Source organism: Enterococcus sp. NPDC086594, from assembly GCF_044746145.1.
Classification (GTDB): Bacteria; Bacillota; Bacilli; order Lactobacillales; family Enterococcaceae; genus Enterococcus_D; species Enterococcus_D entomosocium.
In genome coordinates this window covers 1-88,288 of sequence record NZ_JBIVBP010000013.1, presented here as the reverse complement: position 1 = coordinate 88,288, position 88,288 = coordinate 1, and the positions used below count along the sequence as shown (strand labels likewise).

Sequence of the window (88,288 nt, the reverse complement as noted above, 5' to 3'; positions counted from 1 at the left end):
AATCATACTAGAGAACGATATGTTTTTTAATACCTAAAATGAAAATGGGACTGAAGAATCAATTCTGATTCATCAGTCCCATAAATTATAGAGCCTTTATTTTAAGAACATCGCATCGCCAAAGCTAAAGAAGCGATATCGCTCATCGATGGCATGCTGGTAGGCAGAAAGTGTTAGGTCGCGTCCTGCAAAGGCACTGACTAACATCACTAAGGTTGATTTTGGTAGGTGGAAGTTGGTAGAAAAAGCTTCCACGATTTTAAACTGATAGCCTGGCGTGATAAAAATACTCGTCCACCCACTATCGGCTTTGATTTGCCCATCAAACTTGGTCCCAATGGTTTCTAATGTACGGATCGAAGTCGTTCCGACTGCAACGATCTTGCCACCATTTGCCCGAACCTCGTTCAATTGTGCGGCAGCTTCTTCTGTCAAACGGTAAAATTCGCTGTGCATCTCATGATCAGCGATATTATCGACACTGACTGGACGAAACGTTCCTAAACCAACGTGCAAAGTCAGATAAACCAGCTTGACGCCTTTCGCTGCAATCTGCTCTAGCAATTCTGGGGTAAAATGCAAGCCGGCAGTTGGTGCGGCCGCTGAGCCGTTTTCTTTGGCATAAACCGTTTGATAGCGGTCTGGGTCTTCTAGCCGTTCTTTGATGTAAGGCGGTAACGGCATTTCGCCAAGCGATTCCAGAATCTCTAAAAAGATTCCTTTGTATTGAAAACGAATGATCCGGCCGCCGTGATCGAGCTCTTCTTCCACCACTGCCTCTAATCGTCCGTCGCCGAAGGTGATCTTCGTGCCGACTTTGGCTCTTTTGGCTGGCTTGATCAAGGTTTCCCACGTATCCCCTTCAATATTGTTCAGTAAAAGGATTTCCAGATGGGCACCTGTTTCTTGTTTTTCGCCATAGATACGAGCTGGTAATACCCGCGTATCATTCATCACCAAGGCATCCCCTGGTTCCAATTCATCAATGATGTTATAGAAGTGCTTGTCCTCAAATTTGCCAGTCTCGCGGTCAACCACTAATAAACGGGAACTTGAGCGATCACTTAATGGCGTTTGAGCGATCAGTTCTTCCGGTAAGTCAAAATCAAAATCTTCAGTTGTAAGCATGTTGTTCCTCTCTTCCCCTAAATTCTTCTCTATTCTAGCATGTTTTTATAAAAATTGAAAAAACAGCTTTTAATTCTGCCCTTTCTTAGAAAAAAATAAAGAGACTGCTGCTAAGGCCTTCAGCAAAAAAGCACCCCTTTTTCCAATGAAAAATAACGACATATTTTCGCTGCTTCTTTTCTCTATGCATCGCTCCTTAATTTGGACTTGCTTATGGCGCTATTTTCGTTTTTGTCTATACAATTATGAAAAAAATGGGCAGATTATTTGAATAACACGTGACTTTTCGGCATACTTAGTACAGATTATAAGCCATTATTCAGATTGCTTAAATAAAAATAGAGGTGACATCATGATTGAGTTTCAGCAGGTATCCAAAATTTACAAAGGTGGTAAAGTCGCTGTTGAAGATGTGAATCTTTCCTTTGAAAAAGGCGAATTCATTTGCTTCATCGGGACAAGTGGTAGCGGAAAGACGACTTGTATGCGGATGATCAACCGTATGACGGATCCTTCTAAAGGAAAAATCTTGATCAATGGAAAAAGCGTTACAGAGATCAACCCAGTGGAGTTACGCCGTCAAATCGGCTATGTGATCCAAAGCATCGGTTTGATGCCTCACATGACGATTCGGGAAAACATCACATTGGTTCAAAAATTGTTAAAAGTCAGCCAAGAAGAACGCAACAAAACTGCCGAGCGCATGATCGACTTAGTGGAATTGCCACGAGAAATGCTCGACCGTTACCCCAACGAATTGTCTGGAGGGCAACAGCAACGGATCGGTGTTGTCCGTGCCTTGGCAGCTGACCAAGATGTCATTTTAATGGATGAGCCTTTTGGCGCACTAGACCCAATCACTCGTGACTCCTTACAAGATTTGGTTAAAGACTTGCAAGAACGGCTTGGAAAAACCGTCGTCTTCGTTACCCATGATATGGACGAAGCATTGAAGCTTGCTAGCCGTATCGTGATCATGAGTGAAGGAAAAGTCATTCAATTTGATACACCAGAAAATATTCTGCAACACCCAGCAACACCGTTTGTGGAAGAATTGATCGGTGAAGACCGCTTGTTACAAGCAAAACCTGACACGACGCCAGTCAAAGACGTAATGTTAAATACCCCGATCGCTATCACACCAGAAAAATCCATACAAGAAGCGATTCACTTGATGCGGGAAAAACGGGTCGATACCTTGCTTGTTACCGACAATAGCAACGTGCTAAAAGGCTACATCGATGTCGAATCCATCGACCGCAACCGTGGCAAAGTTACTAGTGTCGGCGATATCTTGAACAAAGATGTCTTTTTCGTTCGCGAAACCGCCTTGTTGCGGGATACCTTGCAACGCATCTTAAAACGCGGCTTAAAATATGTCCCAGTAGTAGATGCCGACAAACATTTAGTTGGGATTTTGACCCGTGCTTCCTTAGTTGATATCGTTTATGACGTGATTTGGGGCGATGAGCCATCGATCATGGAAGCCATTGAGTCGGCGAAACCTGAAGAAACTGAGGAGGTCTAGCGCATGCAAAGCTTCTTTAATGAATATGGCGGCCAATTGGTCACCAAAAGTCTTGAACATTTGTATATTTCCTTTGCGGCTTTGCTCTTAGGGATTCTTGTTGCCGTACCGATCGGTGTGATCTTGACCCGTTTCCCCAAAGCAGCAACGATCGTGATCGGCATCACCAGTGCGTTGCAAACCGTGCCTTCTTTGGCACTATTGGCATTGATGATCCCGATTTTAGGTGTCGGAAAAGTCCCTGCTATCGTCGCTCTTTTCATTTATTCCTTGTTGCCGATTTTGCGAAATACCTACATTGGAATGAAAAAAGTCGATTGGAATTACCGCGATGTTGCCAAAGGGATGGGGATGACCAACTTGCAGTCGATCATCAGTGTGGAATTACCTCTAGCGATCCCAACGATCATGGCAGGGATCCGCTTATCGGCCGTGTATGTTTTAGCCTGGGCTACCTTGGCTTCTTACATCGGTGCCGGTGGACTTGGTGATTTGATCTTTAGCGGACTAAACAACTACCAACCGCCTTTGATTTTTGCTGGGACGATTCCAGTGACGATCTTTGCTTTATTAGCTGACTGGTTACTGGGTTTGTTAGAAAACAAACTGACACCAGCTGCCTTAAGGGGGGATGCGTAATGAAAAAAACTTCAAAATTAGCGCTGTTGTTTTCCTTAAGTGTCGCTTTACTGTCTGGCTGTTCCTTTCCCGGTTTAGCATCGACTTCTGATGAGAATACCGTGGCGATCACAGGCGGGATCACTTCCGAAGCCCAAATTCTTGGCGCGGTGGTTGCCGGTATGGTCGAACACTATACGGATAAAAACACAACCGTCATTAACAACTTAGCAACAACGACCATCAATCACCAAGCGATGATGAATGGCGATGCGTCGATCTCAGCTGCCCGCTACACAGGAACTGACTTGACCACTACGTTAGGGTTGGAACCAGAATCTGATCCGCAAGCCGCCTTTGACAAAGTCAAATCAGAATTTGAGAAACGATACCAACAGACTTGGTTCCCATCTTACGGCTTTGATAACACATATGTCTTTCTTGTCAGGAAAGACACTGCTGAAAAATACGGATTGGAAAAAGTCAGTGACTTGAAAGATGTCGCAGATCAATTGGTCGCAGGGGTCGATACCGCGTGGATCACACGGGTCGGCGATGGGTACGATGGCTTCCAGGAAGCCTATGGATTCTCTTTCCAAAATATCCTACCGATGCAGATCGGTCTCGTCTATGATGCTGTTGATAACGGAAAAATGGATATCGTTTTAGGGTACTCAACCGACGGCCGGATCGGCAGTTACGATCTCGTGATGCTAGAAGATGATCTAAACTTCTTCCCGCCTTATGATGCCGCACCGATCGTCGATGACAAATTATTGAAAGAAACACCTGAAATCGGCGATGCCCTGAACAAATTAGCAGGCAAAATTGATACCGAAAAAATGCAAGAATTGAATTACCAAGTGGATAATGACCTTCTAGAACCAACGGTAGTTGCCGAACGTTTCTTAGAAGAAAATAATTACTTCGAAGGAGAGTGACGAAATGGCAGACATGAATTTATTCCAACAATTTCTTTTCTATTTTCAAGAAAATGGCGGCTATGTTTTTGCCCAGTTCATTCGTCACTTCTTGATTTCAATCTACGGGGTACTTTTTGCCTCAATCGTCGGGATTCCAATCGGGATCTTGATTTCTAAAAAAATGCGTTTGGCAGATTGGGTGATTCGTTTCGCCAATATCATCCAGACGATTCCATCTTTAGCGATGATCTCGATTTTAATGATCGGCATGGGCTTAGGTGTGAATGTCGTGATTTTAACGATTTTCCTTTATTCTTTGTTACCGATCATCAAAAATACCTATACCGGCATGCGCCAAGTCGACCGCAATACGTTAGATGTCGGCAAAGGGATGGGGATGACTAGCTGGCAACGATTGTATATGATCGAATTGCCATTGTCTGTTTCGGTGATCATGGCAGGGATTCGAAACGCCTTAGTCGTGGCGATCGGTATCACCGCTATTGGGGCTTTCGTTGGTGCTGGTGGACTGGGGGACATCATCATCCGTGGAACCAATGCGACGGATGGTGCATCGATCATCTTAGCCGGTGCTTTACCAACTGCCTTGATGGCGATCATTACGGATCTTGGATTGAGCTTTATTGAACGCCGCTTAGATCCAGCCAGCCGTACGTCACGCTAAACTTATTTGCAAAAAGCAAAAGCCGTTGTGACCATTTATTGGTCGCAACGGCTTTTTGGGTTTGGTCATTTTTCAGAAAAGCATGCTTCAGACGCTTCCCTTCTTAGGTTTAACGCCCTGCTCTTTTTCGCTATTTATCCATTCCGTATACTTCGACTTCATAGATTCGGGCTGCCGAATCTGCTCCTTGTGTTGGTTTATCGATACTGATTTTTACATATTGCACCTTCTGGACGGCAAACGTATTGGTGCTATTGCCGGCTTCATTTTTCAACGTTCGTGAAACTGGCTCATAGTCTTTGCCATCTTCACTGACGAGCACCGTATACGCCCGCGTATTCATGTCTGGACCTTCTCCACCAGCCTCCGCATGAGCGAGGCGTACTTCACTGACCGTTTGTGGCCGACCGAGATCGATCATCAACTCATGAGGCGCATTGCCTGTCGCACACCACTTCGTACTCAAATCACCATCGAGGGCAAAAGCCGGTGCTTCGGCATCATTGACAAACGATGAAGCAGTTGCTTCGGCATCTTTTGAAAGCAGCAGCAACTCTTTCGGCGCATCAGCAGAAATCGTGATCAATCCCGCCATTTCCAGAGGGGTCTCTCCTGCTTCGTTTTTGGCAACAAGCGTGACTTTGTAGGTACCTGGTTCCGAATAGGTCACTTGGGGATTTTCTTCTGTACTGCTCGTGATATCGCCGCCTTCAAACGTCCATTCGAATGCTTCAGCATTCGCAGATGAGGTATTCGTGAAGGTGATCGTTTCCCCCGGTGCTGCCAAGGTTCTAGAGGCTGTAAAGGCCGCTTTTGGCAGCTGATTGTTCGGCCAAGTGATCTCCACCGTATCTGATAGCTTGCCACGATTGCCATAGCGATCCACTGCCACCACCGCGAACTTGGTTTTCGTCCCTTTTGGACGTTCAACGGCATTCAAATAGTGGTTGGTTGCTGGCGTAGCTGCTAAGAAAGAGCGTGAGCCGTCATCGTTCAATTGGTAGATCTCATAAACCGCAGCTGTCTTGTCCTTGGCAGCTTCCCACGTTAAACGGACACCCGCATAGTTGCCCTCTTCCTCATCAAAGAGCACATCCTCAACCGTCAATGCTTCGGCAGCGAATTTCTCCGCTTTCTGATCTCCGATCGTTAATTGCCCTAAATTCAATTCATAGACATCACTGGTTTCTTTCGTGGTTATGTCATAACCGATCGCTGTCACTTCTCCTTTGATGTCTTTCAATGAGTAGGTGATCGTCGTCCAGTCTGTTGCGACCTCTTTGTCTCCTTTGATTGTTTGTGTCGAACCATCGGCTAAGGTCACGACCAAATCAAGAGTTGTCGGTACCGTTGCTTTGACAGTCGTTGTTAGCTTCGTCTTTTTCGTCACAGGAAATGCTGTCTGATACAATGCCATGTGACTGGTACTGCCTTTTGTCATCTGTCCACGTAGTTTCAGTGCATTTCCGCCATTGTAGGCATCCGCATAATTGATTGATACAGCCAAATCATTATCTTTTCCATGATCAAAGACCCAACGATAGGTCGGCAAAACAGCTTGCAAGCTTCGGTTGTTCCAATTGCGGCTGGACACTTTTTCTCCGTCGATAAAATAGTTGTAGCCATTACCCAGACTAAAATTCGTCACAAAAGGCAGCTCTGTGATAGCGGTCTGTTCCAGGGCATACGTGGAGATTCCAGGCCACTCTGTCGCTTCTGGCAGCTGGCTTTCCCGAGGATCGCCCGTGTTATTGACCCAAAAAGCATTCTCTTTGCTTTGGAAATCATCCGGCGTACTAGCAGAAGAATAGGTCCAGCTAGGCACATACAGGCCCAATGAGGTATAAGGAACGCCTTTTTCATCCGTAAACAGATCCCAGCGCACAGGCGTTGCATAGCCATTTTCTTGTACATCGAACCCAGCAAAAAGATCGTAAGGATCGACACCGATTTCACGGGCTTTTTCATTGGAGGCCTTCAACAGCTCTTTGTCCGCCAATTTGTCAGTGGTCCACCAGAAATTCAAGAACATACTATCTGCCAATGGGTTCATCTCTGCATCCACTAAATAGGCTTTGTTCTTATCCGTCAACGCGTTTTGCCAATCCATTTTCCCATCACTCGTCATGGAATCATACCACATGATCTCTAAATGCTCGTCGGCTTGTTCTTTGAATTGGGCGATCAGTTCTTGCATCGCTTTGGCGTGGCTTTCATTTAGTCCTTTACCATCAGCCCCCGATTGTTCGACACCTTCCGCTGCATCATCAAAACTAGTGACCGCCGTATCGGTTTCTTGATTGATGAACCAGCCATCAAAGCCATACGTATTGGCAACTTCGATCATTTTTTCTACGATCGGAAAATTGCCGTCCTCATCCTTAGCTAAAAACGTATCTAGCCATTCCAACTTCCCACCATGGGCAGTTTGTGGAAAGAAGATCGTTCCTAAAACCGGCACGCCATTCCTATGAGCAGCATCCGTTACATCAGGACTTGGTGGTACGATAATCCCTTCGCCAGAAGAGCCGCCCCAATAAACCAATTGATCGATGTATTGCCAATAAGAAAAGACATTGGCATCAAAGGTATTGATCCCTCGTGGTGCATTGCCGCTCGTACTGCTATTCATGATCGAAAGCGCTACGACTTTGGTTTCTGCCGTTTGCGTGTCATTCATCTTCGGCAACGTCTCTTTAGCTGCCCGCTGCGCTAATGGAACAACGCTGGTATTATATTTCGCATCTGGATCTTTTTCAAAAGACCATGCCAACAAATCCTCTGGGAACCAATAAGACGACTCCGGTTGATTGTCCATCGCTTTTTCCAACGTACTTTTGGCTGTTTCTTGGTAAACGACTTTTCCAGTTGTCTTCGCCTCACTTTGGGTGCAGCCACCGATTGCCGTTGCCGCTGCCAATACCAACAAAGATACGCCAACTTTACTGATTTTCCTTGTCACACTTCTTCCTCCTTGTTTTACATAAACCCGCCAACATTCCTACACTAAAACGATAACGCTTTCAAAGATAGGAATATAGGAACAAATTAAAGAAATCATGCAACAAATCCAAGAAGGTTGAGTTTAGAAAAAAAAGAGCCTCCTTTTGGGGAAGCTCTTTGGCCCTGCTTACTTCTTACTCCTTTCCAACGAGCGGCAGCCAAACGCGCATTTCGCCTATGCCCCGATTGCCCCATAAATGGTATGGGATCAGTTGCCACGTACGAGGTATGACCGTTTCCGCTCGTTCTTCGTAAAGGGTTGTTCCCGACCATTCTTCGCTTTGGTAGCCTTTGATCGCCAAACGTAAAGTAGTTGGCAACAACGTATCCTCTTTCGCAAAGGTCGCCTCCAGCGCCTGTGGGTCGATGCGGCAACGCCAGAGTGCTTGACCATTGTCGGCTTCTTCTATGCAATACACGAAGGGGCCACGTTGCAATACGACTTGATTGATGTCTTGAATAACTTGAGGATTCGCACGCAAGATTTGCAATGGTTGTTCAAAACGGATATTGGCCGTCACGTTTTCGACTGCCTCAAAGATGATTGCCTCGTTCGTCTCCTGCCATTCGTGTTCACTATCGATTTGAAACTTACTTAGTCCGTTAGGTTTGTGGATGATGAGCGTCTTTGGAATGCCTTGATAGCGAATCGTGAGGTCCTCTGTAAAAGGAAACCCGCCCGTTTGTTCAAACGTAAATTGATCAGGTTCTTCTAAACGGCTTGCTACAAATAAATTCACGTAAAGCTTCTCTTGATCGCAAGTGTAAACCAAGCGCTGCAGCGATGCAACCATCCGTGCAAAATTGGGCGGACAACACGCACAACCGAGCCAATCGGGTCGTTGGGCTTTGACGTGACCTTTGCCAGGATTTTCTTGATCTCGTTGGGGATTGACCTCCAAAGGATTCACGTAGAAAAAGTGTTTGCCGTCAATTGCCGCACCAGAAAGGACGCTATTATACAACGCTCGTTCCATCGTCGCTAAATATTTTGGTTCATTGGTTAGTTTGAACAGCTCAAAAGAAAATTGGACCAATGCAATGGCTGCACAGGTTTCACAATACATCGTATCATTTGGCAAATCATAGGGACCGACAAAGGCTTCCCCGTGAACGGTTGAGCCGACGCCACCGGTCACATACATTTTCTTACAGGCGATGTCTTCCCAAATCGCTTCACAAGCGTCGATTAATGCTTGATCTTGGGTATGCTGGGCGACTTTTGCCATCCCGCTTGCCATATACAGCATTCGTACCGCATGACCTTTGGCTTCATGCTGCTTTTTAGGTTGATCGTAGGCTTGTAAATAGGTGAGGTCTACCCTTGGCGTTTCATCCGATAAGCCATCCGCTTGGTTTTTCAAGATTTCTTTTTCGTAAAAGGCAGGATCTTCCCCACGTACTTCAAGAAAGAAATCAGCGAATGTCAAATAGGTTTGTTTACCGGTGTATTCATACAAACGCACCAGAGCCAATTCGATCTCTTGATGGCCATCAGCACCTTGAATTTTTCCAGGCTCCCGCCCAAAATACGTGCAAATATTGGCGATATTTTTCTCTGCCACGGTCAGTAATTTATCCTTACCTGTTGCTTGATCATAAGCGATAGCCGCTTCGACTAGATGCCCCGCACAATAAAGTTCATGACTGAAATACAACTGACGGTATTTTAACTTCGGTCGAGTCAATTGAAAGAAGGTATTTAAGTAGCCATCCGCTTCTTGCGCCGCAGCAACTAAGTCAATCACTTCATCTACTGTCTTTTCCAATTGCGGATCGCTGGTATTCAACAAGCTATACCCAGCCGACTCGATCCATTTGTAGACATCGCTATCTTGGAAAAACCAGCCAAAATGTTCTCCTTCCATTTGCCCTGCAGCGATGCGAAAATTCGCCAAGGCATGGCTTTTCCCAGCTGGCAAATTAGGATCTTCCCGTTCTGCTTGAACATCTACATCGATTTCATCATTTAGGACTTGGTATTGGTAAGGAATCGTTTCTTTGCGAACAAGCTCTTGGTACCCTTGCCAAAACTCGTCCGTGAGCTGGATCTTGTTTAATGCGAATTCTTTCATTTCGTTCTCCTATTCTTTTATTTTGAGATTTTATGGTAAATGTACGAGCTTAGACAGTCGTATGCTTTTTTTCAGGTAAAAAGACATACGCATCTTTTTGTTTAAACAAATTAAGTTGAAAATAAACCAGCGGTGTAACACCAAATACGAAGAATAAACCCGGTAGTAGGTAGTAGCAACAGCTGATCCCGACCATAAGGACGAAAATTTGACCGGTCAATCCAGGTTTGCCAAGCATTAGAATCAAACTTTTTTTAAGCATGGGTTTCCAAGCTCGTTCGTGTTGAAAAAACCAAAAGAGATTGGCTAAAAAAAGGAGACTAATCACTATCAGAAGTTGGATCAACAAATAAACGGTTGTATCGGCTTCGGTAAAGACATAGTGTCTCATTAGCATCAAGTCAATCGAAAAAAGGGCTGTTAAAGGAAGTATAAAGAGTCCTAATCGATTCATTCTCCAAAAGTTTTTTCGAAAGCTTTTTGCAAAGGACTGAAACAATTTTATCGCATTTGCTTCTTGATATTTTTCATCATTGCAAAGTTCGTAAACCGCATTGGTTGCTGGCAATAGTCCGAAAAGAACTAAGCCGAATAAGGTAAACAGCAGCCAATAGCAATGCAACAGAAATAACAGTAAGCCTTTTTTCCCAATGCTCACATGTAAATCGACTAGCTTATTCATGTACTCACCCTTTCATTGCACCAATCATGACTCCTTTATCAAAGTATTTCTGTAGGAAAGGATAGATCACCAAAATCGGTAAGGTCGAAACAATGATGGCGCCATATTTGATCTGATCTGCATATTGTTGTCCGTAGCCATCACCCAAAGCGCCCGCACCACCTGCAGATGCTTGATTTGATAGTAAAATATCTCGCAGAACGATCTGTAAAGGTTGTTTTTCGTAGTCGCGAATAAATACGAGTCCTGTAAAGAAATCGTTCCAATGTTGGACCAAATAGTAAAGACCCACCACAGAAATGACTGCTTTGGATAGCGGTAGTGCTACAGTAACAAAAAATTTTGCATAGGAGCAACCATCTAGAGCGGCTGCTTCATAGAGACTATCCGGAATGCTTGTCTCAAAAAAGCTTCTTGCAATGATCAAATTATAGACATTGACTGCCGAGGGAATAATAAAGACCCACATACTATCGATCAACCCCACATCTCGATAAAGTAAATACGTAGGGATCAAGCCACCATTGAAAAACATCGTAAAGGTAAAGAGAAACATCAAAAGTTTTCGAGGTTTAAATTCCTTTCTTGATAAGGCAAAAGCTGCGGGTAAAGTAAAAATTAAATTGACCGCCGTTCCTCCTAACGTATAAATCAAGGTATTGCGATAGCCCGTCCAGATCCTAGCATCTTGTAAAATTTTTTCAAAACCAAAAAAGCTGATATTCCTAGGAAAGAGCGTGACTAATCCTTTAGAAACCATGTTGGAATCACTAATTGAAGCGATGACGACAAAAAAGAGCGGATAGACGACAATCAAAAAGATACTCAAGCAAAGTATGATGATCGCTAGGTTAAAAAGAAGATCTGATTTAGGTTTGTTTGTTAGTGATAGATTCATATAGCCACCCCTTTACCATAAACTACGGTTCGTGTATTTTTTCGAAAGACCATTTGCTAAAACTAAAAAGAGAAAATTAATGATGTTATTGAATAGCCCGATCGCTGTTGAATAACTAAATTGACTGTTTAAGATCCCAATTTTATACACATACGTAGAAATGACTTCTGAGACGCTCAAATTCAAACTATTTTGCATCAGGAAAATCTTCTCAAAGCCAGCATTTAAAACCCCACCCATATTCATAATCAACAAAATAACCATCGTTGGCACTAATGCTGGTATATCAACATGGAGGATTTTTTGAAAACGATTGGCGCCATCGATATCTGCTGATTCATAGAGTTGCGTATCGATACTCGAAAGTGCCGCTAAGTAAATAATGCTGTTCCAGCCACAGTGCTGCCAAACCTCAGAAATGACATAGACGGGCACGAACGTACTGTCGCTCCCCATTAAGTTGACAGAAGAATCCAAGTTCAAGAGGTTGACTAAAACACCTGTTTCTGGTGAAAGAAAGACTTGCAATATCCCTACCATCACGACCGTAGAAATGAAGTGAGGTAAATAAACCGCAGTTTGCATGACTTTTTTTCTTTTAGGGTTTCTGATTTGATTGATGATCAATGCCAATAAAATGGGAGCAATGAACCCAAAAATCAGCGTTGTCACACTGATCCGCAACGTATTGACTATCACGGTTTGGAACATCGGGCTTTCGAAAAATTGTTGGAAATACTTGAAACCGACAAATTCGCCACCAGTGAGTCCCTTCGTAAAATCGAATTCCCGAAATGCTAGTTGGATACCATACATTGGTATGTAATTAAAAACCAAAATGATCGCTAATGCCGGTAAAACCATCAACCATAGCTGCCATTGTCGACTGAAATGAGAAAGTAACCGATTATTTTTTTTCACGAGAACTGTGTCCATGATCTTCACTCCTTTGATAGATTTAGGTAAATGGCTGGTCTTTGTTATTCAAGCATGAACTTGCGATTGCTTTACTCAACTCTGACCAGCCTCACCACTCACTTAATTCCCGTAATATTGATCAAATCCTTTTTGAACGATCTCGATATTTTGATCTAAGCCGCTATTTTGCAAGGTTGTGACATATTGCTCCCACTCATCTTCAATGCCACCTTTTGTCACCCATTTAGCAAATTTTGTCATTGCTTCATTGAGGATCGTTGTATTGTTGTTTGCTAGTGTTGTGGCATCCTCATTACTAAATTTCAAGAGATTGAATGGTACTACTTGTTCTTCAGGAACGATTTTATCCACGTAAGGATGCAACACTTCATCTTGGACCTCATTCGCTTTCATATCTGCGCCAAGTTCGACATCAAGAGCGTCTGAAATATACATTGGACTATTGTCCGCCCAAGTTGTTGTCCACTTCCATGTCCCTGGATCGACATTTTCATCCGCAGGTGGCAAGACGCGGTAAGTGTCCCCCTCTTTTTCGATGTTAGTGCCCAATGACCCAAACAATGCTTGGATTCCGATTTCTGGATCGTATAGCGCATTGACGAATTTTAAGGCTCCGTCCATATTTTTGGTTTGAGAGGAAACAACGGCAAAGTTTACCCCATAATTAAGCGAGGTTTCATAGCTCCATGTCGGTTCCACTCCAGCTTTTTGAATCAATGGTGCCATTGATGTATATTGATCTGCTAACTGATTACCAAATCGGTCTGAAGCTTCCCAGCCCCAAGTAAAACCGACTTTTGCCGTCTCGCCTTCTCCTCTACCAGTGGACTGATAGGCACTATAATCTTGAGAAAAAGCCTTAGGATTAATCAAGCCAGCTTCCCAGCACTTGTTCAAAAATTCCACTGTTTCTTTGTAACGCTCATCAACAAAGAAGTTGCCTACCTGTCCATTTTCAGCAAAGTAGCCGGTATTTCCTCCTTCTGAAACAACGATACCCGTACTTGCTAAAAGCTGCATTGGTTGGAAATAGCCAAAACCGCCGGTTCCAACTGGACTCCAATCCATTGGAATTTCATCGCTAGCATCCCCATCTCCATTCGCATCGTTTTCTTTGAATGCGACCAACACTTCGAATAGTTCATCCCATGTTTCAGGTACGTCTAACCCAAGATTGTCCAGCCACGTTTGATTGATATATTGACGAGAAGCAGATTTAGGCCAAAAACGCTGGTATTTTGGTAAGCCATAGATCTCTCCATTCAGTTGAGTAGCAAGTGCTTTTGTTTCTGGTTTTTCTTCAAACATCTTTTGAACATTTGGCAGGGCATCTAAGTGATCAGATAAATCGGTGAACAAGCCAGGAAACTTCGCAAATTCCGCATCCGTCACAACATTTGGTCCCAGAATCAAATCGGGAATATCTCCAGAAGCCAACATTGGGGCTTTTTTCTGATCCCAATCAGCGGAAACTTCCTCCCACTTTATGGTCAGCTCAAGTTCTTCTTCTAGTTTGTTCAACCACTCAATATCTTTGTTCTTTTGCGTCAAGCCATGCTTTACCACTAACACATTTAACTGGTTGCTTGACGACTCTCCATCTCCCTCACTTGAAGATCCTCCCCCGCATCCAGAGAGCAATCCGATCAATGCTGCGGAACAAAACACCAAACCTAATTTTTTCATTTTCTCATCCCTTTCACTCTTGTTACACTAAGTATAACGTCGAAAATGAAAACGCTTTTATTAACAATTTTTACTTCTACTCTCTTTTTTTTACTCGCCAACCATTTTTACATGATTCGCTTCATTCATAGTCCATAATGTTGCGGTTAAACTGATATGGAGAGATTCCTACACGTTCTTTAAAAACACGGAAAAAATAATTATAGTTCGCAAATCCGCTTTGCCTTGCGACTTCATTGACACTACAAGACGAGATACTCAACAATAATTTTGCATAATCGATCCGCAACTCAGACAAGTATTTTGAAAAAGACTGTCCCCATTGCTGCTTAAACACCCTACTTAAATAGGAATAATTTAAATCAATCGCTTCGGCGCAGGTCTGCAAGCTGATCGGTTCTTTGAAGTGTTGATGAAGATAAAGAATACATTTTTTTACCGGCTCGTCAACAGGCTTAAAGACTTCTTTTTGGAAATTTTTTACACTTAATGAAATGGCTTCAAAAAAATCTGCTTCGATTCTTAGTAACGTATCGAACTGTTGATAATAATTGATTTGAATCATCGTTTCCATCGGCTGTCTAAAGCTATTACTCATCGCTAAACTGATTTGAAAATCAATTTGTGCAATTAGCTCTAAGGCCAGCGAACGTGCGACCCGTTTTTCTCTTATATACTCAAACAGTTTTTTACTATAATATTCGATGTTTTCTGGTTCGATGTATTTGGTATAAAAATAGATTTTTTTCAGATACAAAGCGATCTCATGCTGTTGAAAGACGTTTTTACTGCATTCTTGGCTTGAAAAATGCAGCAACTCATTCGGACGTGAAAAAAAGAGTAAATCTGAGATTCGTTCATCGCTCTTAAATAGTTCTAATACCTCCGACAGTTGATTGCTTACTGGGGATCGCAGGAGAAAAAGTTCAACATCTAGTAAGCGCTTAGCAGCATGGTAGCACTTGGTTTTGATCGTTTCCAAGTAATCATTGATCGCTTTATAGGATTTGATTTTTGCAAACGAGTAAAGCATAAAAAGCTTCCCATCATCAGTCACGAAAGAGAGCATTTCTATGGTTTCTTTCTTTGTGTCTAAAATCAATTGCTCTAAAACAGCGCTCACTTTTCGTTTATACTTTTCTTTGTCCCAAACATTTTTGCTGATAGAGATAGGTATCATAACAAGTCCTACCATTTTTTCAGTTACAAAATGCGGATACTGTTGCATCAAGAAGCTTGTATTTCCATGAAAAAAGTCTCGTAGAGAGGGTGTCTCGTAAGCAGGCGCAGCCATTGGCTCGTCTGTAAAAAAATTGATTTTTTTCAGCGCTTCCGAAATCACTTCCTCGCTCAATTCATGTTTCAAAAGATAGTCAACGACCCCATATTTCATGCTACCACTCGCATAATTAAAGTCGGCGTAGCCACTCATCACGATCACTTTAGTCGTGCGATCGATCAGTTCCAATTGTTCTAAAAAGGCTAAGCCATTCATAATTGGCATATTCATGTCTAAAAAAATGAGATCTACAGAATAAATCTCCAAATAATTTAACAACTCGTAAGGATTTGCCGTACTGAGTACAATTTCAAATTGAGGGAAATTTTGTAAAATAGTACTTATTTTGTTGCGTGAAATCAACTCATCATCTAAGAGGGCTATTTTCTTCATCGTCTTTTTCTCCAATCATAGGAAGCTCAATAATGACTCGGGTGTAAACCCCTAACTCTGTTTCATATGTGATCCCATAGTCTGGACCATAGTAGAGCTTGATTCGTTTATCGATATTATGGATACCAATTTTCGAATAGTGTTTTCCATTGCTTTTTTCTCGCTCGTTTATCTGTTTTATCGCTTCTTCTGTTAGTCCATTGCCATTATCTTCAACCATTAAACAAAGCTTATCTCCCTTTTTTTCTCCACTTATTTTTATTTGCCCTTTTTCGCTATTCGTTCCAACAAAATTGTGCAAAATGCTATTTTCAACAATGGGTTGCAAAATAAATCGAAGGATACGGCAAGATAAAATCGCTGGATCAAGCGCCCAATGAACATCAAAGCTATCAATATAGGCAACTTTTTGGATGGACACATAGCTTTTGACATGGGCTACTTCTTCAGACAAAGGAATCAAGTCTTGTCCCTTATACATCGTGGCATGCAACAATGATACAAGTGATTTCGAAAGATGGGCAATATTGTTAGCCTGTTGTAATTCAGCCATCCAGGTAATCGAGTTTAGCGTATTGGACAGAAAATGGGGGTTGATTTGAGCTTGTAGAAAGTCGATTTCAATTTCTTTTTTCTCTTTTTCTCTGGCTTTATTTTCTTCCATTAAAGTATTGATATTGGCAACCATCGAATTAAAGACTATACTCATTTGTTTTAATTCGTCATTTCCTTGAATCTCAACAGTGGTCGATAAGTCCTTATTCTTGACCCGCTCCATTGCTTGGTTTAATTGATCGATTCGTTTCGACAGTTTTAATATAATCAGCGTAGCCACAAAAATACTCATGCTGACGATCACGATACACAGGAAAATCATCAGTCGCAAATTCTGTGTCAACGGTCCCAAAAATGGTTTTTTGGGGAGATGGAGATGAAACCACGCTTCGACTTCTTCACTATAGAATGATTTCTCATACAAATTGGCTTGGTCTTCATCAATGGTGCCAACTTCAGCAAGCACCGTTTGCTTTTGATCTAACAAGGCGATCTGCGTCCCAGCTGGGAGGTTTTCTAATTGATCATTAAGAAACTCGCTTGTATGAAGAAATCCCACCAAGTGCCCTAGGACTACTTGCCCGACTTTGATTCCATTTTTGATATAAACAGTCGAATCATCAATTTCTCTTGCATAAGCGGCCTCATTGGTGTAACCAATCAACGTTTCTTCAACAACTGGATCAACTAACCCAAACGACATCAACCGATTTTCTTTGGAATAAATCGCCATTCCCAGCAAATAAGGTTGAAATTGATACAATGGTTCCACGATCTCCTTCAATTCCATGGTCAGTTTGATGCTCTCAAAGGTGTCTCTCGTAATCCGTGGTTGTTCACTGGCCTCTTTCAACGTGTCGTAGCCATCCATAATCAATTTATAATTGATATGATTAAGATCCGTACTGATCGTATGGATATTACGTAAAATAGAGACCTCGATCTCTTTCGCTTGGATCTCCATATTTTTATCAATGATCTTATTCGCGGTATTAGAAAAAAAGAGAATGATCAGTGACGAAGTAACGACATTCGCAATAATGATCGTTACCATAAGTTTCATTTTTATCTTCAATCGCTTCACACTTTCTAACTATCTGTCTTTACTTCATTCTTAAAAAAGCTGTATGTTCCCCCAATATATGTTGTCCTGCTTCTTCTTTGATTTGATGGGTGTAGATTTGACGATAAACTTTAGGACTCATGCCTTTTTTCTGTTTAAAGGTATTGGTAAAGTGCTGCCTACTGTTGAATCCTGCTTGAGCGGCAATTTCGACGATTGGCAGCTGACTATTGCTTAGTAAAAATGCTGCCTGCTTCAGACGCTCACTGGTGAGAAAATGGTTGACCGTCACTCCCAGTTGCTCATGAAAGAGTTTATGCAAGTAGGCTTTCGTAATCCCCACAGCCGCTGCGATTTGGGAGACTTGAATATCTTCATCAAAATGCTGTTGAATATAGTTGACCGCAGCGTTCACATAGCAATTGCCCCGTTTGGTTTCTTTCGTACGTAATGAAAAGGCTAATTCCATCAACATCCGCTTAAACAAGAGCTCGATCGTAAATTGCCGTTCAGCAGACGGTTGCTCTTGAGTATCATCGATCATTAGCAGCTGCAGCAATGACTTGATCGCTTGTCCAAATTGGCGGACATCGCGACTTTTCGCGTAAGGCTCATTCAATTGTACATTTCCTTTGATGTATGCAAAAACATCACGAACACAAAGGCCGGACGGTGTCTCACTCAGAAGAAATTCAATATTCAGTAAGGTGCAGGAATCTCCTTCAACGAGTAAGGCGTGTTCCACAAACGCGTTTATGAAAACGAAATCATTTCTTTCCAGAACAATTACTTGATCTTGCACCTTTATCTTACACTTCCCTTTGGTCACAAACATGATCTCACACGCTGGGTGTTGATGTGGATCCATGGAAAAACGCTCAAGGGCAACACTATAGTATGCTGTAATCTTCGCATAGTTTGTTTCTTGTGGAAACACCATTGATCAACTCCTTTTTCATTCGTTGACGATTTCTTTCTTTTTTATTTCTAGTAGACAAAACTTTCCCTCTCTTTTTTATTGCTTACTATACTATAAGAAAAACGTACTAGGAGGAAATCGATGTCTTTTTTACATTTTGCACAAACACCCCCAATGGGATGGAATTCTTGGGACTGCTATGGCGCTTCTGTGACCGAAGCAGAAGTGATCGCCCATGCCGATTTTATGGCAGAGCATTTGAAAGCTTATGGTTGGGAGTATGTCGTCGTGGATATTCAATGGAGCGAACCAGAAGCAAAGTCTACAAGGTACAATGATTTTTATCCGTTGTGTATGGACGACTATTCTCGCTTGATTCCTGCTGAGAACCGTTTCCCTTCAGCAAAAGATGGCGCTGGTTTCAAAAAACTTGGTGACTATCTGCATCAAAAAGGGCTGAAGTTTGGTATCCATATCATGCGCGGCATTCCACGACAAGCAGTTCATCAAAATACGCCGATCAAAGGAACGGATAAACGGGCACGGGACATTGCTATGAATTCAATCTGCCCTTGGAATTCCGATATGTATGGGGTCGATGTTTCATTGCCTGAAGGACAGCTTTATTATGATTCTTTGCTCGAATTATATGCTTCTTGGGGTGTTGACTTTATAAAGGTGGATGATATCGGCGATTCGAAAATTTACGGTGATGCCCATAAAGCAGAAATCAAAGCGATTCGCCGTGCAATCGATCGATCCGGTCGAGAGATCGTCCTTTCTTTGTCTCCCGGACCAGCTGCCCTCAAAAATGGTAGTTTCTTTCAAAATCATGCCAATATGTGGCGCTTGACGGATGACTTTTGGGATCATTGGGACGCCCTTTACGCCATGTTTGACCGAGCAGCAGAGTGGGCACCTTTCGTTCGTCCAGGTAACTGGCCTGACTGTGATATGCTACCGTTGGGTCATATCGGCATTCGAGCAGTTGATGGAGGCGGTGGTGACAGCTGGACACGTTTTACGGAAGACGAGCAATACTTATTGATGAGTTTATGGACGATCTTCCAATCTCCATTGATGTTTGGTGGTACTTTACCAGACATCGATCTCTTTACCTTACGTTTATTGACGAATACTGAAGTCTTAGAAATGTATCGAAGAATTTATACGAAAAAAGAGTTCTATCGTGATCAAGAGTGGATCATTTGGGAGGCGTTGAGCGACACAGCAGTCTACTATGCCATTTTCAATGTTTCTGATCAAACGCAAACCATCCCAAAATCGATCGCTGCTTTACTACCAATTAAAAGCGGCACTGAGTTATGGCAACAAAAAGAACAAACAATTGCCAATGCTGAGGTTCCTACTCATGGTGTCTTGTTACTCAAAAGCCCATTACAATAGTCCTCTCAATGAAAGCAACACAATGTGCCGAGCACATTGTGTTGCTTTTCTATTCATATTGTTCTTACCCTCTCAACAAGGTACCTACCAGTCTTACAAACAACTGACCGTAACCATTTCCAGCCTATACTTCATGAATCAAGTAACTCTGTTTTCCCTCTCGCAAAAAGATTGGTAAGGAATCAATTTGTGCCTGTGCGACAATCCATTGTCCACCTTCATAGATAGTTCCATCTCGAGCATCGGTCCATTTTGCTCCTGTTGGCAAATATACCTCACGCTCAGTAGCATGCGCTACAACGATGGGCGCCACTAGAATATCAGAACCATAGAGATACTGTGTTGTCAGTTCCCATACCTGGCGATCCTCTGGAAATTCATAAAAAGTTGGTCGAATGACTGGCGTTCCTTTTTCATGAGCTGCGCGCATCAATTCACGCGAGTAGTCCCGCATCAATTCACGAATTCCAATAAATTTTTTCATAATCTCATAGTTCTTTTCCCCAAACGCCCATATTTCGTTAGCTGCTCCGGTTTGCTCTGTTTCTTCACCATCTGCTTTGAAGATTTTTTTATGGGGAGTACGTGAACCGTGCAATCGCATGACTGGACAAAAAGTCCCGTATTGAAACCAGCGGATCAATAAATCTTGAAAATCTAGACTTGTCACAGAACCACCATGAAATCCGCCGATGTCACTTGTCCACCACGGGATGCCTGCTAACCCCATTTGCATGCCAGCAACGATTTGGTTGCGAAAGTCTTGGTAAGTCGAATGAATATCGCCGGACCAAACCAATGCCCCATATCGTTGGCTGCCCGCCCAAGCACAACGAACCAATTTGATTGAATGTTCTTTTTGTGAGGAAGCTTCTCCCTCATCAAAACCACGAACATACTCACGGGGATAAATGTTGCCTTTTTGCAACACACTCCCTACATAATAACGATAGGAATCATAGTCATACGTACCAAATTCTGGTTCAGCCTCATCCAACCAAAACAAGCGAATGCCGTTATTGACATAATTTTTTGATACTTTCTCCCAGACATAGTTTCGAGCTTTAGGATTTGTTGGATCATAAAAGATGTTATTCCCATGAAACAACATCTGTACATCAATGCCGCGATCCGTTTTGACTAATAAGCCTTGTTCTTTCATCTCTTGAAAATTCTCACTACGCGTGTCGATTTGGGGCCAGATCGATACCATTAGCTCGATTCCATATTTATCTCGTACTTCTTCTGCCATCGCCTTGGGGTCTGGAAAGAAATTTTCATCAAAGCGAAAATCACCACAGCGCGGCCAATGATAATAATCGATCACTAGTACATCAACGGGAATGTTCCGCTCTTTGTGTTCCCTAGCGATCGCCACTACTTCCGCTTGTGTCGCATAGCGAAGTTTACATTGCCAAAATCCTAGGCCATATTCGGGCATCATAGGTGCCCGTCCTGTCACTTGGCTAAATTGTTCTTCGATTTGAGCTGGTGTCTCTCCAGCAGTGATCCAGTAATCCAATTGCTTCGTACTTTCGGCACGCCATTCGGTCGTATTTTTACCAAAAGAGACCGAACCGATTGCTGGATTGTGCCAAAAAAAGCCGTATCCTTTGTTTGATAAATAAAAGGGGATCGAAGCTTGTGAATTTCGATGCGCTAATTCTAAATTACACCCTTTTAGATCAAAAATATCCTGTTGATATTGCCCCATACCATAGATTTTCTCCTCACGATTGGCTTCGAAAGTAGCTTTTAGTTGAAAATCTCCTCCAATAATCGACTTAAAAAACCGCGCCTTCTTCAAGAGCGCACCGCCAGATGCTGCCTCTTTCAAAATCACTTCGCCTTTTTGATTGTAAAAAGTGATCTTGCCATAGTTGTTCCAGCCTGCGTCTTTGGTGACTACTGCGTGGATTTTTCCATTACCGATAGCTCCTACATCCCCCTCAATCGCAACCTCGGCCTTAGAATCTTGTGTTAATAATGCACAGCAGGATAAATCTAGTTCACCAGACGGTGCACTCACCACCCGCAAACTGTTCGTGCCCCAAGCAATAATACGCACGACTTCATTTCCATTTTGAAATTCGAGGTAATTCTCACCTATTGAAAAAAACGACATTTTTGAACCCTCCTTTTTTTCAGTATAGCTGGATTACAGAGGGCTATCCTTCGATTTTATGGCGTGTTCTATCGTAATCATGTCATTTTTCCGATATTGTGTAGGAGTCTCACCAAACATCTTTTTGAAGCACACAGAAAAATGATTACTATTACAAAAACCGATAGCTTGAGCGATCGCCACCATGGTCAAATCAGTCTCTCGCAACAATTCTGCCGATCGGATCAAGCGATAATGATTTAGATAAGCCATTGGGGAAGTTCGAAATGATTGCTTAAAAAATCGTGTGAATTGCTCTTTACTTAAGGAAACAGAATCGGCCAAATCTTGCAATTGGATCATTTCATGATAATTAGTATGAATATAAGATAAAACCATTTTTTCCCGTTTTTCTTGGAGGCGCTCGCTTGATTTTTTTGCTGGCTGGTCAGTCCCAACTTCTAATAGATATGACAAGAGTTGGATAACGATCCCTTTCAGACGTAATTCACGATAGGACGATTTCCCCATAAAGCATTGATCAAATAGTTGAAACAAGCTGAGACTTTGTTGACTTTTATCTGGAAAATCCACATAAGAAGTAACACATTCTTGTATCAAAAAAGGATCGATTTGTTGGCTTTGAATTCTATCTGATTGCCGACTCGTAATTAATTTTTCAGAAAAAACGATACATGAAAAACGGCAGCTTTGTTGTGCGATTCGATAGGCAGTGTGTAAAGTATTGGGAGGAATCAGTACGATCGTATTTGCTTTAATCTTGCGTGAGACTCCATTAACGACTAATTCTAGCTGTCCTTGATGGACACATAAAATTTCGATTTCTTTATGCCAATGTGGCACAAAAAAGAATTCTCGCCAAACACTCACTAAATTAGGATAATATGCTAATGGGAAATCTTCCGTGCCATGATTCGCAGCTTCATAATAAGTAAGCGCTGCGGGTTGATTTATTTTCATTGAATCACTCGCTCACTTTCCACTTTATTAACATTGTTTTTCGTTTTATCATAGCGTATCTACAACGTTTATGTAAGCGTAATCGAAAAAATGTTTTATCTGTTGATCCTTCTGACCAATTGAAACAAACAGGACAGCTACTTGACGAGCTGCCCTGTTTGTTCCCACATTCCTGCAGGACAGTTTTTCTTAGCTAAATTTGCGCGAAACCGATAAAAGCAGCCGCATTTGGTACAGGTATGATTCAATCGCAATGGACAAGTCTCACAAACAACGATTCTCCTACTGACGATCTCCGGCGAAGCCAAGTCGCTTTCTAAAGAAAGTTGTTCTGCAATCAAGGATTCAATGTCTTCCTGTGCTGCTGCCGCAGCATCTTTCACTTCGCATCCTTTACAAGTCATGGGATCAGACTGTCAATGAGATCGTTAGAACACTCATTGCTGGCACCCGCAAGCTGACTTTGTTCTCTTCAACATTGTAAGCGGTGAAGTCTTGGATCACCACATCTTCAGGATGATCAAAATCATTGTGTGCGTTCATTTTGTTTCCCACGATATAACGAGCTTCTTTCACTTCATTGATCGCTGTTTCAAGGGAGAAGGATAATTCTTCCGTGCCTTGGGTAGCAAAATTACAAACCGATAGATGGATCGTATCTTCTTTTTTCGAAATCGTATACGTAATGGTATCGCTGCTGGTTCCATGGCTATCAATGGTTTCAGCATCTTGATGGACTTTGTACAAATCAAAGACATGATAGCTTGGGGTTTTCACCATTTGTTCGCCATCTGTCAAAATCATCGCCTGCAGGACGTTGACGGTTTGTGCGATATTTGCCATATGCACTCGCTTGGCATGTTTATGGAAAATATTCAAGGTGATCGCTGCGACCATGGCATCACGGATCGTATTTTGTTGGTATAAGAAGCCTGGATTCGTACCAGGTTCTGCTGAGAACCAAGTGCCCCATTCATCAACAATGATTCCCACACGCTGTTCTGGGTCATACTGGTCCATAATCGCGCTGTGGCGGGTCAATAATTCATCCATGTAGGCTGCTTTTTCACAGGTCACTTGCCACTCTGCCTCATCAAATTCCAAGGCGCTACCTTTTTCTTCCCAGCCTTGCGGATGAACGTAGTAGTGCAAGCTTAGGCCGTCCATCAACCAATGGGCGTTTTTCATCAGCGTTTCTGTCCAATGATAGTCTGCGACATTCGCTCCGCCGGCGACTTTGTAGATTTTTTTGTCGCCGTATTGGCGGACATAGGTTTGATAGCGGCGATACAGATCCGCATAATACTCTGGCCGCATATTGCCGCCGCAGCCCCAGTTTTCGTTTCCTACGCCAAAAAATTTCATTTCCCACGCTTCTTCATGGCCATTTTCTCTGCGAAGATCAGCCATCGGAGAAATGCCATCCATCGTGATGTATTCCACCCATTCCGACATTTCTTGCACCGTTCCGCTGCCGACATTGCCGTTGACATACGCGTCACATTCCAGCTGCTTGATCAATTCAAAAAATTCATGGGTCCCGAAATGATTGTTTTCAGTCACGCCGCCCCAGTGAGTGTTGACCATCGTTTTGCGGTTTTCTTTAGGTCCAATTCCGTCTTTCCAATGGTATTCATCGGCGAAGCAGCCGCCTGGCCAACGCAGCACCGGGATTTGAATGTTTTTCAGTGCTTCAACCACATCGATCCGCATCCCATTTTTATTTGGGATCGACGAATCTTCTCCAACGTATAATCCTTCATAGATACAACGGCCTAGATGCTCTGCAAAATGACCGTAGATATATTTACTGATCGTTGTTCCTGATTTTGTGTTTTGAATGTTAATCGTCATTGTTATACTCCTATTCTTTGATTCCCCAAATGGATTCATTATTATCGCCAATCGTTGAAAACGTTAATTTTTGCTGCTCAAATTCTGTTATTTCCTGACTTAATAAGATACCTTTGAAGGTCGCTTTTTCAAAAGTCAATGCCAAGTCTCCCGCATCGTACGTCCAAGTTCCGGTCAAGTCACCAGTAACGCTTCCATCTTTTTGAAGCTCGACTGTCTGCGTTTTTAGCATGGTCGTTCCATTGTCGGTACCATGGTTAATGATTTCATAGCGTCCGATAATGTCATCTTCTGACAAAGCATCTGCTATTTGTTCATTGCCTCGATACTCGTAGGGTGCTGGAACTGGCCAGCCCTCCTCATTCATATACATTCTGTTGACCCGCACTTCATGGGCTTCGGTTCCATTGTTAAAGCGCGTATGGTACACCAAGGACCACTGACCATTCTCATCGATGATCGCCGAATTGTGTCCCGCTGCTCGATACCCCATTTGTTGAAACGAGAATTGGTAGTTGCCAATCAATTTGATGCCGTAGTTTGAATTTTGGTCCCCTTGTTCGAAGATTGGGCTATTTCCTTGGGCATCAAGGTAAGGTCCTTCTGGTTTTTCAGCGCGAAATAGTCGCATATTGTAACCACCTTTTGCTGCTAAACCACCATAAGTGACGAATAGGTAATAATAATCGGTTTCCTCATCATAAACAATATAGGGACCTTCTCCTGATTGATGATAGCCGCCAAAAAGCTTGATCCCGAAATAGCGATCAATGATACGCCCATCTTCCGTCGTGCTATCTTCCCCAGGATACATTGGTTTTCCAGTGGCTGGATCAACTTCTAATAAAAAGATACCGCCCGACCAAGAACCATAGGTCATCCATAGTTTCCCTTCTTCATCATAAAACAACGCTGGATCAATGGCGTTTGGCGCATAATCGGTGTTATACGTCAGACCATCTTCGATCGCCCAGTTTTCACTGAACCCACTGATTTTCCCCTCTTTGATCAATTTCGCCAAATGGGTATTTTGATAGTTGGTATTGCGTTCACTACCATCTGTCGAATCTTTTTCTGTAAAGCCAGAATAGATCACGGTATCCGCATAGCTATAGGGTCCTTCGATTGTTTTAGCTACGGCCAATCCAATCGCTGAACGCCGCCAAGTAGAACTAGCTGAGTAGTAGAGCATATAGGCTCCTTTGTCTCCATTTGACCATTCATAATCAGCATTCCAAATGACATCTGGTGCCCAAAGGCTGTAACCACCTTTTGAATCGGCATCATCGTAGCCTGCCCATTCAAAAGTCTCAGCTAGATTTTCTTTTGTGTTACCATAGATCATATTGTCTTCCATTGATTCATATTCGTGAGTGAAAGGTACTTCCCAAGTTTGTAAATCTTCTGTTTTCGCTTGGGCGAGATGCGAACCAAATACGTAAAACAGCTCTTGGTCACCAACATGAATAGAAGTAATCGAGGGGTCATGAATCGACACTCGATTTTTTGTCGTTGTTTCCCACTCCTTTTGTGAAAGTTGCTCAGCAGCATCTCCTGTTTGACAGCCAGCAAGAAATAAACTAGTAAAAAAAACGGACATGGTTAAACAGAGCATTTTTCTTTTTGTATTCATTTTTTCCCTCTCTTTTATCTATCCTTTGACTACACCGGGTTCGCCAAAATCAGGCAATCCATTTTTCTTCCAAGTAAACGGTTGGACGTACGCATGTCGATTGGGATTTTCTAAAGGATTACTGTAATCATTTTTTTCTGGTCTTGCATGATACACTAAGATATCTTGTTTCCCCTCCTCATCGACTGTAAAGGAGTTATGTCCTGGTCCGTATAGGGAATTTTGTTCAGAACTTGAAAAGACTGGTTCCTTCAACTTATGCCAAGAATACCCATTCAATAGATCACTATCCTCATCTGCCCACAACAGTCCCATTGCGTAGTTTTCATCCGTCGCACTGGCTGAATAAGTAATGATCACTTTTCCATTTCTAATCAAAGCAGCTGGAGCTTCGTTCACTTTGAAGCCGATTTTTTCCCATTCATAATAAGGAATGCTCAGCAGAATCTGCTTTCCTTTCAATGTCCAAGGATTTTCCATCTCTGATAAATAAAGATTGGAATTGCCTGGAATGTTTGGATCTGCTTGTGCCCAGACATAATACAATCGGTTCCTGTGTTCAAATACCGTAGCATCTAAACTGAAACTCTCAAATTGCGTCTCGATCTGTCCTTTTTCTACCCACTCGCCTGCAAAGGGATCTTCATTCGCATTTTCGATCGCAAACATCCGATGATGATGCTGATCATTTCTGACTTCTCCATGATCTGCAGCAGCAAAATAGATGTACCATTTTCCTTGAATAAAATGAATCTCTGGTGCCCAGATCAGCTCACTCATGGGGCCTTCGGCATGAGCCGTCCAGATGACTTTCACTTCACCGTCAGCCAGACCTTTCAAGGTTTTCGCACGCCTTAATTCGATTTCCTGATACCCTGGTTTTGATCCAGTGAAGTAATAATATCCATCGGTATGCTTGTATATCCATGGGTCTGCACGTTCTAATACAATCGGTTCCAAATAATTTTCTGCCATAAATTCTACACCTTCTTAAAAAATTCCATTTTCCGTTTTTAGTATTTTTATTGCTTTGTTTTTAGACATATACATCGTCGTAGCTAGTAAATAGAGGACGACACCGATCACATCATAGATGATCAAATGGATGATGACACAGGCGATCATCCAACGTATCGTTCCTTTGTTTATTTGTTTGTCTCGCATATTCTTCGCGTTGATCCAACTGATAACGCCCATCAAAATCGTCGCTAACGCAACGATCATAACTACCTTCGATATCATTCCTACCAGACTTGACTGCAAGTATTCATACTGATTTTGATTTTGAAATGCTGCGATCCCTTGTTCTTCAAACCAAGGATAATACCCAAACATCGTTACGAGACCAATACAGACATCCCAGACCGCACTGGCACGTAGTAAATTTCTTTCCAATTTTCGATTCATGATCTTCACTATCCTTTTATTCCTGCATTTAAGTTCATAGATTCAATGAAGTATTTTTGAGCAAATAGAAACAGCATGACGGTTGGAATGATCGCAATCAATGCCGAGCCCATCAATTGACCAATCATTCGGTAGTTGCCATAAATGTCTTGTAGTAATAGCAAACCGGCTGTAATCGGCATCTTACTAACATCCGTATACACGATCACTGGCCACAAGAAATCATTCCATGAGCCTGTGAAAGAAAAGAGGCCTGCAACGATCAACACAGGTTTGATCAAAGGAACGATGATCTCTGCAAAAATTGTAAATTCATCTGCACCATCCATTCGTGCTGACTCGTCAAATTCAAGCGGGATACCTTTCATAAACTGTCGCACAAGAAAGATATTTCCCATCCCTGCTAAGCCTGGAATAATCATAGCAAGAGAAGAGTTGACCCAGCCGAAGGTTTCAATGATTTTGTAAGACGGGATCAAATTCACTACACCGGGAAACATCGAGATCCCCATCAAAAGATAAAAGATACGATCACGGTATTTAAACCGCATTCTGCCATAGCCATAAGCGGTCACTGAAACAACGATCACAACTAAAACAGTGTGCGTGACTGCGATAAACATTGAATTCCATAACCACTGCATAATTGGTGCAGTAGACGTATTAGTCAAAATCGCTACATAGTTATCTAATATCCAGTTTACGGGTAATAAACGAAACCCAGTAGAGACGATTTCGGTTTGAGAACGAAAAGAAGTGGCAAAGCTAAAAATCAATGGAATAACCCAGATGATACATAAAACGATCAGAAACAAATATGCGATGACCATACTAGGTATATGTTTCTTTTGTGTATTCATTTTTTTGCCCCCTTAAGTATTGCTTCTATCTAAAAGAAAATATTGAAATACGGACACACACATAATGATCAATCCTAAGATGACTGCCATTGCCGAAGCCATTCCTGCAATTGATTCTCCTTGACTAAAAGCCAGTGAGCGGATATACATCATCAATACAGTCGTGCTTTGGTTTGGACCTCCACCTGTCATCATCAAAGGCTGTGCAAAGACATTAAATGCTCCAGCAGTTGTCATCACGATCGTATATAACAGTGGAAAGCGAATAGATGGCAAGGTCACATTCAAGAATTTTTGGAATGCTCCAGCTCCGTCGATCTCTGCCGCTTCATAAAGGTCTTCATTGACACCCGCTAAAGCTGAGCGATAAATGATCATGTTACCACCGATCGCTCCCCAAATGCTGACAACAAAAATCAAGATCCATGCATAGGGTTGTCGCGAAGCCCAAGAGAAATCGAACCCAAAAATATTATTGATGGCACCTAATCGAGAGTGGAAAATCAATGACCAGATCAAAGAACCTGCTGAAACAGAGATAAGACCTGGAATATATAGAATTGCTTGAAAAAGTCCTTTCAGCTTCACTTTTTTATGTTGCAATGCAGCTGCAATCATCAGTGGAATGATGATTTGTAACGGCACCATGATCAAAACGAAAATAAAGGTATTTTTCAAACCATTCCAAAATTGGGTATAGAATGTCGAGGAACTATCAAACAATAATGTTTTATAGTTGTTAAAACCGACCCAGACTGGATCAGAGATCAAATTCCATTGCGTAAATGAAGCATAAATACCATAGATCGTTGGAATACATACAAAAATAATAAAGAGTACCATGTGTGGTCCAATGAATGCGATTGATGCCCAGTTAATGCTCTTTTTTTTCATTCCTTTCATTCCCTTCTAAAAATTGGAAAAGGGGATAGAATTATCCCCCCTTCACTTATCTAGCTACTTCTGCAATCTTATCTTCGACATATTGTTGCATCGTTGCTAATCCTTCATCCATATCTAATTCACCGTAAGCGATATCTGTACTATAAACATCTAATGCTTCTAAGACATAAGAGAAATAAACGTAGTCAAAGATGTAAAGTGTTTCTTCTTCCTCTGGTGTAGAAGTAAAGAATGATTGTGGGTATTGTTGGTAATCATCACTTTCTAAAATATCTTTACTTGCAACGATTTGACCGGCTTTTGCCCATTCGATCGAGTTTGTACGAACGAATTCTAAAAATTGTGCGATTACTTCTTCTTTTTCTTCTGTTCTGCTTTCACTCTTCAACATGCCAAACATATGAGAAGCTGCTCGGTTAGTTGCGATGTCATCTGAAGTCGAATAAATATTTGTTACGCCCCAATTCAAGCCCTCAACCGCATCATGAGCGGTGGAAGTCCAAGTACCATCTGTTGATAAGAGTACGTTTCCGCCTTGGAACATCAAATACCCATCTTCTCCATAAGGTGTCATCAAACCTGCATCTGTTAACGCTTTAATTTTTTCTAACGCTTCTTTCATTTCTGGCGTATTCACCGTCGGGTTCCCAGCATCGTCAGAAATTGCGCCACCTAAGTTACGGATTTGCGCTAAGATAACCCAAGAAAGTAACGCATTATTTACGACATAATCGCCTTCTTCCATCTGCCCTGCTAATGACATCATTTCATCAAACGTCACGATGTTATCGTCTAGCCAAGAAGTGACATTGTATTTTTCTAAAAGATCTTGATTGTAATACATGGCACTGGCATGGATATCTAATGGGATCGTATATTGAGTATCGCCGATTTTTCCTGCATTCCACGCTGTATCTAAATAATTGCTTTCTTCTAACTCAGGTTGATAAGAAACCAGACGATCAACCGGATCAATAATATCGGAATTGACAAATTCCTCTACTTTATAAGAATGCATCAAAGTCAAATCTGGAATCCCACTTTTAGAACTAACAACCGTACTTAATTTAGTATACATATCAGACGTGATCACATGATTGATTGTATAATCGGAACCTGATTGTTCATTGAATTCATTTACGATCTGATCCATATAAGCGCCATCATCACCAGTAAGGGGTGACCAAAAATTAATCGTGTATTTTTCTTTTTCCGCTGCCTGATAACGATTAAAACCAATAAGGGCAACTGCAACGACTGCAACTAAAGCACCAATAATAATAAGTTTCTTCTTCATGTTTTTCCCTCTTTCATAGAAATTGAATTTTGGTCTTTGAAGCCGAACACACGCCTATCCTCCTTCTCTTATTTGCTATCCCAGCATTTATAATTGCATTATTCATTTCTAGCGTTTGCAAACACTTTCAATTTACAAATAAATCATAACTTGATTTGTAATCGCTGTCAACAATATTTTGATTAATTTATCAAGGGTAATATCTATATTAATTAACAAATATATTAATAACTAACGAAATAAACAACGCTATTTACACAAATTAGCAAATATGTTAACATTCAAGTAAATCAAACAGTTTAAGCGGAGGTGACACGATGCAATTAGAAATCAATCAAGAAGCATTGCCTGTCTATGAGGCACTTGCCAGTAACGTGCGAATCAAAATCATTCAATTGCTGGCTAAAAACAAGATGAATGTCAAAGAGTTGGCACAAGAGTTAGGCTTAAGCAGCGCTATCATTACGATGCATATCAAAAAATTAGAAGAAGCCAAAATCATCAAAACAGAGCGTGTAGGGCAAAAAAAGATTTCCAGTTTGAGAGTGGACCATATCGATATCAACTTTCCTGAGAAAATCTTTAATGCCTTTGATACGAAAGAAACGGCGATACCGATCGGTCATTATACAAATTATTCGGTAGAACCAACGTGCGGGCTTGCTACTTCAGCTGATTTTGTGGGAATGGTGGATGAACCGAAGTTTTTCATGGATCCCCGACGAATGGATGCCCGCATCTTGTGGTTTACGAAAGGATTTGTCGAATACCAATCGCCAAACTTCTTAGCAAAAGAAGAAAAACTCGAAATGATGGAGATTTCAATGGAAGTTTCGTCTGAATTTCCTTTTTCCAATAACAACTGGCCGTCAGATATCACCTTCAGCTTAAATGGTGTGGAGCTTGGTACATGGACTAGCCCAGGGGATTTTGCAGATATTCGCGGCAAGTATACACCGGATTGGTATCCAGACAATCTCAATCAGTACGGGTTATTAAAGACGATTCGCATCATGGATCATGGAACCTACATGGAAGGTGTTCCTCTTTCCGACATTACGATCAAGGATATACCTGCCTACGAAGATACGTGGCATTTAAAAGTGGAAGTCAAAGAAGATGCCGAGCATGTCGGCGGTTGTACCCTCTTTGGCAAAGGGTTTGGGAATTACGATCAAGATATCAAACTAAAAATGTTTTATAGCTAAAAAAAACGCTAGTCTTAGCGGCTGACCCAAACATTTCTTTTGGGAATCAGGTCGCTAAACTAGCGTTTTTGTTATTTCTTCAAATGGTAACTGTACGTACTTACAATGATGTTCTCACGCCAAGAGAGTCTGAAACGCAAGCGCAGGCTTGTTTGGTTGTGCAAAATATTTTGCCAGCGACGTCTTGGGACAAACTGTGGAATGATGACGGTCGTTGTGTAATTGTGTTTGGCTGCATTGCGGCTGACTAGATCCACATAACGCAAGATTGGATTTTCAATCGAACGATACGAAGAATGAACGACGGAGAAACGCACGTCTGGGAATTTTTGCTTAAATTCTTGTTCGATCTCTTTTTCTTTCTTCACATCTTCATCCAATGAGACGTGCATCGCCACGACATAATCACCAATCGATTGGGCATAGTTCAATGCGCCGATATTTACTCGGGTAACATTTCCGACTAGAACGATCACGGTATTTCCTTCATAAACATGTAGTGCTTCTTGTTTTTCCAATCGCAGCTGTTCTGCGACTTTTTTATAATGATCATGGATCTTGTAAAAAATATACAAGAGGATCGGCATGATAATAAAGAATGGCCAAATATCGCCTAAGCGATACACGAACAAGATGGCAATGATCGCAAAGGAAATCAAAGCCCCAACGATGTTGGCGATCGATTTAAAGAACCAGCCTTTGCCTTCTTTTTTCCATTTGATCACCATTCCGCTTTGGGATAGTGCAAAAGGAATGAATACCCCGATGGAATACAACGGAATCAAACGCTCGGTCGATCCTTGGAAGATAAACAATAGGACGATGGAACCAGCAGCCAAGGTGATGATTCCGTTCGAGTAGCCAAGACGGTCCCCACGGTCTTGATACATATGCGGCATATATTTGTCTTTCGCTAGGTTATACGCCAACACGGGGAAAGCTGAAAATCCGGTATTTGCGGCAACTGCTAAAATCAGCGCTGTGGCAAATTGCAAAACGTAGTACATAAACCCATGACCAAAAACGGCGGAACCGATTTGAGATAGAACGGTCACTTCTGTTTCTGGTACGATACCATACCAATAGTTGATAAAAGTGATGCCGACAAAGAAGAACCCTAAAATCGACGCCATGATTGTCAAGGTCGCAGCTGCATTTTTCGCCCGTGGTTTTTTGAAAAACGGCACCGCGTTACTGATCGCTTCGACCCCTGTCAAAGAAGAGGAACCTGATGAGAAAGCCCGTAAAATCAAGGCCACGGATACCCCAGGTACGACCGCTCCCGGTAGTGCGGTTGCATTTAACGGTTGCGCACCCGTTACGATGTTGTACAAACCGACCACGATCAAGACTGTGATCACTGCGATAAAGGTGTAGACAGGAATCATCAAGAAGCTAGCTGATTCTCGCAACCCTCGCAGATTCATCATCATGATCAAGAGCACGATCACGACAGAAATCGCCACTTGATGGCCGAACAACGCTGGCACAGCAGAAGTGATGGCTTCTGCCCCTGCTGAGACGGATACTGCTACTGTCAGCATATAATCGATCAACAGTGAGCCGCCGGCAATCAGGCCCGCATTTTTCCCTAAATTTTCACTACTTACTACATACGCCCCACCACCGTGAGGGTATGCATGAATGATCTGACGGTAAGACAAGGTCAATGAAATCAAAAGAATAATAACAAAAGCAGCGATCGGCAATGAATACCAGATAGCAGCAGCGGAAAGTGCCACTAATACGACAACGATCTGCTCTGTCCCATAAGCAATCGAAGACAAAGCATCAGAAGATAGCAACGCAAGGGCCGCCGTCCGGCTCAGTTTTTGTTCATCATTCTCTGCGGATTTCAATGGACGTCCGACCAACAAACGTTTCAAATACTCCACTTTTTCTACACTCCTTTTCATGAAAAAATCCTTCGTTAAACTTGTAACGATATCCTCACAAATATTGAATTATCAAGACTGTATGCTACTCTTGTAACCGCGAAAAGTCAATGAAAATCAGATGAAAAAACGACCCTTTTTCCCTCTTTTGATTATTAGAAATTTCACGTGATGGCACAAAAGCAGAAAGAACAAATGCTCTTTCTGCTTTAAGATTTTAGTGGAAGAAATGACTTTCTTTGGAAATGTCACTTAGTTTCTTCGTAGAGTTGACTAGATAAGGATACGCGTACGTACCGACGATCCCAAAGACTAGGAACAAAATCGTTAAAATGATCAACTGCGGGATAGCATTTGGCCAATAGATCCCACCGGCTGATTCTCTTAACAGATTGACCGCATGAGTAAACGGCAGTAGCGGATTAATGAATTGGAAGAACTTCCCAGAGACTTGGATTGGGTAGTTTCCTCCCCCACCTGAAATGGAGAGAACCAAAATAATGATGGCGATCCCTTTCCCGAGGTTGCCAAACAGTCCCGCCAGTACGTAGACGATCATCATAAAGGCGAGTCCGACGAGTAATGCGAAGAAGACACTGTACACTGGATTGTGGACATCAACGCCTAATAAAAACATATTTCCTAGGGTCACGATCAAACTTTGGGCGACTGCCATCGTCAAGAACGTCAGCATTCGTGCCACAAAGGTTTCACGTTGTGTAAAGCGTTTTTTGTCTTTCTTCTCTAAATGATACTCCGTTGTAGCGACACTTGACAACAATAATGCCCCTACCCACAAACACAATGCGGTATAAAACGGTGTACTAGCTGAACCATTGTTGGCGATTGGATAGATTTCATTGCTTTTTAATTCCACTGGTTGTTTGAAGAAGTCGGCTTCATCCGTGGCATCAAGTTTCAATAATTTGATGACTTCCCCGAGATCGACTTCATTTTCGCCTGCTCGGATCGCATCAGCGGCTTTGTGGATGCCTGCTTTGATGCTCGGCCAATCGTTATTGATCAAATCGACAGCCGCATCCAAGGCTTTTTCAACTTCTGGCAGTTTTTCATCCACCATCGCCATCGTAGAACTGATTTCTGATTTGATGGTTGGCCAATCGTTTTGCAAGAAGTTTACGGCCAGCCCTAATTTTTCTTCGACCACTGGCAATTCGTTGTTGTACAGGTCGGCTCCTTTGTTGATGGCATTGACGATTTCATCCATATGACCATTCAGCATCGTATTGGCATCGTGCAATTCTTGCTTGATGGCAGGCAATTCTTTTTGGTATTTTTCCAAAATCGTCACGGCATTGCTGACCACTGATTTGGTGGAAGACAGCAACGAGTCAAAATCGATCTCTTGGGCTTTTTTCAAGACATCTTCGGCGGTGGTGATGGTTTTGATTAGTTCAGTTAGAATGTTGTTGATGGTGGTGGTGATTGAATCAACTTTGATGCTGTTCATAAGATCAGCGATGTTTTGAGCAGCTACGGTAACTTGATCGAGGTACGCTGTAATTTCATCAACAGACCCATTTTGAACAAGGTTATTCAATTGCGATAAGCGGTCAGATAAAACACCTAGCGATGTTTTGGCATTGCTTAGTTGCGTAATAATGCCTTCTAAATCAGCATTGCTACCGGAATTCTGAATATTGGTTAAAAAGGCAATCAAGGAATCCAAGGCTGCTTGTTGTTGCTGGATGTTCTTTTGAAAGTCAGTGATCGTTGCACTGATCGCTTGACGCTCTTTATCCGTTAGTTCATTGTCAGCGAGTGCTTGACGAATCGTATTTGTCAGCCCAGCAGTGGTGGTTGCCACTTGACTGATCGACTGAATCGTCACCTTCACACTGCTAGAAATACTTGGCAGGGCATCTTGCAACTGTTGCGCCCCATCTTTGGTCGCTGTGGCGAAGCTGGCGGCTTGGTCGCCTAGTTGTTCGATCTGTGGTAACGCGGCTTGCACTTGTTCAATGACTTGCAGTCCTTGCTTGGCGGTATCGATGCCGTCCGTCATGGTGCTGGCAATGTCATCAAAATCATCATCGATCATCTTCAATTGTTTGCCGGCATTTTGGATCTCTGGGATCTTCTCTTGCAAGGTCAAAATGATGCTGGCTTCTTTCTTCAATGTCGGCAGCTTATCGTTTAGGCCAATCAGTTTTTCCCCCATGGCATCCACTTGCGGGATATAATCGGTAAATTCTTCGGCTTTTGCGATCTTTTCTTTGATTTCTGGAAACTTATCATGCAAGGTGACGATCTCTTTCGTATAACCGTCGATCGTAGCCAAATTGTCATCGGTATCTAAGATCATGGATTTGACTTTGTTGATGCTGACTAAGTTGGAATCAATGTCATAGCCGATTTCATTGAAGACTTTTATTAACGTGGAGCTGGCAGTCTCAATAAAGTTTTGTGAGATTTCTTCTTGAAGACTGCTGGCTCCTTTTTCGGTGATTTTTGGTGCGATGGCGTTGATTTTTTGGTTGCTGTAATACTCAATGGTCGGTTTTTCAATTGTCCCGCTGGTAAAGCTGATCAGATCATCTGAAAAATCAGCTGGCAGATAAATACCGGCGTAATATTTTCCTGATTTGACCCCTTCTACCAAGTCCTCTTTTGAATCCACGAAACGCCAGCCTAACTGTTTGTTATCATGGAGGGTGTCGATGACTTCATCACCGATATCGATATGCTTGCCTTGAAATTCTGCCCCTTTATCCGCACTATACACGGCGATTGGCAATTCACTGGTGTTGCCATATGGATCCCAAAGTGCTTTGATATTGAACCACGCATAAAGCGAGGGTAAGATCATTAAGGCAATGATCAAAAATGCAGAGATTGGATTGCTGAAAATTCGTTTCCAGTCCAGTTTATATAAATAGAAAACATTCTTTAGTTTATTCATTTTTTTCTTCCCCCACTAGTTCTTCGTCGAAGGATAATTTACCATGTTTTTCCCCCGCCGCCAACGGCTACGATCGACCAAGAAAAGTCCTTTTGACAAATGGACGTTTTTGTCAAAATGAAACCCCTTTACTTTTTGTTTTTTTTCGCTTATTGTTAAACTTTCTTTAACTTTACCATGATGCCGAAAAACAAACCACTCATATCCTTTGAACTGTTTTTTTACCGGTCTTTTCTTCACAAAAAAACTTCCTTTTTCTGCAACGAAAAAGGAAGCTTTTTTAGGTGTTATTTCAGTTGATCCTTTGCCAATAACTCATACACATATTTCAGTGAGGTGGCTTCGCCATATAACTGAAGTCCGGCCTTCTCTTCTGGGGAGTAGACTTGATCAAAACTTTGATCGGGAATCAACACGACATCGATCTCCGCACGTGTCGCAGCTGTTGCTCCCACAAGAGAATCTTCCATGACTAATGCTTTTTCTGCTGCGACTTGCGCTTTTTCTAAAGTCAGCAAGTAAGGTGCTGGATCAGGCTTATGGGCGGAGACGTCATCGCCAAAGGTCTGATAGTCAAAGGCCTGCAACAAATCGAAATGCGTCAACAATTCAGAGGCTCTTTTTTTCATCGTCGAGGTGGCTAATGCCGTTTGGAAGCCTTTCTCACGAGCCAAGGCGATGGTTTCTTTCGCATAGGGTTTGGTTTTGAAGGTGCCATCGGTTATTTGCTGGGCAATATAGACTTCCCGTTCTGCTCGTAATTCCTGCACCCGCTGCTGACCGCCTACGAGGTCGGCTAATTTACTAGCCGTCTGTTGCCAACTTTGACCACGCCAACCAAAAATATCAGCGGCTGTAATCGGAAGCTGATACTTTTTAAATAGAGCCAACCACCCATCAAAATAGACTTTTTCAGTATCGACTAACAATCCATCAAAATCAAAAATCAAAAGTTCTTTCATAAACGCTCCTTCGTTTTGCTAGATTTTCCTCTCACTTATAGGGATCAAGACATTTCCCGACTTTTGTCAGCAGCTGCTTGCACTGCTTTGATGACAGCCGCACGAAAGCCATTTTCCTCTAAGGTTTTAACTGCTTGGATCGTTGTGCCCCCTGGCGAGCTGACACGATCCTTTAAGACGCCTGGGTGTTCCTTCGTCTCTAATACCATCTTCGCTGCGCCTAATACCGCTTGAGCAGCAAATTCATACGCCATCGGCCGCGGCATACCTTCTGCCACTGCTCCATCTGCCAAAGCTTCAATGAATAAATACGTGTAGGCTGGCGAAGAACCACTGACACCAATGACTGCATCGATCATGCTTTCTGGTACTTGCTCGGCTTTCCCAAGGCTTTCAAAAAGTTGTTTGACTTCGTTGGCTTCGGCTTCCGTTACTTGACCGTTGGGGCTGATAGAAGACATCCCTTCGCCGACAAGTGCGGGGGTATTTGGCATGACCCGCACGATTTTGTGCGCACCGATGATTTCTTCCATTTGCGCGATCGTCACACCCGCGGCAATGGATACTAGCAAATGTTCCTCAGTCAATCCTGCTTTTAAATCAGCAAGCAAGCGGGGAAAGACAAAAGGTTTGACTGCTAAGACGAAGATCTCTGCTTTTTCTGTGACATCCGCCAGCTTAGTTGTCCCAGTGATCCCGGTTTCTTTTTCTAATTGTGCCAAAGTCGGCTCGTAGCGATGGTTATAAACCAAGATCTCTGCTGGTTCATACAGCTTTGCTGCAATCAAGCCATTAATGATAGCTTTTGCCATGTTACCGGCTCCTAAAAAGGCGATTTTTCTCATGTATTTCACGCTCCACTTCTGATTTTGGTACCACTTTTTGCTAAAAAAGCCTAATCAATGACTAGGCTTCAAATTCGATCATATACGGATGCAAGGCAGTGTTATAGATCCCTTCTGTATATTCTACCACTTCTCCTTGTAGATCATACGAATAACGGGTTCGTTTCAAGGCAGCGACCTCCGGCGTGATCATAAACTTCTGTTGCTCTTCAGTCAACGTCGTTGCCACAAACGCATCTTGAAAGCGATCGATGATCATTCGATGTTCATCCAATAGGCGATACAATGATTTTTCTTCAAAGACCTCGATGGAGGTTCCCTTTAGTTGCTTTGGCAAATGGTACTCATAGTAAATAAAAGGTTGGTGGTCAAAATAGTACATGCGACGTAAACGCATGACTTCTTTGCCCATCAAAGAATACGCAGGGTGTTCAGGCGCAAGTTCGACTAATTCATAGCTGAGGTTTTTCTTTGTGTATTCCTTGCCGGTCTTTTCAAGCAATTGGCTAAACGTCGTGCCTTTTGACAGCTTGTTGTAGGGGCGATTGCTTAAAACCGTCGTCCCACGTCCGCTGCGTTTTTCCACATACTCATCTGCCGCTAACAATTCGATGGCTTTGCGGACAGTGATCTTGCTGACATTGAAGGTAGCTTCCAATTCTGTTTCCGTCGGTAAAAATGAACCAATCGGGTAGCGACCCGACATGATGTCTTCTTTGAGCTTATCGGCAACATCACGGTAAAGAATGTGTTTGCGTTTCATTGCTATCTCGCCTTTCTCTCATTGGATTGGTCTGGTGTTCTCCTTATTCATCAAAGGTAGGAATGTCTTCTGGTTGCGGCTCGATCAAGACTTTCCGTGGCTTGCTGCCTTCAGAAGGGCCAACGACGCCTTGATCTTCTAATTCATCCACTAACCGAGCCGCTCGGTTATAGCCGATGCGAAAACGTCGCTGCAAGAGAGAAACGCTGGCGGTCTGCATTTCCACCACAAGGGCTTTGGCGTCTTCGAACAGCTCATCTTGTGGTTGTCCGCTGCTGCCGGCACTCGTTTCTTCCTCAGTGACCATCATTTTTTCTTCATAATTGGCTTCTTGCTGATCTGTCACGAATTCAACCACTCGTTCGACTTCTTGGTCGGAAATAAAGGCCCCTTGGACCCGAATCGGTTTGTTCTCACCCATCGGCAGATACAGCATGTCACCGCGGCCCAGCAGTTTTTCGGCCCCGTTCCCATCAATGATGGTCCGAGAATCGACACCGCTGGAAACAGCAAACGCCATCCGTGATGGAACATTGGCTTTGATGATCCCTGTAATGACATCCACACTTGGTCGTTGCGTTGCTAAGATCATATGGATACCAGCTGCCCGCGCCATTTGTGCCAAACGAATGATGGCATCTTCGACTTCGTTGCTAGCAACCATCATCAAGTCAGCTAACTCATCAACGATCACCACAATGAATGGCAAGATCGGACGATTTTCGCCATCTTCTAAATTCTTATTGATTACTAAATCGTTGTAGCCAGTAATATTTCGGACCCCAGTTGCCGCAAATTTTTCGTAGCGTTCTTCCATTTCCTTGACCACTTTTTGCAACGCTTGCGCCGCTTTGCGAGGATTGGTCACAACGGGTGTCAAGAGATGGGGAATCCCATTGTAAACATTTAATTCAACCATTTTCGGGTCGATCATCATCAGTTTGACTTCATGGGGTTTTGCCCGCATCAAAATACTGGTGATGATGCCGTTGATGGCTACGGACTTCCCGCTCCCGGTCGATCCGGCAATCAAGAGATGGGGCATTTTCGTTAAGTCTGCCGTTTGGACACGGCCAGAAATATCGCGTCCTAAAGGTACTTCTAATAGTTTATCTGGATGATCTGGTTGGGCTTCGATCACTTCTCGGAATGAAACCATGCTAACTGCGCTGTTTGGAACTTCGATCCCAATCAATGATTTCCCTGGGATCGGCGCTTCCATCCGCACATCTTTGGCGGCCAAGGCTAAGGCGATATCATCGGTCAACCCGACGATTTTGCTGACTTTGACCCCTACTGCTGGTTGAACTTCGAATTTGGTTACTGCTGGTCCTAAGCTAGCTTTGACGACTTTTGCGTCAACACCGAAGCTTTGGAAGGTGGTTTCTAACACACCAATATTTTGTTCGATCTTTTTGTACTCGCTGCTTTGATCCGTTGAAGGGATCGAATCGAGTAATTGCGCTGAAGGCAATTCATAATCACGATTTTCAGCTTCTTCCGAAATCTCAAATTCCAATACTTCACCATCGTCATCGAGGATCTCCCCGTCTTCATTGACCTTTTTGCTTGGTCCCGGTTTGTTTCCTGCTGGATGCGGTGCTTGAGCGGCCTCTGGTGCCGCCGCTTGCGGCAATTCTTGGAAGTGGTCGATGGGTACAAAGCTCAGCTGCTCTGGTTCAAAATCAGCTGGCGCTTGCATCTGCTGTTCTTTTGCTGATTTTTCGTCTTCTGTCATTGGTCGGACTTGATTCTTTTCTTTGATCTCCGCCATGACTGCTGCTCGCTCGGCTTCTTTTTTGGCTTCTTTCGCCGCTTGTTTCTCTGCTGCTCGTTCCGCTTTGCGGGCTTCTCGTTCGGCTTGCTTTTCTGGAGAGCCTTCTAACAACCGCTGCAGCTTGTCACCAGCTACTTGCAGGTGCTCCACTAACTCGTGGCTGCTCATTTGGCTGAACAAGAACGCCCCGATCAGCATGAGTAAAACAGCGATGATGTAGCTGCCGATCTGGGAAACAAGAAAATAGGTCGCCCCATAAAGCATGGCGCCAATCATTCCGCCCCCGACATTTTGGGTCACTTGGCTGCGCCGGATATCGCCTAACAGCGTCATCCACGTCGTTTGGAAGATATTGGCTTGTTCTCCCACCACATTACTAAAGATTTGCGCATGGAGGATGATCAGTAAACCAAAATACACCAATATACAGCCGATCACTCGCCGAATGCTCTTAAACCGAGCATCGGTCGTTTTGATCGCTAACCAGACACCATAAGCAGCTAGGGCAACACTCAAAAATTGGTACGTGTTTCCGCCAACGATCCGAAACCCGTTGGCAATCAAGGTTCCTAAAAAACCTAAATGGAAAAAGCCAAATATCGAAAACAAGACAAAGAGCAGGCCGACGCCGACCAGCATTAATTTCTCTTGCTGTTTTTGTTGTTTTTTTGTTTTGCGTTTCTTTGCGCGTTTTTTTTGCGCCATTTCTATCCCTCTTTTCATCTTTCCCTATTATAACGAAAAAAGAAGGCGAACAAAAGTTTTCCTGTGAGAAATTTTGGTTAGCTGTTGGAATTTAAGCGAAAATTTCTTAAATGATGAAAAAAACACCAGCTGCTAAGCAGCCAGTGCCTCTTGTTGACTTGTTTTTTAGTTTGGTGTGACGTCTTCGCCAAACCACTTTTCAGAGATTTCAGCAAAGGTACCATTGTCTTGCAATTCTTTCAAACCATCATTGATTTTATCTGCCATGGCTTGATCGTCTTTACGCACACCTACAGCAAAATCTTCTGCTTCAAAAGGGCTTTCGATTTCGTTGAAGTCATCGGTTTTGCCTGTTTGAGTCAAATAATATTCTGCGTAGACGCGGTCGATCAAAAGACCGTCGATCCGACCGTTTTCTAGATCGATAAAGGCTTCATTAAAGCTGGCATACAAGGTTGCGTCATTGCCGTCTACGAGATCCTTCAAAACTTCCGGTTGGTTGTTGAAGGTCTCATAACCAGAAGAACCTTCTTGGGCACCTAAGACTTTGCCCTCCATATCATCAAAGCTAGTAATGCCGCTGGCTTTTGCTGTGACTAAGACTTGTTTGTTTTCCATATAAGTATCTGTAAACAATACTTTTTCTTCACGAGCTGCGGTTTTGGTATACCCGTTCCAGATCATATCGATGGTGCCATTGCTTAGTTCGGTTTCTTTCATGGACCAATCGATTGGTTGAAATTTGACTTTGGTTCCTGTTAGATCCAAAATCGCTGTGGCTAAATCCACATCAAACCCAACGATGTTGCCTTGGTCGTCTTTAAAGCCCATCGGTACGAAGGTATCGTCTAGGCCGACGATCACTTCTTCTTTGTCAGCGGCACTGGTTGTGGTGTCATTGCTACTGCCACACGCCCCTAATAAAAATACACTTGCTGCTGCGATTCCCGTCAATAGTAATTTTTTCATTTTGTTCTCCCCCTTATTCTCCTGCTACTTTTAATAATTGATCACCGATATTTTCGGCAAAAACCAAATCATGGGTCACCACGATCTGGGTCACTCCTTCTTTTTTCAGATCCAAGATCAGCTGTTCGACTTGCTGTCTCAAGCCTGGATCTAAGGCGCTGGTAGGCTCGTCATAGGCCAACACTTTGGGATTCATCGCCATCGCTCGTGCGATAGCCACCCGTTGCCGCTGCCCCCCGGACAATTGGAAGGGATATTGGGCTAGTAGGTCACTTAACCCTAGTTTTTCTGCCAACTGTTCGGCTTTTGCTGTATACGCGGCCTTGTCTTGTTTTAGCACCATTTTTGGCGCCAAAGTGATGTTTTCAAAAACTGACAAGTGCGGAAACAATTGGAAGTCTTGGAAGACGACACCGACGACTTGTTCTTGTTCTTTTGTGTCGGTGGGATCAAAGGCTTTGCCATCCAGTAAAAAGCTTCCAGAATCGATCGTTTCTAAACCAGCCAGTGTCCGAAGCAAGGTGGTTTTCCCACCACCGGAAGGACCGACCACCGCTAAGATACTGCCGTCTTCGATCGTCAAGTCTAGCTGATCGATGACTTTTTTAGCGCCAAATGACTTTGATACTTGTTTTAGTTCTAACATATGTGGTTCCTCCTAACGGTAATAGTCCAGTTTGGTCTCGATTTGTTTTAACAATAACGTAAAGACGCCTGTCATCACCAAGTAGATCAAGCCGACCCCAACTAACGGAAGCAAGGTACTGTCTCGCTCCATGGCGATTTTTCCGATTCGCATCACGTCTGACAATCCTAAGATGTAAACGAGGGATGTGTCTTTGACAAGATTGATGACTTCATTGCCGACAGATGGCAGGGTGATCTTGACGACTTGTGGGATGATGATTTTTTGGATCGTTTGGATCGGGGACAAACGCAAGACTTTCGCGGCTTCGTATTGTCCGGCTGGAATCGATTGGATCCCTCCACGGAAAATCTCGGCAAAATAAGCAGCGTAATTGATAATAAAGGCGATCAAGGCTGCTTCAAAGCGGTCAAAGACGATCCCTAAGATCGGCAGACCGTAGAATACGAAGATCAGCTGTAGCAATAAAGGCGTTCCTCGCATCAACCATACGTAGACTTGCACGATCAATTTCAAAATACGCAGGCGACTGGCTAAAACAAAGGCCAACAAGATGCCTAAGGGAATGGACCCGATTAAGGTCAGTGCGAACAATTTAACGGTGATTCCAGTTCCTGAAATCAGTTGGGGCATAACATTGACTAAATACTCAAACATGGTGACTTCCTCCTTGATAGGTTTCAATTTCGATTAGCAGCGATACAGCTTAGCGACGGTTGGCTCCGACGCTTATGTGACGCTAGGCGTTGGCTGGTGAGGGCAACTGGCAAGTTTCATTTTTTAAAAAAGAAAAACAAAAAAAGCGCACACTGGCATTTGCCAGAGGACGCTAGATACGTGGTTCCACCTCAATTTGCCTTTCCTTCACAGGAAAAGGCCTCGTGCAGTCCTTGTGATCCTTCCACTTTCGGTTTTCGGTGAGCCGCAAAAAAAGAGAAAAAAAACGTCCCCTAGCCATTACAGCTAAAGGACGTTATCAACGCGGTTCCACCTTTGTTTATCAGTGCTTCACAGCAACTGAACTCAGAAAGTCATCAATCAATGACTGCTGCTGTAACGGGCAAACCCGGTCTCTCCTACTTTTCTTTCGGAAAAACGACTCCAAGATGTGTTTCACAACCATGCGTTATCTCTTTGCACCAACCAGAGACTCTCTTCAAACAGCAAGCCTTGCTACTCTTCTTTTCGATGTCTGTTTCATTAAGTTGTGTCTTACTTTACTCGCTCTTAAAGAAAATGTCAAACATTTTTTCTGAAATTTTCGAAACTTTGTCGCATGCACCGATTTCGAGGGGAAGATTCAGGGAAAAGAAGACGCAACTGCTTAACCGAAGTATGCTTCAGCTAAGGCTTGCCCTTGCTTGATTTTTGCCCATTGCTGCTCAGTCGAAAGCTCATTGCCGCAGTCACAAGAGGCAAAGCCACATTGATGAGAAAGATAAAGCCGCTCCTTAGGAATGATTTGACTAGCTTTGTCTAATAAGGCGATCACTCGCTCTTCATCGTCTAATGTGGCGGTTTTGCTGGATAATAAGCCTAAGACAACCTCCACTTCTGGGCGATCTTTCAGCGCTTCTAAAGCCGAGATATCACCGGCACGGTCATCATCCCACTCTAGGAAAAAGCGGTCATAATGCTGGTCACGCAAGAATTTTTCGGCGATCGCTTTGTAGGTACCACTGGCTGCCGCGCGGCTTTGGTAATTGCCACGACAATTGTGGGTCCAGACTTTTAATCCTAATTCGTGGGCGTAATCAGCGACTTCGTTGTTGATCGCCACGAATTCATCAGCTAACGCTTCTAAGCCGTCATTGCCTTGGGTAAAGAAGCTCTTGTCATTGTCTTCAGCAAATAGTTCCCATAAACAATCATCGAACTGAACGATCTCACCACCGGCTTCTCGGTATTCCTGCAAGAATTCCTTGTAGGCGTTAAGCAGCCCTTCCCGCAAGGCTTCTTTCGTTGGATATACCTGACCTTCACCAACGAGGTCGTTAAAGACAGTCAGCTCGGTAAACGCGTGGGCAGCCCCCCAGACGGTGATTTTGACTGGCAGGTCGCCAGCTTGGCGTTTGGTTTCTTTAAACAATGTCAAATAATGATGGTTTTTGCCAGATAATGGTTCTGTGATCCGGATGCCGATGTCTTTACGCGTTTCAAAATGTCCACCGTCCAAATCTTCAAAGGCATACCCATGATCGGAGATATAGCGCTCAACGCCTTTTAATCCCCAGAGAAAATCCAGGTGCCACATCGAGCGGCCATGTTCGCCATCTGTGATGACTGTAATGCCGTGTTCTTTTTGCGCTGCAATGATGTCAGCGATCGCTTTTGCTTCCGTTTCTTGGTAGCCAGGAAACGCATCATAAAACGGGTAGCGGATGTCCTCCCGATGCTCGATTTGATTTTTGTAGTCCAATAAATCTTGTGGTCGTAACAATGACCCCACAAGCTGAAATTTGTCTGTTGCCATATCCATTCCTCCTATACAAAGTTTTCAAAATTGTTAGATTTATTCTAGCAAACATCTTATACTATAGATAATACTTATAAACTTATATATTCCATAGGCAATACCTATAACACAAAAAGGAGGTTGCTTCCCATGCGTATCCAGCAGCTTGAATATTTGGAAAAAATCGTAGAGACCGGCTCTTTCAATGAAGCCGCCAAACAGCTTTTCATCAGTCAGCCATCCCTCTCCCAAGCCATGAAAGAGTTGGAAAAAGAGTATGATCTGCAGCTGTTTTACCGCAGTAAATTAGGGGTGACCTTGACCGATGATGGCCGTTCCTTTCTCAACTATGCTCGAAATGTTTTAGACCAAGTCAATCTCTTGGACGAACGCTTTCGCAAAGACAGCCATCGCAAGCATGTTTTCAGTGTTTCTGCACAGCACTATGCCTTCGTCGTCCACGCCTTCGTAGAGCTGGTCAAACAGTTAGGGGAAGATGAATTTCAATTCACCTTGCGGGAGACCCAAACACAAAATGTATTGGATGATATCCAGACGTTTAAGAGCGAATTGGGGGTCATTTATCTGAATGATTTCAACACGACGGTCCTCACCCGTTTGATCCACGAAAAAGACCTGCAATTCATTCCTTTATTTGAAGCCAAACCCCACGTCTTCATCGGCCGAGAAAATCCACTGACTCAGAAAAAAAGCATCACATTAGCTGATTTGGAACCTTATACCTATTTGTCGTACGAACAAGGGGAAACCAATTCCTTCTACTTTTCTGAAGAGATCTTAAGCACTTTACAACGCAAAAAACACATTCGCATCAGCGATCGTGCCACGATCTTCAATTTGATGGTGGGTCTCAACGGCTATACCATCAGCTCTGGGATCATCAGCAGTGAGCTGAATGATGAAAAAATCGTTGCGATTCCTTTGGAAGTCGATGATGCGATGACACTAGGTTACCTCAAACACAAGAAAATGGAACTGAGTGAGATGGCTTTGGACTATCTCGCCTTGTTGAAACAGCATATCAAAAATTACGGTTTCGACGTCTTTTAAAAAAACGATCCGCAGACAGTCGGTCGGGCTTCCTTGGTAAGGCGTCCCGACCCTGTTGCGGATCGTTTTGTACTTATTTTGTTCTTAAATTGTCTTACGTTGGTGTTATGGAGAAAAAATCAACGCAATGGTTTCCATTCCCACTCTTCGACTTCGGCGATATCATAGCCGTTTTCTCGAATAAAGTCATGGTGATACGCAACGGTGTCTGCCATTTTTTTGGCAAAGTCCGTTGCTTTTTCTCCATAGACCCATTCGGCGGCGTCTTTGGCTAAGTGGAAGCGATCCAATTCAGAAAGGATCCGCATATCAAACGGTGTCGTGATGTCGCCATTTTCTCGGTACCCATGAATATGAAGCTGTTGGTTGCGACGGCCAAAGAAGATGTCGCGAATCAGTCCTTCATACCCGTGGAAAGCAAACACGATCGGTTTGTCTTTCGTAAAGTAGGCTTCGAATGCTTCATCGCTCAACCCACGAGGATCGACTTCTGGACGACGCAATTTCAATAGATCGACCACATTGATGAAGCGGACTTTCAACTCTGGGAAGGCTTCAATCAGCAAGGAAACAGCAGCTAATGCTTCCAAATTCGGTTCCGTCCCGGCAGCTGCGATCACGATGTCCGGTTCTTGTCCTTCATCTGTCGATGCCCAGTCGATGACTTTCAAGCCATCTTTGACAAGCACTTTCGCTTCATCCGCCGAATAAAACTGCGGACGTGGGTGTTTCGAAGAGACCACTAGATTGATCTTTTCTTCAGAAGCGAGCGTTTCTGCCATGACAGCCATCAAGCTATTGGCATCGGCTGGCAAGTAGACCCGCACAAAGTCGGCTTTTTTCTCTGCAATATGGGTCATGATCCCTGGATCTTGGTGGGTGTACCCATTATGGTCTTGTTGGAAGACCGTTGATGAAGCGATCAAATTCAATGAGGGGTACGGGTTGCGCCAGTCAAGATCATGGGCTTTTCGTAACCATTTGAAGTGCTGCGTGATCATAGAATCAACGACTCTTAGGAATGACTCGTAGCTGGCAAAGAAGCCATGACGCCCCGTCAGCACATAGCCTTCCAAGAAGCCTTCTGCTTGATGTTCTGATAATTGTGAATCAATCACACGGCCCACTGAAGACAGCCATTCATCATAATCAGGATGTTTTGGCTCCAACCATTGGCGGTCCGTGACTTCGAACACATGGTTCAACCGATTGGATTTGGCTTCATCTGGGCCAAAAATGCGGAAGTTGTCAGGATTTTCTTTGATGATGTCACGGGCAAATTTCCCAAAGACCATCATATCTTGGGCCGTCGTTTCCCCTGGTGTCTCAATCGCAATGGCATGTGCTTGCCAATCTGGCAAGCGTAGCGGTTGCGGATCGATCCCCCCGTTGGTGATTGGGTTGACAGCCATCCGTTGCTCCCCTTTTGGCGCCAATTCTTGAATCTCAGCGTTGATGCGGCCGTTTTCGTCAAAAAGCTCTTCTGGACGATAAGACTGCAGCCAATCCGTCAAAGCATCCACGTGTTCCATATGTTTCGCATTGACAGGGATCGGCACTTGGTGGGCACGGAAGCCCCCTTCAATCGGCTCGCCATCCCAGACTTTCGGTCCAGTCCACCCTTTTGGTGTGCGAACGATTAAAACAGGCCAATGAGGCATAGCGGCTTCTTCCGCAGAACCTTTGCGGGCTTCTGCTTGGATCGCGTGGATCTGTTCGATGGCTTGATCCATCTTCTGTGCCAATTGCGGATGAACGGCTTCTGGATCGTCCCCTTCTACGAAATAAGGGGTCCAACCCATGCCTTCAAAATATTTCGTGAGATCTTGGTCACTTTTACGAGCCAAAATCGTTGGATTGGCAATCTTGGCGCCATTCAAATGCAAGATAGGCAAAATTGCGCCATCATTGACTGGGTTGATAAAGGTATTTGAAAACCAGCTGCCCGCTAATGGTCCGGTTTCGGCTTCACCATCACCGACCACTACTGCTGCAATGACATCGGGATTGTCTAAAATAGCTCCGGTAGCGTGGGCGATGGAATAGCCTAGCTCGCCGCCTTCATGGATCGAACCTGGCGTTTCAGGTGCCGCATGAGAAGCGATCCCACCTGGGAAAGAGAAGGTTTTGAATAGATGTTTCATCCCTACTTCGTCTTGGGTGGCTTTTGGATAGATCTCGCTGTAGCTGCCGTCTAAATAAGCATTCGCAACCATGACTTGTCCGCCATGGCCTGGTCCTTCGATATAAAACATGTTTAAGTCGTACTTATTGATGACGCGATTGAGATGGGTGTAAATAAAATTTTGCCCTGCGATCGTTCCCCAGTGACCAATTGGATTCACTTTTAAATCTTTTTCTTCGATGGGGCGGCGCAATAAGGGATTGTCTTTCAAATAGATCTGACCAACGGAAAGGTAGTTGGCTGCTCGCCACCAAGCGTTCATTTTCTGATAATACTCTGGTGTATCGTAGGTTGTCTTCATTGTGCTCCTCCTTTTAGTCCATTGTTCCACTCTTACATAAAAGTCTATGCCCCCTATATTTAAAAGTCAATTTTGCTGATTGCTGGTGCTTTCAAGGGTTTGCTTGCCCGCACTTTACAGCCAGAAGGCAAGAAAGCTTAAGAAAAACGCAAAGAAACCGCCGGCATCGCCAACGGTTCCTTTTGTGATTGGGTACTTATTTGATCGTTACGTATTCTAATCCTACAAGTTTCGCCCATGTTTCGATCTGATCAGAATTTAGGACAAGTGAGACAACGGTGTGATGGCCACCGCCTGTTTCGATCCACTGTTTGACGCCATCGTGGAAGTTTGGTTTTGGCGTCCACATTACTCGTGCAACCGGTAGTTTTGGTGCTTCTTCAGTTGGCTCAAAGGCATCGACTTCATTGATCAATAATTTGTAGTGAGTGCCAAAGTCGGCCATCGAAACCACGACACCTTCGCCGCCTTGGCCGTCAAACACGAGCCGGGCTGGGTCTTCACGATCCCCCATCGACAATGGCGAAACCACGATTTTTGGTTTGCTGGCTGCTAATACCGGATCGACTTCCATCATGTGGGATTGCAAGATGGCTTCTTTTCCTGGTGTCAGCTCATAGGTGTAGTCTTCCATAAAGCCAGTCGCTTTATTGTGAGCCATGATTTTCATCAAGCGGTCAATAGCGGCTGTTTTCCAGTCCCCTTCACCGGCAAACCCATAGCCTTCTGCCATCAAGCGTTGTACAGCTAAACCAGGCAACTGCTGCATACCATACAAGTCTTCAAAGTTCGTGGTAAATGCCGTATAGCCGCCTGCTTCAAGGAAGCGGCGCAGACCGATTTCTTGTTTGGCTTGTGCTTTGACATGACGTGCCCACTCTTCTTTGTCGTAATCGCCATAATCGAAATCATACAGCTGGCTGTATTCTTCAAAGAGTGCATCGATTTCTTCGTCAGTCACCGCATCGACAACTTGTACCAAATCGCCGATCCCAAAATAATCAACGGTCCAACCAAATTGGATCTGTGCTTCGACTTTGTCGCCTTCCGTCACCCCAACGTTACGCATGTTGTCGCCAAAACGAGCGACTTTAATTTGGAAGCTTTCATTGTAGCCGACTGCCACGTCCATCCAAGCAGCAATTTCTTTTTGGATGGCTTCATTTTTCCAATAACCGACAACGATTTTATTTTGCTTTTTCAAACGGGCATTGATAAATCCGTATTCTCGGTCACCATGAGCCGCTTGGTTCAAGTTCATAAAGTCCATATCGATGGTTTCCCATGGAATTTGTTCATTGTATTGAGTGGCAAGGTGCAGCAATGGTTTTTGTAATAATTTCGTGCCGCGAATCCACATTTTTGCAGGTGAGAAGGTGTGCATCCAGGTGATCACCCCAGCGACTTCATCCCGATAGTTGACTTCTTTCATGATTTTCGTAATCGTATCGGCAGTAACAGCGAGTTCTTGTAAAACAACTGGATAAGGCAGCTTTGAGCTGTCATTTAAGCTTTTGACCATTTCTTCTGCATGATCCCGTACTTCTTGTAATGCTTCTTCTCCATATAAGTGCTGTGATCCTACGACGAACCAAAATTCTTTTTTCCCGATTTCTAACATTCTACTTGCTCCTTTTTCGTTATTTTTGCCCGTAATAGGCATTTTCTCCATGTTTGCGTAAATAATGTTTGTCTAAGACCCGCTGCGGCAATTCGGGTGCGTAACTGTTGAGCTGGTGCGTGATAAAATTCATCTTAGCGACTTCTTCTAAGACAACTGCGTTCATCACCGCCGCATCCGCCGTTTTGCCCCAGGTAAACGGTCCATGACCGTGAAGCAAGACACCAGGAATTTCTTCTGGCGTGATGCCGCGTTCCTTAAAGGTTTCGACGATCACCTGTCCTGTTTGTGCTTCATAGCCTTCATCGATTTCGGCTTGCGTCAAAAAGCGGGCACAGGGGACTGCTCCATAAAACGTATCGGCATGGGTCGTGCCCATCGCTGGCAGATCGAGTCCTGCCTGAGCCCAGCTCGTCGCCCAAGTAGAATGGGTATGGACGATCCCACCAATTTCTGGAAATGCTTTGTATAAAACGGCATGCGTTGGCGTATCGGAGGAAGGATTTTTCGCTCCTTCCACTACGTTGCCCTCAAAATCACAAACCACCATATCACTGGCTTGCATGGTTTCATAGTCAACACCGCTAGGTTTGATGACAAACAACTGCTGTTGGCGATCCACTGCTGACACATTGCCCCAGGTGTATTTGATCAATCCTTGCTTCGGCAATGCCAAATTGGCCTGAAAGACTTCTTCTTTTAATCCTTCTAACACAAAATTCCCTTCTTTCTTTTTAAATCAACGCATCGATTGCCGCTTGCTCGATCGGCAACCCTGCTTGGTAACGTTGAGTAAAGACGGTGAACCCCTGAATGTCGGCTTCTGTCGGGGCTAACGTCACGCCGTGGTCATTTTTAAATACTTGATCTGCTAAAAATGCGGCCAAGGATTGTTCTGGCGTGTGACGGCGAAGGTATGCTGCTAAAAGGGCGATCCCCCAGGCGCCGCCTTCACCAGCCGTTTCCATGACCGTGACTGGGGCTTCCATGACAGCTGCCAAGACACGTTGGGCAACTTCTGGCGTCTTGAAGATCCCCCCGTGACCAACGATTCGATCAATGGCGACGTCTTCGGCTTCCAGAATCTTCATCCCGATCTTCATCGCACCAAAGGCACTAAACAGATGTAAGCGCATGAAATTTGCTAAAGTAAAAGAACTCTCTGGCGATCGGACGAAAAGCGGCCGTCCTTCAGGGATCTTAGTGATATTTTCACCAGAATAATAGCCATAAGAAAGCATCCCGCCACATTCTGAATCCCCTTTCAATGCTTCGTTGAACAAGGTCGCAAACAATTCTTCCGTGGAAAGTTTCATTCCAGCTGCGTCGGCAAATTCGCGGAAAAGTTTGACCCATGCATTGATCTCCGAGGTACAGTTATTCGTATGGACCATCCCCACCAAATCACCAGAAGGCGTCGTGACCAAATCGATCTCTGGATACACTTGCGTTAAGGGTTCTTCTAAGACGATCATGGCAAAAGCCGACGTCCCGGCTGAAACATTCCCGCTTCGCTGTGCCACACTATTCGTGGCAACCATGCCAGTGCCCGCATCGCCTTCTGGCGGACATAACGGGATGCCGGCTTGCAAGGTACCGGTTGGGTCGAGTTTTTTTGCGCCTTCTGCCGTCAATGTGCCGGCTGGTTCGCCTGCTGTCAACACTTGTGGCAAAAGGTCTTTGATCTGCCAAGGATACCCCTGACTGCTGATTTGCGCATCAAATTGCTGCAGCATATTCGCGTCATAGTTTTTTGTCGTACTATCGATTGGGAACATCCCAGATGCATCACCGATTCCGATAACTTTTTCCCCTGTCAGCTGCCAATGGACATAGCCGGCTAAGGTAGTGAAAAAAGCGACCTCTGGTACGTGAGCTTCTTGATTCAAAATCGCTTGATACAAGTGCGCGATACTCCAACGCTGCGGGATGTTGTATTGGAACAATGCTGTCAAAGCTTTTTCTGCTTCTTCCGTGATTGCATTGCGCCATGTCCGAAAAGGGACCAACAGCGTGCCTTGCTGATCAAAGGCCATATAGCCGTGCATCATTGCAGAAAAACCGATACTGCCGATCGTCGTCAAAGGTACCTCGAATTGCTGCTGGATATTGTGCGCCAACTCTTGGTAGCTGGCTTGCAGTCCTTGCCAAATCGCTTCTAGCGAGTAGGTCCAAATCCCTTGCTCCAATTGATTTTCCCATTCAAAGCTGCCAGAAGCGATCGTCTGAAACCGCTCATCGATCAAGACAGCTTTGATCCGTGTCGAGCCTAGCTCGATCCCAAGAGACGTGCGCCCGTCAATAATTGCTTGCCTTACTTGTTGCGTCATCTTCTTACTCTCCTTTTTGGTTATTGACTGAACCGCGAACGATCAGCTCTGGTTCAAAATAAAAGTGTTGTGCTTCTGTTGCCTTACCTGTAGTGATCCATTGTGCTGCCAATTCCCCCATCGCTTCTTTCGGGTGAGTCAGTGTGGTGATCGTCGGTGTGGACAAGGTGCTAAGGGGCGAGTCATCGTTTCCTACGATCGAAAAATCAGTAGGAACGTTCTTCCCAGCAGCCGTCAATGCTTGAATCAAACGATGCGCGATCTCATCGTTGTAACAAACGATGCCTGTGACTTGATTATCGGCAGCCGTCAAGCGCTGGATCGCTTGTTCAATAACGGCTTCTTTCGTCTCCGTCGTATACGTCAAGACGTCTTCTGCTGCAAACGTCCGCTTGGCTTGGGTCAACGCTTTGACAAACCCTTTCATCCGATATTTCCCTTGTAAGTCATCGATTTTCGTGATCATCATCAACTGCTGATGCTGTTGTTCTAATAGATAATTGGTTGCTAAAAAACCAGAACGTGTATCGTTGACACAAATATGCGGCAAGTCTAGTTCTTCGTAATAGGCATTGATCATGACGAGAGGAATCCCAGCTTCTTGGAGGGCGACATAATAGGCAAGATTCGGGTTGTACTGGCTGCTCTTAGTTGGTTCAACGATCAACCCGTCTACCCCTTGATCCATCATTTGCTGCAAGCACGCTCTTTCTTGCTCATGGTCATTGTTGGTTGAGCCTAAAAGCAGTGAGTAGCCTTGCTCCCGCAATGTCTGCTCCACGCCACGCATGATCGATGGGAAAATATAATCAGACAAATAGGTCATGATGATCCCAATCGTTTTGCGGTTTTTATGATTGACAGTCTCAGGTTTTGAAACGTAGGTACCTGAGCCCCGTTCTTTTCTTAAATAACCTTCATTGACCAAAACAGCGATCGCTTGGCGCACCGTGTGGCGGCTATAATGAAATTCTTCCTGTAAGGTTGCTTCTGAAGGGATCGCATCGCCTTCTTGATAGGTGCCTAAGCGGATCTTTTCTCTTAAGATATCCGCTAGTTGTTCGTACTTATTCGCCATTTTCATCCCAGCTTTCAAAAGTTGTCCGTACATCTAAAATACCAAGAAACCGCTTCCTTGTCAATTGCTGCTATACTAATTTTTCTGAAAAAGTAATAGAGAAAAAATTCCAAACGATCATTCACCTATATTTTACTCATAATAAAAATAAATAAGATTAGATTTGTTGTATAATTGAATAAATAGTTAGTTATTTCTATGAAGGAGGCAAACACTTTGACGAGAAATATGAATGAAAATCGTGAGGCGCCAATCATTCTTTATTCAAAAAAATATCGAGAGAATCGCAAACACGAGGCTAGTTGTCGCTGGTTTATTACCAGTAAAGGTGTTTTGATAAACCATACCCATCCAAAAATCCCAGATGAAAAGATTCCCATGGCAAAAATTGCCGATGTGGAATTACATATAGGCAAAGGTCTCTTAGTGGACTACCTCCGACTGCAGGTACCAGGTAATTCTCATCTGCTTTATTTCACCAATCGAATCGATGCCCAAAAAGCCTATGAATTTTTAACGGATCATTTGGCAGCACTTGGCGGACAATCAGCCAAAAGTTACGTGGATGAAGAGGCTGGTAAAATCAAATTACTGTCTTATCATTATCGTGATGCTTGGATCATCGCAGAAGATACCCTCACGATCATCGACTACAAAAAGAAAGAAAAGCAGGTTTTGCAGATTCCCCAGATCACCAGTGTCAGTCTGAAAGAAGTTGCCGAATCTGGTCTTTGGAAAGGCAATGGCTTCTTGGAACTGTATATTGGCGGCGGGGCAATCAGAGAAACCCATTCTCGCAGAAGGACGGAACCAAACCACTCCCTTTGCTTTGCCGAAAAAGACCTGCTGATTGCTCGGATCATACAGCGCTATCTCACTAACTTCCCCCGTAAGCATGCGATACTGCCCCCGCGACCAACTGTAACCCCGACGGAACAGGTCATTGCTGATCTTCGCGAACTGAAAATGTTGGTCGATGAAGGAATTTTGACTGAAGAAGAATTTGCCTTAAAGAAAAAACAACTGTTAGGATTATAGAAGCCATCGCTTCGGGAAAAAAGCAGTCCTCCTGCCATGCAAAGGCAGAGATTTCGGTGAAGGGCTGTGCTTTTTTCTGGGAAAATTTTGAACGGTTTTTTTAGAACATGCTATACTAAATGAAGAATACGTAGAGTATCTCAAAGGAGGTCTTTCTCATTTTTTCTTTTAATGACATCAAAGCGCGTTTCCCCCAGGCAACGCTGCATGACAAAGTATCCACAACGAAGGACATCGAATCCATCGCTTTCGGCAAAAAATATATTTGGCTGCCAACTGACCAATTAAGTGACAGTGAAAAACTGCTGATCCAACTGGGAAACGGCTCTTTGCAACCAGAAATCGATAACCGAAACCATCCATGGTATCCGATTTTATTTGAACATCAGCCCGTTCAAGACCAAACGTGGGTCCGAATGCTGCAAGTTCATTTCACCCGAACCATTGACTCCTTGCAATCCGAATGGCTCGCAGAGATCCAGCAAATGCTCCCTAGCGTGGTGGATCTTTTTTTCCTCACCGAACACCATGCGGTGATCGTAGAAAAACAAGACGACACTAATTTACCCATCGAAGATCTCGACGGCTTATTCGTGGCTTTGGATATGGATTTCGACTGCTATTCCCAGCTGTTCGTTGGCCCCTTCCATCACCCACGCCACGACTTCACTACCTTATGGACGAGTGAATCTACCCTGTTTAAAAATGAGTTAAAAACGAAAACTACCAGTAAAAGTATGGATCTGCCCAAAGTGGTCTTCGCTCTTTTTCGCAATGGCTTTTCCGAGTATATTTCCTTGTTTCGTACCTTGTATCTAGATTGGTTTGAAGAAGAGACCGAAACGATCATTCAATCACTGTGGCGCAATCAAGGCAATGCGAGCTCCACTGCCAAAGAACTGTTTATGCATCGGAATTCTCTCCTATATAAGATCGATAAGTTTCAAACACTGACACGTTTAAATTTAAAAAATATGGATGATCTGCTGCTTTGCTATTTACTGATCGACCAATTCACCCATCAGAGCAATTAAACAACCTGCACAAGAAAACGTTTTTTTCTTGTGCAGGTTTCCGTTGCGCATTCGAAGCGTTTTCATTTATGCTATTCATGTAAACTAAATGGAAAGAGGTAATCCCAATGGTAGAAATGGCCTTAAAAAATATCCACAAAAAATATGACAATAATGATGCGTATTCGGTAACTGATTTTAATTTAGATATCGCGGATCGCGAATTTATCGTTTTCGTTGGACCTTCTGGTTGCGGAAAATCAACAACCCTTCGAATGATCGCTGGTTTAGAAGATATTTCTGAAGGCGAATTGAGCATCGGTGGAAAAGTAATGAACGATGTAGCACCAAAAGACCGCGACATCGCGATGGTTTTCCAGAACTACGCATTGTATCCCCATATGACTGTTTTCAACAACATGGCATTTGGTTTGAAATTGCGTAAATACGACAAAGAAGAAATCAAAAAACGCGTAGAAAATGCCGCTGAGATCTTAGGTTTGACAGAATACTTAGATCGTAAACCTGCTGCCCTTTCAGGTGGTCAGCGTCAACGGGTTGCCTTAGGCCGTGCCATCGTTCGTGATGCCAAAGTCTTCTTGATGGATGAGCCGTTGTCAAACTTAGATGCGAAATTGCGGGTTGCCATGCGTGCGGAAATCGCAAAATTACACCAACGTTTAGAAACAACGACGATCTATGTAACCCATGACCAAACAGAAGCGATGACCATGGCTGACCGGATCGTTATCATGAAAGATGGTTTCATTCAACAAATCGGTTCACCAAAAGAAGTCTACAACACGCCGAAAAATATTTTCGTTGCCGGCTTTATCGGTTCACCAGCAATGAACTTCTTCAATGTTACGTTGAATAACGGTATGATCTCTGATGGTCAAAGCTTGAATTTACGTATTCCTGAAGGCAAGAATAAGATTCTTGTGGAAAAAGGCTACGAAGGCAAACAATTAGTCTTTGGTATTCGTCCAGAAGATATCCACAGTGAACAAATCGCATTGGAAGCTTCTCCTGAAGCAACTGTACGTGCTGAAGTGGTCGTATCTGAACTATTAGGTGCAGAAACAATGCTTTATACACGTGTAGGTGCGACTGAATTTATCTCGAAAGTTGATGCCCGCGACTTCCACCGTCCAGGTGAAACAGTTGATTTAGCTTTCAACATCAACAAAGCGCATTTCTTCGACAAAGATTCAGAAAATGTCATCACACTTCCTTAATTTGTAGTTACCATGCACTGTTCTCGGATTTGCCCCCTAGGCAGTCGCATTTAACTAATATCCACTTTTATTCCTTATTTGTATCCCTCAAAAACAGACAGTCAGCCGACTGTCTGTTTTTGGGTTACTTTATTCTTCCTGAGGCACATAGCGCGCGGCCATGGTTTGAATGATCGGTGTTTGCCGAACTTGAGTAAAAACGATTTTGACAGCAGACACGCCGACCGCTTCAAAGCTGATGATTTTTTGATAGCCGATCGTCACTATTTCGGTCAGTAACTGTGGTCCTGCTACAGTTTGCAGAAAAATTTTTGCTTTTTCTACCCGTTGCCCATATTGAATCGCTTCCTTCAATACAAGTGAATTGATGACGACCGGTTCTGCAAAATGTAGGGTCAGCCATGGCCGTTTGTCTTCCAAGTCCGGTTTCCAATACTGGCCAAACGCTTGAGATAGTTGGAGCTTATCCATTCTGCTGGACACACTGGTTGAAGAGCTCGCAAACGTGCCGGTCCTTTCAGCCGTCACCTCTTTCAATTGTTTAATCGAGTGACCTAATTGCTGCAATGCCTTTTGATCCGTTGGATGGATCATACCATCCGGCATCGGCGGCACATTAAATAGAAAAGAACTATTGCCCCCAACGATCTGCTTGTAAAAAGACCAGAGCTCAGCGCCGCTTTTTACTTGTTGGTCTTCTGATGGATGATAAAACCAGCCGGGGCGAATCGATAAGTTGACCTCAGCAGGGTACCAAGCCAATTCGGCAGCTTCTTTAATGCCGTACTTTTTCAGCGCTTGTTGGCTTCCTAAATCCATTTCCATACTGGAAATCGATTGCCGAAACGCTGTGCTATCGGCTTTTTGCGAATGACTCGCTGTTTTTTCAGCATCCTTTAATGCTGCTGGCACCACACTCCATTCTTGAAGTCTGGTTTGCCCCGCTTCGTTTCCTACCCAACGGACATCCGGTCCGCAAACCGCAATCACTGCATTGGGTTGCAGCTCACGAATCACTTGATAATACCGTTCCCAATCATAGTTTTGGCGTTTTCCATTGGGTCCTTCACCATTGGCCCCATCTAACCATATTTCGAATATATCACCATAATTGGTTAAAAGTTCTGTCAACTGCGCCGTATAAAAATCATCATAGGCTTGCCCCATTCCATAACAAGCTTCATGCTGATCCCATGGCGATAAATAAATGCCGAATTTCAGGTCTGCTTGACGGCAAGCATCAGAAAGTTCTTTCACTAAATCACCTTGACCATTGCGCCAGGGCGTTGAAGCGACTGTGTAAGCAGTGTGCTGGCTTGGCCATAAGCAAAAGCCGTCATGGTGTTTGCAGGTCAAAATGATTCCCTGCATACCGCTTTGCTTCATTGCAGAAACCCATTGATGACAGTCTAGCTTTTGCGGGTCAAATACCGTTGGCGACTCATTGCCGAGCCCCCATTCACGATTGGTCATCGTATTGAGACCAAAGTGGATAAAGCCATAAAATTCCAGCTGCTGCCACTGCAGTTGTCGTTTACTGGGGCGAATCTGGGTAAGTTCTGCTGGTTCGATAATCTGTTCCTCCATTCTATGAGTTGTTTGCTGCTTTAAGGAAACAGATACAAGATCGATTCTTGACTGTTTCCTCATTGGAAAAGATCCAACGCCTTTACTGTACTTCCGTCATCTGTACGCTCACTGGCAAACGAAGTACAGGAACTGACTGAAGCACCATTCAATCGACGGGTCTTCCCTATCAGGTGATCAAACTACTTTACGATAAAAAGAGTAGTGCTTGCTTGGGGGATTCGCAAGGCACTACTCTAAACAACATATTCAAACGCTGAAACACATAGCTCTTTTTTGAGCCTAGCGATCGTTTTGTAAGAGGGTGAGGCTGTCTGCAAGGACAGCTTCGCCATCTAACAGCTCGTAATCTGTTTCTTTGATTAATTTATATGGCACCGCTTTGACCATGAGAAAGTCTTTTAATCGATTGACTTCGTACTTCGACTGCGGACCGATCAGCAAGGCATCGACTGTTTGTTGCTGCAGGATCTGTTCAGCAATGATGGCTGGTGCCGAATAGATATGCACAGCTAGCCCTTTTTCATCTGCGGCCCGCTGCATATTTTTTACTAAGAGTCCCGTAGTGATGCCGGCGGTACAAATCAATAAAATCGTCTTTTGTGCTTGGTCCTCCATAAACAGGCCCTCCTACGAAATTTTCTTTTTCTTATTGTAGATATCCAACACGACAGCCAGCAGCAAAATCAACCCTTTGATGGCTTGCTGCCAATCGACACCGACTCCTAAGATCGACATCCCATTGTTTAAGACACCCATCACGAGACCACCAACGATCGCCCCCATCACGGTACCAATACCGCCTGAGGTGGAAGCACCGCCGAAATAAACTGCGGCCATTGCATCTAATTCCATTGACGTTCCCGCTTGCGGTGTGGCTGCATTCAACCGAGCGGCTAAAACCAAGCCCGCCAAAGCTGCCATCATCCCCATGTTCACGAAGACCCAGAAGGTGATTTTCTTCGTCTTGATCCCAGAAAGTTCGGCTGCTTTTTTGTTGCCGCCGGTTGCATAGATTTGACGACCAGCGACGGTTTTGTTAGTCAAAAAGCCATAGGCAGCCACGATCACTCCTAAGACGATCAAAATGATCGGATACCCTTGATAAGAGGCAAAGATATAGGTAGCACCGAGAAATACGACCGCAGTAAAGACGGCTTTAAAGGCAAAGGCTGCCATTGATTCCACTTCAAAAAGATTTTTTTTGCGGCGCTCACGGGTCCGCCATTGGCCTAAAATCAGGACGCCCGTGATCACTACACCTAAAATCATGGAAAGTAAATGGATCTGACCGCCTGCAATATCTGGCAAATACCCAGTAGAAATTTGTTGGAATGCCTTGGGAAACGGCGCCAAGGATTGACCGCCTAAGACGACTTGGGTCAGTCCTCGAAACATCAGTAAACCAGACAAGGTCACAATAAATGCTGGGATACCGACATACGCGACCCAGAAGCCTTGCCAGGCACCGATCGCTGCCCCCATCAGTAAGCAAAGAGGCACTGCCAGCCAAGGACTGATGCCGTTATTGACCATTAAAACGCCTGCAATCGCACCGACAAACGCCATCACGGACCCTACGGATAGATCGACGTGTCCTAACAAGACGACCAAAAGCATACCAGCTGCCAAAACGAGAATATGACTGTTTTGCAACACGAGGTTGGTGATATTCAGCGGCCGCCAGAAAATCCCATCGGTCATGAGCTGAAAGGCCACCAATAATACTGCTAAGATAATGATCATACTGTATTTACTAAAGATCTCCAGTGCCTTTTCTTTCAGCGAATGGCTGCGTTCTTTTTTTAATTTATTGGTTGTTTCCATCTCAAACCCCACTCTCTTCTAATGTCATTAGATTCATCAATCGTTCTTGATCCGCCTCTTCCCGCAGGACCTCGCCAGTGAAGCGTCCTTCGTTCATCGTATAGATTCGGTCACACATGCCTAATAGTTCTGGCAGCTCCGAGGAGATGATGCAAATGGCTTTGCCAGCTGCTGCCATCTCTTCGATGATCGTATAAATTTCGTATTTCGCCCCGACATCGATCCCACGGGTCGGTTCATCTAAAAATAAGATGTCTGGTGTGGTCATCAGCCATTTTGCCAAAACAACTTTTTGCTGATTCCCACCACTCAAACTGCCGACGTTTTGATAGATTGAATTGGTTTTGGTCCGCATTTTTTTGCGGAATTCTTCTGCCATCGTGACTTCTTTTTCTTTATCGATGACCCCTTGGCGGCTGATTTTGGCAAGACTAGCGATGGTGGTGTTCTCGCGAATATCCATCAGCAGATTCAAGCCCAGCGCTTTTCTGTCTTCCGACACATAGGCTAACCCATTTTTGATGGCGGTTGGCACGTCTTTGACAGAAATCGGTTGGCCGTCTTTATAGACTTCCCCCGAAATCGAACTGCCATAGGAATGACCGAAGACACTCATGGCAAACTCTGTCCGTCCCGCACCCATCAAACCGGCGATGCCGATGATCTCTCCTTTGCGGATCATCAAGTTCAAATTTTCATTCACCACACGGGTATGGTCGATTGGATGATGGACCGTCCAATTTTTGACTTCAAAAAACGGTTCACCAATAGCGGGTTTCCGCTCTGGGTAACGATTGGTCAAATCTCGCCCAACCATGCCGCGAATGATACGCTCTTCAGAGATTTCGGCCCCGCTCAGCGTCTCGATCGTTTGCCCGTCTCGTAAAATCGTGATGCGATCCGCCACATTGACGATTTCATTCAGCTTGTGGGAGATAATGATCGAGGTGATCCCTTGGTTGCGAAACTCTTTGATCAGCTCTAACAGATTGGCACTTTCTTCTTCATTCAACGCCGCGGTTGGTTCATCTAAAATCAACAATCGGACGGATTTTGAAAATGCTTTGGCAATTTCCACCAGCTGTTGATGCCCGACACCGATTTGTGAAACCAGCGTATTCGGGTCTAATTTCAAGCCAACGATCTTTAAGAGGTTATCTGTTTTCTTTTCGGTCAGATCCCAATCAATAATGCCGTGCTTGGCTTGTTCATTTCCTAGAAAGATATTTTCTTTGATCGACAGGTAAGGACTTAAGGCTAACTCTTGATGAATAATAACAATTCCTTTGTCCTCACTGTCCCGCAAATCTTTGAACTTGCATAACTCCCCTTCATAATAGATCTCTCCATCATAGCTGCCGTAAGGATAGAGTCCGCTTAAGACATTCATCAGCGTGGACTTTCCGGCGCCATTTTCTCCACACAGTGCGTGGATCTCTCCTCGCTCGATCGAGAGGTTGACGTTATCAAGGGCGCGAACCCCTGAAAACTCTTTGACGATGCCTTTCATCATCAAAATATTATCTGCCATGTTCTTTCACCCTTTTCCTTTTTATGTAAAAGTGATGCGCTCCCTTTGCAAGAAAAGCGGAAAGAACGAATACTGGGGATGATTCGTTCTTCCCTGCTGCTTTAGGGGAAACTAGCATCTTTTCTCGCTGGATCTGCACTCCTTGCTTAAATGCCCAGCTCTTCTTCTGTATAGTAATCGGTATCGATCAGTTCTTCTTTGTAGTTGTCGCTATCCACAGAAACGGGATTTGACAAGTAGGTTGGTACGACTTTGACGCCATTGTCATAGGTTTCAGTATCGTTGACTGGCACTTCCTCGCCATTGGTGATGGCTTCGATCATTTCGATCGTGTTTTTCGCTAACACTCGTGTATCTTTAAAAATCGTTTGGGTTTGTTCGCCCGCGATGATTGATTTCACTCCTGCCACCGTCGCATCTTGACCGGTGATCACAGGCAGTGGTTTATCAGAGGAACCATAGCCCACACCTTTAAGCGATGAAATGATTCCTAGGCTGATTGGATCATACGGTGAAAGAACAGCATCCAATGTTTGATCCGTATAGTTGGCACTCAACAAGTTGTCCATCCGAGCTTGCGCGGTTGAACCATCCCAACGCAAGGTAGCGATTTGGTTGAAGTTGGTTTGACCAGAAGGAACGACTAGCTGTCCGCTGTCAAAGTATTGTTGGAAGACCGAAAGGCCCCCATTATAATTGATCAATGCATTGTTATCATCTGGAGAGCCGCCGAATAATTCAATATTAAATGGTCCTTCACCGTCTTTGAGACCTAATTTGTCTTCAATATAAGACGCTTGCAGCACGCCGACTCCAAAATTATCAAAGGTGGCATAATAATCGACGTATTCCGAGTTCATCAGTAAACGGTCATAGGCGATGACTGTGATGTCTTCGTTATGGGCTTTTTCCAACACGTCCGTCAGTGCCGAACCATCGATCGAGGCGATCACTAAAGTATCAACGCCTTTGGTGATCATGTTCTCAATTTGTGCCACTTGGTTTTCTACTTTGTCTTCTCCATATTGCAGGTCAGTTTTATAGCCAAGCTTCTCTAATTCCTCTACCATATTGTTGCCATCTGCGATCCATCGTTCTGCCGATTTGGTCGGCATCGCGATCCCAACAAATCCTTTGTCTCCGTCACCGTTTGCCCCGCTATCTGATCCATTCCCACAAGCTGCTAACAATCCACCAACCAATAAGGTGGATGCTAGGACGACCAATTTACCAAAAGTACCTTTCATTGTGATCCCTCCATGTCTTTTTCTTACATATTCAGTATAGCTAGTTAAGGAATCGCTTACATTTAGATTTTTTCGAGGTTTCTTGGATTTCTTGAGAAAAAACGGCCCAGTTACCCCCTTTTCTCTTCGGAATCTTGGATTTTTTAAGATTCCCTTGGTTTTTATTTGATTTGATATTTTGTGTAAAGCGCTTCCGTATTTTTTAGTAGAATAGACCATAGAGGTGAAAAAAATGAGGAATATAAAAATTGGGTTGTTCGTCTGTTTGTTTCTAGCTTGCTTGGCTGGTTGCCAAGCAAACAAAGAAACAACCACTGAAACAGCGGAAGAAAGTATTGTGATCGGTTTTTCCCAGTCGGGAACGGAAAGCAGCTGGCGTAAACGCCATACGGAATCGATCCGCACTGAATTAGAGAAGGAAGGCTATGAAGTCCTTTATCGTAACGGTTATATGAATCAAGAGCGACAGATCCAAGATATCCGTAATTTTATCGTGTATCAAGTCGATGCCATCGTCTTTACCCCCATTCAGGAAAACAATTGGGAACCGATTTTGGAAGAAGCGGCCCAAGCTGGGATTCCCGTTTTCGTGGTAGATCGACATGTCAATGTCAGCGATCCCTCTTTATTTTTGACCCATATCGGGCCAAGCTTCAAAGCCGAGGGCAATCGTGCAGGTCTCTACGTTAGTAATTATTATAAAGAGCATGAGAACAAAACAGTCAATGTTTTAGAATTGACGGGACTGGATGCTACGTCCCCGACGTATTTGCGCTCAGAAGGGTTCCGAGAAACCATCAAGCGTGATTATGCCCATAACAATGTGACGATCCAAGTCGTAGACGAATTAAACGGCGATTTCATCCGCCGTAAAGGCAAAGAAGTCATCGAACAATACATCGAAGCAGGCAAAATGGAACAGATTGATGTCTTGTTCAGCCACAATGATGAGATGACGTTGGGTGCCCTAGAAGCCTTAGAAAAAACCGATATTGAGCCGGGGAAGGATTTAGTGATCGTATCGATCGATGCTCAAAAAGAAATGATCGATAAATTGAAGCAAGGAGTGGTCAATTGTGTCGTTGAGTGCAACCCAGATGCCGGGGTGTTCGTCAAAAATGCCATCTCTCGCTACTTGGCTCGCGGCGCCGATGCCATTCCTCGTGAAATCTATGTCCATGAAACAGTTTTTTCCAGTGACATGGATTTCGATCAGATTCCACCGAGAAATTATTGAGGAGATGAAGATGAAAACAAAAAGTATCAAGGGCATCTTTCAACAGACGAATAAACTGATGATCCTCGTCGCCTTTATTCCCCTCGTACTAAGTAGTGTGTTTTACTCACGGCAGATTTTCATTTACCAAAATACCATCAACAATATTGAAGAAGCCAATCAACTATCGGAAAAAGTCGATGCCATTGTCTTGGAGGAGATGTGGGACTTAGTCTTCGGCCAAAAAACCGTCGCACAAGTCCAAGAAACCAATGTAATTGAGGAATTGAGGAGCGACCTGCAACACATCCAAGAAAATACCAGCACTGCGAAAGAGCTCAATATTTTAGCGGTCGCCTTTCGGACGCTCGATTCTTTAGAAACCTATCAGCAACAGTTGATCGACAATATTCTCAAGGATGAACCAGTGGAAAAAAACCAATACGTCATGATCCAAGTGGATTCGGTGATCGATTTGCTATCCGATATTTTGCAGCAATTCGTCGGGGTAGAGATCAGCTTAGCCAGCCAAACCAATCACGAACTAGTCCAATCGGTATTGTTACTGATCCTTTTTCAAGTCGTGTTGCTTTTGATCATCTTTGCGATCATCAATAAAAACCGGCGCTTTGTTCGGGACAATCTGCAAGACCCATTGGATCGGTTATTAGATCTTTCCAACGAACTATCCCAAGGACATTTGAGCTACCGAGCAGAACTGCCAGAAACCCCAGAACTGCGGACCTTGACGAGTAGCTTGAATCGAATGGCAGATGACTTGACCCGGCTCTTGGAAGAAAATGCCTTGAAGCAGTATCACTTAGCCCAAAGTGAGGTGCGGGTCTTACAAGCCCAGATTACCCCACATTTCATCTATAATAGTTTAGATGCGATCGTTTCTTTGATTGAAGCTGCCCGTTACGAGCAAGCAACGGAAATGACCTATGCGTTATCGGATTTTTTCCGTATCTCCTTAAGCAAAGGGCAAGACTGGATTCCTTTGGAAAAAGAATTGCGGCATGTGGGCGATTACTTGAAGATTTTGCAGATTCGCTATGGTAGGATGCTGTCTTACACCATCGAAGATCAAACCGTCAGTTCAGAACTGCAGGTTTTGAAAATGGTCCTGCAGCCTCTAGTTGAAAACGCCGTTTATCATGGCACCAAGTTTGTCCGTCGCGTCGGCATGATTCGAATTACAGTGTCAGAATTGCCTCACCAGATTCAAATGACCATCAGTGACAACGGCATTGGGATCGACCCTGACCGTTTGGAGGAGATTCGTCGTAACCTTAAAGAAACCACTGATCCCGCCTCTGAGAGCGGCTATGGCCTATATAACGTCTATCGCCGTCTCCAGCTGAACTACGGCAGCGAAGCGCAACTGACGATCCACAGTCAATACCAAGAAGGCACCACGATTAACGTCACAGTACCAAAAAGGGAGGAACCCAACCATGTACAAAGTGTTCATAGTTGAAGATGAACATCTGATTCGCGATAGTTTACGCCACCAAATCATGACTCTCGCCAAACAATACCCGATCGTTTATAGCGATGAAGCCGCCGATGGCGAATTGGCGCTAGCTTCGATCCTTGATCTGCGTCCGGATATTATTATCAGCGATATCAAAATGCCGTTTATGGATGGCTTGGTCTTTGCGAAAGAAGCCAAAAAATTATTGCCGCAAGTTCGCATTATTTTTGTTAGCGGCTTTGATGATTTTGACTATGCAAAAACGGCACTGCAGCTGCAAGCAGACGATTACTTACTCAAGCCCATCAAAAACGAAGAATTAGAACAAGCCATCAAAACCGTCGTTCAACACTTAGATGAACAACAAACCACCCATCAGCAATTATCCAAAGAAGACGATTTATTCGAAATGGAAATCAAAAAAAATCACTTTCTGAATCATCTCTTTAAACAAAAGATCACGATCTCAGAAGCTTTTTTGCAAGCAGAAGAACTGGGACGGCGCTTTTCAGGCAAACAGTTTTGTGTGCTGTTAGCAAAAACCCCCTTCAATCAAAGTTTTTCTGACTACACTCGCTTTAGCCAGCAGCTGACCAAAGCCTATGAGCAAGATGATGCCGTCTTGTTCTCCAGTGTCTCTAGCCGCTTCATCAAGTTTTTACTTTTTGACCATGACCGAGAACAAGTTTTAGAAAAAGCCTATCAGATCGCTCAAAGCCTCGTTCATGGTTCTGGGGAAGAAGTGGCAGTGGCGATCGGACCTATAGCAGATCGTTTCTCGGGCATCCCTCTTTCTTATCAGAAAGCTCGTGACATGCTAAAAACCTATGGCAGCATCCGCAAGGAAAAAATCATCAGCTATGAAGATGACATTCGGGAAGGGGAACTGTCCCCCACCAATCCTTTCAAAACCGATCTTGCTTCAAGACTGGCAAATGCTGGGAAACAGACGATCCCTGAGCTGACCGATGAATTGATGGCGCCTCAAGGGACCGTTGAGCGAACGCAAATGTACCGTTTGTTCGTCTTGGTCGAATTGCTGGCATTATTGAAGAAAAAAGACAGTCATTCGCTGCCCCAGATCGTTCAGCACGCCCATGACTTAGACTATCTAGCGGCATTGACCCATGAGCCAGAGAACTATCAAACGACTCTGGCAGAACTGTTGCCGCTATTGACCAAACAACCCATCAATCCTGCAATGGCGAAATATCAAAGCGTCATCAATCAAGCCAAAGCCTTTATCAGTGAGCACTTTTCTGATCCCAATATTTCCTTAAATGTAGTTGCTGAAAAAGTTCATTTGAGTCCGGCGCACTTCAGCACCATCTTCTCGCAAGCCACTGATTCTACGTTTATCGAATACTTGACCGAGCAACGATTGACCTTAGCTAAGGAACTGCTGTTAACGACAAATCTACGGCTATCTGAGATCGCCTTTGATGTTGGCTATAATGACCCAAATTATTTTTCCTTTTTGTTCAAGAAGAAAGAAAGTATCTCACCGAAAGAATACCGTCAAAAAAATGCCTAGTTGAATGAATGGATACAAAAAAAGAGTGAGGGACAGCAAAATCGTCCTCACTCTTTTTTATTTTCTACCTCATTCAGTTATTTCTTCTCCATCGCAGCTTTTAAAGCAGCTGCTAATGGGCTTTCTTGCGGTTCTTCTTGATTGATTTTATTCATCAAGCGGCGTTCTTCGTGTTTCGACAGCTTTTTGCTGCGCTCTTTTTTATCCGCCATTTTTTCGGTGGTCCCATCGAATTTACAGCGGAAATAGGCGCCATTTTTGCCCTCAATGATCTCCATCTTTCGGTGACATTGCGGGCAACGTCGGTTTGAAACTTTCGGGTCTTTCCGACGACGGTACTTGCAGGTGCCACTAGAACAAACATAGATCTTGCCATCACGGGTATTTTTCTCCCGCAATGGTTCGCCGCATTCTGGACACCGTTTTTGGGTCAATGAGAAATCTTGGTACTTGCTCTCACTTTGCTTGATTTCTTTAACCAATTGTTTAGTGTCTGCTTCGATTTGCGCGAGGAAGGTTTGGGCAGAGTAGGTGCCTTTCGCGATGGCTTCCAGTTCCTTCTCCCATTTTTCCGTCAACTCTGGTGTCACCAAGGAAGGATTGACTAAGACTAACAACTGCTTGCCTTTTGGCGATACTTGCAAGCCGCTTGGAGTCCGCTCCATCAGCTCAGATTTGATCAGCTTTTCAATGATCTCCGCACGGGTTGCCGGCGTACCAAGACTGTGTTTTTCCATTTTGCCTAAAAGAGTTCCTTCATTCAACGGTTTCGGTGGTGTGGTCAACTCTTTTTGGATGGTGAACTCAGGCTTGATGGTACTGCCTTTTTGCCAAGCTATGTCAATGGTTTCTTCTTCAGAAGTCGTTTTCCATCCCGCTTCTAACACGGTATTGCGGTTGAACACAAAGGTCTCAGAACCAAAGGTCACTGTCACTTTCTGTTGCTGTTTTTTGTGAGGTTTCGCAAAGAGCATTAAGAAACGACTAACGATCATTTGATAGATCCGTTGTTCATCGGTAGTTAATTTTTCATAACGTGCCCGCTGTTCCGTTGGCAGCAGGGCATGGTGATCCGTGACTTTTTTATCATTGAAGACAGCTTGCTGCACCACTTGTCCGCCGTTTTTCAAGTATCCTTTGACTTCTGGGGCAAAATCCGCAACTGCCTGCAGGCGTTCCTTCATGGTTGCCTTCATATCATTGGTCAAATACTTGGAATCCGTCCTTGGATAAGTGACGATCTTGTGTGTTTCATACAAGCTTTGAACAAGCGACAAGGTCTTCTTGGCTGAAAACCCATAACGCTGATTGGCTTCTCGTTGGATCTCGGTCAAATCGTAGGGCAGTGGTGCACTTTCTGTTTTGACCTTTTCTTCGATCGCTGTCACGCGACCATTTTGTTGACTCATTTGTTTGACCAATGCTTCGGCGTCACTGCGTTCTTTTAGTTGATAAGGATTTTTTTGTTGCAGGCGGGCCTTGGCATCACCTACGTTTAGGGTAATCACATGATAGGTTTGCGGACGGAAACTCTCGATCTGAATTTCCTGACTGCGCACCAAAGCTAAGGTAGGGGTTTGGACCCGACCCGCACTAAGATTGTCTTGATATTTGACCGTCAATGCCCGCGTGACATTCAATCCTACCAGCCAGTCGGCTTTTGCCCGCGCAAGGGCGGAGTAGTAAAGATTATCGTAGTGCTTGGCTGACTGCAATTTTGCAAAGCCTTCTTTGATGGCTTTAGGGGTTTGCGAAGAAATCCACAAACGTTTGACTGGTTTGTCAAAACGAACCCACTCCAAAATCCAGCGAGCGACTAGCTCCCCTTCTCTTCCCGCATCGGTGGCGATCACGACTTCCCCGACATCTTTTCTTTGAGCCAATTGTTTGATGGCTTTTAGTTGATGACCGGTTTTTGGCAATGGCTTGATCCCGATGGACTTAGGGATCATCGGTAATGTTTCCATCTGCCATGATGCCCAGTCTTTATTTAGATCTTCAGGCATTTTCAAGCCCAATAAATGACCAAGGGCCCAAGTAACGATCGCCTTGGGTCCTTCGTAATAATTTTTATGTTTTTGCTCACAGCCCAAAACTTTGCTGAGGTCTTTGGCAACGCTTGGCTTTTCCGCTAGAATTAGTTGTTTCATAAAAATCTTTCCTGCTTTCGTCGACGACTTGCTGATATTCTTTGAGCAATGCCAGTCCAATATATTGTTGGAGGTAATCGTCGCATTCTTCGCACCAGCGTTCGTCTTCTTCATTCCAAAAAGCCGTCATAAAGTTTGATTTTGCATTTATGTACGAATACTCTTCTCTGATTTCTTGCCATTTTTGTTCATAAAATGACTGCGCCTCGCTGAAAGTTGCAAATGTGAACGCCTCTTGAATATCTGACTGCCATCCCTCAAAAAACCACCACGGTTCATTGTCCCCATACATGACTACTACTTGATACATTCCATTGCTCCTTTCACGATTCCTTCCCCATATTAGTCACTTTTACTTAAACTTGCAAGGAATAAGTTTCAGCATTTAATCATCGCTTAAAGAATTCATTAAACCTTCGTTTTTTTGTACGTTTTATCGGTTGCTTAAGATTACATCATTTCTATGCCCTTATAGTCTAGCACAGAAGTTTCCTGTTGTGAATATAACAGGAAAAGATTAAAAAAATATCAAACAAGATTTATTTTAACCTCGCAAAAAAAATTTTATCTGTGATGGATATGCTACAATAATGGCAACCACGAAACTGCTAGGAGGTGCCCCATGTATCTCGAACAAATCACTTTTCCCGATCAAGAAACCGAGTTTGATTTTTTCCTTTCTATCCAACGGACTGTCTATGATTCTTACTACCCTTTTCAGATTCTCAGTGTCCGCCGTTTTCAGCAGATCGATTTTGAACCAATCACGATTTTATATGGCGGTAATGGTTCTGGCAAAACCACTGCATTGAACGTGATTGCAGAAAAGATCCACGCTCAGCGCTTTGCTGCGTATAATCGGTCGAATTTTTTCGAGGACTATCTATCCTACTGTTCTGCTCGTAGCAACGACGAACCGCAAGAAAAAGTGCTATTGACCAGCGATGACGTCTTTGACTTCATGCTGGATATTCGAAACTTAAACCAAGGGATCGATCATCGCCGAGAAGAAGTGTTTCAAGAATACTACCAAGCAAAGTATGCGGACTTTCGTTTCACTGGTTTTGACGATTACCATGAATTGAAGAAAATGAATCTCGCACGATCCAACACACAGTCCAAATTCACCCGCAAGCACTTGATCGACAACGTCCGAGAATATTCCAATGGTGAAAGTGCCTTTCGCTTCTTTCAAGAAAAAATTCGTCCCAACAGCCTTTACTTATTAGATGAACCAGAAAATTCCCTTTCTGCTGATCGTCAGCTGGAACTAGTGCAGTTACTGGAAGATTTTGTCCGCTATGAACAGTGCCAATTCATTATTGCTACTCATAGTCCTTTCGTTTTATCTTTAAAGGAAGCCAAAATCTATGATTTGGATCAAACACCTGTCGATGTTCGGAAGTGGACGCAGTTAGCTAATGTCCAGCAGTATTACCGCTTTTTTCAAGCACATCAAGCCGAATTTGATGATCGATCATGACCAAAGCAAACCATTTTCCGTCAAAGATTTCTTTTGGCATTTTTTTCCGCTACACTCACACAAAGACCAAAATCAAATTGATCAGAGCAATATAGAAGGCGACAACTCCCACAATTTTGCCTCACTTGACTTCTGCTTGGTTATACTGATCGGAATGCTCCGCAATCTGAGCGGACAAAAAGTAGAACTTTTTAAAACAATCAAATACCCTACTAAACCAAATAGTACGGCTAAGGCAAGTTCGTTGATTTGGCTTGAAATGACCTGATTCTGATGAAGCATTACCACCCCTACGGCACTAACGTCCCCTCATTTCATGAGGTTGGCTCTTGTACGATTCATGCACCTCCCCCTTTCTTTTAAAAATGCCAATGCATCAAAAACATTCATTTTCTGACTAAATTATAGCATAATTTGACTATTTTTTAAAAATAGAACGCGCTCGCTCTAGTCGTATTTTCGAATTGATTAAAAGAAAGCCCTAGCTAAGTGCAACTGATTGGTTCAGTGTTCTTAGCTAGGGCTGATTTTGTTAGGTGTTAAACATATTGTAATTCTTTGGCTTCTTTGTAGGCTGCATCGATCAAACCGCCGCCCAAGCATTCCATGCCGTCATAAAAAACGACTGCTTGTCCCGGAGTGATGGCGCGTACTGGTTCGTCAAAAATCACTTCTGCTCGATCTCCATCTAATAGACGCACGGTTACCGGTACATCTTGTTGACGGTAGCGGAATTTTGCTGTGCATGAAAATTCCGTTCCGCGGTCTTGTTCTGTAGTAAAGTGGATTTGGCTTGCTTCCAAGCGATCTGCATACAATGCGGGATGATGGAATCCTTGCCCTACATACAGGGTGTTAGTGGCTAGGTCTTTTCCAACTACAAACCATGGTTCTTGAGTGGCACCGCCGCCGCCAATGCCTAAGCCTTGACGTTGTCCAATGGTGTAGTACATCAAGCCATCGTGTTGTCCTTTGACTTCACCATCTAATGTAACCATATTGCCTTTTTTCGCTGGCAAGTAATTACTCAAAAATTGTTTGAAATTCTTTTCTCCGATAAAGCAGACACCAGTGGAATCTTTTTTCTTGGCTGTTGCTAGACCTGCCCGTTCAGCGATCGCTCGTACTTCTGATTTTTCCATGCCACCTAATGGGAACATGGTTTTGCTCAATTGTTCTTGTGACAATTGGCTTAAGAAATACGTTTGATCTTTGTTGTTATCCACGCCTCGTAACATATGGGTTACGCCGTTTTCATCAACGGTCACTTGCGCATAATGGCCGGTTGCTACATAATCGGCACCAAGATCCATCGCATAATCCAAAAAGGCTTTGAACTTGATTTCCTTGTTACACATGACATCTGGATTAGGTGTCCGTCCGGCACGGTATTCTGCAAGGAAATATTCAAATACACGGTCCCAATATTCTTTTTCGAAATTCACTGAATAATAAGGAATCCCGATTTGCGCAGCCACTTTGGCTACGTCTTTGTAGTCTTCTGTTGCGGTACAAACACCGTTTTCATCGGTATCATCCCAATTTTTCATAAAGATCCCAACAACATCATACCCTTGTTCTTTCAGCAAAAGTGCTGTTACTGACGAGTCTACCCCGCCACTCATTCCAACCACCACACGGGTGTTTTCGTTAGACATGATCGTTTCACCATCATTTCAATTATAGATTCTGAAATCATCTACGATTTGAAGGTCGCAACTTTTCAGTAATTTGCATTATACAACAAAACACAAAAAACTTCACTGTTTGCTGTCTTTTCTTAAAAATTCCTTTTTTAGAAAAGACATCTGGAGAGAAGTTGCTGTTCGTTATTCCACCCACTCAGCCAAATAGAGGAAGCGCTGCTTTTGTGTCTGTCATCGACAGCTGTCCAAACAGTAACAACTTACTTTTCAAATGGTGGTTGTCATAAAATCGTATGAAATTCTTCAGGAAATGCAGAAATGCTCTTATTAGAAAAAGACTATACTTCTCTTAGATATTACTTTACGAGGAGGGGCATTTCATGCGATTGCACACAAGGATATCGAAAACGAGGAGAAACGATGGGAAGAAAGAAAAGAGCCTTGCACTGCTGCTTTTTCTCATCGGTGGTGTTTTTGTCATTCATTACGTGATTGATCAGGTCAGGGATGCTGCGTTTGATCAGACAGCGCTTGTCTCAAAACAGTTCACTCGCCAAGCCAATCAAGCTCTTCAACAAGCGATGGCAGATACGCAGCAACTGCCGTTGATTGTACAAACCGATCAACGCTGGGGCAATAACACGTATGGATATGGAGAAGAGCAAAACACCTTTGCGGCAAACGGGTGTGCTATTGCTTCTTTAGCCATGATCGATTCTTTTTGGACGGATCGTCCGCCGAATCCTGACAAACTATTGGAGTGGGCTGGCGATCAATTTTATCTTCCCAAACAAGGAACGAGTTGGCAAATCTTTCCTCAGTTTGCCGAAGCTTTTGGTTACCAATTTGCCGATTTAGGGGATTCATTTGAGGCTACCTATGAGAAAATGACACAAGGCATCCCCGTTGTGGTCTCGGTTCAAGCAGGAACCTTTACGACATCCGGACATATCATGGTATTGGCTTTGAACAAAGAAGGAACGATTCAAGTATTCGATCCTAATGATTCCCCCGAAAAAGCCCATTATGAGAAAAGCTATCCTAACGATGTCTTTCAAGCAGAAGGAATCCATTATTGGAGCTTTTGGCTTTGATGTTCTGATCGGCTGAAGCTGCAAAAATACACCTTTTGTGGGACAAAAAAAGACTAGCCGCAGCTAGTCTTTTGCTTATCTTGCTATTATTGAACGCGTGGTTCGTTGTTTTCTTGAATACGCGTCGTTGTCCGGTTGAAGGCACCTTTGGCTTTACGTGTTTGTTTTGACGCAAAGTCGCCAGTTGTTTCTGCCGCACTGCTTACTTTGTCTTGAACTGTTTCAGAGTCTTTTTCGAATTGTTCACGTGTTTTGACATCTGCTACATTCACGTTTACTTCGATGACTTCTAAATTCGTCATTTTGTTGACTTGTGTTGAAACAACCTCTTTGATTTGGTCGTAGATCGTGGTCATGTCGCTGCCATATTCTGCAACGATATCAAGATCGACTGCCACTTGTTTTTTCCCAACTTCAACGTTGATCCCTGAAGTCACATCATCGGTGTTGACTAATTTACCTGCAATATTTGAGAAGAAACCGCCATCGACTGTTAAGAGTCCGTCTACAGATTCTAATGCAATGCCTACGATTTTTTGAATCACTTTATCTTCGTAAGTTAATTCTCCTTTAACACCTGTTGTTGGTTTTGTTTGGTTTTCCATCGTACATTCCTCCTACTATAATCTTGATATAAATTAAACTAATAATGTTACCAAAGTTAACGGCGCGGTCTTTGAAATTGTTCAAAGAATCCGACTTCTTTGAGATAAAATCCCAGATACGTACCTAGTGCCGTAAATAGCACCAGCAGTATGGTTTTCAAAAAGCCGATCGTTAGAAACAGGATCGCTAGGATCAAACCGAAACCTGCAAAGATAAGCGGGATCTTATAGTGGTAGAACCATTCACTCATACCTGTTCCTCCTAAACTACACGCGGTTGGTCATGGGCTGCTGGTGTTTCTTGCGTATCTTTTAAAACAACTTCCGTTTGGATATTGCTTTCGATACCGAAAAGCTGCTGCAGACTGCTGCTGATCTCACCAACCAAAGCTTCTTGTTTTTGCGGGATGGCTGCTGTTTGTTTCATTTCTCCATCGATTTTTACCGCTACTTTATTCTTGACGATTTTGATTTTTACCGATGGCTGATGGATGAAATCTGCTTGTTTCACCCGCTCGAGCACAAAATGCTCTAACGCCTTCTTCTGAATCACTAAATCGCCTGTCTTATGGGGAATGATCAAGCGGTCTGAGCGTTTTGGATAAAACAAAACGACAAAGAGTGCGATCACTGTAAAAATAGCAAAGCCAACAGATAACCAAAAGAGCAGCATACTCATGGAAGATCCGACCCAAGGATATTCATCCAAAGGAATCAAGTAAACAGGCAATGAAGCCGCTTGCTGATTGGCGATGATCCCAAAATAAAAGACAAGTAAGAGTAAAAGTAATCCGATGATAAAAATCACTTTAGAAATCTTACGCATTGGCAACCTCCTTTACTGCTTTCTACTTAAAGCATACACATTTCTTAAATATCCATCAAATAATAACTCTTGGAATCGATTATTTTTTACATATAAAGTTTATTTTTATCAAAAAAATTTCCTTAATCAAAGCTTGCTGTCAAAGTCATCACAAAAAAAGCAAGCCGTCCGACGTTGTCTTGACGCTTGCTTTTCTTGTTATCTGTTAACGAGCTAGCTTGGCAAGTTCTTGTTGCTTTGCATGATGTAGCACCGCCAGTTCATTTTCGGAAACTGGTCGACCGAAGGGACGCGGCTGCGGCAGAAACGCCAATTCCGGTGCATCGACTCCTACGTTGAGATTCTCAGCGATTGGTACACTATGATGATGGATATGCCCATGCAGATTGCGGCTGTTTTTGGTGATCCCCAGCAGCATAGGATAATGGGTTAGTAAAAATTGCTGATGAGCAAACTTCAGCAAGACACCCACATCTTCAAACGCATACTTTTGGGCTCCCAAACAACCAGGATCATGCTTGCGCAAGTACGCAAAGAAAGCCCGAGTATCATGATTGCCTTTGATAAAAACGATTTTGCCCTGCAGCTGTGCTAACAGCGCAGCAATTTCTGGAAAGCCTGCTTCATAAGCAGGGTGCATCGCGACATCCCCTAAATGATAAACGACATCTTTATCCGCAACCACCTCATTCCAGCTGGCGATCATCGTTTCATGCATTTGCGTCACTGTCTCAAAGGGGCGTGGGGCAAAGTCATTGTCCCCGAGCAAGGCTGCATGAAAATAATGGGTATCAGACGTAAAAAATTTCATAGTCGCTCCTTACTTTACTGCTTTTTCTGTGATCTGTGTCTTTAAATCATCGCTAACGGCTGCTTTTTCGTCGGTGTAGGAAAACGTGCATCGATTATCGCCAATTCGCTTTTGGAAAAAACGATTTTGGCAGCTTCAATGTTCTGCAGCATATGCAGCGAGTCACTGGTTTGGGGGATCGCTAAGACGTGGGGTTGTCGAAGGGTCCATGCCAAAAGCAGCTGAAAAATCGTGCAGCCTTTGGCTTCTGCCAGCTCTTTCAACACTTCATCATTTTTGAAGTGGTGCCCTAGCCGATCGCCTTGAGCAATGGGTGAGTAGGCAATCACCGGAATCTCCGTCTCTGCCTGCCAAGGCAAAAGATCGTATTCGATCCCCCGGGCACCTAAATTATAGAGTACTTGGTTGGCGGCACATTGATCGCCGTTTTCTAACCGCAACAGCTCCTCCATATCTGCCACGTCAAAATTAGAGACGCCCCATGCACGGATCTTTCCAGAGGCTTTGGCAGCTTCTAGTGCGTCAACTGTTTCTGCTAACGGCACATCCCCTCGCCAGTGCAACAGATACAGATCAAGATAGTCGGTGCCTAAACGCGCTAAGCTGCGGTCTAAAGCTTTTGGCAATTCATCGGTGGAGGCATTCCAGGGATAAACTTTTGAAATCAAATAAAGATCCCCTCGTGTAAAGGGCTGGATCGCTTTGCCAACTAGCGTTTCTGCGTTTCCCTCGCCGTACATTTCTGCGGTATCGATGACAGCCGCTCCGGCTTTGATGCCCGCTTGCAGCGCATCGATCTCGGCTTTTTCCTTAGCTGGGTCATCCCCCATATGCCAAGTCCCCATTCCAACGGCTAACACGGATTGCTTGTTTAAGGTTCGTTTCATCTGGATTCCTTCTTTCTCGTCTCAACGTATCCACTTTCTGAGAACGGCTTAGGTTTGTTTTCTTTAGTATAAAAAGAAACCGGCAAAGATACAAAAGAAGTGTATCAATCCCTTGCCTGCTTGGCGGAGTGACACACTTCTTGCCCTTTGAACGGTATAGCTGCTTTTGACAAAAGCTTACGCTTTGACAAACAACCCGCGGCTGATAAAACCATCCATTAAAAAGTAAAATTTTTCTTGCAGCATTTTGTGCTGTTCATCTTTGAAAATATTGACTGCTTTTAATCCATTGGCTGTCGTGATGGACATCTTGAAGGTTTGCAGATCTTTTGCAACAGTGATTTTTAATTTAAATCCTTCTTTGCTTTGGGGTGTTGCTTCAAGGCCACGAATCAATTGGAAGTTGCCGCCGTTCGTTTCTGTAAAGCCATTGTCCCGCAACGTATATTTTTTTGCTTCAGGAGCAATGCGGTATTGGGTTGCTGCGCCTAAAACGGTTGCTGTTGTTTCAAATGCCATGTTCTTCACCTCTTTAACATCATTTCTTTCATTATAAATAGTTTTCAGCGAGATTGCTAGCTGTTCTCCTACTTTTTCGTTGCTAAGACAGTTTCTGCTAATAGCTGAGCAAATGCTTCGATTTCCGCCAATGTGTTGCCATAGCCAAAGCTGACTCTGACCGATTCCCGGATAGCTGGATGCTCTTTGCCTACCATCGCTTCTAGCACATGGGAGGGTTCAACATTGCCCGCCGTACAAGCGCTGCCTGTCGAGATGGCGGCTCCTTTTAAGTCCAATTTCATCAGTAACAAGTCACTGCTGACCCCTGGGAAACGCAGATTCAAAATATGGGGCAATTTGTGTGCTGGATCACCATTCAACTGAACATCAACGCCTTGTGCTGCTAAGGTCTCCATCAGCACATCGGCAAACAGTTGATATTGTTCAGCCGCTGCTTGCTGTGCTTCGGGGGTATGCAAAGAAGCTGCTTTGGCCATCCCCATGATGGCTGCCAAGTTTTCCGTCCCTGCTCGCCGTTTTTCTTCTTGTTCGCCACCATGGAGTAGCACAGGTAGCGACAATCCATCTCGTTTATACAAAAAGCCGATCCCTTTTGGTCCGTTGATTTTGTGAGCGGAAATGCTTAAGAGATCAATGCTATTTTCATTGATTTCAAGAGGGATCTTGCCATAAGCTTGCACGGCATCGGTATGAAAAACAGCGGGATGCTCCCGTAAAAGGGCGCCAATTTCTGCAATCGGTAGCAAATTGCCCGTTTCATTGTTTGCCGTCATTATGGATACTAAAATCGTATCGGAACGTAAGGCAGCCTCAACTTCACTGACGGCCAATTGCCCCTTTTGATCTACTGGCAAATAGGTCACCTCAAAGCCTAAGCCTTCTAAATAGCGCATACTCTCAATGACCGCCGGATGTTCGATCTGGGTTGTAATGATATGTTTGCCTTGTGCTTGTTTGCTAAGGGCTATACCGATGATCGCTGTATTATCGCTTTCGGTACCTCCACTGTTAAAAATGATCTCATGTTCCTTGACCCCTAGCTGCTGAGCGATCGCTTGACGAGCCAATTCTAATTGGGTGTGGGCGTCTCGACCATAATGATGAATGCTTGATGGATTGCCAAAAAATGTCTGCATCGTTTCACTCATCACTTTGATCACTTCTGGGTGCAGCGGTGTCGTTGCTGCATGATCTAAGTAAACCATTCTTTTCACCTATCCTTCATTACTGCCATTATAACAAATCTTCCTCAGACGTCTATCGTGAGTGTCCATACGAAAAAACCTGTCAGTCAAAAGCGGAAAAATCGCCAATGATGACAGGCAGCTGAACGCGTTCAGCCTTACGAAAAATCAGGAACGTGTGCTGTTTTGCTTGTGCGAATCACGTCACTTACTGATCGTTTTATTTTTTTCCAGGTTCAGAGGCAATGACAGTCAATTCACCAACCAATTCCCATTTCTTGATCGGGTTTGGCAAAATGCAGCTCGTGCCCATTTTTAGTTCATAGGAATGACCGTCGATCATCAACTGCCCATACCCATCGATCACAGTCATCAAGGTATAATCGGCCTTTTGTGCCAAAGATAATTTCCCATGTACTTCCCATTCATACACATTGAAAAATGGCGTTTCAAGATAGGTAACGACTGCTGATTGTCCTTGTTTGACTTCACGGATCGATAATTCTGGCGTCCGTGCAGGAATCGTCGTCACATCGATTGATTGTTGGATATGCAGCTCCCGTGTTTGTCCTTGATCATCAGTACGATCATAGTCGTACACCCGATAAGTCGTATCCGAGCTTTGTTGGGTTTCTAAGATCATGATCCCTTTCCCAATGGCATGGATCGTTCCACTTGGCACATAGAAGAAATCCCCTTTTTTCACAGGGACTTTTGTTAACAAATCATCCCAACGACCCGCTTCGATCATTTCCGCAAGTTCTTCTTTGGTTTGTGCGTGGTGGCCATAAATGATTTCCGCACCTGGTTCGGCATCAATAATGTACCAGCATTCCGTTTTCCCTAATTCCCCTTCATGGGCTAGCCCATACGTGTCATCAGGATGGACCTGAACGGATAGATCATCTTCCGCGTCTAGAATTTTAATTAATAATGGAAAGACTGGTTCGTCTGAATGTCCAAACAGTTCTTGATGGTCTTGCCAAAGATCCGCCAATGTTTTGCCTTTAAACGGACCATTTTCAATGACGCTCACCCCATGAGGATGCGCACTGATCGCCCAATCTTCACCGATCTTGTCACTCGGTAAATCAAAACCAAAAACAGAATGCAGGCGACTGCCGCCCCAAATTTTTTCTTGAAAAACAGGTTTCATAAACAATGGTTCCATAATTGTTCCCCTCTCTAGTTGTTCGTGCATATTATAGCATGAATCCGCTTATTCGGCAGATTCTTTTAAGTAACATTGCAGGATTTCGTCACGATGACCCAAGTAGCTTTCTCGATGATCCACTGGATGGACCCGATTCGATAAGAAAATAAACGCTTTTTTGTTAGGAATATCTACTGCGAGAAACGTGCCTGTATAGCCTGTATGAAATAATTGGTACGGCGCACCCAATAAGTCCCAGCCATAGGTGCGGGGCTTTGTGCTTTCAGGCGTCTGCCTCTGAGCCAGCGCCTGCATCACTTTTTCTGAGAAAAGCGGCGCCCCTTGCTGCTGACCATTTGCCAATAACAGTTGAACGAACAGCGTCAAATCATCCACGGTAGAAAACAACCCGGCGTTGCCGGCATGGTTTCCCAGCACTCGTGCTTTTGGGTCATGGGTGATTCCTCTAAGGATACTGCCGTCTGGCTGCTGCTGGGTAGGCACGATCAATGGCAGCTGTGAAGGAGGAAAAGGCGGAAAGCCGCTGTTCTTCATGCCTAAAGGCGTCAAGACTTCTTCTTGAAAAATCTCGGTCACTGGTTTTTGATACAGCTCCTCCAATAAAAAGCCCAGCAAAATCGTACCAGTATCCGTATAGTTGACCGTTTGACCGATCGTATCACTGCTTTCAAGCTGCAAATACGCCTTGCGCAAAGCAGCAGCACCCAACTGGTCTCGATGGGGAATCCACGTGTTGATGGCTGCCGTATGCGTCAGCAAGTGCTTGATCGTTACCCGATCGTCTTTAAACGCTGGCAACCAACGAGTAAGCGGTGCCTCCATCTCGATTTTCCCTTGATCCCACAATTTTAACAGGACGGTGGTTGTACAAATGACTTTCGTCAATGAGGCTAAATCAAACAAATGATCTTTCGTCATGGGTTCGGTTTTCGGAAGAAGCGCTGCCTGTCCGAATACCTGTGTCTCTTGGGTTTCACCGGCGATAAAACGCAGCACCGCTCCTGGGAAAACGGTCGGCATTTTTTCTTGAATGAGCTGTACTGTTTCTGGGTACATTGTCATCATTCCATACTCGCTCCTTTCAGGCTTGTCTTGCTTCTAACTTTAGCACTTTTCGCCAATGAAAAAAACTACCCATTAAGGATAGTTTTCAGATTTTTTTCTAATCAGTATTACATAGATTACTCATCGGCTGGTGCAGCTTTTGCTTGCGCCTTTTGGATGATTCTCAAATAACTGTAACACGCACATTGACTGCCTAGTACACCTAAGATCAGTCCAGCGAGTAAGGGATGAATCAAGACAAGCAGTAAAGCGATGCCACTCAACAGCCCTAGCAACATCAGCGTCTGCAACGGTGCCCAAAAGATGATGAAAAAGCTTTTGATCAAGGCAATCCGCATGGGTGCCGCCAAATGCACACTGTCGCAGATAAAATACAGCAACCACACGAGTAAAATGCTACTTAAAAACAAATAGCCGACAGCCAATAAGGGGAGCTGAAAGGAATCGATTTGACGATAAAAGCCTAACAGCAGCAAAGCGAGACTACCGAAAAAGAGGCCTGCGGCAACACTGCGCCGATAATTTTCCCGATAGAGCCGCCAAAAGGTCCCTCCGATGGCCTGTCGTGGTTCTTGATAGTACAACCAGCGCCGCATGACGCCAAATAAAGCAAAGGTCGCTGGAAAAAGAATGCTAGGAAAACTAATGATCAAACCAATCAAAGAGAAAAGAAACTGACGAGGAGAGCTGGGGAAAATCAGCCCCAAAGCTAGCAATAGAACGGGCAGATTGAACAGTAACCAGTAGCCATTCAAAAGCAACATACTAGCTATCGCTTGACTGGCACCATACCAACGATACCATCGTTCATTTCCCATCAGTCCGCCTCCTTTCTCTAATCAGCTGATTTACCCTCTAGCGGGCTAAGTTTTGTAGATTTTGCTGCCATTTCTCTGTTTGATAATCCAGCAACTCTTGATAGCCCGCTGCTTGTGCTTGGGCTTCCGCCTCAGCAAAGATGGCACGCACTTCTTCATCGCTGTCAGAAAAGATCGCTGAAGCATTGGCTTCTTCAAAAATATCGTTGATCCGTTGCTGAATGATTCCTTCTGGTGAGTCTGGCATCGGGTTGATCGCCGCAAATTCCGTGTCGTCTTTTTGCGTGTCCCAAGTAATAGCATGCTGCCATTTCGTTGCCCAGTTCATTTGATCTTCTGGAAGATTCAGTTCAAATTTTGTTTTGGTATTGTCTAAAAAGGCGGAGTTGCCGTTCCATTGGAAACTTGAAGTTGCTTGCTCAATCTCCGAAACGCCTGCACTGTCTTCTGCATAGGCATCCGTAAATTGCGTATAGCCTTCTTCGTCAAAGCCATCCCAATACTGGCCTTCTGGACCAAACATCAAGATCGATTGGCCCAACGGTCCTGTCAACCAGTCTAAGAAGGCAAAGACTTTTTCTGGGTCTTCTGCATTTCTAGTAATGACACTGACATTCCACCCTAGCATTTCATAGGAACCTGGGAAAATATTGTCAGGATCTAGTCCTGGTTTTGCAATCGGCTCGATATAGAAATACCCCGCATCTGGATTTTGTTCTTGCAAGATGTAATGGGCATCGCGAGCATGGTTGGACGGGCTGGCAGCCGCATAGACAGCTACACGACCACTGGTTACTTTTTCTGCCACCATATCTGCATCTTGGGTCAAGGTATCTTGGGTCATCAAGCGCTCACGGTACAGTCTTGACGCATATTCAATCGATTCTACGTAGTTTTCATTGGCAAAGATCGAGGTCAATACGTCGCCTTCAGGAACAGCGCGAATGCGGATATCTGCTGGTGAACGCCCTTCTGCAAATGCTGAGTACAAGACATTGATCCCTTGTCCGCTGACATCTGTTTCAAATGGAATGACATCAGGAAACTCTGTTTGAACTTCTTTCAAATACTCATAAAGATCCTCTGTTGTTTTCAATTCTGGCGCACCTAAAGCATCATGGATCTCTTTATTGACGACATAACCGGCATTCCCGAAAGGCTCCGAGCTATACCAGTTGGGAAACTGATAAAGTTTGCCGTCTTCTGAACGAAGCATGTTCAGGATGTCTTCTCCCGCCCATTCTTTCAAGTTTGGATACTTATCCAAGTAATCATCAAATGGCACTAGGGCACCCGCTTCTCGCAGCCGTTCCACATCCGACCCTCGATCAAGCCAAATAAAATCAGGTAGATCATCGCCAGCGATCATTGTGCTTAGCCGCTGTGCTGCATTCCCGCCACCATCGATTGCGCGAATATCTACCTTGGTCAGTTCTTTGATAGCAGCAGTTGCTGGATCATCTCCCCAACGATCCATCGTGTACCAATCATAATTACCAAACATCGTGATCTCCAACGGTTCACTACCTAATTCAAAGACCTCCGAACTGTCACGGTCATTCGCTGCCGCCCCATCACTTTCTTTTGTCCCTGACTCACTGCCGCAAGCAGCCAGTAAGAGACTCATCGCAGTCACTGACAGCACGCCTTTTAATACCTTTGCTTTCATTCTTTTATCCCCTTTCAACGTTTCGTTCCTTCTCTCCTCTAATCAAGAGAGTTCCTCCTGCTCTGCTAATCTTTCAACGAACCAATCAATACACCTTTTACAAAATACTTTTGGACAAACGGATAAACCATTACGATCGGCAAAGTCGCCACCATCATGATCGCCATCGACAAGGATTTTCCTGTGACACCAGTCATTTCCGCCAAACGTGCTGCTGAGCCAGAATCGATTTGACTCATTTGCGAACTCACCGTGTTCGAATTCAAGACTCGTTGCAAAAAGGTCTGCAAGGGAATCAGATGATCTGAAGTAATGTAGATGCTTGGCATAAACCAATCATTCCAATGCCCAACGGCGGTAAATAGCGACAAAGTGGCAATGACTGGACCTGATAACGGCAAAATGATTCGGAAAAACGTGCCCCAATAACCACAACCATCAATTTTCGCTGAATCTTCCAATCCTTTCGGCAGTTGCTGAAAGAACGTACGGAAGATGATCATATTCCAAACACTGATCAGACCAGGAATGATCATTACCCAAAAAGAATCCATCAGTCCAAGTGAACGTACCACTAAAAAAGTTGGAATCAAGCCGCCGCTGAAGAACATCGTGAGGATGAAAAAAATCGTAATAAATTTTCGCCCTATCAGTTCTCTTTTTGACATTCCATATGCTGCCATCGCTGTCAGCATGATCGATGAAAACGTCCCGATCACTGTCCGTAAGACACTGATGAAAAAGGCATTCATCAAGCGCTGATCTTGAAAGACGATCTGATAGTTTTCCAACGTAAATTCTCTTGGCCAAAACGTGATCCCACCGGTCACCGTGTCACGTCCAGAATTAAAGGAAATCACCAGTGAATTCCAGAAGGGATAAAATGTCAAGAATGCAAGCGTTATCAAGAAAAGGTAGATAAAAATCATCATCGCTTGGTCGCCCCAATTTTTCTTCATTGTTCATTTCCTCCTCTGCTGATCACCATAAGCTGTGACCCACTTTGCGTGCGAAAAAGTTTGCTCCGCTCAAAAGAGTGACACTAATGACTGCTTTGAACAAACCAACAGCTGTTGCGTATGAATATTGAGAGTTGCTGATCCCTACCCGATACACATAGGTATCAATGACATCCGCCACATTTCTAAGAGCTGGATTGCTCCCCAGTAAAAGCAAATCTTCAAAGCCCGCATTCAACAAGTTGCCAATTTCTAAGATCAAGAAGATCGTAATGATTGGAACGATCGAAGGCAACGTGATCAAAAAAACTTGCTGAAATTTCGTCGCACCATCTAAGGATGCTGCTTCATACAACTGCGGATCGATCCCAGCAATGGCTGCCATATAGACGATCGAGCCAAAGCCAATCGATTTCCAAAGATTTGTCGTAACGATGATCGTCCAGAAATAGCGAGGGATCGATAAAAAGTTGATTGGTTCATCGATCAGGTTTAAACTTTCCAAAGCAATATTTAAGCTACCGTTATCCATCGATAAAATCGACATCGTAAACCCCGCCACGATCACCCATGATAAAAAGTGCGGGAGATAAGTAATCGTCTGCACCACACGTTTGAATGCAACGTTCTTGACCTCGTTAAGCATCAACGCCAGCAAAATCGGTGCTGGAAAACAAATAGCAATCTTTAGCACACTGATCATAATGGTATTCCGTAAAATTTCCCAAAAACGTGGTTCACTAAAAAAGCGCCGAAAATTATCAAAGCCGATCCATGGACTGCCTGTCATACCTTCAAAAATATTGTACTGTTGAAACGCCATCAAAATCCCGTACATTGGGATATAGCTAAAAATGCCTACCAGTAAAATCGCCGGCAGTACCATCATCTGCAGATCCCACTGAGCAAAATATCGGTGTATCCACTTTTTTTCCATCACATCTACTCCTTGTCTTCCCGTTACTGCTCACCACCAAAAGAAACCGCATACATTAATAACAACAAATAACCTCTGCGTCCAGAGCCATCGAATCTCGATTCTTTTTTATTATAAATTAAGAATAACCACAATTCAATATAATGTTTGCGATTTTTGAATCATAATGGCTATTATATTAAGTTTTAAGACAGGCGTTTCAAATATTAAATAACTAAATAAGAAATTCAAAATAGATTGGACCTGTTCTACTAGTGCAGATAAACTACCGTTTTTTCAATGATTGGTCTTCGAATCGATGTAACAGTTTTTTACACTCTTTCGTGCGAAATAAAAACAAAAGTTTCTTTTTTTGACAAAAAAAAGGGGGCGTGACATAAGTTAACTAGTTACGCTCTCTAAAATATAAGGAGCACTCGAAAATCATGTGATTTTTCGAGTGCTCCTTGTTTTTTTTATTCATTTTGGGTAGTTCAAGTACCTATTTTTGTCAATTTCATCATATTGATTGCCGTAATGAGTAAACCCGTCTGTTTTCTGACTTTTTCTAAGCCCCTAACCGTGTATCGAGTGAAACCCAAACAAGCCTTCATAAATCCGAAGACTGTTTCCACGTCGATCTTTCTCCGACCATATATTTTTTGAATTTCAGGCGTTGATAAGCGCTCTTTTTGTTTTTCTTTATGGTATTCCCAAGACGGATTTACAGTGATCTTTCTGCGATTCCCCTTTGGGGTTAAGGCTTCAGGAATGAGCGCTTGGTTCGCATCCGTTTTTTCTGCTTGGTATTCTTTAAAATCTCGGATAAAGCCATCCGCATCTGTTCGTTGACGGTAAGCATGAAAATTGAATCGTACCCCTTTGGGGTCGATGTAAAAGTCCTCCTTAGGCTCATAATCCCAATTCATTACTTTCCGATCATCTGTCTGCCATTTCTTGCTTTGTTCTTTAAACATCGTTCCATAAGGAATCAGTGCAGTATGTTGGGGAAGTTCATCTTCTATATAGCGGTAATTGCTTTCTGAACCATAGCCTGCATCGGCGACCAAATAATGAGGGGACTTTTGTGCAATCTTCATCTTTTCCAGTAATGGTTTCAGTGTCTTAGTGTCTGTTGGGTTTTGAAAGACATCGTAGCCGAGTACAAATTGATTACAAGTAGCGATTTGCAGGTTATACGCAGGCTTAAGTTGGCCATTTTTCATAGGGTCTTCTTTTACGCGCATGAATGTCGCATCATGATCAGTTTTTGAATAACTGTTTCTTGTCCCATAAGTAGAAAACTGCGTTTGATGTTCCAGAACTTTTTCTCGTTTTGTATTTAATTTGCGTACTTGGCTTTTCAACGTTCGCCGTTGTTGTTTCGCTGGATTTGGCGAAAGACGTTTCGTTGCCTCAACTTCTTTTTCTAGTTCTTCCAGACGTAGTTCCATCCGTGTTAACAGTTCATCTATCATGTCTACTGTCAAGGTCGTCCCTTCGGGAATCTGTTTCAGGGCATACGCTTCTCTTAGTTCCGTCATCATAGTAAGCAGTTTTTCGCGATTCATTTGATCGAATCGGATCGTGTTTTTCTTCCAGACAAAGCTGTACTTATTCGCATCTGCCAAGATTTTTGTACCGTCAATAAACAACGCATCATCAATCAGATTCCGTGCACGCAGATACTCTGTCAACTGATCTAAGCCTTTATTAGTCAACTCCTGCACATCGTTAGATACACAAAAACGGGCGATCGTTCGATAAGTCGGAACCCGTTCTTGCGTCAACCAGCGAGCATATAGGTTTTCTTCAGCTAAACGTTCAATCTTGCGACTTGTAAAGGTTTCTCGCGTATACGCAAAAAGAACCAACTTCATCATGGCACCTAAATCATATTCTCTTGGTCGACCAAAAAGATACGGGTCATTAATCTGAAGCGCTTCAACCAGTTCATGGATAAAAACGGCGACATGATTTTCTTTTGGAGAAAATGAAGTAGATAGATCCAAAGTGAGTTGATTCATGTTATAATTAGTATACATTTTGTTTAGTCCTTTCAGGATTAAATGATGGGGCATTGGCGGCAACCGATGCTCCTTTTTATTTTACCCAAAAAACCGGCTCTTCGACATTTAGTGTTGGTAGAGAAAAATACAACTGAAAATTTAGTCATAACCAGTTAGGCAGCGTGCTTAACTGGTTTTTGTTTTACTT

The 88,288-nt window shown here is 43.7% G+C and carries 73 protein-coding genes and 1 other annotated feature; of the genes, 15 read left to right on the top strand and 58 right to left on the bottom strand.

Annotated elements, in window-relative coordinates; all coding sequences use genetic code 11:
- Positions 1 to 96 precede the first annotated feature (96 nt).
- Positions 97 to 1,128, bottom strand: coding sequence for a tRNA preQ1(34) S-adenosylmethionine ribosyltransferase-isomerase QueA (gene queA / locus ACIPK1_RS14950; protein ID WP_008376077.1), 1,032 nt, complete (start codon positions 1,126 to 1,128; stop codon positions 97 to 99).
- A gap of 352 nt (positions 1,129 to 1,480) precedes the next feature.
- Here queA and ACIPK1_RS14945 point away from each other — a divergent pair, with 352 nt between their 5' ends.
- From ACIPK1_RS14945 to ACIPK1_RS14930, 4 genes are read left to right on the top strand one after another with little or no spacing between them, the layout of a single operon-like run.
- Complete coding sequence (locus ACIPK1_RS14945) at positions 1,481 to 2,656, top strand: betaine/proline/choline family ABC transporter ATP-binding protein (protein WP_008376079.1); 1,176 nt, start codon at positions 1,481 to 1,483, stop codon at positions 2,654 to 2,656.
- Positions 2,657 to 2,659: 3 nt separating this feature from the next.
- Positions 2,660 to 3,295 carry an ABC transporter permease gene (locus tag ACIPK1_RS14940; protein ID WP_005227319.1) on the top strand — a complete coding sequence of 212 codons (636 nt, stop codon included), beginning with the start codon at positions 2,660 to 2,662 and terminating at the stop codon, positions 3,293 to 3,295.
- Complete coding sequence (locus ACIPK1_RS14935; protein WP_008376082.1) at positions 3,295 to 4,215, top strand: osmoprotectant ABC transporter substrate-binding protein; 921 nt, start codon at positions 3,295 to 3,297, stop codon at positions 4,213 to 4,215. The genes ACIPK1_RS14940 and ACIPK1_RS14935 overlap by 1 nt, the downstream gene beginning before the upstream one ends.
- A 4-nt stretch (positions 4,216 to 4,219) precedes the next feature.
- Positions 4,220 to 4,882, top strand: coding sequence for an ABC transporter permease (locus tag ACIPK1_RS14930; protein WP_005227316.1), 663 nt, complete (start codon positions 4,220 to 4,222; stop codon positions 4,880 to 4,882).
- 130 nt (positions 4,883 to 5,012) lie between these two features.
- Here the strand turns inward: ACIPK1_RS14930 and ACIPK1_RS14925 are convergent, their stop codons facing one another.
- From ACIPK1_RS14925 to ACIPK1_RS14885, 9 genes are all read right to left on the bottom strand, one after another.
- Positions 5,013 to 7,844 carry a discoidin domain-containing protein gene (locus ACIPK1_RS14925; protein ID WP_400451268.1) on the bottom strand — a complete coding sequence of 944 codons (2,832 nt, stop codon included), beginning with the start codon at positions 7,842 to 7,844 and terminating at the stop codon, positions 5,013 to 5,015.
- 175 nt (positions 7,845 to 8,019) lie between these two features.
- Positions 8,020 to 9,960 carry a glycoside hydrolase family 127 protein gene (locus ACIPK1_RS14920; RefSeq protein WP_086299057.1) on the bottom strand — a complete coding sequence of 647 codons (1,941 nt, stop codon included), beginning with the start codon at positions 9,958 to 9,960 and terminating at the stop codon, positions 8,020 to 8,022.
- 49 nt (positions 9,961 to 10,009) lie between these two features.
- Entirely contained in the window at positions 10,010 to 10,642 is a 633-nt protein-coding gene (locus ACIPK1_RS14915) for a DUF624 domain-containing protein (protein ID WP_086299056.1), read from the bottom strand.
- A 4-nt stretch (positions 10,643 to 10,646) separates the two neighbouring features.
- Positions 10,647 to 11,540, bottom strand: coding sequence for a carbohydrate ABC transporter permease (locus ACIPK1_RS14910; RefSeq protein WP_016609627.1), 894 nt, complete (start codon positions 11,538 to 11,540; stop codon positions 10,647 to 10,649).
- Between the two features lie 12 nt (positions 11,541 to 11,552).
- A complete protein-coding gene (locus ACIPK1_RS14905) occupies positions 11,553 to 12,476 on the bottom strand; it encodes a sugar ABC transporter permease (protein ID WP_016609626.1) in 924 nt (307 codons plus the stop codon).
- Positions 12,477 to 12,578: 102 nt separating this feature from the next.
- Positions 12,579 to 14,165: an extracellular solute-binding protein gene (locus ACIPK1_RS14900; RefSeq protein WP_086299055.1), complete on the bottom strand. Its 1,587-nt coding sequence runs from the start codon at positions 14,163 to 14,165 to the stop codon at positions 12,579 to 12,581.
- Positions 14,166 to 14,286: 121 nt separating this feature from the next.
- Positions 14,287 to 15,837, bottom strand: a complete 1,551-nt coding sequence (locus ACIPK1_RS14895) for a response regulator (RefSeq protein ID WP_086299054.1) — start codon at positions 15,835 to 15,837, stop codon at positions 14,287 to 14,289.
- Positions 15,812 to 17,455: a sensor histidine kinase gene (locus ACIPK1_RS14890; RefSeq protein WP_400451266.1), complete on the bottom strand. Its 1,644-nt coding sequence runs from the start codon at positions 17,453 to 17,455 to the stop codon at positions 15,812 to 15,814. Before ACIPK1_RS14890 ends, ACIPK1_RS14895 begins: the two co-directional genes overlap by 26 nt.
- Positions 17,456 to 17,495: 40 nt before the next feature.
- Positions 17,496 to 18,395, bottom strand: coding sequence for an AraC family transcriptional regulator (locus ACIPK1_RS14885; RefSeq protein WP_060792630.1), 900 nt, complete (start codon positions 18,393 to 18,395; stop codon positions 17,496 to 17,498).
- A gap of 120 nt (positions 18,396 to 18,515) precedes the next feature.
- Here ACIPK1_RS14885 and ACIPK1_RS14880 point away from each other — a divergent pair, with 120 nt between their 5' ends.
- On the top strand, positions 18,516 to 19,781 hold the full coding sequence (locus ACIPK1_RS14880; RefSeq protein ID WP_101698805.1) for a glycoside hydrolase family 27 protein: 1,266 nt from the start codon (positions 18,516 to 18,518) through the stop codon (positions 19,779 to 19,781).
- Between the two features lie 124 nt (positions 19,782 to 19,905).
- On the opposite strand, the gene ACIPK1_RS14875 is transcribed toward ACIPK1_RS14880, so the two are convergent.
- The 10 genes from ACIPK1_RS14875 to ACIPK1_RS14830 form a co-directional block, all read right to left on the bottom strand.
- Positions 19,906 to 21,906 carry a TIM-barrel domain-containing protein gene (locus ACIPK1_RS14875; protein ID WP_086299052.1) on the bottom strand — a complete coding sequence of 667 codons (2,001 nt, stop codon included), beginning with the start codon at positions 21,904 to 21,906 and terminating at the stop codon, positions 19,906 to 19,908.
- A gap of 33 nt (positions 21,907 to 21,939) precedes the next feature.
- Complete coding sequence (locus ACIPK1_RS14870; protein WP_086299051.1) at positions 21,940 to 22,866, bottom strand: AraC family transcriptional regulator; 927 nt, start codon at positions 22,864 to 22,866, stop codon at positions 21,940 to 21,942.
- 137 nt (positions 22,867 to 23,003) lie between these two features.
- The gene (locus tag ACIPK1_RS14865; protein WP_005232191.1) at positions 23,004 to 23,270 is read right to left on the bottom strand and encodes a DUF6171 family protein; all 267 of its coding nucleotides are present in this window, start codon (positions 23,268 to 23,270) and stop codon (positions 23,004 to 23,006) included.
- A gap of 4 nt (positions 23,271 to 23,274) precedes the next feature.
- Positions 23,275 to 24,720: an alpha-N-arabinofuranosidase gene (locus ACIPK1_RS14860; RefSeq protein WP_086299050.1), complete on the bottom strand. Its 1,446-nt coding sequence runs from the start codon at positions 24,718 to 24,720 to the stop codon at positions 23,275 to 23,277.
- A gap of 10 nt (positions 24,721 to 24,730) precedes the next feature.
- Positions 24,731 to 26,353, bottom strand: coding sequence for a glycoside hydrolase family 43 protein (locus ACIPK1_RS14855; RefSeq protein ID WP_086299049.1), 1,623 nt, complete (start codon positions 26,351 to 26,353; stop codon positions 24,731 to 24,733).
- A gap of 18 nt (positions 26,354 to 26,371) precedes the next feature.
- Entirely contained in the window at positions 26,372 to 27,328 is a 957-nt protein-coding gene (locus tag ACIPK1_RS14850) for a family 43 glycosylhydrolase (protein ID WP_400451265.1), read from the bottom strand.
- Between the two features lie 15 nt (positions 27,329 to 27,343).
- Positions 27,344 to 27,760: a hypothetical protein gene (locus ACIPK1_RS14845; protein WP_008376104.1), complete on the bottom strand. Its 417-nt coding sequence runs from the start codon at positions 27,758 to 27,760 to the stop codon at positions 27,344 to 27,346.
- Positions 27,761 to 27,768: 8 nt separating this feature from the next.
- Positions 27,769 to 28,620, bottom strand: a complete 852-nt coding sequence (locus tag ACIPK1_RS14840; RefSeq protein ID WP_005227285.1) for a carbohydrate ABC transporter permease — start codon at positions 28,618 to 28,620, stop codon at positions 27,769 to 27,771.
- 12 nt (positions 28,621 to 28,632) lie between these two features.
- Positions 28,633 to 29,523: a carbohydrate ABC transporter permease gene (locus ACIPK1_RS14835; protein ID WP_176257025.1), complete on the bottom strand. Its 891-nt coding sequence runs from the start codon at positions 29,521 to 29,523 to the stop codon at positions 28,633 to 28,635.
- A gap of 46 nt (positions 29,524 to 29,569) precedes the next feature.
- Positions 29,570 to 30,820: an extracellular solute-binding protein gene (locus tag ACIPK1_RS14830; RefSeq protein ID WP_008376109.1), complete on the bottom strand. Its 1,251-nt coding sequence runs from the start codon at positions 30,818 to 30,820 to the stop codon at positions 29,570 to 29,572.
- Positions 30,821 to 31,137: 317 nt separating this feature from the next.
- Between ACIPK1_RS14830 and ACIPK1_RS14825 the strand changes: the two genes are divergently transcribed.
- Complete coding sequence (locus tag ACIPK1_RS14825) at positions 31,138 to 32,028, top strand: transcriptional regulator (protein WP_008376111.1); 891 nt, start codon at positions 31,138 to 31,140, stop codon at positions 32,026 to 32,028.
- A 71-nt stretch (positions 32,029 to 32,099) separates the two neighbouring features.
- On the opposite strand, the gene ACIPK1_RS14820 is transcribed toward ACIPK1_RS14825, so the two are convergent.
- The 11 genes from ACIPK1_RS14820 to ACIPK1_RS14770 all read right to left on the bottom strand — a co-directional run bounded on the left by ACIPK1_RS14820 (position 32,100) and on the right by ACIPK1_RS14770 (position 45,992).
- Positions 32,100 to 33,923, bottom strand: a complete 1,824-nt coding sequence (locus tag ACIPK1_RS14820) for an APC family permease (protein WP_400451269.1) — start codon at positions 33,921 to 33,923, stop codon at positions 32,100 to 32,102.
- A 217-nt stretch (positions 33,924 to 34,140) separates the two neighbouring features.
- The gene (locus ACIPK1_RS14815) at positions 34,141 to 36,846 is read right to left on the bottom strand and encodes a YhgE/Pip family protein (RefSeq protein ID WP_400451264.1); all 2,706 of its coding nucleotides are present in this window, start codon (positions 36,844 to 36,846) and stop codon (positions 34,141 to 34,143) included.
- A gap of 15 nt (positions 36,847 to 36,861) precedes the next feature.
- Positions 36,862 to 37,086, bottom strand: a complete 225-nt coding sequence (locus ACIPK1_RS14810) for a hypothetical protein (protein WP_223347157.1) — start codon at positions 37,084 to 37,086, stop codon at positions 36,862 to 36,864.
- A 47-nt stretch (positions 37,087 to 37,133) separates the two neighbouring features.
- Positions 37,134 to 37,808, bottom strand: coding sequence for an HAD family hydrolase (locus ACIPK1_RS14805; protein WP_400451263.1), 675 nt, complete (start codon positions 37,806 to 37,808; stop codon positions 37,134 to 37,136).
- 44 nt (positions 37,809 to 37,852) lie between these two features.
- The gene (gene proC, locus ACIPK1_RS14800; protein WP_008376116.1) at positions 37,853 to 38,653 is read right to left on the bottom strand and encodes a pyrroline-5-carboxylate reductase; all 801 of its coding nucleotides are present in this window, start codon (positions 38,651 to 38,653) and stop codon (positions 37,853 to 37,855) included.
- A 61-nt stretch (positions 38,654 to 38,714) separates the two neighbouring features.
- Complete coding sequence (locus tag ACIPK1_RS14795; protein ID WP_005232219.1) at positions 38,715 to 39,416, bottom strand: GntR family transcriptional regulator; 702 nt, start codon at positions 39,414 to 39,416, stop codon at positions 38,715 to 38,717.
- Positions 39,417 to 39,459: 43 nt separating this feature from the next.
- On the bottom strand, positions 39,460 to 41,898 hold the full coding sequence (locus ACIPK1_RS14790) for a DNA translocase FtsK (protein WP_034872062.1): 2,439 nt from the start codon (positions 41,896 to 41,898) through the stop codon (positions 39,460 to 39,462).
- Between the two features lie 165 nt (positions 41,899 to 42,063).
- Positions 42,064 to 42,867, bottom strand: coding sequence for an amino acid ABC transporter substrate-binding protein (locus ACIPK1_RS14785; RefSeq protein WP_005227273.1), 804 nt, complete (start codon positions 42,865 to 42,867; stop codon positions 42,064 to 42,066).
- Positions 42,868 to 42,880: 13 nt separating this feature from the next.
- The gene (locus ACIPK1_RS14780; RefSeq protein WP_005227272.1) at positions 42,881 to 43,513 is read right to left on the bottom strand and encodes an amino acid ABC transporter ATP-binding protein; all 633 of its coding nucleotides are present in this window, start codon (positions 43,511 to 43,513) and stop codon (positions 42,881 to 42,883) included.
- Positions 43,514 to 43,525: 12 nt separating this feature from the next.
- Complete coding sequence (locus ACIPK1_RS14775; RefSeq protein WP_010748717.1) at positions 43,526 to 44,170, bottom strand: amino acid ABC transporter permease; 645 nt, start codon at positions 44,168 to 44,170, stop codon at positions 43,526 to 43,528.
- 306 nt (positions 44,171 to 44,476) lie between these two features.
- Positions 44,477 to 44,711: a binding site (T-box leader), on the bottom strand.
- Between the two features lie 126 nt (positions 44,712 to 44,837).
- Positions 44,838 to 45,992, bottom strand: a complete 1,155-nt coding sequence (locus ACIPK1_RS14770) for a cobalamin-independent methionine synthase II family protein (protein WP_005227269.1) — start codon at positions 45,990 to 45,992, stop codon at positions 44,838 to 44,840.
- A gap of 126 nt (positions 45,993 to 46,118) precedes the next feature.
- Between ACIPK1_RS14770 and ACIPK1_RS14765 the strand changes: the two genes are divergently transcribed.
- On the top strand, positions 46,119 to 47,039 hold the full coding sequence (locus ACIPK1_RS14765) for a LysR family transcriptional regulator (protein ID WP_005227268.1): 921 nt from the start codon (positions 46,119 to 46,121) through the stop codon (positions 47,037 to 47,039).
- A gap of 119 nt (positions 47,040 to 47,158) precedes the next feature.
- Here ACIPK1_RS14765 and ACIPK1_RS14760 read toward each other — a convergent pair whose 3' ends face one another.
- From ACIPK1_RS14760 to ACIPK1_RS14740, 5 genes are all read right to left on the bottom strand, one after another.
- Positions 47,159 to 49,525 (bottom strand): phosphoketolase, encoded by a 2,367-nt coding sequence (locus tag ACIPK1_RS14760; protein ID WP_008376128.1) that lies wholly within the window; start codon positions 49,523 to 49,525, stop codon positions 47,159 to 47,161.
- A 196-nt stretch (positions 49,526 to 49,721) separates the two neighbouring features.
- Positions 49,722 to 51,146, bottom strand: a complete 1,425-nt coding sequence (gene araA / locus ACIPK1_RS14755; protein WP_034878099.1) for an L-arabinose isomerase — start codon at positions 51,144 to 51,146, stop codon at positions 49,722 to 49,724.
- 19 nt (positions 51,147 to 51,165) lie between these two features.
- Positions 51,166 to 51,861 carry an L-ribulose-5-phosphate 4-epimerase gene (locus ACIPK1_RS14750; RefSeq protein ID WP_315041038.1) on the bottom strand — a complete coding sequence of 232 codons (696 nt, stop codon included), beginning with the start codon at positions 51,859 to 51,861 and terminating at the stop codon, positions 51,166 to 51,168.
- A gap of 19 nt (positions 51,862 to 51,880) precedes the next feature.
- On the bottom strand, positions 51,881 to 53,476 hold the full coding sequence (locus ACIPK1_RS14745) for a xylulokinase (RefSeq protein WP_016619664.1): 1,596 nt from the start codon (positions 53,474 to 53,476) through the stop codon (positions 51,881 to 51,883).
- A gap of 4 nt (positions 53,477 to 53,480) precedes the next feature.
- On the bottom strand, positions 53,481 to 54,587 hold the full coding sequence (locus ACIPK1_RS14740; RefSeq protein ID WP_400451260.1) for a GntR family transcriptional regulator: 1,107 nt from the start codon (positions 54,585 to 54,587) through the stop codon (positions 53,481 to 53,483).
- A 165-nt stretch (positions 54,588 to 54,752) separates the two neighbouring features.
- Between ACIPK1_RS14740 and ACIPK1_RS14735 the strand changes: the two genes are divergently transcribed.
- The 3 genes from ACIPK1_RS14735 (at position 54,753) to ACIPK1_RS14725 (ending at position 57,843) form a co-directional block, all read left to right on the top strand.
- A complete protein-coding gene (locus ACIPK1_RS14735) occupies positions 54,753 to 55,592 on the top strand; it encodes an SHOCT domain-containing protein (protein ID WP_061053689.1) in 840 nt (279 codons plus the stop codon).
- A gap of 329 nt (positions 55,593 to 55,921) precedes the next feature.
- The gene (locus tag ACIPK1_RS14730) at positions 55,922 to 56,626 is read left to right on the top strand and encodes a helix-turn-helix domain-containing protein (RefSeq protein WP_400451259.1); all 705 of its coding nucleotides are present in this window, start codon (positions 55,922 to 55,924) and stop codon (positions 56,624 to 56,626) included.
- Positions 56,627 to 56,733: 107 nt separating this feature from the next.
- On the top strand, positions 56,734 to 57,843 hold the full coding sequence (locus ACIPK1_RS14725; protein WP_008376142.1) for an ABC transporter ATP-binding protein: 1,110 nt from the start codon (positions 56,734 to 56,736) through the stop codon (positions 57,841 to 57,843).
- Positions 57,844 to 57,972: 129 nt separating this feature from the next.
- Here the strand turns inward: ACIPK1_RS14725 and ACIPK1_RS14720 are convergent, their stop codons facing one another.
- The 5 genes from ACIPK1_RS14720 to chvE form a co-directional block, all read right to left on the bottom strand.
- A complete protein-coding gene (locus tag ACIPK1_RS14720; protein ID WP_400451256.1) occupies positions 57,973 to 59,493 on the bottom strand; it encodes an alpha-L-fucosidase in 1,521 nt (506 codons plus the stop codon).
- Between the two features lie 219 nt (positions 59,494 to 59,712).
- Positions 59,713 to 60,048, bottom strand: coding sequence for a PTS sugar transporter subunit IIB (locus ACIPK1_RS14715; RefSeq protein WP_086299035.1), 336 nt, complete (start codon positions 60,046 to 60,048; stop codon positions 59,713 to 59,715).
- Between the two features lie 12 nt (positions 60,049 to 60,060).
- Positions 60,061 to 61,257: a multiple monosaccharide ABC transporter permease gene (mmsB, locus tag ACIPK1_RS14710; RefSeq protein ID WP_400451254.1), complete on the bottom strand. Its 1,197-nt coding sequence runs from the start codon at positions 61,255 to 61,257 to the stop codon at positions 60,061 to 60,063.
- A 1-nt stretch (position 61,258) separates the two neighbouring features.
- Positions 61,259 to 62,788, bottom strand: a complete 1,530-nt coding sequence (gene mmsA / locus ACIPK1_RS14705) for a multiple monosaccharide ABC transporter ATP-binding protein (protein WP_005232243.1) — start codon at positions 62,786 to 62,788, stop codon at positions 61,259 to 61,261.
- Positions 62,789 to 62,934: 146 nt separating this feature from the next.
- A complete protein-coding gene (chvE, locus tag ACIPK1_RS14700; RefSeq protein WP_400451251.1) occupies positions 62,935 to 64,035 on the bottom strand; it encodes a multiple monosaccharide ABC transporter substrate-binding protein in 1,101 nt (366 codons plus the stop codon).
- Positions 64,036 to 64,267: 232 nt separating this feature from the next.
- Here chvE and ACIPK1_RS14695 point away from each other — a divergent pair, with 232 nt between their 5' ends.
- Genes ACIPK1_RS14695 through ACIPK1_RS14685 form a run of 3 tightly spaced genes read left to right on the top strand, consistent with a single transcriptional unit; the run spans position 64,268 to position 68,262 of the window.
- Complete coding sequence (locus ACIPK1_RS14695) at positions 64,268 to 65,272, top strand: ABC transporter substrate-binding protein (RefSeq protein ID WP_194199303.1); 1,005 nt, start codon at positions 64,268 to 64,270, stop codon at positions 65,270 to 65,272.
- Positions 65,273 to 65,282: 10 nt separating this feature from the next.
- Positions 65,283 to 66,731, top strand: coding sequence for a sensor histidine kinase (locus tag ACIPK1_RS14690; RefSeq protein ID WP_400451249.1), 1,449 nt, complete (start codon positions 65,283 to 65,285; stop codon positions 66,729 to 66,731).
- Positions 66,709 to 68,262: a response regulator gene (locus tag ACIPK1_RS14685; RefSeq protein ID WP_005232247.1), complete on the top strand. Its 1,554-nt coding sequence runs from the start codon at positions 66,709 to 66,711 to the stop codon at positions 68,260 to 68,262. Before ACIPK1_RS14690 ends, ACIPK1_RS14685 begins: the two co-directional genes overlap by 23 nt.
- 77 nt (positions 68,263 to 68,339) lie before the next feature.
- Here the strand turns inward: ACIPK1_RS14685 and ACIPK1_RS14680 are convergent, their stop codons facing one another.
- Together ACIPK1_RS14680 and ACIPK1_RS14675 are read right to left on the bottom strand one after the other, a co-directional pair.
- The gene (locus ACIPK1_RS14680; protein ID WP_400451247.1) at positions 68,340 to 70,412 is read right to left on the bottom strand and encodes a DNA topoisomerase III; all 2,073 of its coding nucleotides are present in this window, start codon (positions 70,410 to 70,412) and stop codon (positions 68,340 to 68,342) included.
- Positions 70,345 to 70,722, bottom strand: a complete 378-nt coding sequence (locus ACIPK1_RS14675; protein ID WP_005227251.1) for a DUF1033 family protein — start codon at positions 70,720 to 70,722, stop codon at positions 70,345 to 70,347. The genes ACIPK1_RS14680 and ACIPK1_RS14675 overlap by 68 nt, the downstream gene beginning before the upstream one ends.
- Positions 70,723 to 71,034: 312 nt before the next feature.
- On the opposite strand from ACIPK1_RS14675, the gene ACIPK1_RS14670 reads away from it, so the two are divergent.
- Entirely contained in the window at positions 71,035 to 71,895 is an 861-nt protein-coding gene (locus tag ACIPK1_RS14670; RefSeq protein WP_400451244.1) for an AAA family ATPase, read from the top strand.
- Between the two features lie 539 nt (positions 71,896 to 72,434).
- On the opposite strand, the gene mnmA is transcribed toward ACIPK1_RS14670, so the two are convergent.
- Entirely contained in the window at positions 72,435 to 73,553 is a 1,119-nt protein-coding gene (gene mnmA / locus ACIPK1_RS14665; RefSeq protein WP_026008140.1) for a tRNA 2-thiouridine(34) synthase MnmA, read from the bottom strand.
- A gap of 368 nt (positions 73,554 to 73,921) precedes the next feature.
- Here mnmA and ACIPK1_RS14660 point away from each other — a divergent pair, with 368 nt between their 5' ends.
- Positions 73,922 to 74,635 carry a C39 family peptidase gene (locus tag ACIPK1_RS14660; protein WP_005232255.1) on the top strand — a complete coding sequence of 238 codons (714 nt, stop codon included), beginning with the start codon at positions 73,922 to 73,924 and terminating at the stop codon, positions 74,633 to 74,635.
- 86 nt (positions 74,636 to 74,721) lie between these two features.
- Here the strand turns inward: ACIPK1_RS14660 and ACIPK1_RS14655 are convergent, their stop codons facing one another.
- The 14 genes from ACIPK1_RS14655 to ACIPK1_RS14590 all read right to left on the bottom strand — a co-directional run bounded on the left by ACIPK1_RS14655 (position 74,722) and on the right by ACIPK1_RS14590 (position 88,116).
- Positions 74,722 to 75,240, bottom strand: a complete 519-nt coding sequence (locus ACIPK1_RS14655; RefSeq protein ID WP_005232258.1) for an Asp23/Gls24 family envelope stress response protein — start codon at positions 75,238 to 75,240, stop codon at positions 74,722 to 74,724.
- Positions 75,241 to 75,296: 56 nt separating this feature from the next.
- A complete protein-coding gene (locus ACIPK1_RS14650) occupies positions 75,297 to 75,491 on the bottom strand; it encodes a DUF2273 domain-containing protein (protein ID WP_005232259.1) in 195 nt (64 codons plus the stop codon).
- Positions 75,492 to 75,502: 11 nt separating this feature from the next.
- Entirely contained in the window at positions 75,503 to 76,066 is a 564-nt protein-coding gene (gene amaP, locus ACIPK1_RS14645; protein WP_005232260.1) for an alkaline shock response membrane anchor protein AmaP, read from the bottom strand.
- A 205-nt stretch (positions 76,067 to 76,271) separates the two neighbouring features.
- Positions 76,272 to 76,877: a metallophosphoesterase gene (locus tag ACIPK1_RS14640; protein WP_005232261.1), complete on the bottom strand. Its 606-nt coding sequence runs from the start codon at positions 76,875 to 76,877 to the stop codon at positions 76,272 to 76,274.
- 41 nt (positions 76,878 to 76,918) lie between these two features.
- Entirely contained in the window at positions 76,919 to 77,764 is an 846-nt protein-coding gene (locus ACIPK1_RS14635) for an aldo/keto reductase (protein WP_005232262.1), read from the bottom strand.
- Positions 77,765 to 77,941: 177 nt separating this feature from the next.
- Positions 77,942 to 78,283: a DUF1831 domain-containing protein gene (locus ACIPK1_RS14630; protein WP_005232263.1), complete on the bottom strand. Its 342-nt coding sequence runs from the start codon at positions 78,281 to 78,283 to the stop codon at positions 77,942 to 77,944.
- 68 nt (positions 78,284 to 78,351) lie between these two features.
- Positions 78,352 to 79,491, bottom strand: a complete 1,140-nt coding sequence (locus tag ACIPK1_RS14625) for a cysteine desulfurase family protein (protein ID WP_005232265.1) — start codon at positions 79,489 to 79,491, stop codon at positions 78,352 to 78,354.
- 199 nt (positions 79,492 to 79,690) lie between these two features.
- Entirely contained in the window at positions 79,691 to 80,644 is a 954-nt protein-coding gene (manA, locus tag ACIPK1_RS14620) for a mannose-6-phosphate isomerase, class I (RefSeq protein ID WP_172634723.1), read from the bottom strand.
- A 45-nt stretch (positions 80,645 to 80,689) separates the two neighbouring features.
- On the bottom strand, positions 80,690 to 81,706 hold the full coding sequence (locus ACIPK1_RS14615; protein ID WP_080555194.1) for a serine hydrolase: 1,017 nt from the start codon (positions 81,704 to 81,706) through the stop codon (positions 80,690 to 80,692).
- 119 nt (positions 81,707 to 81,825) lie between these two features.
- Entirely contained in the window at positions 81,826 to 82,527 is a 702-nt protein-coding gene (locus ACIPK1_RS14610) for a DUF624 domain-containing protein (RefSeq protein ID WP_301389248.1), read from the bottom strand.
- A 37-nt stretch (positions 82,528 to 82,564) separates the two neighbouring features.
- Positions 82,565 to 84,196 (bottom strand): extracellular solute-binding protein, encoded by a 1,632-nt coding sequence (locus ACIPK1_RS14605; RefSeq protein ID WP_196043687.1) that lies wholly within the window; start codon positions 84,194 to 84,196, stop codon positions 82,565 to 82,567.
- A 65-nt stretch (positions 84,197 to 84,261) separates the two neighbouring features.
- Positions 84,262 to 85,155 (bottom strand): carbohydrate ABC transporter permease, encoded by an 894-nt coding sequence (locus tag ACIPK1_RS14600; protein WP_005232275.1) that lies wholly within the window; start codon positions 85,153 to 85,155, stop codon positions 84,262 to 84,264.
- 22 nt (positions 85,156 to 85,177) lie between these two features.
- Entirely contained in the window at positions 85,178 to 86,092 is a 915-nt protein-coding gene (locus ACIPK1_RS14595; RefSeq protein ID WP_005232278.1) for a sugar ABC transporter permease, read from the bottom strand.
- A 473-nt stretch (positions 86,093 to 86,565) separates the two neighbouring features.
- Positions 86,566 to 88,116, bottom strand: coding sequence for an IS1182 family transposase (locus ACIPK1_RS14590; RefSeq protein ID WP_087665201.1), 1,551 nt, complete (start codon positions 88,114 to 88,116; stop codon positions 86,566 to 86,568).
- Positions 88,117 to 88,288: the final 172 nt, after the last annotated feature.

Excerpts from the sequence above, each read along its gene's own strand:
- proC (WP_008376116.1), bottom strand. The coding sequence starts at position 38,653 with ATGAGAAAAATCGCCTTTTTAGGAGCCGGTAACATGGCAAAAGCTATC.
- ACIPK1_RS14900 (WP_086299055.1), bottom strand. The coding sequence starts at position 14,165 with ATGAAAAAATTAGGTTTGGTGTTTTGTTCCGCAGCATTGATCGGATTG.
- ACIPK1_RS14795 (WP_005232219.1), bottom strand. The coding sequence starts at position 39,416 with ATGAAACGCAAACACATTCTTTACCGTGATGTTGCCGATAAGCTCAAA.
- ACIPK1_RS14615 (WP_080555194.1), bottom strand. The coding sequence starts at position 81,706 with ATGACAATGTACCCAGAAACAGTACAGCTCATTCAAGAAAAAATGCCG.
- ACIPK1_RS14815 (WP_400451264.1), bottom strand. The coding sequence starts at position 36,846 with ATGAATAAACTAAAGAATGTTTTCTATTTATATAAACTGGACTGGAAA.
- ACIPK1_RS14695 (WP_194199303.1), top strand. The coding sequence starts at position 64,268 with ATGAGGAATATAAAAATTGGGTTGTTCGTCTGTTTGTTTCTAGCTTGC.
- ACIPK1_RS14610 (WP_301389248.1), bottom strand. The coding sequence starts at position 82,527 with ATGGGAAATGAACGATGGTATCGTTGGTATGGTGCCAGTCAAGCGATA.
- ACIPK1_RS14840 (WP_005227285.1), bottom strand. The coding sequence starts at position 28,620 with ATGAATACACAAAAGAAACATATACCTAGTATGGTCATCGCATATTTG.
- ACIPK1_RS14835 (WP_176257025.1), bottom strand. The coding sequence starts at position 29,523 with ATGAAAGGAATGAAAAAAAAGAGCATTAACTGGGCATCAATCGCATTC.
- ACIPK1_RS14775 (WP_010748717.1), bottom strand. The coding sequence starts at position 44,170 with ATGTTTGAGTATTTAGTCAATGTTATGCCCCAACTGATTTCAGGAACT.
- chvE (WP_400451251.1), bottom strand. The coding sequence starts at position 64,035 with ATGAAAGGTACTTTTGGTAAATTGGTCGTCCTAGCATCCACCTTATTG.
- mnmA (WP_026008140.1), bottom strand. The coding sequence starts at position 73,553 with ATGTCTAACGAAAACACCCGTGTGGTGGTTGGAATGAGTGGCGGGGTA.
- ACIPK1_RS14740 (WP_400451260.1), bottom strand. The coding sequence starts at position 54,587 with ATGTACGGACAACTTTTGAAAGCTGGGATGAAAATGGCGAATAAGTAC.
- queA (WP_008376077.1), bottom strand. The coding sequence starts at position 1,128 with ATGCTTACAACTGAAGATTTTGATTTTGACTTACCGGAAGAACTGATC.
- ACIPK1_RS14845 (WP_008376104.1), bottom strand. The coding sequence starts at position 27,760 with ATGAATCGAAAATTGGAAAGAAATTTACTACGTGCCAGTGCGGTCTGG.
- ACIPK1_RS14715 (WP_086299035.1), bottom strand. The coding sequence starts at position 60,048 with ATGGAGGACCAAGCACAAAAGACGATTTTATTGATTTGTACCGCCGGC.
- ACIPK1_RS14685 (WP_005232247.1), top strand. The coding sequence starts at position 66,709 with ATGTACAAAGTGTTCATAGTTGAAGATGAACATCTGATTCGCGATAGT.
- ACIPK1_RS14895 (WP_086299054.1), bottom strand. The coding sequence starts at position 15,837 with ATGAAGAAAATAGCCCTCTTAGATGATGAGTTGATTTCACGCAACAAA.
- araA (WP_034878099.1), bottom strand. The coding sequence starts at position 51,146 with ATGTTAGAAATCGGGAAAAAAGAATTTTGGTTCGTCGTAGGATCACAG.
- ACIPK1_RS14940 (WP_005227319.1), top strand. The coding sequence starts at position 2,660 with ATGCAAAGCTTCTTTAATGAATATGGCGGCCAATTGGTCACCAAAAGT.
- ACIPK1_RS14885 (WP_060792630.1), bottom strand. The coding sequence starts at position 18,395 with ATGGTGTTTCCACAAGAAACAAACTATGCGAAGATTACAGCATACTAT.
- ACIPK1_RS14605 (WP_196043687.1), bottom strand. The coding sequence starts at position 84,196 with ATGAAAGCAAAGGTATTAAAAGGCGTGCTGTCAGTGACTGCGATGAGT.
- ACIPK1_RS14760 (WP_008376128.1), bottom strand. The coding sequence starts at position 49,525 with ATGAAGACAACCTACGATACACCAGAGTATTATCAGAAAATGAACGCT.
- ACIPK1_RS14600 (WP_005232275.1), bottom strand. The coding sequence starts at position 85,155 with ATGAAGAAAAATTGGGGCGACCAAGCGATGATGATTTTTATCTACCTT.
- ACIPK1_RS14905 (WP_016609626.1), bottom strand. The coding sequence starts at position 12,476 with ATGGACACAGTTCTCGTGAAAAAAAATAATCGGTTACTTTCTCATTTC.
- mmsB (WP_400451254.1), bottom strand. The coding sequence starts at position 61,257 with ATGGAAACAACCAATAAATTAAAAAAAGAACGCAGCCATTCGCTGAAA.
- ACIPK1_RS14860 (WP_086299050.1), bottom strand. The coding sequence starts at position 24,720 with ATGACGATTAACATTCAAAACACAAAATCAGGAACAACGATCAGTAAA.
- ACIPK1_RS14735 (WP_061053689.1), top strand. The coding sequence starts at position 54,753 with ATGAAGGAGGCAAACACTTTGACGAGAAATATGAATGAAAATCGTGAG.
- ACIPK1_RS14945 (WP_008376079.1), top strand. The coding sequence starts at position 1,481 with ATGATTGAGTTTCAGCAGGTATCCAAAATTTACAAAGGTGGTAAAGTC.
- ACIPK1_RS14670 (WP_400451244.1), top strand. The coding sequence starts at position 71,035 with ATGTATCTCGAACAAATCACTTTTCCCGATCAAGAAACCGAGTTTGAT.
- ACIPK1_RS14850 (WP_400451265.1), bottom strand. The coding sequence starts at position 27,328 with ATGGCAGAAAATTATTTGGAACCGATTGTATTAGAACGTGCAGACCCA.
- ACIPK1_RS14590 (WP_087665201.1), bottom strand. The coding sequence starts at position 88,116 with ATGTATACTAATTATAACATGAATCAACTCACTTTGGATCTATCTACT.
- ACIPK1_RS14915 (WP_086299056.1), bottom strand. The coding sequence starts at position 10,642 with ATGAATAAGCTAGTCGATTTACATGTGAGCATTGGGAAAAAAGGCTTA.
- ACIPK1_RS14790 (WP_034872062.1), bottom strand. The coding sequence starts at position 41,898 with ATGGCGCAAAAAAAACGCGCAAAGAAACGCAAAACAAAAAAACAACAA.
- ACIPK1_RS14920 (WP_086299057.1), bottom strand. The coding sequence starts at position 9,960 with ATGAAAGAATTCGCATTAAACAAGATCCAGCTCACGGACGAGTTTTGG.
- ACIPK1_RS14640 (WP_005232261.1), bottom strand. The coding sequence starts at position 76,877 with ATGAAATTTTTTACGTCTGATACCCATTATTTTCATGCAGCCTTGCTC.
- ACIPK1_RS14875 (WP_086299052.1), bottom strand. The coding sequence starts at position 21,906 with ATGTCGTTTTTTTCAATAGGTGAGAATTACCTCGAATTTCAAAATGGA.
- ACIPK1_RS14745 (WP_016619664.1), bottom strand. The coding sequence starts at position 53,476 with ATGACGCAACAAGTAAGGCAAGCAATTATTGACGGGCGCACGTCTCTT.
- ACIPK1_RS14690 (WP_400451249.1), top strand. The coding sequence starts at position 65,283 with ATGAAAACAAAAAGTATCAAGGGCATCTTTCAACAGACGAATAAACTG.
- ACIPK1_RS14930 (WP_005227316.1), top strand. The coding sequence starts at position 4,220 with ATGGCAGACATGAATTTATTCCAACAATTTCTTTTCTATTTTCAAGAA.
- ACIPK1_RS14910 (WP_016609627.1), bottom strand. The coding sequence starts at position 11,540 with ATGAATCTATCACTAACAAACAAACCTAAATCAGATCTTCTTTTTAAC.
- ACIPK1_RS14865 (WP_005232191.1), bottom strand. The coding sequence starts at position 23,270 with ATGACTTGTAAAGGATGCGAAGTGAAAGATGCTGCGGCAGCAGCACAG.
- ACIPK1_RS14855 (WP_086299049.1), bottom strand. The coding sequence starts at position 26,353 with ATGAATACAAAAAGAAAAATGCTCTGTTTAACCATGTCCGTTTTTTTT.
- ACIPK1_RS14625 (WP_005232265.1), bottom strand. The coding sequence starts at position 79,491 with ATGGTTTACTTAGATCATGCAGCAACGACACCGCTGCACCCAGAAGTG.
- ACIPK1_RS14935 (WP_008376082.1), top strand. The coding sequence starts at position 3,295 with ATGAAAAAAACTTCAAAATTAGCGCTGTTGTTTTCCTTAAGTGTCGCT.
- ACIPK1_RS14725 (WP_008376142.1), top strand. The coding sequence starts at position 56,734 with ATGGTAGAAATGGCCTTAAAAAATATCCACAAAAAATATGACAATAAT.
- ACIPK1_RS14720 (WP_400451256.1), bottom strand. The coding sequence starts at position 59,493 with ATGAGGAAACAGTCAAGAATCGATCTTGTATCTGTTTCCTTAAAGCAG.
- ACIPK1_RS14595 (WP_005232278.1), bottom strand. The coding sequence starts at position 86,092 with ATGGAAAAAAAGTGGATACACCGATATTTTGCTCAGTGGGATCTGCAG.
- ACIPK1_RS14780 (WP_005227272.1), bottom strand. The coding sequence starts at position 43,513 with ATGTTAGAACTAAAACAAGTATCAAAGTCATTTGGCGCTAAAAAAGTC.
- ACIPK1_RS14675 (WP_005227251.1), bottom strand. The coding sequence starts at position 70,722 with ATGTATCAAGTAGTAGTCATGTATGGGGACAATGAACCGTGGTGGTTT.
- ACIPK1_RS14825 (WP_008376111.1), top strand. The coding sequence starts at position 31,138 with ATGCAATTAGAAATCAATCAAGAAGCATTGCCTGTCTATGAGGCACTT.
- ACIPK1_RS14680 (WP_400451247.1), bottom strand. The coding sequence starts at position 70,412 with ATGAAACAACTAATTCTAGCGGAAAAGCCAAGCGTTGCCAAAGACCTC.
- mmsA (WP_005232243.1), bottom strand. The coding sequence starts at position 62,788 with ATGGCAGATAATATTTTGATGATGAAAGGCATCGTCAAAGAGTTTTCA.
- amaP (WP_005232260.1), bottom strand. The coding sequence starts at position 76,066 with ATGCGTAAGATTTCTAAAGTGATTTTTATCATCGGATTACTTTTACTC.
- ACIPK1_RS14765 (WP_005227268.1), top strand. The coding sequence starts at position 46,119 with ATGCGTATCCAGCAGCTTGAATATTTGGAAAAAATCGTAGAGACCGGC.
- ACIPK1_RS14890 (WP_400451266.1), bottom strand. The coding sequence starts at position 17,455 with ATGAAACTTATGGTAACGATCATTATTGCGAATGTCGTTACTTCGTCA.
- ACIPK1_RS14655 (WP_005232258.1), bottom strand. The coding sequence starts at position 75,240 with ATGGAAAACCAAACAAAACCAACAACAGGTGTTAAAGGAGAATTAACT.
- ACIPK1_RS14635 (WP_005232262.1), bottom strand. The coding sequence starts at position 77,764 with ATGAAACGAACCTTAAACAAGCAATCCGTGTTAGCCGTTGGAATGGGG.
- ACIPK1_RS14770 (WP_005227269.1), bottom strand. The coding sequence starts at position 45,992 with ATGGATATGGCAACAGACAAATTTCAGCTTGTGGGGTCATTGTTACGA.
- ACIPK1_RS14880 (WP_101698805.1), top strand. The coding sequence starts at position 18,516 with ATGTCTTTTTTACATTTTGCACAAACACCCCCAATGGGATGGAATTCT.
- ACIPK1_RS14650 (WP_005232259.1), bottom strand. The coding sequence starts at position 75,491 with ATGAGTGAATGGTTCTACCACTATAAGATCCCGCTTATCTTTGCAGGT.
- ACIPK1_RS14830 (WP_008376109.1), bottom strand. The coding sequence starts at position 30,820 with ATGAAGAAGAAACTTATTATTATTGGTGCTTTAGTTGCAGTCGTTGCA.
- ACIPK1_RS14630 (WP_005232263.1), bottom strand. The coding sequence starts at position 78,283 with ATGGCATTTGAAACAACAGCAACCGTTTTAGGCGCAGCAACCCAATAC.
- ACIPK1_RS14785 (WP_005227273.1), bottom strand. The coding sequence starts at position 42,867 with ATGAAAAAATTACTATTGACGGGAATCGCAGCAGCAAGTGTATTTTTA.
- ACIPK1_RS14870 (WP_086299051.1), bottom strand. The coding sequence starts at position 22,866 with ATGAAAATAAATCAACCCGCAGCGCTTACTTATTATGAAGCTGCGAAT.
- ACIPK1_RS14805 (WP_400451263.1), bottom strand. The coding sequence starts at position 37,808 with ATGAAAGAACTTTTGATTTTTGATTTTGATGGATTGTTAGTCGATACT.
- ACIPK1_RS14660 (WP_005232255.1), top strand. The coding sequence starts at position 73,922 with ATGCGATTGCACACAAGGATATCGAAAACGAGGAGAAACGATGGGAAG.